This window comes from Pseudorhizobium endolithicum, assembly GCF_902153245.2.
Classification (GTDB): domain Bacteria; phylum Pseudomonadota; class Alphaproteobacteria; order Rhizobiales; family Rhizobiaceae; genus Neorhizobium; species Neorhizobium endolithicum.
The window spans coordinates 192,219-301,889 of record NZ_CABFWF030000010.1 but is presented as its reverse complement, the minus strand read 5'-3'; the positions used below and the strand labels follow the sequence as shown (position 1 = coordinate 301,889).

Annotated in this window: 112 protein-coding genes, 4 tRNA genes, 2 pseudogenes and 1 other annotated feature (2 of these 119 running past the window's edge); of the genes and pseudogenes, 64 read left to right on the top strand and 54 right to left on the bottom strand. The window is 63.7% G+C overall.

What is annotated here, in order from left to right; all coding sequences use genetic code 11:
• Together RTCK_RS07305 and RTCK_RS07300 are read left to right on the top strand one after the other, a co-directional pair.
• Window positions 1-166: the final stretch of a branched-chain amino acid ABC transporter permease gene (locus RTCK_RS07305; RefSeq protein ID WP_142521148.1), read on the top strand. The gene continues 731 nt to the left of window position 1, outside the view; 166 of the gene's 897 nt are visible here — the last part of the coding sequence; its start codon lies off the left edge, out of view; it ends in the stop codon at window positions 164-166.
• A 65-nt stretch (window positions 167-231) separates the two neighbouring features.
• Window positions 232-378, top strand: a complete 147-nt coding sequence (locus RTCK_RS07300; RefSeq protein WP_408004509.1) for a hypothetical protein — start codon at window positions 232-234, stop codon at window positions 376-378.
• A 37-nt stretch (window positions 379-415) separates the two neighbouring features.
• On the opposite strand, the gene RTCK_RS07295 is transcribed toward RTCK_RS07300, so the two are convergent.
• The 4 genes from RTCK_RS07295 to uvrC form a co-directional block, all read right to left on the bottom strand.
• The gene (locus tag RTCK_RS07295; protein WP_142521147.1) at window positions 416-877 is read right to left on the bottom strand and encodes a molybdenum cofactor biosynthesis protein MoaE; all 462 of its coding nucleotides are present in this window, start codon (window positions 875-877) and stop codon (window positions 416-418) included.
• Between the two features lie 4 nt (window positions 878-881).
• Complete coding sequence (gene moaD / locus RTCK_RS07290; RefSeq protein ID WP_142521146.1) at window positions 882-1,139, bottom strand: molybdopterin converting factor subunit 1; 258 nt, start codon at window positions 1,137-1,139, stop codon at window positions 882-884.
• Entirely contained in the window at window positions 1,136-1,723 is a 588-nt protein-coding gene (gene pgsA / locus RTCK_RS07285) for a CDP-diacylglycerol--glycerol-3-phosphate 3-phosphatidyltransferase (protein ID WP_142521145.1), read from the bottom strand. The genes moaD and pgsA overlap by 4 nt, the downstream gene beginning before the upstream one ends.
• A gap of 93 nt (window positions 1,724-1,816) precedes the next feature.
• The gene (gene uvrC, locus RTCK_RS07280; protein WP_142521144.1) at window positions 1,817-3,844 is read right to left on the bottom strand and encodes an excinuclease ABC subunit UvrC; all 2,028 of its coding nucleotides are present in this window, start codon (window positions 3,842-3,844) and stop codon (window positions 1,817-1,819) included.
• 430 nt (window positions 3,845-4,274) lie between these two features.
• Here uvrC and RTCK_RS07275 point away from each other — a divergent pair, with 430 nt between their 5' ends.
• Window positions 4,275-4,913, top strand: a complete 639-nt coding sequence (locus tag RTCK_RS07275; RefSeq protein WP_142521143.1) for an outer membrane protein — start codon at window positions 4,275-4,277, stop codon at window positions 4,911-4,913.
• A 60-nt stretch (window positions 4,914-4,973) separates the two neighbouring features.
• Here RTCK_RS07275 and RTCK_RS07270 read toward each other — a convergent pair whose 3' ends face one another.
• Window positions 4,974-5,573 carry a glutathione S-transferase gene (locus RTCK_RS07270; protein WP_142521142.1) on the bottom strand — a complete coding sequence of 200 codons (600 nt, stop codon included), beginning with the start codon at window positions 5,571-5,573 and terminating at the stop codon, window positions 4,974-4,976.
• A 26-nt stretch (window positions 5,574-5,599) separates the two neighbouring features.
• The gene (locus tag RTCK_RS07265) at window positions 5,600-6,247 is read right to left on the bottom strand and encodes a ribonuclease T2 family protein (protein ID WP_142592312.1); all 648 of its coding nucleotides are present in this window, start codon (window positions 6,245-6,247) and stop codon (window positions 5,600-5,602) included.
• Between the two features lie 86 nt (window positions 6,248-6,333).
• Between RTCK_RS07265 and RTCK_RS07260 the strand changes: the two genes are divergently transcribed.
• Window positions 6,334-7,278, top strand: a complete 945-nt coding sequence (locus RTCK_RS07260) for a lysylphosphatidylglycerol synthase domain-containing protein (RefSeq protein ID WP_142521140.1) — start codon at window positions 6,334-6,336, stop codon at window positions 7,276-7,278.
• Here the strand turns inward: RTCK_RS07260 and RTCK_RS07255 are convergent.
• Window positions 7,275-8,141: a 23S rRNA (adenine(2030)-N(6))-methyltransferase RlmJ gene (locus tag RTCK_RS07255; protein ID WP_142592311.1), complete on the bottom strand. Its 867-nt coding sequence runs from the start codon at window positions 8,139-8,141 to the stop codon at window positions 7,275-7,277. The two genes, RTCK_RS07260 and RTCK_RS07255, sit on opposite strands and share 4 nt — an antisense overlap.
• Before the next feature lie 83 nt (window positions 8,142-8,224).
• Between RTCK_RS07255 and RTCK_RS07250 the strand changes: the two genes are divergently transcribed.
• Together RTCK_RS07250 and RTCK_RS07245 are read left to right on the top strand one after the other, a co-directional pair.
• Window positions 8,225-10,363 (top strand): molybdopterin-containing oxidoreductase family protein, encoded by a 2,139-nt coding sequence (locus tag RTCK_RS07250; RefSeq protein ID WP_142592310.1) that lies wholly within the window; start codon window positions 8,225-8,227, stop codon window positions 10,361-10,363.
• A complete protein-coding gene (locus tag RTCK_RS07245; protein WP_142592309.1) occupies window positions 10,360-10,947 on the top strand; it encodes an NUDIX domain-containing protein in 588 nt (195 codons plus the stop codon). Before RTCK_RS07250 ends, RTCK_RS07245 begins: the two co-directional genes overlap by 4 nt.
• 26 nt (window positions 10,948-10,973) lie before the next feature.
• Here RTCK_RS07245 and RTCK_RS07240 read toward each other — a convergent pair whose 3' ends face one another.
• The 4 genes from RTCK_RS07240 to purM form a co-directional block, all read right to left on the bottom strand.
• Entirely contained in the window at window positions 10,974-11,375 is a 402-nt protein-coding gene (locus RTCK_RS07240) for a type II toxin-antitoxin system VapC family toxin (RefSeq protein ID WP_142521136.1), read from the bottom strand.
• Window positions 11,375-11,608, bottom strand: coding sequence for a type II toxin-antitoxin system Phd/YefM family antitoxin (locus RTCK_RS07235; protein ID WP_142592308.1), 234 nt, complete (start codon window positions 11,606-11,608; stop codon window positions 11,375-11,377). The genes RTCK_RS07240 and RTCK_RS07235 overlap by 1 nt, the downstream gene beginning before the upstream one ends.
• A gap of 61 nt (window positions 11,609-11,669) precedes the next feature.
• Window positions 11,670-12,347, bottom strand: a complete 678-nt coding sequence (gene purN, locus RTCK_RS07230; protein ID WP_142592307.1) for a phosphoribosylglycinamide formyltransferase — start codon at window positions 12,345-12,347, stop codon at window positions 11,670-11,672.
• Window positions 12,344-13,417: a phosphoribosylformylglycinamidine cyclo-ligase gene (purM, locus tag RTCK_RS07225; RefSeq protein ID WP_142592306.1), complete on the bottom strand. Its 1,074-nt coding sequence runs from the start codon at window positions 13,415-13,417 to the stop codon at window positions 12,344-12,346. The genes purN and purM overlap by 4 nt, the downstream gene beginning before the upstream one ends.
• 172 nt (window positions 13,418-13,589) lie before the next feature.
• Here purM and RTCK_RS07220 point away from each other — a divergent pair, with 172 nt between their 5' ends.
• From RTCK_RS07220 to ppx, 4 genes and pseudogenes are all read left to right on the top strand, one after another.
• Window positions 13,590-14,726: an AI-2E family transporter gene (locus RTCK_RS07220; RefSeq protein ID WP_142592305.1), complete on the top strand. Its 1,137-nt coding sequence runs from the start codon at window positions 13,590-13,592 to the stop codon at window positions 14,724-14,726.
• Entirely contained in the window at window positions 14,723-15,430 is a 708-nt protein-coding gene (hdaA, locus tag RTCK_RS07215) for a DnaA regulatory inactivator HdaA (protein WP_142521131.1), read from the top strand. The genes RTCK_RS07220 and hdaA overlap by 4 nt, the downstream gene beginning before the upstream one ends.
• A 59-nt stretch (window positions 15,431-15,489) precedes the next feature.
• A pseudogene (locus RTCK_RS07210) lies at window positions 15,490-17,637 on the top strand (RNA degradosome polyphosphate kinase); the annotation flags it as partial.
• Window positions 17,638-17,694: 57 nt separating this feature from the next.
• Window positions 17,695-19,212 (top strand): exopolyphosphatase, encoded by a 1,518-nt coding sequence (ppx, locus tag RTCK_RS07205; RefSeq protein ID WP_142592303.1) that lies wholly within the window; start codon window positions 17,695-17,697, stop codon window positions 19,210-19,212.
• A gap of 72 nt (window positions 19,213-19,284) precedes the next feature.
• Here the strand turns inward: ppx and RTCK_RS07200 are convergent, their stop codons facing one another.
• Window positions 19,285-20,643 carry an esterase-like activity of phytase family protein gene (locus RTCK_RS07200; RefSeq protein WP_142592302.1) on the bottom strand — a complete coding sequence of 453 codons (1,359 nt, stop codon included), beginning with the start codon at window positions 20,641-20,643 and terminating at the stop codon, window positions 19,285-19,287.
• 100 nt (window positions 20,644-20,743) lie between these two features.
• On the bottom strand, window positions 20,744-21,481 hold the full coding sequence (locus RTCK_RS07195; protein WP_328803924.1) for an AraC family transcriptional regulator: 738 nt from the start codon (window positions 21,479-21,481) through the stop codon (window positions 20,744-20,746).
• A 152-nt stretch (window positions 21,482-21,633) separates the two neighbouring features.
• Between RTCK_RS07195 and RTCK_RS07190 the strand changes: the two genes are divergently transcribed.
• Window positions 21,634-22,041 carry a DUF2000 family protein gene (locus RTCK_RS07190; protein WP_142592301.1) on the top strand — a complete coding sequence of 136 codons (408 nt, stop codon included), beginning with the start codon at window positions 21,634-21,636 and terminating at the stop codon, window positions 22,039-22,041.
• 7 nt (window positions 22,042-22,048) lie between these two features.
• Here the strand turns inward: RTCK_RS07190 and RTCK_RS07185 are convergent, their stop codons facing one another.
• Window positions 22,049-23,053 (bottom strand): DUF2891 domain-containing protein, encoded by a 1,005-nt coding sequence (locus tag RTCK_RS07185; RefSeq protein WP_142592300.1) that lies wholly within the window; start codon window positions 23,051-23,053, stop codon window positions 22,049-22,051.
• Window positions 23,054-23,127: 74 nt separating this feature from the next.
• On the opposite strand from RTCK_RS07185, the gene RTCK_RS07180 reads away from it, so the two are divergent.
• Together RTCK_RS07180 and RTCK_RS07175 are read left to right on the top strand one after the other, a co-directional pair.
• Window positions 23,128-23,403, top strand: a complete 276-nt coding sequence (locus tag RTCK_RS07180) for a FitA-like ribbon-helix-helix domain-containing protein (protein WP_142592299.1) — start codon at window positions 23,128-23,130, stop codon at window positions 23,401-23,403.
• The gene (locus tag RTCK_RS07175) at window positions 23,400-23,819 is read left to right on the top strand and encodes a type II toxin-antitoxin system VapC family toxin (RefSeq protein ID WP_142592298.1); all 420 of its coding nucleotides are present in this window, start codon (window positions 23,400-23,402) and stop codon (window positions 23,817-23,819) included. The genes RTCK_RS07180 and RTCK_RS07175 overlap by 4 nt, the downstream gene beginning before the upstream one ends.
• A 6-nt stretch (window positions 23,820-23,825) precedes the next feature.
• Here the strand turns inward: RTCK_RS07175 and rnd are convergent, their stop codons facing one another.
• Together rnd and RTCK_RS07165 are read right to left on the bottom strand one after the other, a co-directional pair.
• Window positions 23,826-24,971: a ribonuclease D gene (gene rnd, locus RTCK_RS07170; RefSeq protein ID WP_142592297.1), complete on the bottom strand. Its 1,146-nt coding sequence runs from the start codon at window positions 24,969-24,971 to the stop codon at window positions 23,826-23,828.
• A gap of 85 nt (window positions 24,972-25,056) precedes the next feature.
• Entirely contained in the window at window positions 25,057-26,295 is a 1,239-nt protein-coding gene (locus RTCK_RS07165; protein ID WP_142592296.1) for an MFS transporter, read from the bottom strand.
• A gap of 217 nt (window positions 26,296-26,512) precedes the next feature.
• Between RTCK_RS07165 and aspS the strand changes: the two genes are divergently transcribed.
• The 4 genes from aspS (at window position 26,513) to RTCK_RS07145 (ending at window position 31,039) form a co-directional block, all read left to right on the top strand.
• Window positions 26,513-28,300, top strand: coding sequence for an aspartate--tRNA ligase (gene aspS / locus RTCK_RS07160; RefSeq protein ID WP_142592295.1), 1,788 nt, complete (start codon window positions 26,513-26,515; stop codon window positions 28,298-28,300).
• A gap of 153 nt (window positions 28,301-28,453) precedes the next feature.
• Window positions 28,454-28,780: a DUF1236 domain-containing protein gene (locus tag RTCK_RS07155; protein WP_142592294.1), complete on the top strand. Its 327-nt coding sequence runs from the start codon at window positions 28,454-28,456 to the stop codon at window positions 28,778-28,780.
• A gap of 97 nt (window positions 28,781-28,877) precedes the next feature.
• Window positions 28,878-28,935 (top strand) — a sequence feature (sul1 is cis-regulatory element that is thought to sense ions involved in sulfur or methionine metabolism; They are found in Alphaproteobacteria).
• A 69-nt stretch (window positions 28,936-29,004) separates the two neighbouring features.
• The gene (locus tag RTCK_RS07150; RefSeq protein WP_142592293.1) at window positions 29,005-30,492 is read left to right on the top strand and encodes a SulP family inorganic anion transporter; all 1,488 of its coding nucleotides are present in this window, start codon (window positions 29,005-29,007) and stop codon (window positions 30,490-30,492) included.
• Window positions 30,493-30,571: 79 nt separating this feature from the next.
• Window positions 30,572-31,039, top strand: a complete 468-nt coding sequence (locus RTCK_RS07145; RefSeq protein ID WP_142592292.1) for a GNAT family N-acetyltransferase — start codon at window positions 30,572-30,574, stop codon at window positions 31,037-31,039.
• Window positions 31,040-31,090: 51 nt separating this feature from the next.
• Here the strand turns inward: RTCK_RS07145 and RTCK_RS07140 are convergent, their stop codons facing one another.
• Entirely contained in the window at window positions 31,091-32,281 is a 1,191-nt protein-coding gene (locus tag RTCK_RS07140) for a hypothetical protein (RefSeq protein WP_142592424.1), read from the bottom strand.
• 195 nt (window positions 32,282-32,476) lie between these two features.
• Between RTCK_RS07140 and parC the strand changes: the two genes are divergently transcribed.
• On the top strand, window positions 32,477-34,735 hold the full coding sequence (gene parC / locus RTCK_RS07135) for a DNA topoisomerase IV subunit A (RefSeq protein ID WP_142592291.1): 2,259 nt from the start codon (window positions 32,477-32,479) through the stop codon (window positions 34,733-34,735).
• On the opposite strand, the gene RTCK_RS07130 is transcribed toward parC, so the two are convergent.
• The 8 genes from RTCK_RS07130 to hemB all read right to left on the bottom strand — a co-directional run bounded on the left by RTCK_RS07130 (window position 34,736) and on the right by hemB (window position 39,380).
• Complete coding sequence (locus tag RTCK_RS07130) at window positions 34,736-35,125, bottom strand: type II toxin-antitoxin system death-on-curing family toxin (protein ID WP_142592290.1); 390 nt, start codon at window positions 35,123-35,125, stop codon at window positions 34,736-34,738.
• Window positions 35,122-35,343, bottom strand: coding sequence for an AbrB/MazE/SpoVT family DNA-binding domain-containing protein (locus RTCK_RS07125; protein ID WP_142592289.1), 222 nt, complete (start codon window positions 35,341-35,343; stop codon window positions 35,122-35,124). Before RTCK_RS07125 ends, RTCK_RS07130 begins: the two co-directional genes overlap by 4 nt.
• 53 nt (window positions 35,344-35,396) lie before the next feature.
• Entirely contained in the window at window positions 35,397-36,275 is an 879-nt protein-coding gene (locus RTCK_RS07120) for a DMT family transporter (protein WP_142592288.1), read from the bottom strand.
• A 9-nt stretch (window positions 36,276-36,284) separates the two neighbouring features.
• Window positions 36,285-37,043, bottom strand: coding sequence for an arginyltransferase (locus RTCK_RS07115; RefSeq protein WP_142592287.1), 759 nt, complete (start codon window positions 37,041-37,043; stop codon window positions 36,285-36,287).
• Between the two features lie 136 nt (window positions 37,044-37,179).
• Window positions 37,180-37,638: an RDD family protein gene (locus tag RTCK_RS07110; RefSeq protein WP_142592286.1), complete on the bottom strand. Its 459-nt coding sequence runs from the start codon at window positions 37,636-37,638 to the stop codon at window positions 37,180-37,182.
• Between the two features lie 63 nt (window positions 37,639-37,701).
• On the bottom strand, window positions 37,702-38,043 hold the full coding sequence (locus tag RTCK_RS07105; RefSeq protein WP_235988608.1) for a BrnA antitoxin family protein: 342 nt from the start codon (window positions 38,041-38,043) through the stop codon (window positions 37,702-37,704).
• A 5-nt stretch (window positions 38,044-38,048) separates the two neighbouring features.
• The gene (locus RTCK_RS07100; protein ID WP_185927942.1) at window positions 38,049-38,309 is read right to left on the bottom strand and encodes a BrnT family toxin; all 261 of its coding nucleotides are present in this window, start codon (window positions 38,307-38,309) and stop codon (window positions 38,049-38,051) included.
• Between the two features lie 57 nt (window positions 38,310-38,366).
• Window positions 38,367-39,380, bottom strand: coding sequence for a porphobilinogen synthase (hemB, locus tag RTCK_RS07095; protein WP_142592285.1), 1,014 nt, complete (start codon window positions 39,378-39,380; stop codon window positions 38,367-38,369).
• Window positions 39,381-39,505: 125 nt separating this feature from the next.
• Between hemB and RTCK_RS07090 the strand changes: the two genes are divergently transcribed.
• Window positions 39,506-39,943 carry a DUF6163 family protein gene (locus RTCK_RS07090; RefSeq protein WP_142592284.1) on the top strand — a complete coding sequence of 146 codons (438 nt, stop codon included), beginning with the start codon at window positions 39,506-39,508 and terminating at the stop codon, window positions 39,941-39,943.
• Between the two features lie 231 nt (window positions 39,944-40,174).
• A complete protein-coding gene (gene ldtR, locus RTCK_RS07085) occupies window positions 40,175-40,687 on the top strand; it encodes a transcriptional regulator LdtR (RefSeq protein ID WP_142521111.1) in 513 nt (170 codons plus the stop codon).
• A gap of 66 nt (window positions 40,688-40,753) precedes the next feature.
• On the opposite strand, the gene RTCK_RS07080 is transcribed toward ldtR, so the two are convergent.
• Window positions 40,754-41,491: a YrbL family protein gene (locus RTCK_RS07080; RefSeq protein WP_185927941.1), complete on the bottom strand. Its 738-nt coding sequence runs from the start codon at window positions 41,489-41,491 to the stop codon at window positions 40,754-40,756.
• Window positions 41,492-41,718: 227 nt separating this feature from the next.
• Between RTCK_RS07080 and RTCK_RS07075 the strand changes: the two genes are divergently transcribed.
• The 12 genes from RTCK_RS07075 to RTCK_RS07020 all read left to right on the top strand — a co-directional run bounded on the left by RTCK_RS07075 (window position 41,719) and on the right by RTCK_RS07020 (window position 52,812).
• The gene (locus RTCK_RS07075; RefSeq protein ID WP_142592282.1) at window positions 41,719-43,050 is read left to right on the top strand and encodes a L,D-transpeptidase family protein; all 1,332 of its coding nucleotides are present in this window, start codon (window positions 41,719-41,721) and stop codon (window positions 43,048-43,050) included.
• Window positions 43,051-43,220: 170 nt separating this feature from the next.
• Window positions 43,221-44,510, top strand: coding sequence for a serine hydroxymethyltransferase (glyA, locus tag RTCK_RS07070; protein ID WP_142592281.1), 1,290 nt, complete (start codon window positions 43,221-43,223; stop codon window positions 44,508-44,510).
• A gap of 15 nt (window positions 44,511-44,525) precedes the next feature.
• On the top strand, window positions 44,526-45,005 hold the full coding sequence (nrdR, locus tag RTCK_RS07065; protein ID WP_142592280.1) for a transcriptional regulator NrdR: 480 nt from the start codon (window positions 44,526-44,528) through the stop codon (window positions 45,003-45,005).
• Window positions 45,006-45,010: 5 nt separating this feature from the next.
• On the top strand, window positions 45,011-46,141 hold the full coding sequence (gene ribD / locus RTCK_RS07060) for a bifunctional diaminohydroxyphosphoribosylaminopyrimidine deaminase/5-amino-6-(5-phosphoribosylamino)uracil reductase RibD (protein ID WP_142592279.1): 1,131 nt from the start codon (window positions 45,011-45,013) through the stop codon (window positions 46,139-46,141).
• On the top strand, window positions 46,141-46,764 hold the full coding sequence (locus tag RTCK_RS07055; RefSeq protein ID WP_142521106.1) for a riboflavin synthase: 624 nt from the start codon (window positions 46,141-46,143) through the stop codon (window positions 46,762-46,764). Before ribD ends, RTCK_RS07055 begins: the two co-directional genes overlap by 1 nt.
• 55 nt (window positions 46,765-46,819) lie before the next feature.
• Entirely contained in the window at window positions 46,820-47,071 is a 252-nt protein-coding gene (locus RTCK_RS07050) for a type II toxin-antitoxin system Phd/YefM family antitoxin (protein WP_142521105.1), read from the top strand.
• Window positions 47,072-47,344, top strand: a complete 273-nt coding sequence (locus tag RTCK_RS07045) for a Txe/YoeB family addiction module toxin (protein ID WP_142521104.1) — start codon at window positions 47,072-47,074, stop codon at window positions 47,342-47,344.
• 137 nt (window positions 47,345-47,481) lie between these two features.
• Entirely contained in the window at window positions 47,482-47,946 is a 465-nt protein-coding gene (locus RTCK_RS07040; protein WP_142521103.1) for a group III truncated hemoglobin, read from the top strand.
• Between the two features lie 386 nt (window positions 47,947-48,332).
• A complete protein-coding gene (gene ribH / locus RTCK_RS07035; protein WP_142521102.1) occupies window positions 48,333-48,788 on the top strand; it encodes a 6,7-dimethyl-8-ribityllumazine synthase in 456 nt (151 codons plus the stop codon).
• Window positions 48,789-48,792: 4 nt separating this feature from the next.
• The gene (gene nusB / locus RTCK_RS07030) at window positions 48,793-49,272 is read left to right on the top strand and encodes a transcription antitermination factor NusB (RefSeq protein WP_142592278.1); all 480 of its coding nucleotides are present in this window, start codon (window positions 48,793-48,795) and stop codon (window positions 49,270-49,272) included.
• 27 nt (window positions 49,273-49,299) lie between these two features.
• The gene (locus RTCK_RS07025; protein ID WP_142592277.1) at window positions 49,300-50,523 is read left to right on the top strand and encodes an MFS transporter; all 1,224 of its coding nucleotides are present in this window, start codon (window positions 49,300-49,302) and stop codon (window positions 50,521-50,523) included.
• A 150-nt stretch (window positions 50,524-50,673) separates the two neighbouring features.
• Entirely contained in the window at window positions 50,674-52,812 is a 2,139-nt protein-coding gene (locus RTCK_RS07020) for a sodium-translocating pyrophosphatase (RefSeq protein WP_142592276.1), read from the top strand.
• Window positions 52,813-52,887: 75 nt separating this feature from the next.
• On the opposite strand, the gene RTCK_RS07015 is transcribed toward RTCK_RS07020, so the two are convergent.
• Complete coding sequence (locus tag RTCK_RS07015; RefSeq protein ID WP_142521098.1) at window positions 52,888-53,373, bottom strand: outer membrane protein assembly factor BamE; 486 nt, start codon at window positions 53,371-53,373, stop codon at window positions 52,888-52,890.
• Between the two features lie 233 nt (window positions 53,374-53,606).
• On the opposite strand from RTCK_RS07015, the gene RTCK_RS07010 reads away from it, so the two are divergent.
• From RTCK_RS07010 to nadE, 10 genes are all read left to right on the top strand, one after another.
• Window positions 53,607-54,143, top strand: a complete 537-nt coding sequence (locus tag RTCK_RS07010; protein WP_142592275.1) for a ubiquinol-cytochrome C chaperone family protein — start codon at window positions 53,607-53,609, stop codon at window positions 54,141-54,143.
• A 7-nt stretch (window positions 54,144-54,150) separates the two neighbouring features.
• Window positions 54,151-54,720: a YceD family protein gene (locus RTCK_RS07005; protein WP_142592274.1), complete on the top strand. Its 570-nt coding sequence runs from the start codon at window positions 54,151-54,153 to the stop codon at window positions 54,718-54,720.
• Between the two features lie 96 nt (window positions 54,721-54,816).
• On the top strand, window positions 54,817-55,863 hold the full coding sequence (plsX, locus tag RTCK_RS07000; RefSeq protein WP_142521095.1) for a phosphate acyltransferase PlsX: 1,047 nt from the start codon (window positions 54,817-54,819) through the stop codon (window positions 55,861-55,863).
• Between the two features lie 18 nt (window positions 55,864-55,881).
• Complete coding sequence (locus RTCK_RS06995; RefSeq protein WP_142592273.1) at window positions 55,882-56,853, top strand: beta-ketoacyl-ACP synthase III; 972 nt, start codon at window positions 55,882-55,884, stop codon at window positions 56,851-56,853.
• A gap of 126 nt (window positions 56,854-56,979) precedes the next feature.
• Window positions 56,980-57,318 carry an integration host factor subunit alpha gene (locus RTCK_RS06990; RefSeq protein ID WP_142521093.1) on the top strand — a complete coding sequence of 113 codons (339 nt, stop codon included), beginning with the start codon at window positions 56,980-56,982 and terminating at the stop codon, window positions 57,316-57,318.
• Between the two features lie 142 nt (window positions 57,319-57,460).
• Complete coding sequence (locus tag RTCK_RS06985; RefSeq protein WP_142592272.1) at window positions 57,461-57,997, top strand: MerR family transcriptional regulator; 537 nt, start codon at window positions 57,461-57,463, stop codon at window positions 57,995-57,997.
• A 96-nt stretch (window positions 57,998-58,093) separates the two neighbouring features.
• A complete protein-coding gene (locus RTCK_RS06980; protein ID WP_142592271.1) occupies window positions 58,094-58,501 on the top strand; it encodes a BA14K family protein in 408 nt (135 codons plus the stop codon).
• A 141-nt stretch (window positions 58,502-58,642) separates the two neighbouring features.
• Window positions 58,643-58,837: a hypothetical protein gene (locus tag RTCK_RS06975; RefSeq protein ID WP_142521090.1), complete on the top strand. Its 195-nt coding sequence runs from the start codon at window positions 58,643-58,645 to the stop codon at window positions 58,835-58,837.
• Window positions 58,838-58,932: 95 nt separating this feature from the next.
• Window positions 58,933-59,009: transfer RNA gene (locus RTCK_RS06970), tRNA-Pro, on the top strand.
• A gap of 163 nt (window positions 59,010-59,172) precedes the next feature.
• On the top strand, window positions 59,173-60,021 hold the full coding sequence (gene nadE / locus RTCK_RS06965) for an ammonia-dependent NAD(+) synthetase (RefSeq protein WP_185927940.1): 849 nt from the start codon (window positions 59,173-59,175) through the stop codon (window positions 60,019-60,021).
• Between the two features lie 27 nt (window positions 60,022-60,048).
• On the opposite strand, the gene RTCK_RS06960 is transcribed toward nadE, so the two are convergent.
• Window positions 60,049-60,543 (bottom strand): DUF883 family protein, encoded by a 495-nt coding sequence (locus tag RTCK_RS06960; protein WP_142592269.1) that lies wholly within the window; start codon window positions 60,541-60,543, stop codon window positions 60,049-60,051.
• Window positions 60,544-60,789: 246 nt separating this feature from the next.
• Here RTCK_RS06960 and RTCK_RS06955 point away from each other — a divergent pair, with 246 nt between their 5' ends.
• From RTCK_RS06955 to phoB, 6 genes are all read left to right on the top strand, one after another.
• Window positions 60,790-61,830, top strand: coding sequence for a substrate-binding domain-containing protein (locus tag RTCK_RS06955; RefSeq protein ID WP_142592268.1), 1,041 nt, complete (start codon window positions 60,790-60,792; stop codon window positions 61,828-61,830).
• A gap of 68 nt (window positions 61,831-61,898) precedes the next feature.
• Window positions 61,899-63,359 carry a phosphate ABC transporter permease subunit PstC gene (pstC, locus tag RTCK_RS06950; protein ID WP_142592267.1) on the top strand — a complete coding sequence of 487 codons (1,461 nt, stop codon included), beginning with the start codon at window positions 61,899-61,901 and terminating at the stop codon, window positions 63,357-63,359.
• Complete coding sequence (gene pstA / locus RTCK_RS06945; protein ID WP_142592266.1) at window positions 63,356-64,690, top strand: phosphate ABC transporter permease PstA; 1,335 nt, start codon at window positions 63,356-63,358, stop codon at window positions 64,688-64,690. The genes pstC and pstA overlap by 4 nt, the downstream gene beginning before the upstream one ends.
• A 14-nt stretch (window positions 64,691-64,704) precedes the next feature.
• Entirely contained in the window at window positions 64,705-65,520 is an 816-nt protein-coding gene (gene pstB / locus RTCK_RS06940) for a phosphate ABC transporter ATP-binding protein PstB (RefSeq protein WP_142521084.1), read from the top strand.
• 44 nt (window positions 65,521-65,564) lie between these two features.
• Window positions 65,565-66,284: a phosphate signaling complex protein PhoU gene (gene phoU, locus RTCK_RS06935; protein ID WP_142592265.1), complete on the top strand. Its 720-nt coding sequence runs from the start codon at window positions 65,565-65,567 to the stop codon at window positions 66,282-66,284.
• A gap of 20 nt (window positions 66,285-66,304) precedes the next feature.
• A complete protein-coding gene (gene phoB, locus RTCK_RS06930) occupies window positions 66,305-66,988 on the top strand; it encodes a phosphate regulon transcriptional regulator PhoB (RefSeq protein ID WP_142521082.1) in 684 nt (227 codons plus the stop codon).
• A 38-nt stretch (window positions 66,989-67,026) separates the two neighbouring features.
• Here the strand turns inward: phoB and RTCK_RS20800 are convergent, their stop codons facing one another.
• The 13 genes from RTCK_RS20800 to RTCK_RS06870 all read right to left on the bottom strand — a co-directional run bounded on the left by RTCK_RS20800 (window position 67,027) and on the right by RTCK_RS06870 (window position 78,718).
• Window positions 67,027-67,725, bottom strand: a complete 699-nt coding sequence (locus RTCK_RS20800; RefSeq protein WP_235988607.1) for an MFS transporter — start codon at window positions 67,723-67,725, stop codon at window positions 67,027-67,029.
• Window positions 67,726-68,010: 285 nt separating this feature from the next.
• Window positions 68,011-68,241: a hypothetical protein gene (locus RTCK_RS20795; protein WP_235988606.1), complete on the bottom strand. Its 231-nt coding sequence runs from the start codon at window positions 68,239-68,241 to the stop codon at window positions 68,011-68,013.
• Window positions 68,242-68,414: 173 nt separating this feature from the next.
• Window positions 68,415-69,920, bottom strand: coding sequence for a phosphonate ABC transporter, permease protein PhnE (gene phnE / locus RTCK_RS06920; protein ID WP_142592264.1), 1,506 nt, complete (start codon window positions 69,918-69,920; stop codon window positions 68,415-68,417).
• A gap of 12 nt (window positions 69,921-69,932) precedes the next feature.
• Window positions 69,933-70,892: a phosphonate ABC transporter, permease protein PhnE gene (phnE, locus tag RTCK_RS06915; protein ID WP_142521080.1), complete on the bottom strand. Its 960-nt coding sequence runs from the start codon at window positions 70,890-70,892 to the stop codon at window positions 69,933-69,935.
• A gap of 81 nt (window positions 70,893-70,973) precedes the next feature.
• Window positions 70,974-71,882 (bottom strand): phosphonate ABC transporter substrate-binding protein, encoded by a 909-nt coding sequence (gene phnD / locus RTCK_RS06910; protein ID WP_142592263.1) that lies wholly within the window; start codon window positions 71,880-71,882, stop codon window positions 70,974-70,976.
• Between the two features lie 86 nt (window positions 71,883-71,968).
• The gene (gene phnC, locus RTCK_RS06905) at window positions 71,969-72,817 is read right to left on the bottom strand and encodes a phosphonate ABC transporter ATP-binding protein (RefSeq protein ID WP_142592262.1); all 849 of its coding nucleotides are present in this window, start codon (window positions 72,815-72,817) and stop codon (window positions 71,969-71,971) included.
• Between the two features lie 210 nt (window positions 72,818-73,027).
• Window positions 73,028-73,351, bottom strand: a complete 324-nt coding sequence (locus RTCK_RS06900) for a hypothetical protein (RefSeq protein ID WP_142521077.1) — start codon at window positions 73,349-73,351, stop codon at window positions 73,028-73,030.
• Between the two features lie 148 nt (window positions 73,352-73,499).
• Window positions 73,500-73,688 carry a hypothetical protein gene (locus RTCK_RS06895; protein ID WP_142521076.1) on the bottom strand — a complete coding sequence of 63 codons (189 nt, stop codon included), beginning with the start codon at window positions 73,686-73,688 and terminating at the stop codon, window positions 73,500-73,502.
• 94 nt (window positions 73,689-73,782) lie between these two features.
• On the bottom strand, window positions 73,783-74,073 hold the full coding sequence (locus RTCK_RS06890) for a helix-turn-helix domain-containing protein (protein ID WP_142521075.1): 291 nt from the start codon (window positions 74,071-74,073) through the stop codon (window positions 73,783-73,785).
• Between the two features lie 25 nt (window positions 74,074-74,098).
• Window positions 74,099-75,355, bottom strand: coding sequence for an O-antigen ligase family protein (locus RTCK_RS06885; protein WP_235988605.1), 1,257 nt, complete (start codon window positions 75,353-75,355; stop codon window positions 74,099-74,101).
• Window positions 75,352-76,911 carry an undecaprenyl-phosphate glucose phosphotransferase gene (locus RTCK_RS06880; protein ID WP_142592261.1) on the bottom strand — a complete coding sequence of 520 codons (1,560 nt, stop codon included), beginning with the start codon at window positions 76,909-76,911 and terminating at the stop codon, window positions 75,352-75,354. The genes RTCK_RS06885 and RTCK_RS06880 overlap by 4 nt, the downstream gene beginning before the upstream one ends.
• Before the next feature lie 94 nt (window positions 76,912-77,005).
• Complete coding sequence (locus RTCK_RS06875) at window positions 77,006-78,160, bottom strand: glycosyltransferase family 4 protein (protein WP_142592260.1); 1,155 nt, start codon at window positions 78,158-78,160, stop codon at window positions 77,006-77,008.
• A 6-nt stretch (window positions 78,161-78,166) separates the two neighbouring features.
• Window positions 78,167-78,718 (bottom strand): polysaccharide biosynthesis/export family protein, encoded by a 552-nt coding sequence (locus tag RTCK_RS06870; RefSeq protein ID WP_142592259.1) that lies wholly within the window; start codon window positions 78,716-78,718, stop codon window positions 78,167-78,169.
• A gap of 190 nt (window positions 78,719-78,908) precedes the next feature.
• Between RTCK_RS06870 and RTCK_RS06865 the strand changes: the two genes are divergently transcribed.
• Entirely contained in the window at window positions 78,909-81,071 is a 2,163-nt protein-coding gene (locus tag RTCK_RS06865) for a GumC family protein (RefSeq protein ID WP_142592258.1), read from the top strand.
• Window positions 81,072-81,098: 27 nt separating this feature from the next.
• Here the strand turns inward: RTCK_RS06865 and RTCK_RS06860 are convergent, their stop codons facing one another.
• A complete protein-coding gene (locus tag RTCK_RS06860) occupies window positions 81,099-82,226 on the bottom strand; it encodes a GNAT family N-acetyltransferase (RefSeq protein ID WP_235988604.1) in 1,128 nt (375 codons plus the stop codon).
• A gap of 200 nt (window positions 82,227-82,426) precedes the next feature.
• The gene (locus RTCK_RS06855) at window positions 82,427-82,642 is read right to left on the bottom strand and encodes a DUF2842 domain-containing protein (protein ID WP_142592256.1); all 216 of its coding nucleotides are present in this window, start codon (window positions 82,640-82,642) and stop codon (window positions 82,427-82,429) included.
• Between the two features lie 142 nt (window positions 82,643-82,784).
• On the opposite strand from RTCK_RS06855, the gene RTCK_RS06850 reads away from it, so the two are divergent.
• A complete protein-coding gene (locus tag RTCK_RS06850) occupies window positions 82,785-83,888 on the top strand; it encodes a COX15/CtaA family protein (RefSeq protein ID WP_185927938.1) in 1,104 nt (367 codons plus the stop codon).
• A gap of 64 nt (window positions 83,889-83,952) precedes the next feature.
• Complete coding sequence (locus tag RTCK_RS06845; RefSeq protein ID WP_142592254.1) at window positions 83,953-84,111, top strand: cupin domain-containing protein; 159 nt, start codon at window positions 83,953-83,955, stop codon at window positions 84,109-84,111.
• Between the two features lie 133 nt (window positions 84,112-84,244).
• Here the strand turns inward: RTCK_RS06845 and argC are convergent, their stop codons facing one another.
• The 5 genes from argC to RTCK_RS06820 all read right to left on the bottom strand — a co-directional run bounded on the left by argC (window position 84,245) and on the right by RTCK_RS06820 (window position 87,887).
• Window positions 84,245-85,174 carry an N-acetyl-gamma-glutamyl-phosphate reductase gene (argC, locus tag RTCK_RS06840; protein WP_142592253.1) on the bottom strand — a complete coding sequence of 310 codons (930 nt, stop codon included), beginning with the start codon at window positions 85,172-85,174 and terminating at the stop codon, window positions 84,245-84,247.
• 64 nt (window positions 85,175-85,238) lie between these two features.
• The gene (speB, locus tag RTCK_RS06835) at window positions 85,239-86,192 is read right to left on the bottom strand and encodes an agmatinase (RefSeq protein WP_142592252.1); all 954 of its coding nucleotides are present in this window, start codon (window positions 86,190-86,192) and stop codon (window positions 85,239-85,241) included.
• Between the two features lie 111 nt (window positions 86,193-86,303).
• Window positions 86,304-86,771: a 30S ribosomal protein S9 gene (gene rpsI, locus RTCK_RS06830; protein WP_142521063.1), complete on the bottom strand. Its 468-nt coding sequence runs from the start codon at window positions 86,769-86,771 to the stop codon at window positions 86,304-86,306.
• Window positions 86,772-86,773: 2 nt separating this feature from the next.
• The gene (gene rplM, locus RTCK_RS06825) at window positions 86,774-87,238 is read right to left on the bottom strand and encodes a 50S ribosomal protein L13 (protein WP_142521062.1); all 465 of its coding nucleotides are present in this window, start codon (window positions 87,236-87,238) and stop codon (window positions 86,774-86,776) included.
• A gap of 223 nt (window positions 87,239-87,461) precedes the next feature.
• The gene (locus RTCK_RS06820; RefSeq protein ID WP_142592251.1) at window positions 87,462-87,887 is read right to left on the bottom strand and encodes a PaaI family thioesterase; all 426 of its coding nucleotides are present in this window, start codon (window positions 87,885-87,887) and stop codon (window positions 87,462-87,464) included.
• A gap of 161 nt (window positions 87,888-88,048) precedes the next feature.
• On the opposite strand from RTCK_RS06820, the gene RTCK_RS06815 reads away from it, so the two are divergent.
• Window positions 88,049-88,477 (top strand): CoA-binding protein, encoded by a 429-nt coding sequence (locus RTCK_RS06815; protein WP_142592250.1) that lies wholly within the window; start codon window positions 88,049-88,051, stop codon window positions 88,475-88,477.
• Window positions 88,478-88,483: 6 nt separating this feature from the next.
• Here RTCK_RS06815 and RTCK_RS06810 read toward each other — a convergent pair whose 3' ends face one another.
• A complete protein-coding gene (locus tag RTCK_RS06810) occupies window positions 88,484-88,909 on the bottom strand; it encodes a DUF6455 family protein (protein ID WP_142592249.1) in 426 nt (141 codons plus the stop codon).
• 118 nt (window positions 88,910-89,027) lie between these two features.
• Between RTCK_RS06810 and RTCK_RS06805 the strand changes: the two genes are divergently transcribed.
• Window positions 89,028-90,311 carry an O-acetylhomoserine aminocarboxypropyltransferase gene (locus RTCK_RS06805; RefSeq protein ID WP_142592248.1) on the top strand — a complete coding sequence of 428 codons (1,284 nt, stop codon included), beginning with the start codon at window positions 89,028-89,030 and terminating at the stop codon, window positions 90,309-90,311.
• Window positions 90,312-90,316: 5 nt separating this feature from the next.
• A pseudogene (locus tag RTCK_RS06800) lies at window positions 90,317-90,660 on the top strand (cupin domain-containing protein).
• Here the strand turns inward: RTCK_RS06800 and RTCK_RS06795 are convergent.
• The 3 genes from RTCK_RS06795 to RTCK_RS06785 all read right to left on the bottom strand — a co-directional run bounded on the left by RTCK_RS06795 (window position 90,661) and on the right by RTCK_RS06785 (window position 95,075).
• Window positions 90,661-91,908, bottom strand: coding sequence for a cytochrome P450 (locus RTCK_RS06795; RefSeq protein ID WP_142592247.1), 1,248 nt, complete (start codon window positions 91,906-91,908; stop codon window positions 90,661-90,663).
• A gap of 47 nt (window positions 91,909-91,955) precedes the next feature.
• Window positions 91,956-93,710, bottom strand: a complete 1,755-nt coding sequence (gene ggt / locus RTCK_RS06790; RefSeq protein WP_142592246.1) for a gamma-glutamyltransferase — start codon at window positions 93,708-93,710, stop codon at window positions 91,956-91,958.
• 111 nt (window positions 93,711-93,821) lie between these two features.
• Window positions 93,822-95,075 carry a GGDEF domain-containing protein gene (locus RTCK_RS06785; RefSeq protein WP_142592245.1) on the bottom strand — a complete coding sequence of 418 codons (1,254 nt, stop codon included), beginning with the start codon at window positions 95,073-95,075 and terminating at the stop codon, window positions 93,822-93,824.
• A gap of 320 nt (window positions 95,076-95,395) precedes the next feature.
• On the opposite strand from RTCK_RS06785, the gene clpP reads away from it, so the two are divergent.
• From clpP to hupB, 4 genes are all read left to right on the top strand, one after another.
• On the top strand, window positions 95,396-96,028 hold the full coding sequence (clpP, locus tag RTCK_RS06780; RefSeq protein ID WP_142521053.1) for an ATP-dependent Clp endopeptidase proteolytic subunit ClpP: 633 nt from the start codon (window positions 95,396-95,398) through the stop codon (window positions 96,026-96,028).
• Window positions 96,029-96,300: 272 nt separating this feature from the next.
• Window positions 96,301-97,578 (top strand): ATP-dependent Clp protease ATP-binding subunit ClpX, encoded by a 1,278-nt coding sequence (gene clpX, locus RTCK_RS06775; protein WP_142521052.1) that lies wholly within the window; start codon window positions 96,301-96,303, stop codon window positions 97,576-97,578.
• A 360-nt stretch (window positions 97,579-97,938) separates the two neighbouring features.
• A complete protein-coding gene (lon, locus tag RTCK_RS06770) occupies window positions 97,939-100,359 on the top strand; it encodes an endopeptidase La (RefSeq protein WP_142592244.1) in 2,421 nt (806 codons plus the stop codon).
• Between the two features lie 198 nt (window positions 100,360-100,557).
• Window positions 100,558-100,836 carry a DNA-binding protein HupB gene (hupB, locus tag RTCK_RS06765; RefSeq protein ID WP_142521050.1) on the top strand — a complete coding sequence of 93 codons (279 nt, stop codon included), beginning with the start codon at window positions 100,558-100,560 and terminating at the stop codon, window positions 100,834-100,836.
• 194 nt (window positions 100,837-101,030) lie between these two features.
• On the opposite strand, the gene RTCK_RS06760 is transcribed toward hupB, so the two are convergent.
• Window positions 101,031-102,119, bottom strand: coding sequence for an acyltransferase family protein (locus RTCK_RS06760; RefSeq protein ID WP_185927937.1), 1,089 nt, complete (start codon window positions 102,117-102,119; stop codon window positions 101,031-101,033).
• A 230-nt stretch (window positions 102,120-102,349) separates the two neighbouring features.
• Between RTCK_RS06760 and RTCK_RS06755 the strand changes: the two genes are divergently transcribed.
• The 3 genes from RTCK_RS06755 (at window position 102,350) to RTCK_RS06745 (ending at window position 108,369) form a co-directional block, all read left to right on the top strand.
• Window positions 102,350-103,579 carry a metallophosphoesterase family protein gene (locus RTCK_RS06755; RefSeq protein ID WP_142592242.1) on the top strand — a complete coding sequence of 410 codons (1,230 nt, stop codon included), beginning with the start codon at window positions 102,350-102,352 and terminating at the stop codon, window positions 103,577-103,579.
• Entirely contained in the window at window positions 103,579-107,022 is a 3,444-nt protein-coding gene (locus RTCK_RS06750) for an ATP-binding protein (protein ID WP_142592241.1), read from the top strand. The genes RTCK_RS06755 and RTCK_RS06750 overlap by 1 nt, the downstream gene beginning before the upstream one ends.
• Window positions 107,023-107,169: 147 nt before the next feature.
• Complete coding sequence (locus RTCK_RS06745; RefSeq protein WP_142592240.1) at window positions 107,170-108,369, top strand: ceramide glucosyltransferase; 1,200 nt, start codon at window positions 107,170-107,172, stop codon at window positions 108,367-108,369.
• Here the strand turns inward: RTCK_RS06745 and RTCK_RS06740 are convergent.
• Window positions 108,357-108,432: transfer RNA gene (locus tag RTCK_RS06740), tRNA-Val, on the bottom strand. The genes RTCK_RS06745 and RTCK_RS06740 overlap by 13 nt on opposite strands.
• Window positions 108,433-108,690: 258 nt before the next feature.
• On the opposite strand from RTCK_RS06740, the gene RTCK_RS06735 reads away from it, so the two are divergent.
• The 3 genes from RTCK_RS06735 to RTCK_RS06725 all read left to right on the top strand — a co-directional run.
• Window positions 108,691-108,767, top strand: a tRNA-Asp gene (locus RTCK_RS06735).
• Window positions 108,768-108,828: 61 nt separating this feature from the next.
• Window positions 108,829-108,905, top strand: a tRNA-Asp gene (locus tag RTCK_RS06730).
• A 447-nt stretch (window positions 108,906-109,352) separates the two neighbouring features.
• A protein-coding gene (locus tag RTCK_RS06725) for an NADH-quinone oxidoreductase subunit A (protein WP_052637905.1) crosses the window boundary here: on the top strand, window positions 109,353-109,671 show its 5' portion. It continues 47 nt past the right edge of the window; only the first 319 of its 366 coding nucleotides appear in the window; it begins with the start codon at window positions 109,353-109,355; its stop codon lies off the right edge, out of view.

Below are 109,671 nucleotides of genomic sequence, written 5' to 3'. Positions count from 1 at the left end.
GGGTGGTCATGCCCGGCCGCTGCGGGCCGCGGCCGGCGCCGCCGTGATCGGCTTTGCCGAGACGCTGTGGGCGGGCTATGGACCGATCGTCTGGAGGGACCTCGTCATCGTCGGCGCGTTGGTGGCGGTGCTGGTGGTGAGCCGTCGGGAGCGGGTGGTGCCGTAGCGCTTGCTTCGATTGAGCTTGCGAAGGCGGGCGAAGAGGTCCTCATCGCAAGAGGAAGGACGCCTGTGGCGAAGATCGTGCCCATCGAGCCTCGCAAGTTCGCGCTGGGGCTGCAGAAGGGCAGGCTCGATGGCACCGCTCCCGATTTTCAGGAGCCTCTTGCGGCGCCTCTCGTTTCGGCCGACAGGTGTTTGACGAAGGGCCGGCATTAGCCGGGTCTGGTGACGCGATGACCTTGCTTCAGGTAGCCTAGCGCCACTTCTCCCGAGCCCGCTCATCGGCGTCTTTCGCCGAAACCCATTCCCCGCTTGATCCGTCCGTCCGATGTTCCTTCTTCCAGAACGGAGCGGAGGTCTTCAGGTAGTCCATCATGAAGCTGGCGCCATCGAAGGCTGCCCGCCGGTGCGGGGCCGCGGCGATCACCAGCACGATGTTCTCGCCCGGTGCGATCTTGCCGTATCGGTGGATGGCGGTGAGGCCGAGGAGCGAGAAGCGGGCGATTGCCAGGTCGGCGATCCGCCGCATCTCCGCTTCGGCCATTCCCGGATAATGCTCAAGTTCCAGCGCGGAAAGCGCGCCCTGCTCGTCGCGGCAGAGACCCGTGAACGTGACGACGGCGCCGATGTCCTTCCGCCCTTCGGCGAGCGCATCGATCTCCGCCTGCAGGTCGAAATCCTGCGCCTGGACGCGGATGAGCGGCGCGACCGGCATCGGCTCAGCCGCCGGTCATCGGCGGAAAGATGCCGATCTCACGCGCACTGCCGATCGTCTCGTGGTGCTCGACATGCTCCTGATCGATCGCGACGCGGATCACCTCGGGATATTGGAGTGCCGCCTCGTACTCCTCGCCCAGGGTCTTCAGATGGCTCAGCAGATCGCGCACCGTCTTCACGGCGTCCGGAAGCTCGATCTCCTCCTCCGGCTTGCCGATCCGTTCGCGCACCCACGCGAAGTAGACGAGCTTCACGGTCATTCCGCGTCCACCACATGCTTGAGGCCGGCCTTGAAGTAGTCGTAGCCGGTATAGATGGTCAGGACCGCCGCGATCCACAGCAGGGCGATCCCCATCTCGGTCGTATAGGGCAGGATCTTGTCGCCGGCAGGCCCCGCCAGAAGGAAGGCGATCGCGACCATCTGGATTGTCGTCTTCCATTTGGCGATGCGGGTGACCGGTACGGCCACCTTCAGGGCCGCGAGGTATTCCCGCAGACCGGAGACGAGAATCTCGCGGCAGAGGATCGTGATGGCCGCCCAGATCGACCAGCCGGCGATGGTCCCGTCGGCCGCCATCAGCAGCAGCACGGAGGCGACCAGCAGCTTGTCCGCGATCGGGTCGAGCATTCGGCCGATGTTCGAGGTCTGATTCCAGATGCGCGCCAGGTAGCCGTCCAGATAGTCTGTGATGGAGGCGACCGCAAACAGCACGAGTGCGGTCCAGCGGGCGAAATCGGAACTCGCCAGCCGGCCTTCGATGAAGAAGCAGACGACGATGATGGGCACGGCGACGATGCGCGCGTAGGTCAGCAGGTTGGGGATGTTATATGCGCGCGAAGACATGGGCAGACCTGTGTTTTTTATTTGTTCCTAGTTGAGCCTTCCGGCAGCGACCGTCAACACCTTGATCGGCAAATCGGAGGCCATTCTGCGACATTAGCCGGAGCGGTTCTCGTGGAAGTGATGATAGATCTGCTTCGCCACCGCTTCCGAGATGCCCTCGACCGACATCAGGTCGTTGAGGCCGGCGCGCGACACGGCCTTTGCCGTGCCGAAATGCTGCAGGAGCTTGCGCTTGCGGCCGGGGCCTATGCCGGCGATCTCGTCCAGCGGGTTCCTGACCATCTCCTTCTTGCGCCGCGCCCGGTGCGAACCGATGGCGAAGCGGTGGGCTTCGTCGCGCATGCGCTGCACGAAGTAGAGCACGGGGTCGCGCGGCGGCAGCGAGAAATCGCTGCGGCCGTCGGTGAAGAAGCGCTCGCGCCCGGCGTCGCGGTCGACACCCTTGGCGACGCCGATTGCCGTCACCACGTCGCGCACGCCCAGTTCGTCGAGGATCGCGCGCACGGCCGTCATCTGCCCCTGGCCGCCGTCGATCAGGATCACGTCCGGCCAGGCGGGGAAGGGAGAATCCGCCTCGTCCGTGCGGGCCTGCGTGCGGTCCGGAATGCCTTCCTCCTTGAGGAGGCGCGAGAAACGGCGGGTCATCACTTCGCGCATCATGCCGAAGTCGTCGCCGGGCGTGATGTCGGTCGAGCGGATGTTGAACTTGCGGTACTGGTTCTTCACGAAGCCTTCCGGCCCCGCCACCACCATCCCGCCCACGGCATTGGTGCCCATGATATGCGAGTTGTCGTAGATCTCGATCCGACGCGGCACGTAGGGCAGGCCGAAGGTTTCCGCCAAGCCCTTAAGCAGCCGGGCCTGCGAGGATGTCTCGGCAAGCTTGCGCCCGTGCGCCTCCCGCGCATTGGCGAGCACATGATCGACGAGGTCGCGCTTCTCGCCCCGCTGCGGCACGGAGATCGTCACCCTGTGCCCGGCCTTTTCGCAGAAGGCCATGGCGAGCAGTTCCTGCTCCTCCACCTGTTGCGAGAGCAGGATCTGACGCGGAACCGGCTTGTCGTCGTAGAATTGCGCGAGGAAGGCGTTCAGTACCTCCGCCCCGCTCATCTGCGGGTCGGCCTTCGGGAAATAGGCGCGGTTGCCCCAGTTCTGGCCGGTGCGGAAGAAGAAGACCTGGATGCAGGTGAGGCCGCCTTCGTGATGGATGGCAAAGACGTCTGCTTCCTCGACTCCGGCCGGATTGATGCCCTGGTGGCTCTGCACGTGTGAGAGCGCGGCGAGCCGGTCGCGGTAGATCGCGGCACGTTCGAAGTCGAGGTCTTCCGAAGCTTCCTGCATCTGTGCCGCAATCGCCGCCTTCACGTTCTGGCTCTTGCCGGACAGGAAGTCCTTCGCCTCCTGGACGAGAGCCGCATATCCCTCGTCGCTGATCTCGTGGGTGCAGGGGGCCGAACAGCGCTTGATCTGGTAGAGCAGGCAGGGCCTCGTCCGCGTTTCGAAGACGCTGTCGGTGCAGGTGCGGAGCAGGAAGGCGCGCTGCAGCGAGTTGATCGTCCGCCCGACGGCGCTCGCCGAGGCGAAGGGGCCGAAATAGTCACCCTTGCGGGCGCGCGCGCCGCGATGCTTGAAGATCGCCGGTGCCCGGTGGTCGCCGGTGATCAGGATATACGGGAACGACTTGTCGTCGCGCAGCAGCACGTTGAAGCGGGGCCGCAGCCGCTTGATGAGGTTTGCCTCGAGCAGCAGCGCCTCGGTCTCCGTCCGCGTCGTGACGAATTCCATGTGCGTCGTCTCGCGCACCATGCGGGAGAGGCGGTTCGAATGCACCCGTCCTTGGGCGTAGTTGCCGACGCGCTTCTTGAGGCTGCGCGCCTTGCCGACATACATCACGTCGCCCGCCTCGTTGAACATGCGGTAGACGCCGGGGGCGTTCGGCAGGTGCTTGACGAATTCGGCTATGAGGTCGGCGCCCTTCAGGCCGCTTTCGTTCTTGAGCGCCTCGCTCCAGTCGATGGCGAGCATCCGTGCGGGCTCGGCATCGAGGGGAAGGCCGTCATCCTCGTCTTCTTCCGTTTCGTCGTAAAGGACGCCGCCGTCCGGCAGCTTGGCTGAGTTCATTCCATCCTCTCGCAAGCCGCAGCCCCGGTGCACGGATGCAGCGCATGGAGCCGGGCCTCGAATCGTATTCCGGGATCGTCCTACAGGTAGTGCGTCGGGCACGGCAATGAAAGACGGCGGCGTTCGCCGGGGAGGCGTCTCCCGCGCCGGGCGAACGGATTGGTAAATATCCGATGAACGTCCGGCACCTTTCCGGCGGCAAAAGTGCCGGCTTCGCAGGTCCGTACGAGCTTCTGGAAATTATGGTTAAGAAACATCATGTTGCCGCGATGCAACATCAATTTTCCGCCACGCGCCGGCCACAATCAATTCACAGTTCGGCTCTTTCTTGCCCGCATTTGCCGAACATCTTCGCCTCCAGCGGGCCGGGAACAAGTCCTGCGGAGTTACGCAGCGGCACATCCCGGCATAGCAATAAGGAGAATTTGGTATGCGTACCCTCATCGCAACTCTGCTGGCTTCTGCCGCAACTTTCGCCACCATTTCGGCCGCCAATGCCGCCGATGCCGTCGACCAGATCCCGGAAGCACCGGTGGCCTATGAGCAGCCGGCGCCGGTCAAGGACTGGAGCGGTGCCTATCTCGGTGGCTACGGCGCCTATGACTGGGGTCGCTTCGAAGGTGACCGCGACGGCGCCTTCGGCGGCGGCGTCTTCGGCGGCTACAACATGCAGAGCGGCCAGATCGTCTACGGCCTCGAGGCCGATGTCGGCTACAACGGCGAGGAAGCGGAAGCCGGTACCGGCATCGAGGGTGAAGCCGGCTGGAACGGCTCGGTCCGCGCCCGTGTCGGCTATGACGTGAACCCGTTCCTCATCTACGGTACGGCAGGTGTCGCCCTGCAGGACAACGAACTGACCGACACGGCGACCGGCGCCTCCGACAGCAAGACCGCCGTCGGCTACACCGTCGGTGCAGGCGTGGAAGCTCTGGTGACCGACAACATCACCACCCGCGTCGAGTATCGCTACACCGACTTCGGCAGCGACACCTACGATCTCGGCGGCACGTCGGTTTCCAGCGGCTATGACGACCACAGCGTCAAGGTCGGTATCGGCGTCAAGTTCTGAGCCGGTCGCTCAAGACATGGAAAAGAAGCCGGTGGCATCCCTGCCGCCGGCTTCTTCTTTTCAGGCGCCCGCTTTGAGCTCTTCGAAGGCGGCGAACCGACCGGAAAACTCCTTCAGCCACTGCGCCAGCTCCGGTCGCCCGTTGCGCCAGTCCTTCTCGCCGAACCTGAGATCGATGTAGCTCAGCAGGGCGGCGAGGGCGAAGTGGCCGCCATTGAGCTTCTTGCCGGTCTTCGGCAGGTTCCCGTTCAGGTGATCCAGCCCGCAGGCCACCTTGCCCCATTGCTTGTCGATCCAGGGCTGGTGCACCCGGTCTTCCGGGCGGCTGCGGCGCTCGTTGATGATGGCCAGCAGGCTGTCCATCATCCCGTCGCACAGCGCTTCAAGCACTTCGGCATCCGTCCGCTTCGGCTCCTTTCGGGGATAGAGAAGCCCGCCCGACAGCCGGTCGAGATAATGCATGATCGCGACGCTGTCGTAGACCGGAGTATCGTTCTTCCTGAGCAGCGTCGGGATCTTGCCGAGCGGATTGTTCTCGCTGAGGAGAGGCGGGTTCGACGCGGTCTCGACCGTCTCCACCTCCAGGTCGATGTCGAGGTGGCGAGCGGCCATGCGAACCTTCGCGGCATAGGGCGAGGCGGGGGAATAGAGAAGCTTCATAAAGCGGTCCTTGCTGTGTACCTTTGTCAGTCGGCGGGTGGCAGTTCGACACGGTCGAGGCGGCAGCCGCCGCGGTCGACCTCTGCGCAGTCCCGGAAACGGAAATCCTTCGTCAGGCAGATGCGCACTTCCTCCAGGCGCCTTCTTTCGCACCTGACGGCAATGCCCCTGGGACCCATGCCCGGATTGGCCTCCGTGAACTTCCGTTCGACCTCGGAGGGCGAAAGCGTCAGGCGCTCCTCGCCCTCGGCGAGGTCGGGCGGGATGCGGATACGTTCGAAGGCGCGGCGCACGGCCTCGAAATAGGCGCGTTGCGTCAAGCCGGTGCAACTGCCGTGCTTGCGCCACTGGTGGCCGATCAGCCCCATGGAGGGCATAATGTCGAACATCGGCTCCCCCAGCGCCCGCGGTACCCGGTTGGGTTCGCGGCTGGAACAGAACTCCGGATAGCCCTTCTCGTATTGCGGCCACAGCCCGTGCACGATGAAGCCGAAGCTCTCGTCGCTGCCGCATTGCGGGGAACGCCGGGCGTCTCTCTGAGTTGCACAATAGGTCGGCGACCACGACAGCGACAGGACGTAGAAATCGAAGCTCTGAGCCTTCACGGTCCCCGCTGTGGCGAGAAGGACGAGAACGGCAAACGGAATGAACAGGCCTCGAAGAGGTTGATCCATCACGCCGTTCCCTTCAAAGTGAACGAGTCAGTGTTTGTCCTGCATGCGCTGGGGTGTCTCGGAGGAGAGAAGAGCGGCAAAACTGAATGACCTTGAAAAAGTACCTCTGGCCCGTCGTGGGCGGGGCGACGATAGCGGTTTGCGCCTGGCTTCTCTACAAGGAATTGCGCGGCCTTTCGCTGGACGACGTGTGGGACAGCCTGTCCGCGATCTCGCCGTTCCACTGGCTCCTTGCCGCCCTTTCGACGCTCGTCGCCTACGCGGCGCTGGCGGGTTATGACCGGATCGCGCTCATGCATCTCGGCCGGTCGGTGAACCTCTGGTTCATCACCGTCACCTCGTTCACGACCTATGCCTTGTCCCATAACGTCGGAGCCTCGGTACTCTCGGGCGGCGTCGTGCGCTACCGCGCCTATTCCTCCAAAGGCCTCAGCGGCCGGGAAATTGGTGCGCTCATCGCCATCTGCTCCTTCACCTTCGCGCTCGGAACCCTGCTTCTGGCGGCAATCGTGCTGATCCTCAAGCCGCACATCACCGAGCGTTTTGGCGAAGGCTTTCCGATCAGCGCCTCGTCCGCCACGGGCTATACGATCCTTGCATTCATTGCCCTCTATGTCGCCGCCAGCTTCCTGCGCCTTCGACCTGTCACCCTCGGCTCCACGCGACTGAGCTACCCGTCGCCGAAGGTGGTGCTCTCGCAACTGATCATCGGGCCGCTGGAACTGGTCGGAGCTGCCGGCATCATCTATTTCGCGCTGCCGGACGCCGGCAATCCCGGCTTCGTCGTCGTGCTCGGCATCTTTCTCGCCTCCTTCTCGGCGGCGCTGATCTCGCACGCACCCGGCGGGCTCGGTGTCCTGGAACTCGTCTTTGTCATGGGGCTGCCGGACATGGACCAGGCGGACGTGATCGCGGCGCTCCTGGTCTTCCGCCTTTTCTACCTCATGATCCCGTTCGCGATCGCGCTGGGGGTCATCTTCGTCTTCGAGCGGACCCAGTTCCGTGTCGGCCGGGATGCTGACGGACCCTAGCGCTCCTCTAAATCACCTTCTCCACGTAGCCAGAAGGCGCGCTGAGAGGCGAAGCGGTCCTGCGCCAGCACCTGTTTCAGCGCCGGCAGCAGGGCGTGCATCTCGTCCTTCAGGGTGAAGGGCGGGTTGACGACGATCAGGCCGGAGCCGGTCAGGCCCGTCGTCTCGCGGTCGCTGCGCACCGAAAGCTCCAGGCACAGCGTCTTCGGAATCTCCAGGTCCTGCAGGGCCTGATGAAAGTCCTTGATCGGCGCGCCCTTCTTCAACGGGTACCACAGGCAATAGGTGCCGCCCGGGAAACGGCGATAGGCCGTCGCCAGCCCCTTTACAAGACGCTCGTATTCGTCCGGCTCCTCGAAAGGCGGATCGACGAGGATGATGCCGCGCTTCTCCTTCGGCGGCAGGTGCGCCCCCAGCGCCAGCCAGCCGTCCAGTTCCGTGACCCGCACCTGATAATCTCCCTCGAACAGGCGCGTCAGACGGCGCACGTCGTCCGGATGCAGTTCCATCGCCGACAGCCGGTCCTGCGGACGAAACAACATGCGGACAAGCTTCGGCGAGCCGGGATAGAGCCTGATGCCGCCATCCGGATTGAGGTCGCGCACCGCCGAGAGATACGGTGACAGAAGCTCTGCCGCCTGCGCCGGAAGCTCGGCCTCCATCAGCCGGCCGATCCCGTCCTGCCATTCGCCCGTCTTCTGTGCCTCCTCGGCGGAGAGGTCGTAGAGCCCGATGCCTGCATGGGTGTCGAGGATGCGAAAGGCCTTGTCCTTCCTCTGCATGTAGAGGACGAGGCGTGCCAGCACCGCATGCTTCAGCACGTCGGCGAAATTGCCCGCGTGATAGATGTGCCGATAGTTCATGGCTGCTGCTGCCCCGGATGAATTAAATTGATGTCCCGCAAATCGCGCTTTTGGCGGCTTCCTCCTTCGCATATAGAAAAGCGATGAACCTTGCGACCCCGATCACGGCGAAAGCCACCCCGAATGTCACCCGCGTCGGCCACACGGTCTGCCCGCACGACTGTCCGTCCGCCTGTGCGCTTGACGTCGACCTGACGGAGGAGGGCAGGATCGGACGGGTGCGCGGCTCCGCCGAAAACACCTATACCGCCGGCGTGATCTGCGCCAAGGTGGCGCGCTATGGCGAGCGCATCTATCATCCGAAGCGCCTGCTGACGCCGAAGCGCCGGCTGGGCGACAAGGGCGAGGGCGCCTGGCAGGAGATTTCCTGGGAAGCGGCGCTCGACGAGATCGCCGAAGCCTTCCTGAAATCCGAGGCGCATCACGGCTCGGAAGCCATATGGCCCTATTTCTACGCCGGCACCATGGGCCAGGTGCAGCGCGACTCCATCGAGCGCCTGCGCCATGCGAAGAAGTATTCGGGCTTCTTCGGCTCCATCTGCACCAATATGGCCTGGACCGGTTATGTGATGGGCACCGGCGCCTTGCGCGGCCCCGATCCGCGCGAGATGGCGAAGTCGGACTGCGTCGTCATCTGGGGCACTAACGCCGTCTCCACCCAGGTCAACGTGATGACCCACGCGGTGAGGGCGCGAAAGGAGCGCGGCGCCCCGATCGTCGTCATCGACATCTACGACAACCCGACGATGAAGCAGGCCGATATGGGCCTGATCCTCAAGCCCGGCACCGACGCCGCACTCGCCTGCGCCGTCATGCACATAGCCTTCCGTGACGGCTATGCCGACCGGGAGTACATGGCGAAATACGCCGATGATCCGGCCGGCCTCGAAGCGCATCTCAGGACGAAGACGCCGGAATGGGCCTCCGCCATCACGGGTTTGACGGTGGAAGAAATCGAGGCCTTCGCCCGCCTGGTCGGCACGACGAAGAAGACCTTCTTCCGCCTCGGCTACGGCTTCGGCCGCCAGCGCAACGGCACGGTCTCCATGCACGCCGCGCTGTCGGTCGCCACCGTCCTCGGCTCCTGGCAATACGAGGGCGGCGGCGCCTTCCACAACAACGGCGACATCTTCCGCCTGAACAAGTCGGAACTGATGGGCACGGCTTACGCCGATCCGGATATCCGCATGCTCGACCAGTCCCAGATCGGCCGGGTGCTGACGGGCGACGCAGAGGCGCTTCGTCACCGCGGGCCGGTGACGGCGCTGCTGATCCAGAACACCAATCCGGTGAACGTCGCCCCTGAGCAGCGCCTGGTGAAGCAGGGATTTGCCCGCGACGATCTCTTCGTCGCCGTCCACGAGCAGTTCCTCACGGAAACAGCCGAGATGGCCGATATTGTGCTGCCGGCGACGATGTTCCTGGAGCATGACGACATCTATCGCGCCGGCGGCCAAAACCACATCCTTCTGGGGCCGAAGCTGGTCGAGCCGCCGGAGACGGTGCGCACCAACCTCTTCGTCATAGAGGAACTGGCCAAGCGCCTCGGAATCGAGCATTTTCCCGGCTTCGGACTGTCCGAGCGCGAGCACATCGATCGCATGCTCGCGGCAAGCGGGTGGCCGGGCTATGATACGCTCGCACTGCAGCGCTGGCTCGATGCGCAGCCGGACTTCGACACCGCCCATTACCTGGGCGGCTTCGGCTATCCGGACGGGAAATTCCGCTTCAGCCCCGACTGGGCGAACGGACCGTCGCCCAACCGCCCTCCGCCGAGCCTCGGAGCCATGGGCCCAGTGGCGGCGCTGCCGCAGTTCCCTGACTACGTTCCGGTGATCGAGGAAGCCGATGCCGAGCATCCGTTCCGCTTGGCGACGTCTCCTGCCCGCAACTTCCTCAACTCGACCTTCGCCGAGACGCCGACCTCGACCCGCAAGGAAGGTCGGCCGGAGGTGATGATCGAGCCATCCGATGCGCTCCGCCTCGGCATCCTCGATGGCGACATCGTCCGCCTCGGCAACACGCGCGGCGAAATCCGCCTCCATGCCCGGATCGTGCCTGGTGCCAAACCGGGCGTGTTGATTGCCGAGGGACTCTGGCCCAACAAGGCGCATATGGACGGGGAGGGGATCAACGTCCTGACCGGCGCCGATGCCGTTGCTCCCTATGGCGGCGCCGCCTTCCACGACAACCGCGTCTGGCTGCGCAAGGACCCTGCATGAGCAAACTGGAGAATGCGAAGATCGAGATCGTCGAGGACAAGACGCTCTCCGACGACTGGTATCACCTGCGCAAGGTCACCTACGACTACACCAGTTCCAAAGGCGAGGTCCATCGCCTATCGCGGGAAGTCTATGACCGCGGCAATGGCGCCACCATCCTGCTGTTCGATCCTAGGCGCCAGATCGTGGTCCTCGTCAAACAGTTCCGCATGCCGGCCCATGTGAACGGCCATTCCGGCTGGGTGATCGAGACGCCCGCCGGCCTTCTCGACGGCGACCATCCGGAGGAGGCCATCCGCCGCGAGGCGGTGGAGGAGACCGGCTACGAGGTCGGTGAGGTCCGCTTCCTCTTCGAATGCTTCATGTCGCCCGGTGCCGTCACGGAGCGCATCCACTTCTTCTATGCACCGATTGATCTCAGCCACCAGGTGCATGACGGTGGTGGCCTGGACGAGGAGCACGAGGACATCGAGGTTCTGGAAATCCCGCTCGACCAGGCTCTGACGATGATCGGCGACGAGATCTGCGACGGCAAGACGATCATGCTCCTGCACTGGGCGGCGCTGAACAGGGACAAGCTGTAGCGCAGCGGAACGGGTCGATCGGGCTATTACAGCAATGCCACGCTCTCGCGTGCCGCGGCCTCCGCCAACCGGCGGTCGAGCGTTGCAAGCGGTAGCTGCCGGTTCAGTGCCAGCGCAAGATAGGCCGCATCATAGGCCGTCAGCGCGTGACGCTCGGCGAGGGTGAGGATCGATTGATCATCAGCCGGAGCAGTCGTTCGCAAGCTCAAACCACGAAGGATGCGCATCGCTTCGATGACTCTTTCAAAGGCAATACGCTTGCGGCGATGGGCCAACATCAAGACATTGCGGACCTCATGCCAGAGAAGGTCCGGAGCAGCCCCGTCTGTGTTCGTTAGGAGTTCGAGAGCGCGCCTTGCGATCGGCGAGTCTTCATCTGGAAGGACCCAGGAACATACAACTGAGGCATCGACGATGAAGCCATCCATCACATTCTGCCGATGGCCTTCCACGCCGCGACTTCCTCCAGGGTGACCCGCGGCATCGTTTTCCGGAACTCGAGGACTTCGTCTATTGCCTTCTGCCGCATTGCTCGGTCGGACAACCCCGACAATCTCGCCACCGGTGCATCACCGCGCGTAAGGAGTACTTCCTCGCCGGCCTCCACCTTGGCCAGGAGCTCGGAGAGATTTGCGTGTTCGATCTTCACGGTGATGGTCATGGATCTCGCTCCAGCAAGGCTCTGAAGATAAGCTCAGGACACCGCAGCGTCAAACGAACCGCTAGAGCCCGCCGGATATCAGCCTCTGTTCCGCAAGCTCCGCCGCGGCCGATGGCGTTGTCACCGCGCGGCCGTCTTCCAACCGCACGCTCCCCTCGGCGACCAGCCTCAGCGCCAGCGGATAGAGTTGGTGCTCCACCGTCAGCACCCGTGCTGCGAGCGTTTCGGCCGTATCCGTGGCCAGCACCGGCACGGCCGCCTGCGCCACGATGGGGCCTTCGTCCATGCCCTCGGTCACGACATGCACGCTGCAGCCGGCGATTTTCATGCCCGCGTCGATCGCACGCTGGTGGGTGTGGAGGCCGGGAAATAGCGGCAGGAGCGATGGGTGGATGTTGAGGATGCGGCCCTCGTGCCGGCGGATGAAATCTGCCGAAAGGAGCCGCATGTAGCCCGCCAGGCAGATGAGGTCCGGCCGGATCTCGTCGAGCGCCGAAAGGATTGCCGCCTCGTGCGCCGCCTTGTCCGGAAACTCCTTGCGCTCGAAGACACGCGTCGGAATGCCGAGCGCCGCGGCCTTGGCCAGCCCGCCAGCCGATGCCTTGTCGGAGATGACGCAGGCAATCTCCGCGGGCCAGTCCGGAGCTTCGCATGCCCTGGCGAGCGTCAGCATGTTGGAGCCGCCGCCCGAAATGAAGACGACGACGCGTTTGCGGCCAACCTCGCTTGCAGGCGTCATAGGGCAAGCGTGCCTTGGTAGATAACGCCTGCGCCACCTTCTGCCCGCGCTACCACCCCGCCGAGCGGCACCACGGCTTCGCCTTCGGCAGAAAGGATGGCGGTCACCGCGTCGACATCCTCCGCAGCGACGACGGCAATCATGCCTATGCCGCAGTTGAAGGTGCGCAGCATCTCCTTTGCCTCGACGCCGCCGGTCTTGGCTAGCCACGAGAAGACGGGCGCGACAGGAATGGAATCGAGATCGATCTCTGCAGCAAGGTTCGTCGGCAGCACGCGCGGAATGTTTTCCGGGAAGCCGCCGCCGGTGATGTGCGCCAGCGCCTTGATCGCGCCCGTCTCGCGGATCGCCCTGAGGAGCGGCTTGACGTAGATCCGGGTCGGGGTCAGCAGGGCCTCGCCCAGCGTCTTGCCGTCTACGAAGGGTGCGGCGTCCTCCCAACCCAGTTTGGAGACGGAGACGATCTTGCGCACGAGCGAAAATCCGTTGGAATGAACTCCCGACGAGGTGAGGCCGAGGATCGCATCGCCTTCGGCCAGGTCGCCGACCGGCAGCAACTGGCCGCGCTCGGCGGCACCCACGGCAAAGCCTGCCAGGTCGTAGTCGCCGCCGGCATACATGCCGGGCATCTCGGCCGTCTCACCGCCGATCAGCGCGCAGCCGGCCTGCCGGCAGCCCTCGGCGATGCCCTGTACGATCGCCGCACCCTGATCGGGATCGAGCTTGCCAGTGGCGAAATAGTCAAGGAAGAACAGCGGCTCGGCACCCTGTACCACGAGATCGTTCACGCACATGGCGACGAGGTCGATGCCGACGGTGTCGTGCCGGTCCGCCTCGATCGCGATCTTCAGCTTGGTGCCGACGCCGTCGTTGGCCGCCACCAGCACCGGATCGGTGAAGCCCGCGGCGCGGAGATCGAACAGGCCACCGAAGCCGCCGATCTCGCCGTCGGCGCCAGGACGGCGTGTCGAGCGGACGGCCGGCTTGATCTTCTCGACCATCAGGTTTCCGGCATCGATGTCGACGCCGGCATCGCTATAGGTGAGGCCGTTCTTGCCCGTCTCGCTCATCGCCTGTCTCCGCTCGCTAAGCTTCGACGGCCATTGCACGGGACGCGGCCGGATGCAAGCTCCGGGCCTTCCTTTGCAGGGGAAACCGGCTGGCAACCGCAGGCATACTTGACCGTTGCGGCAGGCCCATCCTATCGGTGTCGGAGCGCGGCCATCACCGAGGAAGACAATGATGCCCTATCACATCAGCGGAGCGAGCCTGCGCCGTCACATCCTGTTCTGGGTGGCGGCGCTGATCGTCTTCATTGTCTTCCTCTGGGCCTTCCGCTCCATCCTGCTGCCCTTCGTCGCCGGCATGGCGCTCGCCTACTTCCTTGATCCGGTGGCCGACTGGCTGGAGCGGCGGGGCCTGAGCCGCATGATGGCGACGGTGGTGATCCTCGTCTGCTTCGTGCTTCTGTTTGCCCTGTCGCTGATGATCATCATTCCGGTCATCGTCAGCCAGTTGAACGATTTCGCCCAGGCCCTGCCGGGCTATGTCGGAAAGTTGCAGGAGCTTATCGCCACGCCTGACGCCTTCCTTCCGGACTGGCTGAGCACGCAGATCGAGACGGCCAAGCAGAATTTTTCGGACGTGATGTCCGAGGGGGCGGGTTTCATCGCCGGTCTGCTGCGGCAGATCTGGGCGTCGGGTAAAACGCTGCTGGACGTGGTTTCGCTGCTGGTGGTGACGCCGGTCGTCGCCTTCTACATCCTCCTCGACTGGGACAAGATGGTAAGGAAGGTGGACAGCTGGGTTCCCCGCACACAGACGGAGACCGTGCGGCAGCTCGCCCGCGAAATGGACGGCGCCATTGCGGGCTTCGTGCGGGGGCAGGGATCGATCTGCCTGATCCTCGGCATTTTCTATGCGGTCGGCCTGTCGCTGATCGGGCTCAACTTCGGGCTGCTGATCGGCTTCGTCGCCGGCATGATCAGCTTCATTCCCTATATCGGTTCCTTTGTCGGGCTCGCGTTGTCGCTCGGGGTCGCCGTCGTCCAGTTCTGGCCCGACTACACCTGGATCGTCGCGACGGCCGCCGTGTTCTTCGCCGGCCAGTTCATCGAGGGCAATATCCTGCAGCCGAAGCTGATGGGTTCGCGGATCGGTCTGCACCCGGTCTGGCTGATGTTCGCGCTCTTCGCGTTCGGGGCGATGTTCGGCTTCGTCGGTCTGCTGATCGCCGTTCCGGCCGCCGCCGTGGTCGGCGTGCTTGTGCGCTTCGCCCTGTCGCGATATCTTGACAGCGACCTCTATTACGGCCGCGCGGCCGCGCTCCCATGGCAGGAGCCGCCGAAGGCCCTGGACCATTCCCGGGACAGCGAATGAGTGATCTGACCGAGAAAGATCGGCGGCGCCACGAGCAGCTGCCGCTTGCCTTCACCTATGATCCGGCGAGCGGCCGTGAAGACCTTCTGGTGTCCGAGCGGCTGAGTGCCGCCGTCTCCATCGTCGATGCCTGGCCGCACTGGCCGTCGCCGGTGGTCGTTCTGGCGGGACCGGTCGGTTCGGGCAAGTCGCATCTCGCCGCAATCTGGCGGGAAAGGAGTGGTGCCGTCCCCATCCATCCGAAAGCCGCGTCCGGAGCGGCGGCGGTGGCGGCGGCCGGCCCCGTCCTGTTCGAGGATGCCGAACGGCGGGGCTTCGACGATACGGAGCTCTTCCATGTCATCAACAGTGTTCGCGAGAACGGTCACAGCCTGCTCATCACGTCGCGGCTCTGGCCCATGTCCTGGCCTGTCGCGCTGCCGGACCTGCGCTCCCGGCTGAAGGCCGCTACGGTGGTCGAGATCGGCGAGCCGGACGAGGAGTTGCTTGCCCAGGTGATCGTCAAGCTCTTCGCCGATCGCCAGCTTTACATTGATGACAAGCTTGTGGGCTATATCGTCAACCGGATGGAGCGCTCGCTCGCCGCCGCCCAGACCATCGTCGAGAGGCTCGACCGGCTCGCCTTGGGACGGGGCACGCGGATCACGCGGCAGCTTGCGGCGGAAGTCCTGAACGAGGTCGGAAATACCGTCGACGACGATTGACTGTCATAGTTCCGTCGCCAAACTGTAATATCGGCCGGAGGGTCATTGGGGGCGATGGAATGGATTTGACGACGGAGACACATCAGCAGCACGACGAAGCTGCGGGCAGCGACCATCTGCCGGCAAGCCCGGATCGCTTCATCAACCGCGAATTCTCCTGGTTGCAGTTCAACCGCCGCGTTCTCGAGGAAACGCTGAACACCGCCCATCCGCTGCTCGAGCGCGTGCGTTTCCTGTCGATCTCGGCAGCCAATCTCGACGAGTTCTTCATGGTCCGCGTCGCCGGCCTCGAAGGTCAGGTCCGCCAGGGCATCGTCATCCGCAGCCCTGACGGCAAGACGCCGGCCGAACAGCTCGACGCCATCCTGCAGGAGATCGACAACCTGCAGATGGAACAGCAGGCTTCACTGGCGGTCCTGCAGCAGTACCTTGCGCGGGAGGACATCCTGATCGTCCGCCCGGCGGCGCTTTCCGGCGACGACCGGACGTGGCTCGCCAATGCCTTCGACGATGACCTGTTCCCGGTACTGACGCCGCTGTCCATCGATCCGGCGCATCCTTTCCCCTTCATTCCCAATCTCGGCTTCTCCATTGCCCTGCAGTTGAAAAGCCTGCATGGCCGCGAGCCGATGACGGGGCTTCTGCGCCTGCCGCCGACGCTCGACCGGTTCATTCGCCTGCCCGATCAGGGGGGCGCCATCCGCTACATCACCCTCGAGGATGTGGTCGGTATGTTCACCAATCGGCTGTTCCCCGGATACGAGGTGAAGGGGGCCGGCACCTTCCGCATCATCCGCGACAGCGATATCGAGGTGGAGGAGGAGGCCGAGGATCTCGTCCGCTTCTTCGAGACGGCGTTGAAGCAGCGCCGCCGCGGCAAGGTCATTCGCATCGAGACCGATTCCGAAATGCCGCCGGAATTGCGCCAGTTCGTCGTGCAGGAGCTTGGCGTGCCGGACAACCGCATCGCCGTTCTCCCCGGCCTGCTGGCGCTCAACACGCTGTCGGAGATCACCAGGGCTCCCCGGGACGATCTGCGTTTCGAGCCATTCAACCCGCGTTTTCCCGAACGTGTCCGCGAGCATGCGGGCGACTGCCTCGCGGCCATCCGCGAGAAGGACATGGTGGTCCACCATCCCTACGAGAGCTTCGACGTTGTCGTCCAGTTCCTTCTGCAGGCGGCGCGTGACCCGGACGTCCTAGCGATCAAACAGACACTCTACCGCACGTCAAACGACAGCCCCATCGTCCGCGCTCTGATCGACGCGGCCGAGGCCGGCAAGTCCGTGACTGCGCTCGTGGAGCTAAAGGCCCGGTTTGATGAGGAGGCCAATATCCGCTGGGCGCGCGATCTGGAGCGCGCCGGCGTGCAGGTTGTCTTTGGCTTCATCGAACTGAAGACCCATGCCAAGATGTCCATGGTCGTGCGCCGCGAGGATGGAAAGCTCAGAACCTATTGCCACATCGGCACCGGCAACTATCACCCGGTCACCGCGAAGATCTATACCGACCTGTCCTTCTTCACCTGCAATCCGAAGATCGCCCACGACATGGCGAATGTCTTCAACTTCATCACCGGCTATGGCGAGCCGGAGGACAGCATGAAGCTGGCGGTCTCGCCCTACACGCTGCGCCCACGCATCCTTCGCCACATCGAAGAGGAAATCGCCCATGCCAAGGGCGGATTGCCCGCGGCCATATGGATGAAGATGAATTCCCTCGTCGATCCGGAGATCATCGATGCGCTCTACCGTGCGAGCGCGGCCGGGGTGGAGGTCGATCTGGTGGTGCGCGGCATCTGCTGCCTGCGGCCGCAGGTTCCGGGACTGTCGGACAACATCCGGGTCAAGTCGATCGTCGGCCGGTTCCTCGAGCACAGCCGCATCTTCTGCTTCGGCAACGGTTACGGCCTGCCTTCCGACAAGGCCCTCGTCTATATCGGTTCCGCCGACATGATGCCGCGCAATCTCGACCGCCGCGTCGAGACGCTGGTGCCGCTTTTGAACCCGACAGTGCACGAGCAGGTGCTCTCGCAGATCATGCTCGGCAACTTGATTGACAACCAGCAGAGCTACGAGATATTGCCCGACGGCACGTCCAGGCGGATAGAAGTCCGTCCGGGCGAGGAACCTTTCAACGCGCAACAGTATTTCATGACCAATCCGAGCCTTTCCGGTCGTGGTGAAGCTCTGAATTCAAGTGCTCCGAAACTGATTGCCGGCCTCATGTCCGGGCGCAGGAAATAAGCCGAGAACAGGCAGTCGATGGTAATATCTGAAGCGCAGGGCCGGCTGCCGGGAATCGCACCCGTCTCCGTTGTCGACATTGGCTCCAACTCCGTTCGTGTCGTCATCTACGAAGGGCTGTCGCGCTCACCGGCCATGTTGTTCAACGAGAAGGTCCTGTGCGGATTGGGCAAGGGCCTTGCGACCACCGGTCGGATGGATCCGACGGCGGTGGAGAGGGCGCTGGCGGCGCTGCGCCGCTTTCGGGCGCTTTCGGAACAGGCCCGCGCCACGCACATCTATCCCCTTGCGACAGCCGCGGCGCGTGAAGCCGCGAACGGCTCCAAGTTCATCCGCGATGCGGAGGAAATCCTCGGCTGCAAGGTTCAGGTCCTGACCGGAGAGGAGGAGGCCCTGTATTCCGCCTACGGCGTGATCAGCGGCTTCCACGATCCCGACGGCATTGCCGGCGACCTCGGCGGCGGCTCGCTCGAGCTCATCGACATCCGCGGCGAGCAGCTTGGCCGCGGGATCACCCTTCCTCTGGGGGGCCTGCGTCTTTCCGAGACTTCCGAGCAGTCGCTGGACAAGGCCCGCCGGATCGCAGCCCAGCAGGTTGCCAGAGCGGAATTCCTGAAGAAGGGCGAAGGCCGGACTTTCTATGCGGTGGGCGGTACCTGGCGAAACATCGCCAAGCTGCACATGGAGGTCAACGATTATCCCCTGCACATGATGCAGGGCTACAAGGTCAGATACGAGGACATGATGTCGTTCCTCGATACGGTCGTGTCCGGGGACAGAAAGCATACGGCTTGGCAGGCCGTGTCCAAGAACCGCCGCGCCCTGCTGCCCTTCGGGGCCGTCGCGATGCAGGAGGTTCTGCAGGTGATGAAGCCTGCACGCATCCTCTTCTCCGCCCAGGGTGTGCGCGAAGGCTACCTCTATTCCCTGCTGTCGGAAGAGGAGAAGGCCTGCGACCCCCTGCTCGTCGCAGCGGATCAGCTCGCCATTCTGCGCGCCCGCTCGCCCGAGCATGCCCGCGAACTGGCCGCCTGGACCGGGCGCATGGTTTCCATGTTCGGCGTCGACGAGACCGAGGAGGAGAGCCGTTACCGCCAGGCGGCCTGCCTGCTCGCTGATATCAGCTGGCGCGCTCATCCCGATTACCGCGGGCCGCAGGCGCTCAATCTCATCGCCCACTCCTCGCTGGTCGGCATTACCCATCCGGGCAGGGCCTATCTGGCGCTCGCCAACTACTACCGTTTCCAGGGACTGCAAGACGACGGCGCGTCCGAGCCGCTGGCTGCCATCGCCGGTGCGCGGCTGCAGGATATGGCGAAGCTGCTCGGCGGCATGTTGCGGGTCGTCTACCTCTTCTCCGCGTCCATGCCCGGCATCGTCAACAGCCTGTCCTTCCGTCCCGCCTCTTCGCCGGATCTCGATCTCGAATTCGTGGTGCCTCACCAGCACGCCGATTTCGCCGGCGAACGCCTGGATGGCCGCCTGCAGCAGCTTGCCAGGCTCACGGGCAAGAGACTGGCTTTCCGGTTCGAGTAAAGCCGATTTGTTCCCTCTCCCCGCGCGCGGGGAGAGGGCCAGGTGAGGAGCATCCGGCCCGTCACCTGCCTCTTACTTCGCCGTCAGGAATTCTCCGGCTTTCAGCAGCACGAACTCGTTGTCGTCCGCCTTGTCCAGGGCGCGGCCGGCCGAGAACAGCAGGTTGTTGTCGTTGCCGACGACGATATGGGCCTCGTCCACGACATCCACGTCCTCGATCGTGACGAAAGGCATGTCGTAGAAGTCTTCGCCTCCGCCCTGGCGGGCGACACCCTGCGGATCCTTGATCTGCATGAGATCGATATAGCCGATCTTGCGCACGGCCTTCCCGGCGTTCTCGTCGGTCATCTCGATCTTGTAGATCCGCTTGTGCTTGGCGGGCACCGCAAAGCAGGTCGCCTCCGGCGTCTTCGGATCGGCGCAGGCGCGGTCGGCGGTGCCGGCGCCGTTGTCGCGCTCGATCACCAGCGCCGTCATCCCGTCGATCATGTTGAAGTCGCCGATCGCCTCGCCGCCGGCCGACAGCGGATAGAGCCAGGAGCGGCCCGTCCAGCTCTTGGAAGCGGCGTCGAGTTCGATGATCCGGAGCGCCGTCTGCCCGTCGGCCTGTTCCACCGTGCCGTCTCCCATGTAGAGCGGGCCTTCTAAGAGGCCGTAAAGCCTTGCGCCGTCCTTCGACATGGCAAGCCCCTCATAGCCGCCGGAGCGCTTGAGGTTGAAGCTTGCCATTTTCGCGGTCGGATTGGCCGGCGTGACCAGCGTCGGATTGTCGGGCGAGAGCACCGGCTTGTCCTCGACCACGGTGGCCACGACGTCCGTCAGCTTGCCGTCGGTGGCAAATTTCAGGAGATAAGGCCCGAATTCCTCGCCAACCCAGAAGCCGTCCTCGACGGGCTGGATCGACTCCACGTCGAAATCCGCTCCGGTCAGGTAACGCTTGTCCGAACCTTCCATGACGATCGGGAAGGGCGCCTTGCGGTCCGGGTCGGTCAGGAACACGGTTTTCAGACGCTCGACAGCGCCGTTCTCCCAGTCGAAGCGGATATTGTGCAGCATCAGCATGGCGTCGCTGGAATTGCTCTTGGAGCCGAAGCCGTTGTCGGACAGGCTCCAGAAGGTGCCGTCCGGCATGGTCTTGATGCCGGAGAAGCCCTGCACCGGCTGGCCGTCGAAGGGAAGCGAAAGCCCGGTCGGGCGCACGCCGTCCTTACCCGGCACGGTGCCGAGACCTTCCGCCCGCTTGCGGTCTGCGGTGGAGAATTTGCCGGAGGTCTTAAGATGCTCCGGCACGTCTTCGGGTGCCGGAATGATCGTGTTGGCCGGCAGGATGGCGTGGGAGACGAGGGTGGCGGAAAATTCCTTTTCCTCGGCATTGGCGCCGCCGCCCAGAAGAGCGATGAGCGCGACGGAGGCGAGCAGGGTTCTGGTCATGGAAACACCTTTGGTGAGAGGTTGAACACCCTCTCCTAGGAGCCTCCCGTGACGGAGAGTTGATAGGCATTTGACAGATTGATGACGCGCGGCCGATCCGTCAGCCCGCGCGGCTCAGGGCGACCCAGCGCCCCGGCGTCATGCCGTAAGTCTTCTTGAGATGGCGGGTAAAATGCGCCTGGTCGGAAAAGCCCGCCGCTGCCGCCGCATCTGCGAGGCTCGCGCCCGCGCGCAGTTCCTGCCGCGCCCGGTCCAGCCGGCGCATGATGAGGTAGCGGTGCGGGCTGGTGCCCAGCATGCGGCGGAACTGCCGCGCCAGCTCGTACCGGCCAATTCCTGCGACGTCTTCCAGCGTGCCGGAGGAAACAAGGTCTTCCGCGTGGACGTCGAGATAGTCACGGCAGGCGAGAACCGCCCGTCGGGCTGCCGGGCCGATTGGGCTTGGCGCGCCGGATGCATTCCGCCGCAGCCCTGCCGCGATGCGCGACAGGGAATCGTCCAGCAGGAGATCCTGCGGCTCGTGGATGATATCCTCCAGCAGGTCTGCCAGCGCCCGACGCAGACGAGGATCGTTGATCACCGGCTCGCTGACGAAGGGCAGGGTCCCGGGAGCATCCCCCTCCGCATCGGCAACGAGCGCCGGCGGCAGGTAGAGCATCCGGTAGACGAGGCCGTCGTCCGTCCCGGCGGCGCCGTCATGCACTTCGTCCGGATGCAGTACGATCACCTTGCCGGGAAGGCTGAACCGGGATGAACCGCGGTAGCGGAATGTCTGGACGCCGGAGATAGTGATGCCGAGCATAGGTGTCGTGCCGGTGCGGTGAGAAACCGTTGCCATGGAAACGTGCCTCGATGCGTTCGATCCCGCGTGAGGGTTCAGCGACGCGGATCAGGTCACCGCCGCCCTTGCCGCACGAACGTGCAAGACCGGCCCCGGCCGCAGCCGTTAGCTGCTCGTCTCTCTCTATCCCCCGAACGGAGTTTTCCCGCATGTTCGACACCAAGATCGCCATCGTCCTCCGCAATGACCTCGCCGCTTGGCAGGAACTGAACGTGACCGCCTTCCTGACGAGCGGCATCGTCGCGCAGTATCCGGAGATCATCGGCGAACCTTACCGGGACGCAGCCGGCCATGTCTACAATCGCCTGAGCATCCAGCCCATGGTCGTGCTGACGGCGGATCGGGAGAACATGCGCTCTATTCACCGGCGCTCGCTGGAGCGCGCCATCACCACGTCCCTCTACGTCGAGGAGATGTTCGCGACCGGTCACGATGGGGCAAACCGCGAGGTGTTCGGGCATTTCTCGCCCGATGATGCAAAGGTCGTCGGGATCGCCATGCGCGCAGAGAAGAAGATCGTCGACAAGATCACCAGGGGCGCCAGGCTTCACCCCTGAGACGCTCTTACGCCTCCAGTGCGAGCGTGGCGAAACTCGCCAGCCAGTGTTCGCCCATGTAGTCGCCCGCGACATGGGGGAGGGCGGCGGCCAGATGAGCCTCGGCCGCTGACGCCATGACCGGGCGCCGCGGATCGTCGTCCGGCAGCGATTTGCTCAGCGCTCGCCAGCACCAGGCGCGGCTGAGGTTGAGGCCGTCGAGATGGGCGATCTTGCCGTCCGACCGGTCGGACACCCTCACAGGCTCGAACAGTGTCGCCGGTTGCCCGGCGGCGATGTCGGGGAGAAAACGGCTGAACCAGCCGGCAAACTCGTCCGGCGCCATCAGCCTGCGCATACATTCCGCTTCGATGAGGGCGGGGGACAGGAAGTCGTCGCCGGAAGGCTCTCCCCAGGCCGGGCAAGCCTCGTCCGCGCCGTACCAGCGCAGCCCCGTCTCCCGCAACAGCCCGAGAAAGGCCTTGTCGCGGGTGGCCTCGGCATAGTCGGCTGCGAGCCGCAGCGCGAAGGCGGTGTTGAAGTGCGTCCCCGCCCGCACCGGATAGGTGGCGACCGGCAGGAAGTCCTCGAACCGCGCCAGGAAGATGTCCGTCAGCGGCTGGAGCGTCTGAGACCATTGTTGATTGTCCAGCGCCGGCAGTTCCGCGGAAAGCTTCAGCAGCCAGCCCCAGCCATAGGGCCGCTCGAAGCCGCGCGCCTGCGGGGCCGCCAGATAGGCGCATTCCCCCTCCACCTTCTCCGGCGTCAGTTGTGCGTCGAACAGCGCCCGGATGGCAGGCGCCGCCTCGATCTGCGGGAAGCGCCGCAGGAGATGCGCAAGCATCCAGTAGCCATGGACGCAGGAATGCCAGTCGAAGCTGCCGTAGAAGATTGGATGAAGGTCCCGCGGTGTCCGCGCATCCTCCGGCCCGGCCAGAACATGCCCCGGCTTGTTCGGATATTCCCGCCGCACATGCCCGAGCGCGATTGCGGCAAAGCGCTGGGCATGCTCGGCGGTGAGGGCGGGGGGCATGGGAGGCTCTCGTTGAAAACGGGGAGGCGAACCAATATGGTAGGTTGAGAACCTATCATATCGGAGGTGCGGTAATGAACGCCATCACGATAAGAAACCTGTCCGATGAAGAGAGCCGATTGCTGCAGACGCTGGCCTTGGAGCATGGAACTTCGGTTGAGGCTGAGGCTCAGCGCATCCTGCGGGAGGCTTTGGTAAATGGACAAAAGGCTTTGAAGGAGCCCTTGGCACAGCAACCTCCCCTTAAACTGGGAACCGCCCTGTGGGAACTGGGGCAGGAGTTCGGCGGACTGGACGATCTCGATTTCTCTCGCGATCAGACCCCCGCGCGGGGCGTCTCTTTCGAATGATACTGCTCGACACGAACGTTCTCTCGGAACCCATGAAATCTGCTTCGGATCCGAAAGTGAAAGCATGGCTGGATGCTCAGGACGCCAAAGTGCTCTACGCCGCTTCCACGAGTATCGCCGAGATATTTTTGGGTATAGAAATCATGCCGGAGGGGCAGCGGAAAACTCTCCTTAGACAGAGGATCCGCGACTTGCTGGATCTTCTGCTGGGTTCTCGCATTCTGCCGTTCGATGAAGCGGCCGCGAAAGCGTATGCGGTGATCGTCGCATCGGCACGCGCCAGCGGCCGGTCTATCCTTCTGGCCGCCGGCCAAATTGCCGCCATTGCCCGCATCCACGGCTTCACCGTCGCTACGCGCGACACCTCGCCGTTCGAGGCGGCCGGTGTCGCTGTGATCAATCCGTGGAGGCTTTGATCCGGCCTAAAGCTCTACCGCCTCGACCTTCTTGTCCACGAAGCGCAGCGCGACTCCGCCCGAGATCAGCCGCAACGCGGTTTCCCCGAACAGTTCGCGGCGCCAGCCGTGGAGCGCCGCCACGTCGGCGCCTTCGCCTTCCGCCGCTATCTTCTCCAGATCCTCGGTATTGGCGATGATCTTGGCGGCGACGCCCTCCCTGTCGGAAGTGAGCTTCAGCAGCACCTTGAGAAGTTCCACGGCAGCACCTGTGCCTTCCGGAGAACGCAGTGGCTTCGGTGCATGCGGCATTTCGGATTTCGGCAGCGCGAGCGCCGCGTTGACGGCCTCGATGATGGCCGCACCGGAAGCCGAGCGCTCCCAGCCCTTCGGGATCGTCCTCAGCCGCGACAGTGCTTCCGCATCCTTCGGCTGTTGCTGCGCGATCTCGTAGATCGCATCGTCCTTGAGCACCCGCGACCGCGGCACGTCGCGGCTGCGCGCCTCGCGCTCGCGCCAGGCGGCGACGTATTTGAGTATGGCGAGCTCTGTCGGCTTGCGCAGCCGCGCCTTCAGCCTCAGCCACGCGTCGTCAGGATGGATGTCGTAGGTATTGGCCGATTCCAGGATCGCCATCTCCTCCGTCAGCCAGCCGGCACGGCCCTCGCGCTCCAGTTGCTCCTTGAGCGCCGCATAGACGTCGCGCAGATGGGTCACGTCGGCAAGCGCGTATTCCAGCTGTTTCTCCGAGAGAGGCCGGCGGCTCCAGTCGGTGAAGCGGGAGGACTTGTCGATATGGGCGCCGGTGGTCCGCTGCACGAGCTGGTCGTAGGAGACGCTGTCGCCGAAGCCGCAGACCATGGCCGCCACCTGCGTGTCGAAGATCGGATGCGGCACGAGATTGCCGAGGTGATGGATGATCTCGATGTCCTGCCGCGCAGCGTGGAAGACCTTCACCACGCCGGGATTGGCCATCAGCTCGAAGAACGGCTTGAGGTCGAGCCCCTTCGCCAGCGGATCGACCAGCACTTCCAGCGTCGGGCTCGCCATCTGGATCAGGCAGAGCTGCGGCCAGAAGGTCGTCTCGCGCAGGAATTCGGTATCGATGGTGATGAAGTCCGATTGGGCGAGCCTGGTGCAGGCGTCTTCAAGGGCGGCAGTCGTTTCGATCATCAGGTCCGGTCACAGCAATGGAGAGATTGGTAAAGTATCAGCCTTCCTTCTCCTTCCGGCCCCATATGTCAATATAACGGTTCAATCAGCGGCGATCTTCCTTGTCCGGGGGCGCCGCGAGCTTGTTGAAATAGGCCGAGGTCCGCAGGAGCGCCCGAAAGCGTCTCGGACGCTTCTCCGGCGGCACCGAAGGACGGACACCCATCCGCCGCAGCGTGAAGACGGCGAAGGCCGAGAAGATCACCGAGGTGTAGACGAAGAAGACGTCCGGCCCGTAGTATTCGAGCAGCAGCGAGGCAAGCAGCGGCCCCACGGTGGCGCCGACCGACCAGTAGAACAGCAGCCCCGCCGATACCAGCGCATGCTCGCCCTCCCTGGCATAGTCGTTTCCGTGCGCCGAACAGAGCGAGTAGAGGGGCATGGAGAAGGCGCCGAACAGGAAGACGCCGATGATGTTGGCGGTCTCGCTCGTGCCCGCGCCGAAGGAGAGATAGGCGCCGGTCAGGATGGATCCGATCGTCGTCCACAGGATGACCGTCCTCCGGTCCAGCCGGTCCGAGTAGACGCCGAGCGGATATTGCAGCACGACGCCGCCGATGATGCCGGCGCTCATGAAGGTGGCGATGGAGGTAATGCTCATGCCGATCGTCTCGCCGTAGATCGGCCCGATGTTGCGGAAGGCAGCCATGGCGAGGCCGACACAGACGACGCCGACCACCGCGAGTGGCGAGATGCGCCACACCGCCTTCAGGTCGAAGCGGATCGCCTCCGGCGGCGTCGGGCTCGAGCGGTCCGCGACCGAGATCGGCACCAGCGACAGCGTCATGGCAATGGCGATGATGCTGAAGATCACCGTCCCCTCGATGCCCGCTAGCGGGATCATGTATTGCGCGGCCGTGACCGAGCCGAGGTCGACGAGCCGGTAGACGGACAGCGTGCGCGCGCGGTTGGCGTTCGTCACCTTGGCATTGATCCAGCTTTCCACTGTCGCGAACAGGCTGGCCACGGCGATCCCGATGACGAAGCGCATCAGGAACCAGAAGGTTGGATCGATGATGAGCGACATCGCCAGCGAACAGGAGGCGCCGATCGCCGCCATGGCGGAAAAGGTGCGGATATGGCCGATCTGGCGGAGCAGGCGCGTGACGTAGATGCAGCCGATGGCGAACCCGACGCTGTAGCCGGCGCCGATCATGCCGATGAGGGAAGGGGAAAAGCCCTCGTGCGAGCCGCGAAGGGCGATATAGGTGCCTTGAAGCCCATTGCCGCCGATCAGGATGCCGGCGGTGACGAGCAGGGGAATCAGCGGACGTATCTGGCTCATGAAAGGCTTTCGCGGCAGCCGTGCGACTCGTTGCCGTCGCGCGGTTCGGGAAGTTCTAGCCAAGCTTGCGCCGCAAAGACAGGCGAAAAGCCCGCGAAGGGCGCGAAGCCTTGACAAAGCAGGCCGACCATGCGCTTTTCGCGCCGATTTTCCGTCTGCCGGTCCGATGGCTCCCATGCCGCTCCCGCAGCTTCGCACCAGTCCAGGATTCTTTGCAATGCACCGTTACCGCAGTCACACCTGTGCCGCCCTGAGGAAGTCCGACGTCGGCTCCACCGTCCGCATCTCCGGCTGGGTGCATCGCGTGCGCGACCATGGCGGCGTGCTGTTCATCGACCTGCGCGACCACTACGGCATGACGCAGGTGGTGGCGGATCCGGATTCCCCGGCCTTCAAGATCGCCGAGACGGTCCGCGGCGAATGGGTGATCCGCGTCGACGGCCTCGTCAAGGCCCGCACGGAGGAAACCGTCAACGCCAACATGGCGACCGGCGAGATCGAACTCTATGCCAAGGAGATCGAAGTTCTCTCCGCCGCAAAGGAGCTGCCGCTGCCGGTCTTCGGCGAGCCGGACTATCCGGAAGACGTGCGCCTGAAGTACCGCTTCCTCGACCTGCGCCGCGAGACGCTGCACAGGAACATCGTCAAGCGCACCCAGGTCATTGCCGCCATGCGTCGCGAGATGGCCAATGTCGGCTTTACCGAATATTCGACTCCGATCCTCACTGCCTCCTCGCCGGAAGGTGCCCGCGACTTTCTGGTCCCGAGCCGTATTCACGAGGGTAAGTTCTTCGCCCTGCCGCAGGCGCCGCAGCAGTACAAGCAGTTGCTGATGGTCGCCGGCTTCGACCGCTATTTCCAGATCGCGCCCTGCTTCCGCGACGAGGATCCGCGCGCCGACCGCCTGCCGGGCGAATTCTACCAGCTCGACCTGGAGATGAGCTTCGTTACCCAGGAAGACGTCTGGACGACGATGGAGCCGGTCATCCGCGGCATCTTCGAGGAGTTCGCCGACGGCAAGCCGGTGACGAAGGAGTTCCCGCGCATTCCCTATGACGAGGCGATCCGCAAATACGGCTCCGACAAGCCGGACCTGCGTAACCCGATCGTTATGGAAGCCGTCACGGAGCATTTCGCCGGCTCTGGCTTCAAGGTCTTCGCCAACATGATCGCGTCCAATCCCAAGGTTGAGGTCTGGGCGATCCCGGCGAAGACCGGTGGTTCGCGCGCCTTCTGCGACCGCATGAACGCCTGGGCGCAGCAACAGGGCCAGCCCGGCCTCGGCTACATCTTCTGGAAGGAAGAGGATGGCAATATCGCCGGATCCGGTCCGCTTGCGAAGAATATCGGCGAGGAACGCACCGACGCGTTGCGCACCCAGCTCGGCCTGGAAGCCGGCGATGCCTGCTTCTTCGTCGCCGGCGAGCCGGAAAAGTTCTACAAGTTCGCGGGTGAAGCGCGCAACCGCGCCGCCGAAGAACTGAACCTCACCGACAAGGACCGGTTCGAACTCTGCTGGATCGTCGATTTCCCGTTCTTCGAATGGAACGAGGACGAGAAGAAGGTTGATTTCGCCCATAACCCGTTCTCTATGCCGCAGGGCGGGATGGATGCCCTGGAAAACCAGGATCCGCTGACGATCAAGGCCTTCCAGTACGACATGGTCTGCAACGGTTTCGAGATCGCCTCCGGCTCCATCCGTAACCAGTCTCCGGAACTGATGGTCAAGGCCTTCGAGAAGGTGGGCTTGAGCCAGGCCGACGTCGAGGAGCGCTTCGGCGGTCTCTACCGCGCCTTCCAGTACGGTGCACCGCCGCATGGCGGCATGGCTGCCGGTGTCGACCGGATCGTCATGCTGCTGACGGGTGCGAAGAACCTGCGCGAGATCACGCTCTTCCCGATGAACCAGCAGGCGCAGGATCTCCTGATGAACGCCCCGTCGCCCGCAACGGCGACGCAGTTGCGGGAGCTGGCTCTTCGGGTGATTCCGTCCAAGAAGGATTGAAGCCCGGCTCATCCGCAAGTGCGCGAACGGCGGCCTCGGGCCGCCGTTTTCCGTTTCATCCGTTCACCTTTGGCGATGAAGGAAGAGGCCGGAAAACGGAACCAACCTCGCTCTCCCGTATTGTCTGCCCAGCAGAAGCACAGGAGAAAGAACATGCGCATTCAGCTCGTCGCCGCAACCGCGGCCCTGGTCATGGTTTCCGGCGCCGCCCTGGCCCAGAGCACCGTTATCGTTCAGGAGCAGGCTCCGGCCGTTACCGGCTCGACCGTGGTCGTGCCGGGCGAGGTCCGCACCTACGTGATGGAGCAGAGCGTTCCGTCGGTCGCCTATGAGGGCGAAGTCGTGGTCGGCGCTCCGCTGCCCGAGACCGTCGAGGTTCATACCGTCGATGGCTACAATGACTATGCCTATACGGTCGTCAACGAGCGCCGCGTGCTCGTCAACCCGCAGACGCGCACCGTCATTCAGGTGCTCGATTGAGTTTACGAAGGCCCGGCTCTGACGATCCGGGCCTTCGCTCTTGATGACGATCATCAAGTTGCACTGCAGCAACCAAGCCGCTATAGACCGCTCATCACAAGGACTCGGGTGAAACTCCCGGGTGGCTCTTCCGGCCGCCGATCCGCCGGATAACGCAAAGCATCATCCTTAGTCCAAGCCGAAACTCCTGCTTCCGGCCGATGCTCAGTTTGCGAAAATTTCAGATGAACGGTCTTGCTCACTACAAACGTGAATGGTTCTCCAATATCCGCGGTGACGTCCTTTCGGGTATCGTCGTGGCGCTCGCCCTTATCCCCGAGGCGATCGGCTTTTCGGTCATCGCCGGCGTCGATCCTAAGGTCGGCCTCTTCGCCTCCTTCGCCATCGCCTGCGTCTCCGCCTTTACCGGCGGACGCCCGGGCATGATCTCCGCCGCCACTGCCGCTACCGCCGTCCTGATGGTGACGCTCGTGCGCGATCACGGCCTGCAATATCTCTTTGCTGCGACCCTGCTTATGGGCCTCCTGCAGATCCTCGCCGGCGCCGCCAGGCTCGGCCGCGTTATGCGTTTCGTCTCGAAATCCGTGATGACGGGCTTCGTCAACGCGCTGGCGATCCTCATCTTCATGGCGCAGTTGCCGGAACTCATCGGCGTGCCGGTCGAGACCTATGTGATGATCGCGGCCGGCCTCGGCATCATCTACATCTTTCCGCTGGTCACGAAGGCCATCCCGTCGCCGCTGGTGGCGATCGCGGCGCTGACGCTGGTCGCCTACTATGCCGGTATGGACATCCGCACGGTCGGAGACCTTGGCGAACTGCCCGACAGCCTGCCGATTTTCGCGCTGCCTCAGGTGCCGCTTACCTTCGAAACCCTGCAGATCATCTTTCCCTATTCGCTGGCTCTCGCCGCCGTCGGCCTGCTGGAATCGCTGCTGACCGCAAAGATCGTCGACGACATGACGGACACCAACAGCAACAAGAGCCAGGAATGCGTGGGGCAGGGGGTGAGCAACATCGCGTCCGGCCTCATCGGAGGCATGGGCGGCTGCGCCATGATCGGTCAGTCGGTCATCAACGTCTCCTCGGGCGGCCGCGGGCGTCTCTCAACCTTCGTCGCGGGCGCCTTCCTGCTCGTCCTGATCCTCGTTCTGGACGACATCGTCAGGATTATCCCGATGGCGGCCCTCGTGGCTGTGATGATCATGGTGTCGATCGGCACCTTCTCCTGGCGCTCCATCATCGACCTGCGCCGCAATCCGCTGCCGTCCTCGATCGTCATGCTGGCTACCGTCGTCACCGTGGTGGCGACCCATGACCTGGCGAAGGGCGTGCTTGTCGGCGTACTTCTCTCCGGCGTCTTCTTCGCCGGCAAGGTCTCGCGCCTCTTCCACGTCCGCTCGGAGCTCAGCGCGGACGGCACCGAGCGCACCTATCACGTCGATGGTGAAATCTTCTTCGCCTCGACCGAAAGCTTCATCAAGGCGTTCGACTTCAGCGAGCCCTTGAGGCGGGTGACGATCGACGTCGGCGAGGCGCATCTGTGGGATATTTCCGCCGTCGGCGCCGTCGACGATGTGGTGCTGAAATTCCGTCGGCATGGCGTGGAGGTGGATCTGCGCGGCCTGAACGAGGCAAGCGCCAACATGGTCGACCGCTTCGGCGTGCACGACAAGGATCACGCACCCCGGACGGTGGCGGTAGGGCACTGAGCAGACGCAGGCGAACACGAGCTTGCTGTTCGATGCCGTTCGGCTGTGGAGTGTGGACTGGGAACCTGGGGCTTGGGAGATGAAGGTCCGGATCGGTTTGGCGCAACACAAGGACATCGCGCCCTGGATGATGCTGGCTGACGAAGTGACGCCACTGTTCGGGCCGATGCCGGATTTCGGCGCCGTTCTCTCCCGGAAGATCGCGCAGAAGCAGGCCTATTGCGCCTGGACAAGCCCCGCCCGCTCTCTGGCGGGCGGGATCTTCATCGGCGGGGAAGGTGGAACACACCGGATACGCTGGCTGGCCGTCTCGTCCGAGCACCGCCGATCCGGCATCGGCCGGATGCTTGTCGAAATGGCCATCGCCGCCATCCCGAGCGATTCCTTCATCTATGTCGACACGTTTGCGAAGGGAACGCCGGGCGCGGTCGCAGCTGACCGCCTTTATCGGAAGTGCGGCTTTGCGCCGACCGAAGTCTGGCGAGAAGGAAGCCTGGTCCGCCAGCGATACATGCGGCGGCCTCTGCACCCGGTCGAGCTTGCATGACCTCCATCGGGGGAGGCCGCTGCCGCAGGTCCCTTGGCCTGCAGGCGGAACCTACTGCCGCCGGTTGGCCTCCACCGTCACGCCCAGCACGTCCGGCAGGGTATTCGGAGCCCCCATGGCCGCTCCCATGATCATCGGGAAGGGAACGGGGTTCTCCGGTTTCGCCGAAATGGTGAAATTACCCGGGTTGTCGAGATAGGTGTTGACCGCCTCGCTCACCATGTTCTGCAGCTTCGGCACGTTGTACTGGGCGAGCATCATCGGCGTCATCGCCTTCAGCATCTGCGCCATGTTCTCGCCAGATACGCCCTGTTCCTTGCCGGCATAATCGAGTGCCCGGTTGGTGATTCCTGCGTCCTGGAAGCTGATCTCGGCGCTGTTGAAGGTCAGCCGCTGCATCAGGCCGAGCATGGCAAGACCCGCCGCGTCCTGGCTCTCCTTGCTGGCATTGGTGTCCATGGCCTTCGTCGCTTCCTGCGCGGCGCGTACGAATTCCATGGTATAGCCGGAGAAGCTGAGGGCCATGGAAAGCGTACCGACATCGGCAAAGTCGAAGACGTACTCTTCCAGATCGACGACGCCTTCCTCCGCCTGCCAGCTTCCCGACATCGTCATGGAGCCGTTCAACGCGGTGAGTCCGAGAGACTGGAGCGCGTCGCGTGACTTGACGTCTTCCACGGTCGACAGATCGGCCCTGATGCCCTGGACATCGATGGCGAAACCCACCGCCGACTGGTCATCCGCAACGTCTGTCGTGGAGACCGACGAGGCGACGGAGAAAACTTCCTTGCCATCGACCGTCACGGTCATGGGCCCGGTCGAGGCTTCTTCGTAGAGAAGGACGGAGGCGAGACTGTCTCCGGTGGTGTCGGCCGGCACGGTCACATTGCTCATCGAGATATCGGAGATCGTCACCGTCGTGTTGTCTTCGGCGGCGTTGACGTTCGGGAACAGCACCTTCTCGATGACATAGCCGCCGGCGTCCTCTTCCACGCCTTCCAGCGTGATGTCGCCGAGGTTTACCGCGGGCTCGGTTTCTACCGGCTTGTATGTCGCTCCCCGCAGCGTGACGGTGGATCCGCGGACATCGATCGTCTGCGCGGCAAGCGGCGCGCCGGGTATTCCCATGGCGGCATTCAGTTTCGCCACCAGGTCGGCGCCGTCGAGCGAGAAGGCAGGTCCCGCCATCAGCATCAGCCCGGCGCCCGCCATCAGAAGCCGCATCCTGCCCGCGTGAGACATCATCAATCCTCCTGTGGGCCCTCTGCCCGACTGTCGTTCCCGCCTGTTATAGGGGGCGCCTACGAAACGTCCATGCTTTTATTATCCGCAGGCAAGTGGTGGAAAAGGCACGTCCCGCTCCATTCCGCTGGTCATCCACAGGCGCATTTCCCGTATTTCTTGCCGGGAATCGGCCTTTCCGCTAGTCAAGGCCCCATGGGACAAAATCTTACACCGCCGTCCGACGGCGAGGGCGGCGATCACATCCTTCCGATCGACCTGAAGGCTGCGCTCGAGGAGCGCTACCTTGCCTATGCGTTGTCGACCATCATGCACCGGGCGCTTCCGGATGTGCGTGACGGACTGAAGCCGGTTCATCGCCGCATCGTGCATGCCATGAGCGAGATGGGCGTGCGTCCGAACGCCGCCTTCAAGAAATGCGCACGTATCGTCGGCGACGTGATGGGTAAGTTCCACCCCCATGGCGACGCCTCGATCTATGACGCCATGGCGCGGCTGGCACAGGATTTCGCCATCCGTTACCCGCTGGTCGACGGCCAGGGCAACTTCGGCAATATCGACGGCGATAGTCCGGCTGCCATGCGCTACACCGAAGCGCGCATGACGGAAGCGGCCATGCTGCTGCTCGAAGGCATCGACCAGGACGCCGTCGATTTCCGGCCGACCTACAACGAGGAGGACGACGAGCCGGTCGTCCTGCCGGGCGCCTTTCCGAACCTGCTGGCGAACGGCGCGACCGGCATTGCCGTGGGTATGGCGACCTCCATCCCGCCGCACAACGTTCATGAACTGTGCGACGCCGCGCTGCATCTGATCAAGCACCCCGACGCCACCGTAGAAAAGCTCGTCGAATTCGTGCCCGGTCCGGACATGCCGACCGGCGGCATCATCATCGACAGCCGGGAATCGGTGATCGAATCCTACAAGACCGGCCGTGGCGGCTTCCGCGTCCGCGCCAAATGGGAGACGGAAGATCTGGGCCGGGGCGGTTACCAGATCGTCGTCACCGAAATTCCCTATCAGGTGCAGAAGTCGCGGCTGATCGAGAAGATCGCGGAGCTTCTGGTCGCCCGCAAGCTGCCGTTTCTCGAAGACGTGCGCGACGAGTCTGCGGAAGACGTCCGCATCGTGCTGGTGCCGAAGAGCCGCACCGTGGACGCGACCCTGCTGATGGAATCGCTCTTCCGGCTGACGGACCTCGAAAACCGCTTCCCGCTCAACATGAACGTCCTGTCCATGGGCAAGGTGCCCAAGGTCATGGCGCTCAACGAGATCCTGCTGGAATGGCTCGGCCACCGCAAGGAAGTCCTCATCCGCCGCTCGAAGTTCCGCCTTGCCGCTATCGACCGGCGTCTGGAAATCCTCGGCGGCCTGCTGATCGCCTATCTGAACCTTGACGAGGTCATCCGCATCATCCGCGAGGAGGATGAGCCGAAGCCGGTGATGGTCGCGAAATGGGATCTCACCGACCTCCAGGCGGAAGCCATCCTTAACATGCGGCTGCGCAACCTGCGCAAGCTGGAGGAATTCGAAATCCGCAAGGAATTCGATGAACTGACGCAGGAAAAGGCCGACATCGAGGCGCTGCTGGCGTCCGACCAGAAGCTGTGGCGCATGGTCGAGGTCGAGATCCAGGAGGTCAAGAAGAAGTTCGCCAAGGCAACCGAGCTCGGCCGCCGCCGCACTCAGTTCGCCGAAGCCCCCGAAGCCGATGTCGAGGCGATCCAGCAGGCGATGATCGAGAAGGAGCCGGTCACCGTCGTCATCTCGCAGAAGGGCTGGATCCGGGCCCTCAAGGGCCACATCGCCGACACCTCGTCGCTCACCTTCAAGGAAGGGGACGCCCTGAAGCTCGCCTTCCCGGCGCAGACGACCGACAAGCTGCTGCTCGTCACCACCGGCGGCAAGATCTATACGCTCGGCGCCGACAAGCTGCCGGGCGGCCGCGGCCATGGCGAGCCGGTCCGCATCATGGTGGACATGGAGAACGACCAGGACATCCTGACCGCCTTCGTTCACGACCCGTCGCGCAAGCTGATCCTTGCCTCGACCGCCGGCAACGGCTTCGTGGTTGCCGAAGGCGAAATGGTCGCCAATACCCGCAAGGGCAAGCAGATCATGAATGTTGGCATGCCGGACGAGGCAAAGCTGGTCGTGCCGGTCTCGGGTGATCACGTTGCCGTCGTGGGCGAGAACCGCAAGCTGCTCGTCTTCCCGCTGGTGCAACTGCCGGAGATGACCCGCGGCAAGGGCGTGCGCCTGCAGCGCTACAAGGACGGCGGTATTTCAGACGTAAGGTGCTTCGCAATCGACCAGGGCCTCACCTGGGAGGATTCCGCGGGCCGCGTCTTCACCAAGACGAAGGACGAGCTTGTGGAATGGCTGGGTGACCGCGCCTCCGCCGGCCGACTGGTGCCGAAAGGTTTCCCGCGCAGCGGCAAGTTCGCCGGGTGATCACGGATAGGGGATGGTGTGATCGCGCAGGAAGCGCGTCGCACCCTCCTCATCGATTTCGCCGGCGGCAACGGCCAGGACGAAGGCAACAATTTCCGCCTGTGTTGCCTCGATCAGGTATCCGTTGATGAGCAGGAAGGTGAAGGCGGCAAGGTAGGCGGTCCGTTTGTTGCCGTCCGCAAAGGCGTGATTGCGTGCAAAACCGTAGAGATAAGCTGCGGCCAAGCGGAAGAGATCCTCTTCACCGTAGCTGTTCTTGTGGAGAGGGCGTGCCAATGCCGCCTCAAGCGCGTTTTCATCTCGGATGCCTGGCAGCCCGCCATGTTCCGCCAATTGCTCGCGATGGATGACCTCGATCGCTGGCCGCGATAGCCACTTCAGGGTAGTCACTTCGCCAGCTCTCGGAGGGCGATCTTATATTTTTGCATACCGATGCGGGCAGCCTTCAGTTGTTCGGTAAGGTCGGCTTGCTCCGGTATCAGTGAGATGCTGCCGCCTTCTTCTCTGATCTCGACGGAATCCCCCGCCTTCAGCCCCAAGCGATCGAGTACCTCTTTGGGAATGATGATGCCTTCGGAATTGCCGATCTTGCGAATTGTGACGTTCATGGCGCTGCTCCCTGTTGAAACGGAGTTATAACATTGTCGATCGGATACGACAATCAAGGCTCCGAGACGGCGAGTTTCTGCGGTCGCACCACCCGCATCTGCCACGCCGAATGCGCCACCAGCGCCAGCACCAGGATCGCGCCTCCTACCAGCGCCTGTGGCTGTGGCACCTCCGAAAACACCATCCACACCCAGACCGGCGCAAGAATGGTCTCCAGAAGATAGAACATCCCGACTTCCGGTCCGCTGAGGTAGCGCGGGCCGGTGGCGAGGCACCAGAAGGCGAGGGGGATCATGATGGCCCCGTCGAAGATCACCCAGGCCGGCGCAGCGACGGCGAAACCCTGCTGCGCGACGAAGGCGAGCCCCACCAGCGCCGGCAGGATCGTGGCGACGAGCGGCACGAAGCCCATGTCTCGCCCGCTCTTGCGGCTGATGGTAATGGCGCCGGCAAGCAATCCCGATGTGATGAGTGCCAGGACATCCCCGAACAGGCCCCCGCTCTCGAGTCCACCCGAGACGATCAGCGCAACGCCCGCCACCATGACGGCCATGGTGACGATCGTGGAGACCGACGGTACCTCCTTCAGCGCCAGCCAGCCGAACAGTGCAGCGAACATCGGCGTGAAGGCGACGATGAAGACGACGTTCCCGGTGGCAGTGTGGAAGACGGCGCCGAGAAAGGTCATGGTCGAGACGCCGTAGCAGAGGCCTGCCCACAGACCCGACCGACCGGGAACCAACACCGGTACGCGTCTCGAGAACAGGCGCAGCAGAAGCCACAGCGTTATGGCCATCGTGAACGTTGCTAAGCTGCGCAACCCGATGATGGACCAGACTTCTCCGTCGGCGAGCTTGACCAGCGGCACGTCGAACGACAGCGCCAGCCCGCCGATCGTGGTGAGCACGAGGCCCTTTTTATGATCGTCCATGAAAGTGACTCAGATGTCGGAGGCGGGATCGAAGCGTTCCCAGCCGCGCGGGGTCAGGTGCTCCTGCGGCTGGAAGCGCGTCTTGTAGCCCATCTTGCTCGACCCGTGCACCCAGTAGCCGAGATAGACATGCGGCAGGCCGAGCGCCTGGGTGCGGCTGATGTGGTCGAGGATCATGAACGTGCCGAGCGAACGCTTGGCAAGCCGGGTGTTGAAGAAGGAATAGACCATCGACAACCCGTCGCTCATCGTGTCGGTCAGTGCCACCGCCAGCAGTTCGCCTTTCCGCTCTCCGATGCCGGTCCCCGGCTCGCGCCGCCGGTACTCGATGATCCGCGTGTTGACATGCGTGTCCTCGACCATGATTGCATAGTCGAGCGCCGACATGTCCGACATGCCGCCCCTTTGGTGACGGTCGTCCAGATAACGCCGGAACAGCGAGAACTGTTCGGTGGAAGGCTGCGCGGGCAGGAGGGTGGACACGACGTCGCTATTGGCGGCGAGCACCCGGCGCATCGACCGCGCCGGCTGGAATTCCTCGGCGAGGATACGGACGGAAATGCAGGCGCGGCAGGTCTCGCAGGCGGGGCGGTAGGCAATGTTCTGCGAGCGCCGGAAGCCGCCCTGGGTCAGCAGGTCGTTCATTTCGGCGGCCCGCGGCCCCACCAGGTGCGTGAACACCTTCCGCTCCATCTGGCCGGGCAGGTAGGGGCAGGATGCCGGAGCCGTCAGGTAGAACTGCGGATTTGGCGTGGTCTGAGTGTTCATCGCGGCGCGATCGGTCCCGTCCTGCCTTGGTGATGATGCCGTAACAGCCATACCATGGCGCAGAATGGTAAAAGGTCAACTGCAGCCGGAGCGGCCGATCCGAGGGCCCGATACATAAACCCCTTGTTCGGCCTCTTCAGTCCTTACGGACGACGACGGTGCCGAGCAGCATGTCGTGCACGAGCCTGGACCTTTCGGTAAACAGGCCGGCGAGCAGGATCAGCGGCGTCAGCACCGAGTTGATGATCCAGAACAGGACCGTGTGCACCATGGCCGTCAGGAAATCCACCCGCCGGCCGTCGAGCCGCGCCATGGCGATACCCATGGCGCGCATGCCCGGCGTTGCCTGGCTCGGTCCGCCGAGCGTCATGCCGAAATAGAGAAGCGCGACGATGACGAACAGGGCGGGGTAGAGGAAGAACCCGAGCCCGAGGGTGATGATGCCGAGGAAGAAGACGATCACCGCTGCAGGAATGCAGAGCAGCAGCACGATCGCGTAGTCGATCACGAAGGCGAAGGTACGGCGTGAGAGCACGCCGCTATAGGCCCGCCAGTCGTCAGGCGCGGAATAGGTCGGGTTCGGGTCGAGGCTCATCGGCGCTTTGTCTCCGGTTGCATGGCAAAGCATATGGGAGGCAGGGGCCGCGATTGCAACGCGTCAGCCGGTCTTGCGGTGCGCTTCCATGTAACGCCGCAGCACAGCGTTCATCCGCGTCTGGTAGCCGCGCCCTCCCGCCTTGAACCAGTCCAGAACGTCCCGGTCCAGCTTGATGCCGACGGGAACCTTGGCGGGAAGCACCACCGCCTTCGCCCACTCCTCGTCCGACATCGGCGGGCCATCTTCGTCTGCGGCGGCAATCGCCTCGATTTCCTCTGCCGTCATGGCGTCGAGGCGAGCGTCATCGCTCTGGTCCTCCAGGGGCACGAGGGTGCCGTCCGCGTGCTTCTGATAAAGAGTGTCGCCAACCAGGACGGCATGCATGGTTCTACCGTCTTCCATAGTTTCTATACTCCCTGTCGTTCGCCTTCCGAGCCGAAATGATCCAGATGAGATCGCCTCTTATCGTGAAGGTTACATGATAAAAAGGCGCCCTTCATCTCAGCGAGCATGTTGTACCGAACCTCTCCATAGTCGCGTCGGTCGTCCACCCAAACGAGCTTCGCCGGATCGCTGAAGGCGAGGGTCATGCGGACGAAATCGACGCCGCGCTCCGAAAGCGTCTTCTGCCGTTTGGGTTCATGCCATCCGAACTGCTTCGGCCCCATGCATGGTCCTTCAGGTAGGCAGGATGAACTGGATCTAGATTCCTGTCTAGACTTTACTCACCCCTTCGCCAGATTCCTCGCCACGTCCACGGCGAAATAGGTGAGGATCCCGTCGCAGCCGGCGCGCTTGAAGCAGAGCAGCGTCTCCATCATGATCCGCTCGCCGTCGATCCAGCCGTTCATCGCCGCCGCCTTGATCTGCGTGTATTCGCCGGAGACCTGGTAGGCGAAGGTTGGCAGGCCGAAGGCTTCCTTGATGCGCCAGCAGATGTCGAGATAGGCAATCCCCGGCTTTACCATCAGCATGTCGGCGCCCTCCTCGACATCGAGGGCCGCATCGCGGAGCGCCTCAGTGGCGTTGGCGGGACTGATGTAATAGCTGTTCTTGTCGCCCTTCAGCAGTCCGCCGGTGTTGATCGCCTCGCGATAGGGTCCGTAGAAGCCGGAGGCAAACTTGGTGGCATAGGACATGATGCCGACGTCCTGGTGTCCGGCAGCATCCAGCCCGCGCCGGATGGCACCGATCCGGCCGTCCATCATGTCCGACGGGGCGATAATGTCGGCGCCTGCATCGGCCTGCATCACCGCCGCGCGCACGATCTGGTCCACCGTCTCGTCATTGACGATCACCCCGTCCCGCAGGATGCCGTCATGGCCGTGGCTGGTGAACGGATCGAGCGCTACGTCGGTGATGACGCCGATGTTCGGCACGGCCTTCTTGATTGCCGCCGTCGCCTTGTTGATGAGGTTGTCGGCGACAAGGCTCTGCGAGCCCGTCTCGTCGCGCAGGTCCATCTCGATGTCGGGAAAGGTGGCGATCGCCGGAATGCCGAGATCGGCCGCTTCCTTCACCGCCTCTACCGCCTTGTCGACGCTCATGCGGTTGACGCCGGGCATGGCCGCGATCGGATCGACGATCCCGGTGCCGGGCACGATGAAGATCGGCCAGATCAGGTCGTCGACGCCCAGCCGGCTCTCCTGGACGAGCCGCCGCGTCCAGTCCGCCTTGCGATTGCGCCGCATGCGGCGGTGGCCGGTGATCTCGTCGACGAGGTGGGTCTTGTCGCTCATGGAAGTGCCTCGCTTTCTCTCGTGTGGGCCGGTCTTAGCATCTGGAACGGTGATTGCGAATGGTCAGATCGCCGCGCGCCGGGTAACAGCTAGCCGCTGCAGGTCCTGCCGGATATGCTTGTGCCATGGAGCCTGATTCACCCACGGTGCCGAAGCGCACGCTGACGCAAATCCTCTTCGTGGTCTTCCTGCGCCTCGTGGCCGTCACATGCCTGTGGTTCGGCCTGCAGTACTGGGCGATGCTCGTCGGCTATTCGCTGGGGGGTAGGGCGCGCTTCGATCTCCTGTCACTGCCTTGGCAAGTCGCCGCTCCCAGCCTTGCGGTGCTCTTTCCCATTGCCTCTCTCGGTCTGTGGCTTACCGTCTCCTGGGGCCCGGTGCTGTTTGCCCTGGCGGCCGTGACGCAGGTGCTGATGTTCAAGCTCTGGTCCGACATCTTCGGGACGAACAGTTTCGTGCTGCTTTTCCACGCCCTCGTGGCGTCGCTCTACGTGCTCTTTCGTATCGCCCTGTGGCTGGAGGAGCGTCGCCGGGCGGAGCAGGTAACCGGTGATTTACCTTAGCTCGAAAGCTTTTGCGGCCGCGATTTGAATGAATTTTCGGGTCAAGTCATTGATTTTACTGAAGCGAATCGTGACCCACAGTGCCCCGCCGCGGATGCGCCGCAATCTGCGTGGGGCTGGTAAGCTATTGTTAAACATATGTTTTAAGTCGAATTTTATGGGCATTCGATAGTGTCACTCACAAGGCGGGAAAAAACAGACACCGCCAAGCAAAACAGTGAGGCAGACATCATGAACACGAAGCTGAAGCCGCAGGCAGCCGTCGCTGCCGATACCCGCGAAGATGCAATTCGCTCGCTCTACCTGGAGTCCCTGCACCTGGTCGAGCGTCTCCACCGCCGCCTTCTCGACGTCATCAAGGACGAGTTCGACCGGCAGGGCCGCGATGACATCAACGCCGTCCAGGCGCTGCTGCTCTTCAACATCGGCAACTCGGAACTCTCGGCCGGCGAACTTCGCTCGCGGGGCTACTATCTCGGCTCGAACGTTTCCTACAACGTCAAGAAGCTGGTCGACCTCGGCTTCATCAACCACCAGCGCTCGCGCATCGACCGCCGCTCGGTCCGCATCAGCCTGACCGAGGAAGGCCAGGAGATCGCCGAAACCGTCGCAAAGCTCTACGAACGCCATATCGGCTCGATCGAAAAGGTCGGCGGCATCGGCGAGGGCGAATTCGCCCAGATGAACAAGCTCCTGCAGCGCCTTGACCGCTTCTGGAACGACACCATCGCCTATCGTCTCTAATCGGCGTCTCCTCCAGTCGTACCAAACCGGATGCGTCCCCTGCGCGTCCGGTTTCCCGCATCTTGGCTAGTGCCTTGGCACGACGGATGCGAGGTCCGGCATCTTTTCCGCTATTTCGTTCAGGATGCGGCTCCGCGCCTTCAAGAGCTTCCGGCGGTTGTAGTGCCAGCTCATTGTTCTTAGCGGGATCAGGTTCTTGTCGCCTAAACCATCGACTAGGACGAATTCCGGCTGGACGCTCCTGCTTTCCGTGTAGACCATGGCACCTGTATTGCAGTCGCCTACGATGATGTGCAGCCGGATGCATTCCTCGAACAATCTCCCCAGCGCCTCGATATGCGTCTTGGTGACCGAGCGCGTCCTGATCAGATCCTCCAGAGAGGGGCCAAGGTCCCTGTCTCTGTCCATGATCCTCTCGCTGATAAGAGCCAGACCCCGGTCGGTCGGCATGAACCCTAGCGGCGTGGCCATCGGGAACTGCATCCGGTTGTCAGCATAGCCACGACGGCATAGTTCCAGATACTGGGTCAGTTCTCGGCGAAAGTGACGATAGGCGCCGGTTGGACTAGGATATTTGAGGCCTTTGTGTTCCCAGAAACGTCCGTACTTGTCGACGCTGGACGGGCGGATGATCTTGATCACCGCATGGGGTAGTCCGTGGTGGACATAGATGTCCTTGATGCGCCCTCCATTCTTGTAGGTGCACTCGTCGATGTTGAGATATTCGCTGGGATGTAGGGGGCGCGTCAGCGTGAGCGCTGGAGCCGCGGCGGAGGATTCTGTAGCCGCCTGGTCAAGGTGCATGATTTTAACTCGCAATTTTGAAGAGCATATAGCACCCAATATAATCTTGGCGAACCTGGCAAGCTTGTCGCGACACGAATTGGCCATATTGCCATGTGATCCGCGCTTACGGGTTGCTGGGATTGGAATCACCCTTTGGTGTCGTCGCCGGCTGCGCATCTTGCGCCTTTGTTAACCATGTCCCGCTAGGCCTGAACGACATGCCGCTGGACGAGATGGGTAGGATGATGTCGAAGAAAATCGGATCGGAACGTGTTTCTCGCCGGGGGCTTCTGCACTCGGCTGCTTCTTTCGGCGCCGTCGCGCTCGCGACGCCGGCTCTCGCCCAGACCGCCATCGAGAGCTTGATCGCCGCGCCCCGTCGCGGCGCCTGGGATGATCAGTTCGACGCAAAGGGAAGCTCCCGTACCGTCGCAGCTGTCGCCACGAACAATCCCGTGCTTGGCTCGCATGCGCCGGTGAACATTCAGCAGGCCATCATGAACTACCAGACGATCGTCGCCAACGGCGGCTGGCCGGAGGTCAACCCCGCCCAGACCTTGCGTCTCGGGGTAGTGGATCCTCTCGTGCCTCAGGTGCGTCAACGCCTGATGATCTCCGGCGATCTGCCTCAATCCGCCGGCATGTCTGCCGCGTTCGATTCCTATGTGGACGGCGCGGTGAAGCGTTTCCAGGCTCGGCACGGCCTGCCGGCCGACGGCGTCATGGGCGAGTTCACGGTCAAGGCGATGAACGTCTCTGCCGCGACGCGGCTGCACCAGCTCGAAACGAACCTCGTTCGGCTGCAGTCCATGTCCGGTGATCTCGGTCGCCGCTATGTCATGGTCAATATCCCGGCGGCTTACATCGAAGCCGTCGAAAATGATCGCGTTGCATTGCGCAACACGGCGGTCGTCGGGAAGATCGACCGTCCGACCCACGTGATCAATTCGAAGATCTACGAGGTCATCCTCAACCCGTACTGGACCGCGCCGCGCTCGATCGTCGAGAAGGACATCGTGCCGCTGATGCGCAAGGATCCGACCTATCTGACGCGCAACAACATCCGCCTGTTCGACGGCAACGGCAACGAGGTGGCGCCGGAGACGGTGGACTGGAACGCGCCCAAGGCGCCGAACCTGATGTTCCGCCAGGATCCCGGCAAGATCAACGCGATGGCGTCGACGAAGATCAACTTCCACAACCCGCACAACGAGTACATGCACGACACGCCCCAGCAGGGCCTGTTCAACAAACTGATGCGGTTCGAATCCTCCGGATGCATTCGCGCGCAGAACGTCCGCGACCTGACGACATGGCTGCTCAGGGAGACGCCCGGCTGGGAGCGCCAGAACATGGAGCGGGTGATTGCCAGCCGCGTCAACACGCCCATCAAGCTGGCGGAGGAAGTGCCGATCTACATCGTCTACATCAGCGCATGGTCCGCAGCCGACGGCATCGTCCAGTTCCGCGACGATATCTATCAGATGGACGGCGCAACGGAACTCGCGCTGCAGACGACCACGGGCGTCGAGCAGTCGGCCGGCCCGATCAGCGAGGAAGACTTCCTGCCGCAATAAGCGGGAGCGTCTTGTCCCAAGAGTCTGGAAGCCGCGGTCCTTGCCGCGGCTTTCTTGTCCGGAGGGTCGCGTCTTCGCACCTGCAAATGTCGCATGCTGTATTGCCGAAAATGGGGGCAACGGGTAAGACGCAGGGCGCACGTACCCGATCCCTCTGAGGAGCCCTGCCCATGTCGAACACCGACGCCTTCTTCTCCCGTCCGCTGGCCGAATCCGATCCGGAAATCTTTGGCGCGATCGAGAAGGAACTCGGTCGCCAGCGCCACGAGATCGAGCTGATTGCTTCGGAGAACATCGTCTCGCGCGCCGTGCTCGAAGCCCAGGGCTCGATCATGACGAACAAATATGCGGAAGGCTATCCGGGCAAGCGCTACTACGGCGGCTGCCACTTCGTGGACATCGCGGAGGAACTGGCGATCGAGCGGGCGAAGAAGCTGTTCGGCGTCAATTTCGCCAACGTCCAACCGAATTCCGGTTCGCAGATGAACCAGGCCGTGTTCCTGGCGCTCCTGCAGCCCGGCGATACCTTCATGGGCCTCGACCTCAACTCCGGCGGCCACCTGACCCACGGCTCGCCGGTCAACATGTCCGGCAAGTGGTTCAACGTCGTCTCCTATGGCGTGCGCGAGGACGACCACCTGCTCGACATGGACGATGTGGCCGAGAAGGCGCGCACCCACAAGCCGAAGCTGATCATCGCAGGCGGGACCGCCTATTCCCGCATATGGGACTGGAAGCGTTTCCGCGAGATCGCTGACGAAGTCGGTGCCTACCTCATGGTCGACATGGCCCATATCGCCGGCCTGGTCGCGGGCGGCCAGCATCCGTCGCCGTTCCCGCACTGCCACGTCGCCACCACCACGACCCACAAGTCGCTGCGCGGCCCTCGCGGCGGCGTCATCCTGACGAATGACGAGGATCTTGCGAAGAAGTTCAATTCCGCCGTCTTCCCCGGCCTCCAGGGCGGGCCGCTGATGCACATCATCGCCGCGAAGGCCGTCGCCTTCGGCGAGGCGCTGCAGCCGGCGTTCAAGGACTATGCTGCCCAGATCGTCAGAAACGCCAAGACGCTCGCCGAGGCCCTCAAGGCCGGCGGCCTCGACATCGTCTCCGGCGGCACCGACAACCACCTGATGCTGGTCGACCTGCGCAAGAAGAATGCCACCGGCAAGCGGGCGGAAGCCGCACTCGGCCGCGGCTACATCACCTGCAACAAGAACGGCATCCCCTTCGACCCGGAAAAGCCCTTCGTTACCTCGGGCGTCCGTCTCGGCACCCCGGCCGGCACGACGCGCGGCTTCAGGGAAGCCGAGTTCACCGAGATCGGCAACTTCATCGTGGAGGTCCTCGACGGCCTGAAGGCGGCCAATTCGGACGAGGGCAATGCCGCCGTCGAAGCCGCCATGCGGGAAAAGGTCGTGGCGCTGACGAACCGCTTCCCCATGTACCCCTACATGTAAGCCGAAGGAGACGGGATGCGCTGCCCCTATTGCGGATCGGAAGACACACAGGTCAAGGATTCGCGTCCGGCGGAAGACAACACCTCCATCCGACGGCGGCGTATCTGCCCCGATTGCGGCGGCCGCTTCACGACCTTCGAACGGGTGCAGTTGCGCGAACTGATGGTCCTGAAGAAGACCGGTCGCAAGGTGCCCTTCGACCGGGACAAGCTGGTGCGCTCCTTCCAGATCGCACTGCGCAAGCGGCCGGTCGACAATGACCGCATCGAGCGCGCCGTCTCCGGCATCGTCCGGCGGCTCGAAAGCTCGGGCGAGACGGAAATCTCGTCGGAACAGATCGGCCTGCAGGTGCTGGAGGCGCTGAAGAGCCTGGATGACGTCGCCTTCGTCCGCTATGCCTCCGTCTACCGCGATTTCTCCCATGCGGAAGATTTCGAGAAGGTCATCGAGGAAATCAACGCCAAGATCGCCCGCGACCCCGGGCTAGAGCCTTAAACCCGATGAGTGTGACGCCCGAGGACCGGCGCTACATGGCGGCCGCCATGCGCCTGTCGCGCTGGCGCACCGGGCTCACAGCCACCAATCCCTCCGTCGGCGCCATCGTGGTCAGGGACGGGGCGATTGTCGGCCGCGCCGTTACCGCGCCCGGCGGCCGTCCCCATGGCGAAACCCAGGCACTGTCGCAGGCCGGCGAGAAGGCGAGGGGGGCGACGCTCTATGTCACGCTCGAACCCTGCTCCCACCACGGCAAGACGCCGCCATGCGCCGATGCGATCGTCGCGGCGGGCATCTCGCGAGTCGTCGTTTCCCTTACCGATCCGGACCCGCGTGTTTCCGGCCGCGGCCTTGCCATCCTGCGCCAGGCCGGCATCGCGGTGGATGAAGGCGTCCTGGAGGAGGAGAGCCGCCGCGCGCTGCAGGCCTACCTCATGCGCCAGACGAAGGGCCGTCCGCATGTGACTCTGAAACTTGCGGTTTCCGCCGACGGCATGATCGGGCGCAGGGGCGAGGAACAGATCACCATCACCGGTCCCGCCGCCCGCGCCCAGGTGCATGTGCTGCGCGCCGAGATGGATGCCATCCTTGTCGGGATCGGTACCGCGTTGGCCGATGATCCCGAACTCACCTGCCGTGCGCCGGGGCTGGAAACCCGTTCGCCGCTGCGAGTCGTGCTGAACCGCCGTCTCGACCTGTCGCCGGCCTCGAAGCTCGCGCGGTCTGCAAGGCAAGTGCCGGTGCTGCTGGCATCCATTCCGTCTCCCCGCGAGCAGGAAGAAGGTGCGCGACGGGCCGATGGAGGGGATGACGCATCCACACTTGGGCGCCTCCGAACTGAGCTTGCGGCTGCCGGCGTCGAGATCCTCGAGACCAGGTCGCTCGCTACGCTGCTTTCCACGCTCGCCGCCCGCGGCATCTCCTCCCTCCTCGTCGAAGGCGGCGCGGCGGTGGCGAAGAGCTTCCTCGAGGCCGGCCTCGTCGACCGCATCCTCCTCTTCGAAGGCGCCGTAACGGTCGGTGCGAACGGCATTGCATCGCCGGTCACGGGTGCCGATATACCGGCTGGTTTCCGCCTCCTCCGCGAGGCAGCCTTCGGCCCCGACCGGCTCACCGAATACGAAAGGTCACCCTGATGTTCACCGGCATCGTCACCGATATTGGCACCGTATTGTCCGTCACGCCGATGGACGAGGGCGTGAGGCTCAGGATCGCCACCAGCTACGACCCGCAAGGCATCGATATCGGCGCCTCCATCGCCCATTCCGGCGTCTGCCTCACCGTCACGGCGCTGCCGGGCGAGGGGGAGAACGCGCGCTGGTTCGAGGTGGAGGCCTGGGAGGAGGCGCTGCGGCTGGCCACCATCGCCGGCTGGCGGGAGGGCACCCGCATCAATCTCGAACGTGCCCTGAAGATCGGCGACGAACTCGGCGGCCACATCGTCTCCGGCCATGTCGACGGCAAGGCGGAGATACTGTCCGTCGAACCGGAAGGCGAGGCCGTCCGCATTCGCCTGCGGGCACCAGAGGCGCTTGCCCGCTTCGTCGCGCCGAAGGGCTCCGTGGCGCTGGACGGTACCTCGCTCACCGTCAACGCCGTCAGCGGCGTCGATTTCGACGTCCTCCTCATCCGCCACACGCTCGCCGTCACCACTTGGGGCGACCGCAAGCCCGGCGATTTCGTCAATTTGGAGGTGGACACCATGGCCCGTTATGCGGCGCGGCTGGCGGAGTTTCCGGTCACCAGGTCGATGTCTTGACATGCGGGAGGGATCTGTACATATTTCTGTACATTGCGCACGAGGACAGATCGCCATGCCTACCGTCCGATTCACGGAGTTCCGGCAGAACTTCGCCACCCATTTCGATGCTGTTCTTGAATCGCGTGCACCACTCCTGGTGACGCGGCAGGGGAAGGAGTCGGTCGTGGTCATCGCCGAGAATGAGTATGAGAGCATGCAGGAGACGCTTCATCTCGTCTCGACGCCTGCCAACGCCGATCGTCTGAGGGAGAGCATTGAACAACTGCGGCAAGGACAGGTGATAGAGCGGGATCCGACGCTCTGAATGAAGCTCGTCTGGACGCCCTATGCCTGGGACGACTACCTGTTCTGGCAGCGGACCGACATTCGCATGGTCGAGAGGATCAACGAACTTGTACGCGATGCCAGACGCTCTCCCTTTTCCGGCCTTGGTAAGCCCGAGCCCTTGAAAGGGGACCTTGCTGGCTTCTGGTCGAGGCGCATCTCAGGTGAGCACCGCTTCGTCTACCAGGTCGCCGGTTCCGGCCTCGATCAGCGGCTGGAAATCGTTCAGTGCCGGTTCCACTACCGGAAGTAGTCGCCAGGGTGCCGCTCCTCCGCCGCCGGATGCCGCCGGTTAGGTGCCCGCCGGGGCACGTCGTCGCAAGTGCCGCCTCCGCCCTTCGCAATCCGGCTCCGATCGCTTATCTAAGGCACAACCGACAGGACGTGCACATGCATCCCGATCTCAATGCCAGGGCGGCGCATTCCGCCGAAATCCGTCAGCGCGCGGCCGCCGAGATGAAGGCGATCGGTGTCGACGAAGCCTTCATCTCGACCCTCGTCGATACCTTCTACGGCCGCGTGCTCGCCCATCCCGAACTCGGCCCGGTCTTCGACGCGCGCCTTTCCGGCCGCTGGCCTGAGCACATGGAAAAGATGAAGGCCTTCTGGTCCTCCGTCGCCTTCCGCACCGGGGCCTATGGCGGCAAGCCTGTCCAGGCGCATATGGGAGTCGCCAACATGACGCCCGATCTCTTCCCGCAATGGCTCTCGCTGTTTTCCGATACCCTCGATGACATCGCCCCGAACGAGGAGGCCAAGGCCTGGTTCATGGCCACCGCCGAACGCATCGCCAGGAGCCTGACGCTGTCGCTCTTCTACAGCCCGGCGCTCGACGATCCGGCGAGAAGGGGGTGAGGAGCTTTCGCATCAGCGGAAAAGTCGATCCCCAGCGATCGATTTCAGCGACGAACGCGCAGCGACCCCTCAGAGAGGGGTGGGTGGTGGTACTGGCGCGTGGTGGTGCAAAATGGATCCTTCGAGGGCCGACTACCTCAGGATGAGGGAGAGCAGACCTCCGGCGACCGGGGCGCGTCGGCGGCGCGGGGGGCTCTTCTCACGCGAAGGACTTCGCGTGGCTGCATCCCGAACATCCTCAGGCTCGACCCGTGGACCGGATGACGAGCCAGCGTCTCGCCGGGAGCGATGATCAGCCATGCGGGAAAAATGCTTGCCTTCCTGTCACCGCCGTGGTTTGACCCGCGCCATCCCGATTTGCACGCCCTTTCCGCCAAGGTAGCCTCATGTCCGAACCGTCGAAGCCCCATCTCCTGATCGTCGAGGCCCGTTTCTATGACGACATGTCCGACGCGCTGCTCGAGGGAGCCACCGCGGCGCTGAAGGAGGCGGGCGCGACCTGGGATGTCGTGACTGTACCCGGAGCTCTGGAGATTCCGCCGGCGATTGCCATGGCGCTCGATGCGTCCGAGACCGGCGGCACCGAATATGACGGATTCGTCGCGCTCGGCATGGTCATTCGGGGCGAGACCTACCATTTCGATATCGTCGCCAACGAATCCTCGCGCGCCCTGATGGACCTCGCCGTCTCGGAATCGCTGGCGATCGGCAACGGCATCATGACGGTCGAAAACGACGAGCAGGCCTGGGCACGCGTGCGCCGCTCCGACAAGGACAAGGGCGGCTTTGCCGCACGTGCAGCGCTGACGATGATCGCGCTGCGCGAGAAGCTGAATGGTTGATCCGATGACGAACGACGAAAAACCGGCGGTCAAGCCCGCCAACCAGCGCGGAGCCGCACGTCTTGCCGCCGTGCAGGCGCTCTACCAGATGGATGTCGGCGGCGCCGGCGTGCTGGAAGTGGTCGCCGAGTACGAGGCCCATCGCCTCGGCCAGGAACTCGATGGCGAAACCTACCTGAAGGCAGATGCCTCCTGGTTCCGCTCGATCGTCTCCGGCGTCGTGCGCGACCAGGTCAAGATCGACCCGATCGTGCGCTCGGCGCTCCAGAACGACTGGCCGCTGTCGCGGCTGGATTCCACGCTGCGCGCCATCCTGCGCGCCGGCACCTTCGAAATCCTCGAGCGCAAGGACGTGCCGGTACCGGTGATCGTCACGGAATATGTCGAGATCGCCCAGGCCTTCTTCGAGGGCGAGGAGCCGAAGATCGTCAACGCCGTCCTCGACCGGATCGCCAAGCAGGTTCGCAGCCCCACGACGAAATAGGCCGCAAAACAGGAAAGACGAAGCGTTATGGAAGGCAGCGTCGAGGGACTTCAGGGGCAGCTCAAAGCCGCCAGGCGCAACGTCTTCCTGCTGTCGGCGGTCCAGGCGCTGCTCGGCGCGGCACCGCCGCTCACCTTCGCGCTCGGCGGCCTTGCCACCTACCAGATGCTGGGCGAGGACAAGTCACTCGCGACGGCGCCGCTCACCGGCTTCAACGTCGGCGTGGCGCTCGGCGCCGTCGCCGTCGCCATCGCGGCGCGCTTCCTCGGCCGGCAGGCGGGCTTCATGCTCGGCGCGCTGATGGGGGCGGTCGGGGCAGGGATCGCCGCCGTCGCGCTGTTCCGCTCCGACTTCTGGCTCTTCGCCACCGGGCTGCTCCTCATCGGCGTCTCCGGCGGCTTCACCCAGAAGATCCGCTTCGCGGCCGCCGATGCTTCGCCGAGCTTCTACAAGCCGAAGGCGATCTCCTGGATCCTCGCCGCCGGCATCGTTTCCGCCATTCTCGGGCCGCAACTGGCTATCTGGTTCAAGGATCTCTTCGAGCCTGTCACCTTTGCCGGCGCCTTCGTGGCACTGATCCCGCTCAACCTTGCAGCGATCCTGATCCTCGCGGCGTTGAAACTGCCGGAGGCGGGCGTCCGGACTGCGGAGGACGCACCGGTGCGTCCTCTCAAGGAGATCGTGCTGACGCAGCGCTTCATGACCGGCATGATCTGCGGCATCGGCTCCTACGCGCTGATGACCTTCATGATGACCGGCGCGCCGCTCGCCATGGTGATCGGCTGCGGCTTCTCCACCGATCTTGCCACCCTCGGGATCCAGTGGCACGTGCTCGCCATGTTCGGCCCGAGCTTCTTCACCGGCATGCTGATCTCCCGCTTTGGGACGGAGAAGGTGGTCGCCGCCGGCCTCCTGATCCTGATGGGATGCGCCGTTGTCGCCCATATAGGTATCGAACTCTGGAACTTCTGGGGCGCCCTGGTGCTGCTCGGCATCGGCTGGAACTTCGGCTTCATCGGCTCCACGGCGATCGTCGCCTCCAGCTATCGGCCGCACGAGGCCGACAAGGTTCAGGGCTTCCACGACATCATCCTCTTCGGCACGGTGGCGCTCTCCTCCTTCTCCTCCGGCAAGGTCTTCACCGCGTGGGGTTGGGAGGCGATGAACCTCGTGATCTGGCCCGTCACCATTCTCTGCCTCGTCCTCATCCTCCTCCTGATGCGCAAGACGGCTGTGGCAAAAGCGGCTTAAAGGCTCTTGCTTTTCTAGGGCTTGACGCAACCTCATCCTCGCAGGCAATCTCCCTCCCGCACGGCAACCCTTGGTTCCTTGGGAGGGGAGGTGGTTGCCGGTTCATGCCGCAAGGGGGACCCTTGCCGCGAAAGGGAGAGGAAGAAACGAATGACCGTAATTTTCGGTGTGATCGTGTGCGGCCTGCTGTCCGTAGCGTATGCTGTCTGGGCGACGCGGAGCGTGCTGGCCGCTGATCAGGGCAATGCCCGCATGCAGGAAATCGCAGGCTATATCCGGGAAGGGGCGCAGGCCTATCTAACCCGGCAATACATGACCATCGCCATCGTCGGCGCGGTCGTCACCGTGCTTACCTGGCTGCTCCTCTCCGGAACGGCCGCCATCGGCTTCATCATCGGCGCCGTCCTCTCAGGCGCTGCCGGCTTCATCGGCATGCACGTCTCCGTCCGCGCCAATGTCCGCACTGCCCAGGCAGCCTCGCAAAGCCTTTCGGCAGGCCTAGACATTGCCTTCAAGTCCGGTGCCATCACCGGCATGCTGGTGGCCGGTCTCGCCCTTCTCGGCGTGTCGATCTACTTCTGGATCCTGACTTCTGCGCTGGGTTACGAGAGCGGCTCGCGCGAAGTCATCGATGCACTGGTGGCGCTCGGCTTCGGCGCCTCGCTGATCTCGATCTTCGCCCGCCTCGGCGGCGGCATCTTCACCAAGGGTGCGGATGTCGGCGGCGACCTCGTCGGCAAGGTCGAAGCCGGCATTCCGGAAGATGATCCGCGCAACCCGGCCACCATCGCCGACAACGTGGGCGACAATGTCGGCGATTGCGCCGGCATGGCCGCCGACCTCTTCGAGACCTATGCCGTCTCCGTCGTCGCCACCATGGTGCTCGCGGCGATCTTCTTCGCCGGTGCGCCGGTGCTCGAAAGCGCGATGCTCTATCCGCTGGCCATCTGCGCGGCCTGCATCGTCACTTCGATCATCGGTACCTTCTTCGTCAAGCTCGGCACCAACGGCTCGATCATGGGTGCCCTCTACAAGGGCCTGATCGTCACCGGCCTCCTGTCGATCCTCGGCCTGGGGGCGGCGACTGCCGTCACCGTCGGCTGGGGCTCGATCGGTACCGTCGCGGGTCAGGACATCACCGGGATGAACCTCTTCATCTGCGGCATCCTGGGCCTGGTCGTCACCGCCCTGATCGTGGTGATCACCGAATACTACACCGGCACCAACAAGCGGCCGGTGAACTCCATCGCCCAGGCCTCGGTCACCGGCCACGGCACCAATGTCATCCAGGGCCTTGCCGTCTCACTGGAATCGACGGCGCTGCCGGCGATCGTCATCGTCGCCGGCATCATCGCCACCTACCAGCTTGGCGGCCTGTTCGGCACCGGCATCGCCGTCACCGCCATGCTCGGCCTCGCCGGCATGATCGTGGCGCTGGACGCCTTCGGCCCTGTGACCGACAATGCCGGCGGTATTGCCGAAATGTCCGGCCTGCCGTCCGACGTGCGCAAGTCCACGGATGCGCTCGATGCGGTGGGTAACACCACCAAGGCTGTGACCAAGGGCTATGCCATCGGCTCCGCCGGCCTCGGCGCCCTGGTGCTCTTCGCCGCCTATTCGAACGACCTTGCCTACTTCGCGGCGAATGGCGAGCAGTACCCATACTTCCAGGGCATGGGCGACATCTCCTTCAGCCTGTCCAACCCCTATGTCGTCGCCGGCCTGATCTTCGGGGGGCTCATCCCCTACCTGTTCGGCGGCATCGCCATGACCGCCGTCGGCCGTGCCGCCGGCTCGATTGTCGAGGAGGTCCGCAAGCAGTTCCGCGACAATGCCGGCATCATGCAGGGAACGGTGAAGCCGGATTATGGTCGGGCGGTGGACATCCTCACCAAGGCGGCGATCCGGGAGATGATCGTCCCGTCGCTCCTGCCGGTTCTGGCCCCGATCGTCGTCTATTTCGGCGTGCTGGCGATTTCCGGCTCCAAGGCCTCGGCCTTTGCGGCCCTCGGTGCCTCGCTGCTCGGCGTCATCGTCAACGGCCTCTTCGTCGCCATCTCGATGACCTCCGGCGGCGGTGCCTGGGACAATGCCAAGAAGAGCTTCGAGGACGGCTTCGTCGACAAGGACGGCACGCGGCACATGAAGGGGTCGGAAGCCCACAAGGCTTCCGTCACCGGCGACACCGTGGGTGATCCGTACAAGGATACGGCCGGCCCTGCCGTCAACCCGGCGATCAAGATCACGAACATCGTGGCGCTGCTGCTGCTGGCGGTGCTCGCCGGCTGATCCGGCTACGGTAACGGAGAAAAGAGAAAGGGCCCGCGGATCGCTCCGCGGGCCCTTTCTCTTGAGGTTCTTCGGTCAGTTGCCGAGGTTCTGGAAGATGTTCCTCGCGGCATTGGCATTGCCGGCGCCGCCGGCACCCGACAGCAACTGCTGCAGGAAGGTGAGGTCGCGTCCGCCGGTCGGCGTGGTGCGCGAAATCGTGTCGAACACCTTGCCGTCCTGGAGCGTGTAGTTGGCCTTGTTGGCCACGACGCCGTCCTTGTCGAAGTAGATCGCCAGGACCGTCTGCTCCACGAGGCGCGGCTTCATGAAGGCGACCGGACGCTCGCGCTTCTGCGAGATGTAGTAGAACACCTCGGTGTCGAAGGTGGCGGTGGTCGAGGGGGTCCCCATTGTCAGCAGCACCTGCTCCCGGCTCGATCCCACCGGGATGAGGGCCAGCGACTCCTGGTCGATCACGTAGCCATTGTACATCGTCTGGCCGATGTCCATGGACGTGCAGCCGGCGACTGCGGTCGATGCGACGATGGCCGCTACTGCGGTTCTGCTCAAGAACTTCATTTCAGACCTTAACACCCGCCTCTGAGGCTTTCCGACATTCGAACTTGCGGCCTTCGCCTTTGTCTGCTGTCCATATCATTGTGGCTATTCCGGGGAGAAGGGCGTGCCCGACCCCCAAGCCGGAACCTCTCCCGCCGCCGAAGATATGCGCAACGACGTTGCAATTCGTGAATGCTTCGGTAAACCAGCTTTCGTTTCCATGCAACAGATGGAGACCAACCGCGAGAGTTCTGATGATCTTCGGCCTGTTCAGGAAGAAAAAGCAAAACCAGCCGATCGTCGACCGCCAGTACGCTTCCTTGACATCGGCTGCGCGCGACCCCTTCTTTTATATCGATCTCGGCGTCCCGGATACGGTGATGGGCAGGTTCGAGATGCTGTCGATCGCCATGATCCTGTTTTTCCGCCGTACGGCGAAATCCGGCGTCAGCGGCCAGGAACTGGCGCAGGAGATCGTCGATGCCTTCTTCCAGGACATCGATCACTCGATTCGGGAGCTCGGCATCGGCGACCAGGGCGTGCCGAAGCGGATGAAGAAGCTCGCCGGCATGTTCTATGGCCGCCTGGAAAGCTATGCGGCGGCACTGGATGCCGGAGACCGGGAGGCGCTCTCTCTGGCCCTGGCGCGGAACATCCGTCCGGAAGCGGCCGACACGCCGTCGATGGACGGGCTTGCCGCTTGGATGATCCGCGCGGAGGAACTCCTGGCGGAGGTCACCGAAGACGAAATCGCCCGTGGCGCTGCCCTTTTGCCGCCGCCCGGCAAGTGAGGACGACATGAAGGATCATCATCATGGGGGCGACACGCCTCCCTTCTCCTATCCCGTCCGGGTCGGCCATGTTTCGGCCAATCCGGTCACCGTGCATGTCGAGGCGGGATCGCGCGAACTCAAGGCGCTTGCTGATCTCTGGCAGGTTCTGGACGTCAAATCCCTGACGGCGGACCTTCAGATTGCGCGCTGGAAGAAGGACGGGGTGCGCGTCAAGGGGCGCGTGGAGGCGGAAATCGAGCAGGCCTGCGTGGTGACGCTTGAACCGGTCCTTTCCAGGATCGACGAAAGCTTCGAGCAGATCTTCGTCCCCGAAGGCTCCAAGCTTGCCCGTCTCGTCCTGAGCGAGACGTCGGAAATGGTGCTCGATCCGGAGGGACCGGATCTGCCCGAAACCTTCACGGGCGACACCATCGATGCGGGCGAGGTGGTTGCGGAAATCGCCGCCCTGGCGATTGATCCCTATCCGCGCAAAGCGAGCGCCGAGTTCGCCGATCACGTCGAAGGCGACCCTTCCACGGATGAGGCCAAGCCTTCTCCCTTTGCCGTCCTGAAGGACTGGAAAAAGCAAGACTAGGATGGAAATCGACCCCGTTGGGTTGTAAGCACCGCCAGAACCATTATTTTGGCTCCGATTTTCGCCCCTGCGGCGAAGCAAGAGGATCAGCGACGCGTGATCAGAATATCTGTTGATGTCATGGGAGGCGATTACGGCCCCGAGGTCGTCATCGCCGGTGCGGCGAAGGCACTGGAACGACACCCTGACGTCACGTTCGTGCTCTACGGCCTCAAGGCCCAGTGCGAGCCCTACCTGCAGAAATATCCGAAGCTGCGGGAGCGTTCCGTCTTCCATGACTGCGAGCTGGCCGTCGGCATGGACGAGAAGCCGAGCCAGGCCTTGAGGCGAGGCCGATACGTCTCGACCATGTGGCGCTCGATCGAGGCGGTGAAGCTCGGCGAGGCCGACGTTGCCGTCTCCGCCGGCAACACCGGGGCGCTGATGGCCATGGCGAAGTTCTGTCTGCGCACGATGGCCCATGTGGAGCGGCCCGCCATTGCCGGCATCTGGCCCACGCTGAAAGGCGAAAGCATCGTTCTCGACATCGGCGCGACCATCGGCGCCGATGCCCAGCAGCTGATGGACTTCGCCCTGATGGGCGGTGCCATGGCGCGGGCCCTGTTCGAGGTCGATCGTCCGACCGTCGGCCTTCTCAATGTCGGCGTGGAGGAGGTCAAGGGCCTTGAGGAAGTCAGGGAGGCCGGCCGGCTGATCCGCGAGGCGAACCTCGCCACGATTTCCTATCACGGCTTCGTCGAGGGCGACGATATCGGCAAGGGAACCGTGGACGTGGTCGTGACGGAAGGCTTCACCGGCAATATCGCGCTGAAGGCTGCAGAAGGTACCGCCCGGCAGATCGCCCAGCTGCTTCGCGAGGCTATGTCGCGTACCTTCCTTGCCAAGATGGGATACCTTCTTGCCAAGGCCGCCTTCGACCGGCTGCGCGAGAAGATGGACCCCCGCAAGGTCAACGGCGGCGTGTTCCTCGGCCTCAACGGCATCGTCATCAAGAGCCATGGCGGCACTGATGCGGAAGGATTCGCTGCGGCGATCGACGTCGGCTACGACATGGCCCGCAACCGGCTGACCGAAAAGATCGCCGAAGATTTGAGAATCTATCATGCCCGACGCCAGCCGCCGGCTGGCCCCGAGGCGGCCTGACGACAGGATGTGAACAGCATGATCCGTTCAGTGGTTCGCGGTTACGGGGCAGCCCTGCCCAAGCGCGTTGTTGCCAATCGCGAATTGGAGGGCATCGTCGAGACGTCGGACGAATGGATCGTCCAGCGGACGGGTATCCGCCAGCGTTACATTGCCGGCGAGGGTGAAACGACGGCCTCGCTCGGCGAAGCGGCCGCCCGTGCCGCCCTCGACAAGGCCGGGTTGACGCCGGACGACATCGACATGATCCTGGTTGCCACCTCGACGCCCGACAACACGTTCCCCGCGACCGCGGTAAACATCCAGAACCGCCTCGGCATGACGCACGGCTTCGCCTTCGACATGCAGGCGGTCTGCTCCGGCTTCGTCTATGCCATGGCGACGGCGGACATGTATATCCGCGGCGGGATGGCCAGGCGGGTGCTGGTGATCGGCGCGGAAACCTTCTCGCGCATCCTGGACTGGAAGGACCGCACCACCTGCGTATTGTTCGGAGACGGCGCGGGAGCGCTCATTCTCGAAGCGGCTCAAGGCGAGGGCACGATCGCCGATCGCGGCGTCCTCACCTCTCATCTCAGATCCGACGGAACGCACAAGGAAAAACTCTATGTCGACGGCGGCCCGTCGACGACCGGCACCGTCGGCCATCTGCGGATGGAGGGCCGGGAGGTCTTCAAGCATGCTGTGGGTATGATCACCGACGTGATCGAGGCGGCATTCCATGCGACCGGAACCACCGCGGACGATCTCGACTGGCTGGTGCCCCATCAGGCGAACCGCCGCATCATCGACGGCTCCGCCAAGAAACTCGGAATTCCGTCCGAAAAGGTCGTCGTGACGGTGGACCTGCACGGGAACACCTCGGCCGCCTCCATCCCTCTCGCGCTGTCCGTCGCGCTCGATGACGGCCGCATCAAGAAGGGCGACCTCGTGATGCTGGAAGCCATGGGCGGAGGGTTCACATGGGGCGCAGTCCTCGTCCGGTGGTAGTGCCGGCGAAGTGTACCTTGCAGGACACGGCCGGAAGCTGCTGATTTTGCAGTAGAGCTTGACCCTGGCGATTAACCAAAATACTCTCGTCCAGCTTTCAGACGACAGGTGAACTGGGCGGGGATCATGGCCGGAAAGACAGTGACACGGGCGGATCTGGCGGAATCGGTGTTCCGCAAGGTCGGGCTTTCGCGAACGGAGTCTGCCGAGCTGGTGGAAACGATCATCGATGAGATCTGCAACGCGATCGTGCGCGGCGAGACTGTGAAGCTCTCCTCCTTCGCCACCTTCCAGGTGCGTTCCAAGAACGAGCGGATCGGCCGCAATCCCAAGACCGGCGAGGAAGTGCCGATCTCGCCGCGGCGGGTGATGACCTTCAAGGCATCCAACGTACTGAAGCAGCGAATCCTGCGCGCCCACAATGCCCGCAAACTGAAGCAGAAGCCGCCCGTGCCGGCGGCCTGACGCATTCACCTGTTCAAATCCTGCAGGCCTACTTGAATTTCAGCGGGTACATCGCTGAAATAATGACGATTCGTGCCCTGCCGTCACCGATGGCGAATGACGGCACGTTTGCGGGCATGATGCTCGCCTGTGGGAGATTGACGTGGACAAAAGCCCGGACGCTTTCCGCACCATCAGCGAGGTCGCCGAGGACCTGGACCTACCGCAGCACGTGCTGCGCTTCTGGGAGACGCGGTTCCCGCAGATCAAGCCGATGAAACGCGGCGGCGGGCGCCGCTACTACCGCCCCGAGGATGTCGACCTCCTCAAGGGCATCCGGCACCTGCTCTATGACCACGGCTACACCATCAAGGGCGTACAGAAGCTTCTGAAGACCAACGGCAACAAGTTCGTGTCGGCGATCGCCTCCGGCGATGTTGCGACCGTCGACGCCATCATGGCCGCCGGCAGCGAGAAGCATGCCGAGCCGAAAGTCGGTTCTGCGGAAGAGGATCAGGTCGTTGGGCGGCCGAAGGCAAAGCCGAGCGGGCGCTTCTTCGGTTTCGGTTCGAGCGGGGAAGGCGACGTGCCGGAGGTATCCGTCGGCAAGGGCAGTATCGGCAAGGAGGATCGGGCACTGCTGCAGGAGGCGCTTTTCGACCTTCTGGAATGCAAGCGTCTGCTCGATCAGGTGCGCTGAAACGCAACCTTCCTTCGTCGGAGGCGTTGTTCACCTCTGGTTCAGGCGGCAAGGCGGAACCTCTTGCCGAGGGACGAATAAACGAGGTGAGGAAACATGAAAAAGTTCGCAGTTATCCTAATTTCGCTTGCGACCGCGGTATCAGGCACCGTGCCTGCCCAGGCCTTCCCGTCCGCGCCGGTCGTCAAGGCGGAGACAGTGCAGGACGTCCAGCAGGTCCAGTACAGGCATCGCCACTACAGGCACCGCCACTGGCGTGGCCATCGCCACTACCGTCACCGCCACTACCGTCATCGCCATGGCAATGCAGGCGCGATCATCGGTGGTCTCGCGGCCGGAGCCATTATCGGCGGCGCTCTCGCAGCCCAGCAGCAGCCCCGTTACTACGGCGGCAGCAGTGCCCATGTCCGCTGGTGCTATGCCCGCTATCGTTCCTACCGGGCTTCTGATAACACCTTCCAGCCCTATAACGGACCGCGTCGCCAGTGCTATTCGCCTTACTGACGGTAAGATCGGCCGATCGAGGCCGGAGAGACATCGGCGGGTCGCCGCCGGTGTCGTAAAATCTTCGTAAACAAAGTCTTGAGAAGGTGGGAACCGGTAGGGAGGATGCTCCGTTATTGCGGGGTGTTTGGAGGACGGTTCATGATCTGGAAGCTTCTCACGTCACTTCTGTCCAGCGACAGCCAGCCGGCGACCGGCACCTATCCGGACGGTCTGTTTCCGGTCCTTGCCGCCAAGGATATGGCGAACGAAAGCGACCGCAATTTCCGCACATCCTATGGCCGCGACTATTCCCTGGCCCGCAAGCTCGACGGCCTGCCGCAGAGCTTCGCCTGAGATCGGGACGGGCGCCTGCAAATCTTGCCGAAGGCGATTTTTCGCTTGCACCGGCGCGGCCGAATGATTAGGGAAATCCTGCTCGTAGAGCTGGTCGGGGCGTAGCGCAGCCCGGTAGCGCACTTGACTGGGGGTCAAGGGGTCGCTGGTTCGAGTCCAGTCGCCCCGACCATTTACCCCCTCTGTTCTCCTTATCCTGTAAGACCTCTCCTTTGCCGGGACCTGCGGACGGACGTCCCTTCCGGGCGCGGAACATAAACCCATGCGGCGTTGTTGTCCGTCGCTCGGGCCATGATGAGAATGGCCCGCCAAGCATGGTGAGAAGGAGGATCCACGTGGACAGGCTGCTGCAAGATGGGCATCAAGACTTGCTGAACGAGCAGGCGGAGATCGTGCGGGTCCTCGGCGTCACGAGGGATTTCGATGCGCATGCAGAAGCCGAGCGCCGCATTGCATTCCTTTCGGATTACCTGAAGCGCCATTCCCTGCGGAGCCTCGTCCTCGGGATCAGCGGCGGCGTCGATTCGCTTACGGCGGGACTGCTGGCGCAGGAGGCGGCGAACAGGCTGAGGGCAGGCGGCATCAGCGCTGAATTCATTGCCGTCAGGCTTCCCTATGGCACCCAGGCGGATGAAGCGGACGCGCAGAAATCGCTTCAGGTCATTGCGCCCGACCGCACGGTGACCATCGACATCAAGCCGGCCGCCGACGCCATGATGGATGAGGTGAGGCGGGAGGCGGACGATCTCGTCTCCGGCGGGCGGTTCCACTTCCACCTAGGCAACATCAAGGCACGCCAGCGGATGATCGCGCAGTTCGCGCTCGCCGGCGCCTCGCGCGGCGTCGTCATCGGGACGGACCATGCGGCCGAGGCGCTGATGGGCTTCTACACGAAGTTCGGCGACGGCGCCGCCGACATCCTGCCGCTCGCGGGCCTGAACAAGCGGCGGGTGCGCGCGCTCGCCCGCCATCTCGGCGCGCCCCAGGACCTCGTGTTCAAGGTCCCTACGGCCGACCTGGAATCGGATACACCGCTGAAGCCGGACGAGGAGGTCTACGGCGTCAGCTATGACGAGATCGATGACTTCCTGGAGGGGAAGGATCTTCCGGAGCCGTCGCTCCGGAAGATCCTGGCGGCCTACCGCACCTCCGCGCACAAGCGCGCCATGCCTGCTGCGCCGTGAGGTGGTTCTCTCCTCCGGTCGGCGCCCTTATCTTCTGAGCCCGCAGAGGAAGCCGATCGCAGCTGCGAGGCCGACCGCCTTCCACGGCTGCTCGCGAATACGATCCTCGACATCCGCAACCGCGTCGTGCGCCCGTGCCTTCGCGACCCGCGTGGTGCCGGAGGCGAGTTCCAGGACGGACTCCTTTAGTCGGGCAACCTCGGCCCTCAGGGCTCGCACCTCTTCGGGCTGGATCTCGAGTGGCAGGTCGGGGTCTTCCGACTCAGAGGCTCGAAGAGCCTCGTCAACGAGCGGGAATTCGTCGCCGACAGTCTCCGCGCTCCAGCTTCCGTCGCCACGCCGTGCCGCGGCCGGTCGGGTCGTGCCGGTCGGTATTGCGGTGCTGGTCGTCGAAAGCGGATCGGAGGCCGGAAAGGTATCCTCCAGGCCTTCCTGAAGTTCGCTCTTCTTGCCGCGGCCCCGTTGGGTGGCGCGCTCCTTCTTGATCGAGCTGACGGCGGGAGATTCGTTTTCCTGTGCCATGTTTTGTTCCTTCCATGTTCGGAAAGGAAATTCCCAAGGGAGGCGTCAGGTTCCACAGACCGATGCGGAAGGATTGGTTGGCGGCGTCTCTCCCAGGCACCGGGCGGCTGTGCGCGCCTCGGAGCGAGTTCACCCGCGCCAAGGGCAGGTCGAAGTGCTATAAATCCGTCACAAAACTGTAATGGAGGCCCGATAGAGGGGAGCCGACGCCGAAGCGTCGATCCGAATTCTCTGGGGAGAAAATCCATGAAGAAGTATCTTGGAAGCTGCGCTGTCGTCGCGCTTATGCTGGCTACCACGGGCGCTGCCGCCGCTCGCGATCAAATCCAGATCGCCGGCTCCTCGACCGTTCTGCCTTACGCCTCGATCGTCGCTGAAGCTTTCGGCGAGAACTTCGACCATCCGACGCCCGTCGTGGAGTCCGGTGGTTCGGGCGCCGGCCGCAAGAAGCTTTGCGAAGGCGTGGGTGAGAACACCATCGACATCGCCAACTCCTCCTCGCGCATCAGCCAGTCCGACATCGACACCTGCAAGGCCAACGGCGTGAACGAGATCCAGGAAGTCCGCATCGGCTATGACGGCATCGTCTTCGCCTCCGACATCAACGGTCCGGAATACAAGTTCACCCCGGCCGACTGGCACGCGGCGCTTGCTGCGAAGGTCGTCAAGGACGGGCAACTGGTGGACAATCCCTACAAGACCTGGAACGAGATCCGCGCCGACCTTCCGGAGCAGCCGATCCTCGCCTTCATCCCGGGCACCAAGCACGGCACCCGCGAAGTCTTCGACGAGAAGGTGATCGTCGCCGGTTGCGAAGAGAACGGCACGATGGAAGCCCAGGCCGCCGCCAACAATGGCGACAAGAAAGCGGCTGGGAAGGCCTGCATGCAGCTCCGCACCGACGGCGTTTCGGTCGATATCGACGGTGACTACACCGAGACACTTGCCCGCATCGACGCCAACAAGAACGGCATCGGCGTCTTCGGCCTGTCCTTCTACCAGAACAACACCGACAAGCTGCGCGTTGCGACCATGAGCGATGTCGCGCCGTCCGTCGAGACGATTGCATCGGGCGACTACCCGGTTTCCCGTCCGCTGTACTTCTACGTCAAGAATGCGCACCTGGACGTGATCCCTGGCCTGCAGGAATATGTCGAGTTCTTTGTCTCCGACGACATGGCTGGTCCGAATGGCCCGCTTGCCGAATATGGCCTGGTCTCCGATCCGGAGCTTGCCAAGACGCAGGAAGCGGTTAAGAACCGCACCCCGATGGGTCCGTTGAACTAACAATCGCCTTGACGCCGGCGGCGCAATGACTGCGCCGCCGGTTTCCCTCCGAAAGGATTCCAAGCCAGATGAGCGTTGGCAGCATCGTTCTCGTCGTCGTCGCACTTGCGGCCGTCGGTTATATCCTTGGCAGACGTCGCGCCTTGTCGACGTCCACGGCCACTGCGACTCGGCTCCACTCGCTTCCCGGCTACTACGGCCAGACCGTTGCGCTGTTCGTTGCGGTGCCTGCTCTGCTCTTGCTGATGGCCTGGCTTTTCGTCCAGCCGGTCCTGATCGAGAGCCGCGTCAACGGAATGATTCCCGACAGCATCATCCCCGAAGGCGGCGCCCGCAGCCTGGTGATGGCCGATGTTCGTCAAATCGCAGCGGGACTGGATGCCGTCCTCTCGCAGACGGAACTGACGGAAGAGGCGCTCGACGATGGCCGGGTGGATTCTTCCAATGTGCGCAAGCGCCTGGCCGAGGTCGGCGTTGCTCTCGGCGGAAACGTGCCGGCCGAAGTGTTCGAGGCTGCAAAGGCCTATCGCCGGAGCGCCGACATCGGCAATCTCGCGGTGACCGTAGCGGTTCTGGGTGTGGCGCTCACCCTGGGGATATGGTCCCTGCGGAGCATTCATCCGAAGATGCGCGCCCGCAATGTCAGCGAGAACTTCGTCAAGGCCCTGCTTATCGGATCCTCCACGATCGCCATTCTGACGACCGCCGGCATTGTCGCCTCGCTGGTCTTCGAGACCATCAATTTCTTCAGGATGTATCCGGCCTCGGAGTTCTTCTTCTCCACCGTCTGGAACCCGCAGTTCCGCGGAGGTTCGGAACTTGGCATCCTGCCCCTGCTCTGGGGCACGCTTTACATCTCCCTAGTGGCGCTTCTGGTCGCCGTCCCGATCGGTCTGCTGATCGCTATCTATCTCGCGGATTATGCCGGACCCTCCCTGCGCAGCTTCGCCAAGCCCGCCATCGAAATCCTGGCCGGCATTCCGACCATCGTCTACGGCCTTTTCGCCCTTATCACCGTCGGCCCATTCCTGCGCGACTGGATCGCCCAGCCGCTGGGGCTGGGTAATTCGTCCTCGTCGGTGCTGACGGCGGGCCTCGTCATGGGCGTGATGATCATTCCGTTCGTGAGTTCCCTTTCGGACGACATCATCAATGCCGTGCCGCAGGCCATGCGCGACGGGTCCTATGCGCTGGGGGCCACACAATCGGAAACCATCCGGCGGGTGATCCTCCCCGCTGCCCTGCCGGGGATCGTCGGCGCGATCCTTCTCGCCGCGAGCCGCGCGATCGGTGAGACCATGATCGTGGTGCTCGGTGCCGGCGCGGCCGCCAAGCTCGATCTCAATCCGTTCGAGGCCATGACGACGGTGACGGTGAAGATCGTCAGCCAGCTGACCGGGGACACCGAATTCGCCAGTCCCGAGACGCTGGTGGCCTTCGCGCTCGGCCTTACTCTTTTCGTCCTTACGCTCGGGCTCAACGTGCTGGCCCTCTATGTCGTGCGGAAATACCGGGAGCAGTACGAATGACCGACGCCGTCATAGCAAAGACCGGGAAGACGGCACTGGCCGGAAGCGCCCGCACCCGCCGCCGTCATGCCTCGGAACGCCGCTTCCGGATGATGGGGCTGGCAGCCGTCGCCGTCGGCGTGCTCGCGCTCCTGGGCCTGCTTGTCTCCATCCTGTCGAACGGCCTTTCATCGTTCCGGCAGACCTACATCACGCTGGAGATCTACCTGGATCCTGCAATCCTGGACAAGCAGGGCAACCGCGATCCTGCGGACATCGCCAAGGTCACCACTTTCGGATATGCGCCGCTGGTCGAGGGATCCCTGGTCAGGATGATGAAGGATCACGGTATCGGAAGCGAAGCTGACGTCGATACGGCGGTCGCAATGATATCGAAGGAAGCTCCCGCGATCCTTCGCCGTTACGTGCTCGCGGACCCCTCGCGCATCGGCGAAACGGTCGAATTCGACCTTCTCGCCTCCGGCCGGATCGACGGCTACTACAAGGGCCGGGTGACCATGGCGAGCGCGGAGCTCGATCGGAATACCTCGCCGGAGCAGTTGCAGCTCGCCGACGAGATGAAGGATGCCGGCATTCTCGTCACGCGCTTCAACTGGGATTTCTTTACCGCGCCGGATGCATCCGATACCCGGCCTGAGGCAGCCGGCCTCGGGGTCGCGATCCTCGGCTCCGCCTATATGATGCTGATCGTGCTGGTCCTCTCCCTGCCGATCGGCGTGGCCGCTTCCATCTATCTCGAGGAATTCGCGCCGAGGAATCGCTTCACCGACCTGATCGAGGTCAACATCGCCAATCTGGCAGCGGTGCCCTCGATCGTCTTCGGTATCCTCGGCCTTGCCGTCTTCATCAATTTCGTCGGCTTGCCGCAGTCGGCGCCCGTGGTCGGTGGCCTGGTCTTGACGCTCATGACGCTGCCGACGATCATCATCGCGACGCGCGCCGCTTTGAAGGCCGTGCCGCCGTCGATCCGCGACGGAGCGCTCGCGGTCGGCGCGTCGAAGATGCAGTCGGTCTTCCACCATGTGCTGCCACTGGCCATGCCCGGCATCCTGACGGGAACCATCATCGGGCTGGCGCAGGCGCTGGGCGAGACGGCTCCGCTGCTGTTGATCGGCATGGTGGCCTTCGTGCGGGAATACCCGGCAGCGCCGCCCGAGGGCTTCTTCGATCCCGCCTCGGCCCTCCCGGTGCAGGTCTACAACTGGACACAGCGCGGCGATCCTGCATTTGTAGAGCGGGCATCCGGCGCGATCATCGTGCTCCTGATATTCCTGCTGCTGATGAACCTTGTCGCAGTCATTCTCCGTCGCCGCTTCGAGCGCCGGTGGTAATGGAGAGAAGCGAGATGAACGTGTTGTCGGACGCCGCCGCTGAGAAGGCCCTGGTAAAGAAGATGAACGAAATCGATTACAAGATGATTGGCCAAGATGTCTCCGTCTACTACGGCGACAAGCGAGCCCTGTTCGACGTCAATCTCGGCGTCCGCAACAACACCGTGACGGCGCTGATCGGTCCTTCCGGATGCGGCAAGTCGACTTTCCTGCGATGCCTGAACCGGATGAACGATACGATCCAGAACGCCAGGGTCACGGGCAGGATCACCCTGGACGGCGAGGACATCCACGATCCGTCGATCGACGTGGTGGAGCTTCGGGCACGTGTCGGCATGGTCTTCCAGAAGCCGAACCCGTTCCCGAAGTCGATCTACGAGAACGTCGCCTACGGGCCCCGCATTCACGGGCTGGCTCATTCCAAGGCGGACCTGGACCAGATCGTCGAGAGCAGCCTGCAGAGGGCTGGCCTCTGGAACGAGGTCAAGGATCGTCTCAACGAGGCCGGAACGGGTCTTTCCGGTGGCCAGCAGCAGCGCCTCTGCATCGCGCGCGCCGTTGCCGTGTCTCCCGAAGTCATCCTGATGGACGAGCCGTGCTCGGCACTCGACCCGATCGCCACGGCGCGGGTGGAGGAACTGATCCACGAGCTTCGGACCAATTACTCGATCGTCATCGTGACCCACTCGATGCAGCAGGCGGCCCGCGTTTCGCAGCGGACCGCGATGTTCCATCTCGGTCATCTCGTCGAAGAGGATGATACCGACAAGATGTTCACGAATCCGAATGATCAGCGCACACAGGACTATATCATGGGTCGCTTCGGCTGATCCGCCAGCCGACGCCGGACCCTAAGACATCGAGGATAGAGACCATGGCATCCAGCCACATCATGTCGGCCTACGACGAGGAACTGAAGTACCTGACCCGCCGGATTTCCGAGATGGGCGGCCTGGCGGAACAGATGTGCGCCGATGCGGTCCGCGCCCTGGTCAATGCCGATACTGCTCTTGCGCAGAAGGTGATCTCCGACGACGTGGTCCTCGATCACGCGGAGCGCGAAATCGGCGAGAAGGCGATCGTAACGATCGCCAAGCGCCAGCCGATGGCGACGGATCTGCGTGAGATCATCGGCTCCCTCCGCATCGCTGCAGACCTCGAGCGGGTAGGGGATCTCGGCAAGAATACGGCCAAGCGGGTGATCGCGGTCCAGGAGACCGGCATTCCCCGCAACCTGGCCCGCGGCATCGAGCACCTTTCGGAGCTCGCCCTGGTCCAGCTCAAGGATGTCCTCGACGTGTACGCCACCCGTTCGGCCGAGAAGGCGGAGGCGATCCGCCAGCGCGACGAGGAGATCGACGCGATGTACACGTCGCTGTTCCGCGAGCTGCTGACCTACATGATGGAAGATCCCCGCAACATCACGAGCTGCACCCATCTCCTGTTCTGCGCCAAGAACATCGAGCGGATCGGGGACCATGCGACCAACATTGCCGAGACCATCTATTACATGGCTACCGGCAACCAGCCCGAGGGCGAGCGTCCGAAGGATGACCGGTCCAACACGCTCAGCGCCATTCTGAGCGACGATTGAGGCTGACGGAGCGCGTCGGGATGCAACCGAAGATCACCGTTGTGGAAGACGAGGAAGCCCTCAGCGTGCTTCTGCGCTACAACCTCGAGGCCGAGGGCTACGAGGTCGAGACGATCGTGAAGGGTGACGAGGCGGAACTGCGCCTCCAGGAACGGGTTCCGGATCTGCTGATCCTCGACTGGATGCTCCCCGGCGTTTCCGGCATCGAACTCTGCCGCCGCCTGCGCCAGCGTCGCGAGACCGAGCGGCTGCCGATCATCATGCTGACGGCGCGGGGCGAGGAAAGCGAGCGCGTGCGCGGGCTGTCGACAGGTGCGGACGACTACGTGGTGAAGCCCTTCTCCACGCCCGAGTTGATGGCGCGCGTCAAGGCGATGCTCCGGCGCGCAAAGCCGGAAGTGCTGTCGACCGTACTTCGCTGCGGCGATATCGAACTTGATCGGGAAACCCATCGCGTCCATCGCAAGAGCCGCGAGGTACGCCTCGGGCCGACCGAGTTCAGGTTGCTGGAATTCCTGATGTCGTCCCCCGGCCGCGTCTACTCCCGCGCCCAGCTGCTCGATGGCGTCTGGGGCCACGACATCTATGTCGACGAACGTACCGTCGACGTCCATGTCGGCCGTCTGCGCAAGGCGCTCAACTTCTCCAATATGCAGGACGTCATCCGCACGGTGCGCGGCGCCGGATATTCGCTGGAGAGCTAAACTCGCGCGTTCCGGAAAGGTGGTACCTCGCTGGAGGCTCAGGCCGGCGCCGCTGCGGCTGCCGCCTTCTGCCGAAGCTGCCAGAAGGCAATGCTTCCGAAGCAGAGGAGCGAGGCGACCGCCGTTGCGATCGTGCCTGCGATCGCGCCCTTGATCGACAGGCGCGCCATCATCACGGCGAAGAGGAAGGGAGCGAGCGCCGCCGAGACCTGACGCGCGGCGGTAATCCACCCGAGACGAGCGCCGTATCCTGCCCTGCCGAACAATTCCAGGGGCAGCGTGCCTCCCACGATGCTGGCAAGCCCGGAGCCCAGGCCGAACAGGATCGCGAAGGCCACGAGACCGGGTGCCGAGGGCGCCCCGGCAAGCAGCGCCAGGGCGCCGAAGGTCAGCAGGCCTGCCGAGATGAGCGCCAGCAGCGTCTGCGACAACCGCCCTCCGAAGATCAAGTTGAGAAGGCGGCTGGCGACCTGCGACGGCCCGAACAGCGTCGGTACCAGCATGCCGAGGCTGCCGGCACCGACGGCGCCCATAAGCGGCACCATGTGCACGAGGATCGCGGAGAGCACGAAGCCCTCCAAGGCGAAGCCGGCAAGCATGACCGGAAAGATCGCGATCGGTGCAGCCGGCCGGGCGTCGGTCACGGGATCGGGAGAACGCGAGGAGGGGGGCGCTCCGCGCCGCCTGGACAGCGACGCCACCCACAGGTGGACAGGAAGGCACAGAGCAAGGTTCATCAGTGCGAAAACCCCGTATACCTCGCGCCAGTCCATTACCGCCTGCAGGCCGGAGGTCAGGGGGCCAGAACAGCGTCGAGGCGAAGCCCGCGATCAGGGTGAGGTGGGTGATGCTGCGTTGTCCTCCCGCTCCACCGATCTGGACGAGCGCTGCGAAGGCGGTGCCATATAACACGAAGACGGAAGCGAGTTCCATGGCGACGAGCGCCACCGAGAAGAGCCAGATGTTGCTGGCGAGCGCCAGGGCGGTGAGCGCGAGCGCCGCTGCGATCGAACCGGGCGCCATCAGGCGGCCGGCGCCGTAGCGGTCGGCCATCGCCCCGCCTTTGGCGCCAGCGCGCCGCGGGCAAGGAGGGCGCCGGACAGAAGGCCGAAAACGAAATCCGTCGAGATGCCGAAATCTTCCGCCATTGCGGGCGCAAGGACGCCGAAGGAATAGTAGAGCGTGCCGTAGCCGACGATCTGCGTCAGCCCCAGTGCCCAGATCAATCGGGCGGGTACCTTCTCTACGGTCATTTCGCAGCTTCCATGGGACAGGTGCGCGCTCGCATCCGCTTCGCGACCATAGGGAAGGAGTATCGGGAGCGGAAGCCGTTCAGGCGGCCGGACCGGATTTTCCGGAAAGGATGCGTTCTCCCGATGCGGCCGTCAAAGCATCCCGCCGTCGCCAAGGGTGTGTCGGGTCGCCTTTACCGCTCGCGACCCACCAGACGCGAGCGCAGCGCATTCGAGATACCGTCGAAGAGGAACACCACGAGAAGGATGAGCAGCACCATGTAGGCGACGTTTTCCCAATCGGAATTGGTGCGCATGGCTTCCCAGAGCTTCAGGCCGATACCGCCGGCGCCGACGGCGCCGATGATCGTGGCCGAGCGGGTGTTGGATTCCCAGAAGTAGAGCGCCTGCGACACGAAGACCGGCATGACCTGCGGCACGACGCCGTAACGCTGGACCGTCGCGGGTGGAGCGCCGACGGAGCGGACCCCTTCACGCTGCTTGTCGTCGATGTTCTCCAGCGCTTCCGCATAGAGCTTTCCGAGCGTGCCGGTGTCGGTGAGGAAGATGGCGGAGATACCGGCCAGCGGTCCCGGTCCGAAGGCGCGCGTGAAGAACAGCGCCCAGATCAGCATGTCCACCGAACGCAGGAAGTCGAACAGTCGCTTGGTAAGCTGGTTGACCGGCCGGTTGCGGAAGATGTTGCGGGCCGCGATGAAGGAAAGCGGGAAGGCGACGATCATCGCGAAGAGGGTGCCGATGAAGGCCATCACGATGGTCTGGAGAAGCTTGGTCCAGACGTCGAGATGCTGCCAGGACGGGTTGTAGAGGATGTCGCTCCACGCAAGGGACAGGTTGCTTTGCGCCGGATCGAGTCTCTCGCCGCTGACGATCAGGCTCGCCACCTCGCTGGCCGACTTGCCGAAGAAGGCGGAGTTGGTGTCGAAGAAGAAGTTTTCCCAGCCGAGGAAGCGTTTGCGGATGCGGACCCGGTCGGCGCTGATCTCGGCCCAGCCGGAGAAGCCGAAATAGGCTGTGACCCGGCCGCCGGTCGAGCGCTGCTCCGCCCACTCCGGCAGCGCGCCGTCCGCAAGCACCCGGTCCGCGTCCCGATCAAGCGTCAGCGTCACGGTTTCGGAGCCTCGGGTCAGGACGACCCGGTCCGGAAGGATATCGATGGTGCGGGAGGCCCCCATCTGGACAACGGCTTCGGTGACCACTTCCTCCGTTCGGGTCTCGGTGGTCGGCGCCGCAGACGAGGCTGCCTGCTGCTGCGTCGGTGCCGGCGCCATGAAGCTGAAGCTCGACGTGGACGAGGAGGAAGGGGATGTGCCGGAGGCCGGCGCTATGTTCACCGTGCGGGTTACCGTCTCCCGCTTCGCCTGCAGCCAGTCCGGATTGGGATTGGGGCCGATGGGGTCGAAGCGCGGATAGGTGATCTGCATCGACCCGTCCGCTGCCACCTCAATGTCCGGGCGGATCTCGTAGGAGATCCAGTCTGCGAGATAATTGCCGGCGAGCCCCCAGTTGGCGGTGCCCACGACCTTGCCGACGGCGAAGAACCACCAGGCGAAGATGAAGTAGGCGACGACGGCTGCGGCAATGATCGGAAGGCGGAACCGCTGCCACGCCGAGCGATGAAGAATATCCGGATGGCGGGCCGCGAGGGCATCCATTTCGGCCGTGGTGAGAATGGTCATGACGGCTCCCGTTCAGATGGCCTGGAATGCCTGGTCGCCAACGAGCTTGCGGCGGAGCCATGCGGAAAACTGATCGACGGCGATGATGGTCAGCAGCAGCAGCAGGATGATGGCGAGCGTCTTCGCCTCGTGGCCGCGGCTGATGGAAAGGCGCAACTGCTCCCCGATGCCGCCGCCGCCGACGGCGCCGATGATCGTCGAGGCGCGCACGTTGATCTCCAGGCGCAGCAGGAAGTAGCTCATGAAGTTCGGCATCACCTGCGGGACGATCCCGAACCAGGAGCGCTCCAGCCAGTTGGCCCCGACCGCCTTCAGCCCTTCGTCCGGCTTCATGTCGGCGTTTTCGATCACCTCGAAGAAGAGCTTGCCGAGGGCGCCGACCGTATGGATCGACACGGCGATGACCGCGGGAATGGGACCGAGCGACAGGATCGCCAGGAAGAAGCCGGCGAGGACCACCTCGGGGAAGGCGCGCATGATTTCCATCACGCGCCGCGCCGGGGCACGGATCCAGACATTGTGCGTCATGTTCCTCGCGGCGAGGAAGGACAGGATGAAGCCGAAGATCAGGCCGATGACGGTGGACAGGATCGCGATGTTGAGCGTTTCCACCATCTTGTAGAAGTATTCGGGGATGTAGAAGCTGTCGGTAAGATAGTGGCGGCCGTCGACATAGTCGTACTTCAGGCTGCCGTCCTCGTAGGGGGAGGGCAGGTCGAAGAGTGCGCGCCAGATTTCCCAGCCGTCCCGCGGAACGAGATCGCCGACGAAATCGAAGAGATGCGGCAGGCGGTCGAAAAACTTTCCCGCATTGGTCTCGTTGGCGAACCAGAGCGAACCGGAAACGGCGATCAGCAGCAGCATGCCTGCGGCAAGTGTGTAGAGACGGCGCTGGCCGGCCAGCTGCTGCCAATGGCGTTCGACCATGGCTCCGCTTTCGCTGAGCCTCGGGGAGATCACGGAAGTTGGCATGGGCTATCCCGGGTAATGCTGTCGCTTGTGAGAAGGCCGCCGGGCCGGTGCGCACGACGGCCTTGGGCTGGAATGGGCGCGTCAGCCGCCGATCGTGGCCCTGCGGGCGTCGATGATCGGCTTGTAGAAGTCGACGTTCACTTCCGCGAAGCCCGAGAAGTCGCCGCCCTGGATTGCGGAGAAGCAGGCCGGGTCGGATTTCGGCAGAGCCATCATGAAGTCCTTGAACTTCGCCTTCATGTCCTCGTTCATCGAGGTGCGGACGACGAGAGGCCCGTTCGGGATCAGCGGCGACTTCCAGAGCTCGACGAGGTCGTCCATGTTGAGGATACCCTTGTCGACCATCTTGCGGAGGTTGCCCGAGGTATAGCCGTCCTTGAAATCGCCCACGCCGGAGCCGAAGGTGGTGCCGGCGTCGAACATGCCCTTCAGCACTTCGAGAACCAGGTTCTCGTGGCCACCGCCGAAGCCCGTCTCCGCCACCACTTCCTTGACCGGCTTGCCGCCCAGCGCTTCCGGCAGGGTGACGGTCGGGATCAGGTAGCCCGAGGTCGAGTCGGGATCGGCGAAGCCGAGCTTCTTGCCCTTGATGTCCTCGACCTTGGTCATCCCGGAATCCTTCCGCGCGACCATGATCGAGTGATAGCCCATGGAGCCGTCGGTCTGGACGGTGGTCAGGATCGGCTGAACGGCGTCCGGGCTCTCCAGATAGATCTTGGCATAACCGGAGGCGCCGAGTTCCGCATAGTCGAGCGTGCCGCCCAGCAGGCCCTGGATGGTGCCGTCGTAGTCGGCGGCGGGGAACAGCGAGACCTTCTCCACCCCGAGGACGCCCGGCAGCTTGTCGACCATGCACTGGAAGTTGCGCAGACGGTCTGCCTCGTTTTCACCGCCGATGATGCCGATGCGGAACTCCTTGAGGTCCTCGGCCATGACATTGCCGGCGAGCGCCGTCAGCGCAGCGGTGGCAAGCAGAAGTTTCTTCAGCATGAGATCTCTCCTGTTTTGTCCGGCAAGCCGGATCATTGTTGCATGAGGTGCCCTTGACGCGGGCTTGACGATCGGTCGTCCGGCGCTCAGACGCTGGCCGCAGCCAGGGTGCCGATGCCGGCGGATTGACGGGCGGCCTTTTCCGGGGACGCAGGGATCTTGATGCTGGTCGACGTCATCGTCTCGTCGATGCCGGCGCCGTCGCGGTCGGCCCCGTAGATCGCGTGGACCGCATCGGCGGTCAGTTCGGAGGGCGTGCCGTCGAACACGACACGGCCTGCCGCCATGCCGATGATCCGTTCGCAGTAGGAGCGAGCGGTGTCCAGCGTATGGAGATTGGTGATGACGGTAATGCCTTCGCGCTCGTTGATGTCGCGCAGGGCGTCCATGACGATCTTCGCATTGAGCGGATCGAGGGAGGCGATCGGTTCGTCAGCGAGCACCATCGTCGGCGCCTGCATCAGCGCCCGTGCGATGGCGACGCGCTGCTGCTGACCGCCGGAAAGCGTGCCGGCTCGCTGCAGGGCAGTCTGCTCGATCCCCAGCCGCTCGAGCGCGGCGATCGCCATGATGCGTTCCTCGCGGCTGAAGATGTTGAGCAGGCTCATTGCAGTCGAACGGTGATTAAGCCGGCCGAGCAGCACATTGGTCAGCACGTCGAGACGGGGAACGAGATTGAACTGCTGGAAGATCATCGCGCAGTCGCGCTGCCAGCGCCGCAGCTCCGCTCCGCGCAGCGCGGAAACCTCGAGGTCTCCGAAGTGGATGGAACCGGACGACGCGTCGGTGAGCCTGTTGATCATCCGGAGCAGGGTGGACTTGCCGGCGCCCGAACGACCGATGATGCCGACCATCTGGCCCTGAGGGATGTCCAAGGTCACGGCATCGACCGCCGTCCGGCTGCCAAAGACCCGAGTGAGGTTCGTCAGTCGCATCCTGTGTCCCCTGTTTCAGCTCTGGGGTCACTAGCGGCGCTTCATGAAGGAGGCATGTCAGGTGTATGTAGGATTTATGAAAGCGCGGTGGACGGTACGTGACGATGCGACAACGCCGCCGATTGCTGTGGATAACCTCACCCTTCCGCGGAAAAGCCCGCCTTGGAAGACGGGCTTTTCCACTTGGGCCAGACCTTGAAGCTTGAGACCTTAAAGTTCGGGGCAGCCGCGCTCGTTGGCGAAGACCATGCGTTCCGGCCCGCGCCGGGTCATGCCACGCACGGTAACGGTGCGGCGGGTTATCCGTGTAATCTCCGCCCGGCGCAACCCGGCATCACGGGCAATCGAAAGGGCGAGGCGAGGGCTGCATTCGTCGCGCCGGCGGTCACGGTCGCGATCAGGAATAACCGGTCGTATTCCGTCCGGCCCGATGCGCAGTTCGAGATCCTGAGCCACGGCCAACTGGGAAGTCATGGTGGCGGCGCCCAGCGCCAACGCGATCACAAGGCCGGTATTGGCCATGATTTTCAGCATGTTTCTCTCCGTTGGGCGCTCTGTTGCCGCCCGTTGATGATAGCGATCTACACCTCCGGGTCTGAAAGACCTCGGAAGCAGGAATTCAACTCGAAGCGAGGATTGGTTCCGGGCGAGGAAAGCACAGTCTCCTGGGGCAGCTCTCGACTCAGCGATAGCGGGGCGCGCGCGATGCATTCATCAACAGTTCCTGCTCGGATGCAAAGGGGCCAAGCAGCTTCAGCAGACGGCTCTCCTCCTCGCGATCCAGTCGATAACGTTTGGCGAACTCGCTGACGCTCCATACCTTGCGAAGACCGACCTTTTCGAACTGGTCCAAGTCAATCCGTTCGCTCATTTCAACCCCCAGATACACGATATTCCGCCACAACGCGAAGAAGTGCCGGAAGTTCCGGAAGAAGATGAAGATTTTCGGATGTCGGCGAGCGTCCTCAGCCGTCGTTGGCGGAACTCAGATTTTGCGGGCGGATGCCCTCGTCAGGGTTGCGCTGGCGCAGCCGCACGCCGGGGCCGGCGCCCGGATTGTCCTCGCCTGCAGCCAGGAAAACGACCCCCTTGGCCTCCAGCGACAGGCGCAGCCGTTCGGCGGCGGCAGGATCGACGGCTGCGGCCGTTTCCGCCTCCGTGATAGCGGCGGCGGAGAGACCGGTGGCCGCGGCCAGTTCTTCGATCGAAAGTCCGGCGATGGCGCGCCCCGCGCGGAGTTGTATTCCTGTCAGCATGCGGCAAATCTGGCGCGGCCGGTGATCAAGTCAAGCTTGTTCGGGCATGGTTGGCGGAGCGCAAGCGGCGCTGGTGCCGCTGTTCCAAGGCAATGCAGCCCCAGATCACGCCGAGCAGCAGGTAGAAGTGCCGCCAGTGATCGGTGTCGATGACGTTGCCGATCAGGCAGTGCCCGAGGATGACGACCCAGCCGATCATGAGGTAGGGCTGCCACGGCCTCTCGCGCAGCAGGTAGCGGAAGCCAAGGGTCAGGGTCCAGGCGATGAGCGTCAGATAGGCGACAAAGCCGAGCCAGCCGTAGGTGGTGAGCGATTTCAGCCAGATATTGTGCTCGTCCTCGCCGTACATCCGCCCGAGTTCCATCGGTCCGAGGCCAAGCGGCCGCTCCATGGCGAGCAGGAAGCCGATCTTGTGACGCTCGAACCGGCCGAGGCGTGCACCGTCGTAATCCTGGACGAGGCGCGCGCGGGTGCTAAACAGGTCTGCCACCTTGTCGAACTGCAGGGCGATCACGACGGCCAGCGCCAGAAGCAGGATCGCGGCGACGGAGAGCGCCAGGATCTTCAGCCGGAACGCGCCCGTTCTTTCCTTGAGGAGCATCAGGAAGACGAGCATCACGCCGCTGAACAGCAGCAGGCCCCAGGCTGCGCGCGAGAAGGAGAGGAAGAGGCCGAGAACGAGGATGAGCAGGCCCGCGACGAGCAGCGGCGCCTGCGCCGGCCTGCCCGTCAGCAGGCGGTGGAGGAGGTAGAGGATCGGCGCCACGAGATAGGGGCCGAAGACATTGGGATCCTCGAAGGCGCCCATTGCGCGGTCGTAGCGGGTGAAGATCCCGGCCCCCGGAAAGGCATGGAAATAGCCGAGAATGCCGAGGATGGCGGTGATGATGGCAGCCGCCACCCAGGCCTTGAAGATGATCTCCAGCCGGTGCGGCCTGCCCTCAATTGCCGCCGCGTAGAGAACGGTCGTCAGGGCAAGGAAGGTCGAGACCGCGATATACATCGGGCCGCCGGTCATGTCCGGCATCACGAGCAGCGACAGCATCCCGCCGACATTGTAGACGAGAAGCAGGGAGAGCGGGACGGCAACGCTTCTGGAGATCGTCAGGCCCAGTAGGAACCAGACGACGATCTGCGAGGCCATGACGAGTTCGTAGGGAGCGGGCTCCGACATCACGAAGCCGGACAGGAAGACGCCGAAGCCGATGGCCATGGATCCGATCCATCCGGCAATGGCCCGTTGCGGCGCAGCCCCGGCGCTGTGATGGACGGTCGCGCTCAATAGGCGTTCTCTGCGTTCAGCAGCCTGATCGGCGTCAGGAAGAGGATCTTGAGGTCGAGGAGCAGCGACCAGTTTTCGATGTAGTGCAGGTCGTAGGCCGTGCGCATCCGGATCTTCTCGTCGCTGTCGAGTTCGCCGCGCAGGCCGTTGATCTGGGCCCAGCCGGTGACGCCGGGCTTGACCCGGTGACGGGCGAAATAGCTTTCCACGACGTCCACATAGCGGCGATCGCCGGTCTGCGCATGCACCGAATGGGGACGCGGACCGACAAGCGAAAGCTCGCCGCGCAGCACGTTGAAGAGCTGCGGCAGCTCGTCGATGGAGGACTTGCGCAGAAAGCGGCCGACCGGCGTGACCCGCGGATCGTTCTTCGTCACCGCCTTCCTGGCTGTCGGATCGGCAAGCTCGGTATACATCGACCGGAACTTGAGCACGTCGATGACCTCGTTGTTGAAGCCATGGCGCTTCTGGACGAAGAAGACCGGTCCCTTCGACGACGCTTTCACGGCAATGGCCGCGCCGATCATGATCGGCCAGGTCAGCGCCAGCGCCGCAAGCGAGAAGACGATGTCGAAGGTCCGCTTGGCGACGGAGTCCCAGTCGCGGATGGGCTTGTCGAGGATGTCGAACATCGGCACCGCGCCGACATGGGAATAGGAGCGGGGCCGAAACCTCAGGCGATCGGCATGCGCGGCAAGCCGGATGTCGACCGGCAGCACCCACAGCTTGCGCAGAAGCTGGAGGATGCGGGCCTCGGCCGTGGCGGGCAGCGCGATGATCAGCATGTCGACACGGGCAAGCCGGGCGAATTCCACCAGTTCGGCGAAGGTGCCGAGCTTGGGGTAGCCCGCCACCACCGCGGGCGAGCGCGCGGAGCCGCGGTCGTCGAAGATGCCGCAGATGCGGATGTCGTTGTCCGGTTGCTGCTCGAGCGCCCGAGCGAGCTGCTTCGCCGGCTCGCCCCCGCCGATGATGACGGCGCGCCGTTCCATGATGCCGTTGCGGGCCCAGTGTCGGATACCGATGGCAATCAACTGGCGTTCGACCAGCAGGAAGAGGATGCCGACGGCAAACCAGAGCAGGTAGGCTCCGGCGGAGAAGGACTGCTCCTCTAAGAGGTACAGGCTTCCAGCCGAGGCGAGAAATCCGAGGACGCCCGCCGTCGCCACCCGCTTGCGGCTGCGGGCGGCACTTCGCAGCGAAGGGATGAGGTAGGTGTCCGCCAGTTGCAGGAGCAGTATCGTCGCTGCGGATCCGGCGGCCAGGGCGGCAATGCGCACAAGCAGGCCCAGCGGTGCGGACTGAGAGGCCAGCATCGTCGCAAGGAGCCCGATCGCCAGCAGAGAGACGAATTCGAGAAGACGGATCTGGCCGATCAGGAGGGCGGGGGAGTAATTCTCGTCACGGAACTGGCGGGCAATCTGCTGCGCCAGCGGGTTGAGCAATGCGGGTTCATCCGGTGCGGTGCCGGCGGGAAGCTCGTTCGCGGCCGGATCGGAAAGCCTACGGCGCAGAGATGCGATATCGAATTGCGTCTTGCTGCCCGCATCGTTCATGGCACTGGTTCTCCTGCAGCGCGCCTCATACCGCCTTCAGCGCCGCACCGGTTCCGTCACCGTCGGGACTAGCAGAAAGATGCTAAGAAACGCTTTAGCCGTCCAGGACGGGTACCGGTGCCAGTTCCCGGTAGAGCTCCATCATGCTGCGCGCCATGGCGGAGGTCGAGAAGGTCGCGCGGAAGGTGTCGGGCTTCGGCATGACGCGGTCCCGCCAGCCTTCGTCGGAAAAGGCTTCCACCATGATGCGCGCGAGATCGCCTGCGTCGCCCGGAGCGGCAAGCGCTGCGCTGTCGCTGCCTAGTATCTCGGGTATGCCTCCCACTCGTGAGGCGATGACGGGTCTGCCGGCCGCCAGAGCCTCGATGACGATATAGGGCATGGCTTCGGCGCGGGAGGGTACGACGACCATGTGCGCCATGGCGAAGGCCTCGCGGGCCGGCATGGCCGGCAGCATGCGGATGCGCCGGCTCAATCCGAGCGCGGCGATGGTGGTCTCGTAGCGATCGCGGTCCGGGCCGTCACCGACAATCAGTGCAGACAGGGGGCGGCCGACCTGCCGCTCCGTCCTTGCAAAGGCGTCGATGAAGACGTCCGGTCCCTTCAGGTCCCGGAGCATGCCGATATAGAGGAAGTCGGCGGCGTCGGCGCTTGCCGGAACGGGCCGGAACTCCTCATCCCTCACGCCATTGAGGATGACGCGATGGCGCGTGCGGGGACTGCCGATCTTCGCCCCGTAGGTCTGCCGCTCGTAGTCGCAGACGAAGACGAGCGTATCCGTGAAGCGCTCCTGCAGCCGTTCCAGCCGCGTCACGATCCTGCCCGACAGGGTGGCGGTATCGAAATGCAGGCTGCCGCCGTGCGGAGAGTAAAGGCGGGCGACGCGCGACCTGTTTGCCCGCAGGGTTGAGCCGATCAAGCGGGCGAGCGCGCCTCCCTTGGCGCCGTGCCCGTGCAGGATGTCCGGCCGCAAGCTTTTGATGTGCTGATAGCTCCTGTAGAGGGCGGGAATATCGGACGGCGCAATGGCCCGCCGCATCGGAATGCGCGTCAGGCCAAGCGAGAGGTGCGGGTGGATGGCATCGAAAAGGCGGTCCTCGTGGGGTCCGCCCGTCGTACTGTCACAGAGTATGCCGACGTCGTGGCCGAGGGCGCGGTGTTCCTCTACGAGATCGCGCACATGGCGGAATATGCCGCCGATAGGCGATCTGAAGCAATGCAGGATCCGCAGTTTTCGGGAGCCGTCCATGAGGGGTCAGAACAGCCGCTCGCGGACATGGATCGTGTCGCCGGCCAGCACGGGGCTGGTGATTTCCGTCCGTCCGGTGAATACCCGGCCGTTGATCCTGCGGGTGACATCGACGTCTTTCTGATTACCCCGCGGCGTGAACCCGCCTGCGATCGCGATCGCGTTCTGCGCCGTCATGCCGGGCACGTAAGAATACTGGCCCGGACGCCCGACCTCGCCCATCACGAAGACCGGCCGGTAGCGGTCCATCTCGATGGTCACGTCCGGATCGCGCAGGTAGCCCTGCTTCAGGCGCGCGGCGATGGCGCCTTCGAGTGCCGGCAGGGTCTCGCCGCGCGCCGCCACCTGTCCAATGAGCGGGAAGGCGATGTAGCCGGCTTGGTCGACGGCGTAGGTATTGGAAAGGCCCGGCTGCTCGAAGACGGTGATCCGGAGCCGGTCGCCGCTGTCCAGCCGGTAGGGTTGCACCGCCGCCTCCCGGAACGGCTTCGATGCCGGTTTGGTGGTGGTGGAGCACGCCGCAAGACCCGCCGCCACAGGCGTGAGCGCGAGGATCATGAGGCATGTTCGTCTGGCGAAGGACATTCGCTTGATGCTCCGGCTGTGCGATTGGTGCTCCGATTATCCGTCTGTTAGGGTTAACGCCCCGTAAAGCCGGAAGGCCGCAGTGTGTCTGCCTTTGCCATTAACCCTCGCGTTACCATACCGGTTTACCCTCCGGCGGATTCAACTGGGTTGGAGCTTCTGTATGTCGGGCGTAGCGGGCAGCAATCAGGACGCGGATATCGATCTCGCACGCCTCTTCGCGGCCGTATGGGAGCGGAAGAGAAGGGTGCTCGGCATCACGGTGCTGGCCGCAGGCGTTGCCTTCGCGGCCACCACGATGATGAAGCCGAGTTTCCGCGGCGAGGCCCGTATCCTCATAGAATCGCGGTCTGCGACCTTCATCGGCGGACAGGCCCAGCCGGCGGCGAACGACCCGATCCTCGATGCGCTGAACATCACCAGCCAGGCGGAAGTCCTGCAGTCGAGCGATCTGATCAAGGAAGTCGCGCGCGAGCTGCGCCTCTACGAGATCGCGGAATTCGATCCCGACGGGCAGTCCCTGCTTCCCAATCCCCTCGTCCTGCTGGGGCTCGCGCAGGATCCACTGTCGGTTGCTCCGGAAGAGCGGGTCATTCGGGAGTTCCGGGAGAAGCTCAAGGTTTATCCGGTCGAAAACTCCCGCATCATCGCCATCGAATTCTCCTCCCATGATCCCAAACTTGCAGCAGCCATCCCGAACAAGATGGCGGAGGTCTATCTGACGTTCCAGAGCGGAGCCAAGCTGGATACCCAGTCGGACACGGCCAGATGGCTCGAGCCGGAGATCGCCAGCCTGACGGAGAAGGTTCGCGAGGCGGAGCGCAAGGTCGCGGACTACCGGGCCGAGGCCGGCCTGTTCCAGACTGCCCAGAGCGGGAGCTTCGCGGCACAGCAGCTGAACGACATCTCCGCCGAACTCACACGGGTACGTGGGGAGAGGGCGAATGCGCAGGCCCGCGCGGAGAATGTACGTGCTGCGCTGGAAGCCGGCCGTGATTCCGATACGATGGCGGATGTGGTGGGCTCGCAGGTGATCCAGCGGTTGAAGGAGACGGAAGCCAACCTCCAGGCGCAGATCTCAGATCAATCGACCGTCCTTCTGGACAACCACCCGCGGCTAAAGGGACTGAAGGCACAACTCCAGGGGATCCGCCGCCAGATCGACAGCGAGACGCAGAACATCCTGGCGAGCCTCGACAACGAAGCGGAGGTGTCCCGCCTGCGTGAAGAGCAGCTCATCCAGCAGCTCAATGCTCTCAAGTCGAATTCGGCGAGGGTAGGCGAGGAGGAGGTCGGACTTCGCGCTCTGGAGCGTGAGGCGGCGGCCCAGCGCCAGCTTCTGGAAACTTATCTTGCCCGGTATCGAGAGGCTGCGTCGCGCCAGGGACCAGGCGCCGCGCCGGCCGATGCCCGCATCGTGTCGACCGCGATCGAGCCGATGCAGCCGTACTTCCCGAAGGTCGTCCCGATCGTGATCGTCGTCGCCCTGGCCTCGCTGATCCTCAGCGCGATCGCCATCATGCTGGCCGAACTCTTTTCCGGCCGCGCGCTGAAGCTGCCTGCGGAGCGGCAGATGGAGGACGCCGAAGCCGAGCAGACAGTGCACCAAGTGCACCGCATGCAGGCGGAGGCCGTGGCGGAGTTCGAGAGGATCGAGGCCGCGGCCCGTGAGCAGGCGCCGGAGCCGACCGCGGATCTCCCGCAGGACGAGCCAGCGGCAGCCGTCCCGGCCGACGGAGACGAAGCGTTCGGGATCGACAACGTCGCCGGTTACCTGAGCCGTTACGACGTTTCTGTCGCTCTCGCCGTCTCGCCGGAAGGGGATCAGGGTTCCACTGCCACTGTCATTCTTGCGAGGGCGGTCGCCGATCACGGCAGGACGGTGGTGCTGCTCGACATGACTGGTTCGGCTCTCCCGAGCCTGCTGATGGGAGCTGCGACCCTGCCCGGCGTCACCGATCTTCTCTGCGGCGAGGCTGCGTTCGGGGAGGCTATCCATCCGGATCGTCTGTCCGAAGCGCACATCATTCCCCAAGGCAAGTCCGCCGCCGCGATCGCGATGAAGGCGATAGACCGTCTCCCCATGATTATCGATGCACTGGCGGACGCCTATGACCATGTGCTGGTGGAATGCGGGCCCGCGGACCTGGAAGGTGTCTCCCGCCTCAGCCGCGGCCGGGACACGGAGATCATCTTCTCCGTCGGCGATCCCGAAGGTGAGGTTTTCCTCGATCGGCTGAAGGCATTCGCCGACGCGGGCTATGGCAACCTGCTCGTGATGCAGTCCGGCAACGCGGCGCCCGACCGAGGTTCACGGGCGGCGTGATCGGCTGCCCGTTCCGAGCGATCCGACCTAGAGAGGCGCGGCAGCCCGCAATCTTTGCACCAGAGAATAGAGCATCGCGTTGTTCTTGATTGCCTTCTTTAGGCGCATCGCGGAGGCGAGCACCGGTTGGGCGAGGGCCCCCTTTCGGGAGAGCGGCAGAAGAATGTCGTAGGTCGTCGTCTCCTGCGTGCACCAACTGCGTTTGTAGGGCTGGTCGCCGAGGCCGAAGTCGAAGACGGTCGCCCCCTCCCGGCAGGACTGTTCGATCATCAACCAGAAGAGGAGTTCGCCGGGACTGGCGTCCGGGCAGAGCCTGTCGTCGATCGAACCGAACTGGCAGAGGACATGGCCGCCCTTCCGGGAAAGGCCGCCGACGGCGACGATCCTCCCCTCATATCGACCACGCAGCCGCAGCGCATGCAGGCGCAAGGGGAAATCCGGTCCCGCCTCCGAGCGGTCGGCGAGATCGTGGAAAAAGCGTCGCACATCGGCGGGACGGAAGACATCCGGCAGTCCCAAGGCCGCCAATCGCTCCGACTTCTGGCGGAAGAACAGGTCGAGCAATTCGTGCTGCCCCCGACGGTTTTCGGGGCAGTAGTGGTCGAAGCCCCCCAGCGCCTCCAGCCTGCGGCACTGCTGCCTGAAGCGTTTGCGCCGGGTCTTGGCGTTCAGCTGGTTGACGGTTTCGTCCATCGTGGAGAGCAGCGGCAGCTGAAGCGAGCGGTCCGGATGCTCGATCGCCATCAGTCTCCGCAGCGGATGCGGCGATCCGGCAAGCGAAGCAGGCAATGTGTCGAGGAGAAGGATATCCGCGTACCCTGCCAACACTCGGCGCAAGCCGGCCAGCAGGTCGTTTAACTGCTCCTCATCCGGTTCGGGGAAATCGTCGCTGAACAGGCCGGTGTTCAGGTTGTTGAAGCGTTCTCCGGGAAGCCCTGCTACTCGCAATCCGCGCCGGTGGATGATCTCGAGCGGCAGCAGCATGACGGTGCGGCCGGCCTGGCGCCCCCGCAGGATCAGCGGCGCCAGGCGCCGCGCCCGCCACCAGGCACAGGCCCAGTCGAAGCTCTGGTGGAGAGAGTTCCTCGGCAGGGCGGCGAGCGAGCGCCAATCCGCTTCCACCAGTGCCGGCATGGTGACGACGTCGAACGTCACCGCTCCGGGCTCGGGAGGCGGCAATGCACGATGTGCTGGGCTTTCCAGATCAAGCTTAGCCCGGACGTTCCGACCCGGCATTTCGTTACCCGCCTGTTGTGGACGGCGAATGATAGAAGGATACCGTCTGAAGCGAAGTTTACGGCGGCGTCCGCCACAGGGAACTTTGGCGGGTGTGGTTAACCGGCAGGAAATGCTGTCTATCGGTCGCGGCGAACCGGTCCGGCCATCCATTTGATGATGAGCATTGCCGGCAGGATCCACAAAAGGCCCGAGAACAGGAAGTAGAGCAGGTGCACCCACCACGGATAGGTAGCGAGCGTCAGCGTTGCGATCGTGGTGGCGACGAGCGCATAGATGATCACCAGGATGATGATCAGGATCGTCCCGATGAAGCTCCGCAGCCGTGGCGGCATTCCTTATCTCCCGATAGCTGCGCCCGAAACTGCCGCGACGGCATGCCGCAAAGCGCGAGGGCTTGTTTTGCATGGGTGCATGGGGCAAATCAACGCCTGAAAATGGGGCATTTTGACTGCCCCACCCGTTTTCCCAGGAGTGATGATGTCGACGGCCGGCGTAACAGCAGTGGAAATCTTCGGACGAACGCAGAAACGCGAGCGCGATCGCAAGCTGGTGCGGATCTGGCTCGGGTTCGTAATCTTCACGCTGTTCTGTCTCGTCATCGTCGGCGGTGCGACGCGTCTGACCGGCTCGGGTTTGTCGATCACCGAATGGAAACCGATCCATGGAGCGATCCCGCCGCTCTCCCTCGATGACTGGCAGGAGGAATTCGATCTCTACAAGCGCATCCCGCAATACCAGGAAATCAACAAGGGCATGACGCTGGAGGAGTTCAAGGGCATCTTCTGGTGGGAGTGGGCGCACCGCTTCCTGGCGCGTGCGATCGGCATCGTCTTCGCTCTGCCGCTCCTGTTCTTCTGGCTGACCGGCCGGATCGAGCGCCGCATCCGCCGGCCGCTCGTCGGACTTCTGGCGCTCGGCGGCTTCCAGGGCTTCATCGGCTGGTGGATGGTGTCCTCGGGCCTGAGCAAGCTGACCAGCGTTTCGCAGTACCGGCTGGCCGTCCATCTCACCATCGCCTGCCTGATCTTCGCGGCCTGCGTCTGGATCATGCGGGGGCTCTCGCCCCATAGTGACGACCGCGCGCCAGCCGGACGCGGAAAGGCCGGGGCCATAGTCGTGGCCGTCCTCTGCGTGGTCCAGATCTATCTCGGTGCGCTCGTCGCCGGCCTTGATGCAGGCTTGAGCTACAATACCTGGCCGCTGATGGACGGCGCCTTCGTTCCCGGCGGCCTTTTCCTTCAGGAGCCCTGGTGGATCAACCTGTTCGAAAACCCCAAGACGGTGCAGTTCGTGCACCGCATCGGAGCCTACACGCTGCTCCTGGTGGCGCTCTGGCACATGGTGACGATGCTGCGCGACGCGTCCGGCACGACCCATTCGCGCCGCTCGGTGGTGCTGCTCGGCCTGATCGTCGTCCAGGCGATGATCGGGGTGGCGACGCTCCTGATGCAGGTTCATCTCCACACGGCGCTCGCCCACCAGGGCATGGCCCTGATCGTCCTCGGCTTCGCGATCGCCCATTGGCGCGGGTTCCTCGGGGAGTATCCCCGCGAGGTGGCGGTCGTCGAGCGAAACTAAGCCATCAGGATTTTTGCGGGTCTTCCAGGCGGGCGGATGAATTTCCGCCCGCTTTTTGTCGTGCTTGACCGCCATTCCGGCCCATGCGCCGCATGCCTATCGCAACGCGTCTTCCGAGCCGGTGCTGATGATGTCCGTTGTGGATGACCGGATGATGGAATTCTTCGAGGCCGCTGCCAGTCACGAGCCGCCCGCCGGCCCGCCGACGCCGGAGGCGGTCTAGCGCATCATTGCGTTGACCGCAAATCACGGCATTCAGATCTTGCAGGCGACCTGAGTGCTCCCATAGGGATCTTGGACGTGGGTGGCGGCGGGGCAGGGACGCCGCCGTCAATCATATCGGCGGCCCGCCGCCGTCACGCCGAGAGCATGATGTCCATGTTCTGGACGGCGGCTCCGGACGCGCCCTTGCCGAGGTTATCGAGAACCGCGACCAGGTTGACGTGCTCGCCACCGGTGCTCCCGAAGACGAAGAGCTTCATCGTGTCCTTCCCTGCCAGTTCCTCGGCGTCGATGCGGGTGAGGGACTTCGTCTCCTCCAGCCCTACCACCTCCACGATCTCCTGGCCGGCATAGTGGGCGACCAGCGCCTTATGAATGCTTTCGCGCGTGAAGCCGTTCTTGAGGTCATGGAGGAAGAGGGGAACCTGGACGATCATTCCCTGCGGGAAACGGCCGACCGAGGGAGAGAAGACCGGAGCCCGGTCGAGCAGGCCATGCACCGTCATTTCCGGCACATGCTTGTGCTTCAGGTTCAGGCCGTAGAGGAACTGGCTGGCCGTGATGGCATCCTCCCGGCCTGCATCCTCCATCTGGGCGATCATCTGCTTGCCGCCGCCGGTATAGCCGGACACGGCATTGATGGTGACCGGGTAGCCGTCCGGTAGGATACCGGCAGCTCTCAAGGGCCGGATCAGGCCGATCGCGCCGGTGGGGTAGCAGCCAGGATTGGCAACGAAGCGGGCATCCCGGATCTTCGCCGCCTGCGCCTTGTCCATTTCTGCGAAACCATAGGCCCAGGCCGGGTTGACGCGATAGGCCGTGGAGGTGTCGATCACGCGCACATGATTGTTGCCGGAGAGCATGCCGACCGCCTCTCGCGAAGCGTCGTCCGGCAGGCAGAGGATAGCGATATCGGCGCTGTTGAGCATGTCCTCCCGCATTGCAGCGTTACGGCGCTCCGCCTCCGGAATGGACAGGAGTTCGACATCGCGGCGGGCAGCGAGGCGCGTGCGGATCTGCAGGCCCGTGGTGCCGTGTTCGCCGTCGATGAAGATCTTTGCCATCTGCCTGTCCTGTCTGTTCCGCTTCCAGCGCGGCCGTTCATTCTGCGCGCTTCGGCTTGGTGTTTCAACGGCCTTCGGCCAGCCGCCCGGCCCTCAGCCCGAGCATATACATGGCGACCGTTGCACCAGCAATGGCGGTGACGTCGGCATGATCGTAAGCCGGCGCCACCTCCACCACGTCGGCGCCGCGTATGTCCAGTCCCTGGAGTTTGCGCAGGACTGAAAGGATCTTCGCGGTCGATGGCCCGCCGGCGACGGGCGTTCCGGTGCCCGGCGCAAAGGCCGGATCGAGGCAGTCGATGTCGACGGTGAGGTAGGAAGGGCGGTCGCCAACGTGGTCGAGGATAAGCTGCGAAACCTCCGTCGCCGTCATCTCCTCCAGTTGGTGGCCATAGACGAGCCGGATGCCGAAATCCTCGGGCGCATGGGTGCGGATTCCGACCTGGATCGAGCGAGCCGGATCGATGATGCCGTCACGCACCGCCCGCGCGACGAAGGAACCGTGGTCGATGCGGCGGCTGTCGTCGAACCACGTATCCTGGTGCGCATCGAACTGGACGAGCGCCAGGGGGCCGTGCTTGGCCACATGCGCCTTCAGCAGCGGCCAGGTGATGAAATGGTCGCCGCCGAGCGTGAGCAGGAAGGCGCCGTCGGCGATGAGGCCTGCGGCCTCCCGCTCGATCGTCGCGGGCGTCTCCTGATGGTTGCCGTAGTCGAGCAGGCAGTCGCCGTAGTCCACGACCGCCATCTGCGCGAACAGATCGCGGCCGAAGGGATATTGCGGGTCGTTGTCGAAGATGGCTGAGGCTCGCCGGATCGCCTGCGGCCCGAAGCGGGCGCCCGGACGGTTGGAGGTGGCCGCATCGAAGGGTATGCCCCAGACCACGGCATCCGCGCCGCTGATATCCTTGCTGAACCGCCGGCGCATGAAGGAGAGGGCGCCTGCATAGGTCGGATCGGTTGCCGCGGAGGTGAGGCCCGTGGCGGTGAAGGCGTGGTCGATGGTCTTTTCCGGCATGACGCGCGAAACCTGTTGGACGAGTTGGAGCGGAGTCTTGAACGACAGAAGACGAAAAGAAAAGGCGGAGCCGAAGCCCCGCCTTGTCTGAATTCCAAGATCCGGCAGCGTTTAGCGCTTGGAGAACTGGAACGAACGGCGGGCCTTGGCCTTGCCGTACTTCTTACGCTCGACGACGCGCGAGTCGCGGGTCAGGAAGCCGCCCTTCTTGAGGACCGAGCGCAGGCCCGGCTCGAAGTAGGTCAGCGCCTTGGAAATGCCGTGGCGAACGGCACCGGCCTGGCCGGACAGGCCGCCGCCGGCAACCGTGGCGACGATGTCGAACTGGCCGTTGCGGTTGGCCGCGACGATCGGCTGCTGCAGGATCATCTGCAGGACCGGACGGGCGAAATAGGCCGAAAAGTCCTTGCCGTTGATGATGATCTTGCCCGAGCCGGCCTTCACCCATACGCGGGCGACGGCGTTCTTGCGCTTGCCGGTGGCATAGGAGCGGCCGAGGTTGTCGACCTTGCGGACATGGACCGGAGCCTGGGTTTCGGCCGCCGGAGCGAGATCCTTCAGAGAGGAGAGATCGGCCATTATCAGGCGCTCCTTACGTTTTTCTTGTTCAGCGATGCCACGTCGAGAGCGACCGGCTGCTGGGCTTCGTGGGGGTGGTTGGAACCGGCGTAGACGCGCAGATTCTTCATCTGGCGACGGCCGAGCGGGCCGCGCGGGATCATGCGCTCGACAGCCTTCTCAACGACGCGCTCCGGGAAGCGGCCTTCGATGATGGCGCGCGCGGTGCGCTCCTTGATGCCGCCGGGATAGCCGGTGTGCCAGTAGTACTTCTTGTCGGTGTACTTCTTGCCCGTGAAGACGACCTTCTCGGCATTGATGACGATGACGTTGTCGCCGTCGTCAACATGGGGGGTGTAGGTAGCCTTGTGCTTGCCGCGCAGGCGGTTGGCAACGATGGTGGCGAGGCGACCGACAACGAGCCCTTCGGCATCGATGATCACCCACTTCTTCTCCACCTCGGCGGGCTTCTGAACGAAAGTAGACATTGGTTATCTTTCCGCTGGATCCCCAGGCTCGAAAGCTCAGGGCGTTTCTTGTTGCTTGGCTTTGGCGACGGATCGCCAAAAAAGAATGCCGACCCGCGAAGGCCAGCAATCTGCGGCGCTTATACCGGCGCCCCGATTTTTCGTCAAGAAAGCCCCGTCCGAGCCTTGGAAAAACAGGACAAGAAAAACAGTAGCTTAGTTATGTGGTTGTATGATACCACAATTATCTGGGAGGGATTGAATACGTGGCTGTAGCCTGACAGACAGGTTCGTCCGCCTTTTCCTGGATCAGTACCGTATCGATGACCGCCAGCCGCTTTCCCAGCTTGAGAATGCGGCAGTCGCAAAACAGCGGCGCAAGATTGGGCTTGCGAAGGAAATTGATGTTGAGGCTGGTGGTGACGGCAAGCGCGACAGGCCCGACATGGGCAAGGATCGCCGCATAGGCCGCGACATCCGTCAGCATGAACATCGCCGGCCCGGAAATGGTCGCTCCGGGCCGCAGATGCCGTTCGGCCGGATCGAAGCGCATCGTCAGCCCGGCCGGCCGCACATCGGTGATCTCCAACACGCGGCCGTCCATGTGGATCTGGGGAAACTCCCGGTCCAGAAACTCGTGGATCTCCTCCACCGTCATGATCGGCTGCATGCATTCTCCTCCAGACTGGACGTGCCGCCACAGCTCTAGCAGGGATCGGAGAAGGGGGCATCCCATCCAGGGACAGCCGCTGTTGAAAACGGCGGAGAGGGGATGCATTGGCCCAGACACTCCCTAGATTGAGGATATGTTGCTCACCGTTGGAGGATGCCATGAACCACGACCGCTACGACAACGACTATATCGCCGATATCCTGAGATCGACGAAGACGATCGCGCTGCTCGGGGCCTCCCCCAATCCGGACAGGCCGAGCAACGGCGTCATGCGCTTCCTGCTTTCCAAGGGCTATGAGGTGGTTCCCGTCAATCCGGGGCAGGCAGGCAAGGAGATTCTCGGCCAGAAGGTCTATGCGAGGCTTGCCGATATCCCGCAACCGGTCGATATGATCGACGTCTTCCGGGCCGCCGAATATCTTGACGGCATCGTGGACGAGGCTCTGGCGCTGCCGCAGAAGCCGAAGGTGATCTGGGGCCAGCTTTCCGTGCGCGACGACAAGGCCGCCGCCAGGGCGGAAGCTGCCGGCATCCAGGTGGTGATGAACCGCTGCCCGGCGATCGAATATCCCAGGCTGGTGGCCTGAGTCTCCTCAGGCAACCAGCAGTTCCGGGTCAGCCCGCATGCCGCTCAGGTGCTCGGCATTGCCGCAATAGTGGATATATTCCTGGTCGGCCGCGTGCCGGGCGAGATCCCGGCGGCAGCGTTCCTTCGACGTGCAGTTCGAACAGGTGATCTGCATGTCGCGGAACTGCCCCGGATGGGCGAGGGAGACTTCGTTGGCGTCTATGTTCAGCGCCTTCATGAGGGCGACCATCTCATCGGCTGCGTGAGGCCCGGCCTTGACCAGTTGGAGGATCTGGTCCGGGGTGATGCAACAGTCGCGGGCGATTTCCCGCAGGGTCTCGTCGTCCAGGCTGCCGATGACATCGGCCTCGGTGGTGGCTTCCCAGGCTTGCGCGCACCAGTGCAGGAACCGCGATGCAAGCGTATCGGGCGACTGTGCTGTCGTTACCATGGTAGACTCCTCTTTTCTTTCTCGAAGCCTAGCGCGGGTGGACGGAATTTCCTTGATCGGGATCAACCAACCGGCTTTGTTGTGGCACGGTAGAGTTTCGCATGAGGAGGAGGACGACATGGCAACAGACAATCCGGGATTCGCGACGCTGGCAGTACATGCGGGCGCGCAGCCCGATCCAACCACCGGGGCGCGGGCGACGCCGATCTATCAGACCACGTCCTTCGTCTTCAACGATGCCGATCATGCAGCCGCACTCTTCGGCCTGCAGCAGTTCGGCAATATCTACACCCGTATCATGAACCCGACCCAGGCGGTGCTGGAGGAGCGCGTCGCGGCTCTGGAGGGTGGCACGGCTGCACTGGCGGTCGCCTCCGGGCATTCGGCGCAGATGCTGGTCTTCCACACGATCATGCAGCCGGGCGACAACTTCGTCGCCGCCCGCAAGCTCTACGGCGGCTCCATCAACCAGTTCGGCCACGCCTTCAAGAACTTCGGCTGGCAGGTGCGCTGGGCCGATCCCGCGGATCCAGGGAGCTTCGAGAGCCAGATCGACGACCGCACCAAGGGCATCTTCATCGAAAGCCTCGCCAATCCGGGTGGTACTTTCGTCGATATCGCCGCGATCGCCGACGTCGCGCATCGCCATGGCCTGCCTCTGGTCGTGGACAACACCATGGCGAGCCCATACCTGGTGCGGCCGCTGGAGCACGGCGCGGACATCGTTGTCCACTCGCTGACCAAGTTCCTCGGCGGGCACGGCAATTCCATGGGCGGCATCGTCGTCGACGGCGGCACCTTCGACTGGTCCGCATTCGGAAAATATCCGATGCTGTCGGAGCCGCGACCTGAATATGCCGGCGTCGTGCTGCAGCAGACATTCGGCAACATCGCCTTTGCCATCGCCTGCCGCGTGATCGGGCTTCGCGATCTCGGTCCGTCGATCTCGCCCTTCAACGCCTTCATGATCCTGACCGGCATCGAAACGCTTCCCCTGCGCATGCAGCGCCATTGCGACAATGCGCTGGCGGTCGCCAAGTGGCTGAAGGGGCAGGACAAGGTGGCCTGGGTCAACTATGCCGGACTTGATGACGATCCGAACAATGCCCTGCAGAAGCGCTACTCGCCGAAGGGGGCGGGTGCCGTCTTCACCTTCGGCCTCAAGGGCGGCTACGAGGCGGGCAAGGCCTTCGTCGAGGGACTGCAGATGTTCTCGCATCTCGCCAATATCGGCGACACACGCTCGCTGGTCATCCACCCGGCCTCCACCACGCACCGCCAGCTTTCGGAGGAACAGCAGGTGGCCGCCGGTGCCGGCCCGGACGTCGTGCGCCTGTCGATCGGCATCGAGGATGCGGCCGACATCATCGCCGACCTTGAGCAGTCCCTGGCGAAGATCTGAACGCCATGTCGGGCGCGCTCACCTTCGACCTTTCCGCGATCGAGCCGGAGGAGGCGCTCCGGCGCCTGACCGGCTGATCTCGGGAGATCCGAGGTTCCGCACCTGGAACTTCGAAGAGGCGGCGGGCGGCCTCTATGCCGGCGTATGGGAATCGACGCCGGATAAGTGGCGGATCGTTTACGAGGAGTGGGAGTACTTCCACATCCTCGAGGGATATTCGATCGTTACGGAGGAGGGAGGCGAAGCCTTCCACCTCCGGGCGGGCGATCGCCTTGTTCTCAGGCCCGGCTTCAAGGGAAGCTGGGAAGTCGTTGAAACGACTCGCAAGGACTACGTGATCAGGCTCTGATCACCATGCCAGATCCAGCCGCTCCAGCCCGTGAAAGTGATAGACGTCCTTGACCCTCGGCATCGCCACCATCCTGAGGCAGGGAAGCCGGCGGAAGAGGATGGGAAGTACCGTGTTGAGTTCGAGGCGGGCGAGCGGCGCACCGATGCAGAAATGGATGCCCGCGCCGAAGGAGAGGTTCGCTGCTTCCTGCCGGTCAGGCCTGAACACCAGCGGGTCCGAGAACTTCTTCGGGTCGAGATTGGCGGCGGCGAGGATGAGGCTCACCTTGTCGCCGCGCGTGAAGGAGACGCCATCCACCTCCACGTCTTCGAGAGCCCAGCGCTGGAAGATGTGGACAGGAGCGCAGATGCGCAGCGTCTCCTCCACCGTCCGCTCCGTCGCCGTCTCGTCTCGGAACATGTCCGCTGGCCGAAGTCCGCTCTCCAGGATCACCCGCACGGAATTGCCGATCTGGTGCACGGTCGCCTCGTGGCCGGCATTGAGGAGCACGATCGTGGTCGACACCAGTTCCTCGTCGCTCAGATACTGACCCTTGTGCTCGGTATGGATCATGTGGCTGAGCAGATCCTCCTGCGGCGCCTTCCGGCGCTCGGCGATCAGCGTCTTCACGTAGTCGGCGAATTCCCGTGCCGACCGGTCGGCGGCGAGTTCGTCCTCGCGGGTTCGCTTGAACATGTACATGCCGACATAGTCGTGGCTCCATTTGAGGAGCTGCGGACCGATCTCGTCGGGGATGCCGATCATCCGCGCGATCATCGTCACGGGGATGATGTCGGCGAAGGAGGAAAGGAGTTCCGTCCTTCCCTCCTTCTCGAAGCCGTCGATCAGTGTCTCCGCCAGTTCGGCGATCTCCGGCCGCAGCCGCTCGATGTGGCGGGACACGAAGGCCCGGTTGACCAGCGTCCTGAGCCGCGTGTGCTCCGGGGGCTCGATCTCCAGAAGCGAATAGCGCTCGGCGAGGTCGAAGTTTGCAAGATGCGGCTGCGGTTCCGGCAGTCCCAGTTCCTCGCGGCTGGCGATGTGGAGGATCTGGCGACCGAACCGGCGATCGCGGAGCAGCGCGTTGACATGGTCATAGCCGGTGAAGAACCATTGCTTCTGCTCTTCCCAATAGAAGGTGGGGCAGTGCTCGTGAAGCGCGGCATAGACACGGTTCGGGTCGCCGTAGAAGGCCGGGTCGCGGCCATCGAGCGAGACGCTGCGGCTAGTGGGATCGATGCGGAGGAAGGGAGGCAAGGCGGTCATGACACGAGGCCTACCGCAATCCTGCCGCCTCCGGAAGGGCCCTCGAGCTATTCCCCGAGCGCCACGCCCTCGCGCCTCGGATCGGCACTGCCGGCAAGACCATCCGGCGTCAGCTCGATCACGTGGAGGCCCGAGGTCATGTCGCCCAGCTTGACCTCATAACCAAGCGCCTGCAGCGGCTCGGCCAGATCCTCCGCCCAGGTGCCGGCCTCCAGGTCGTAGGTGCCGAAACGGTTGACGAGATGCGGCATGGCGACGATCTCCTCCACCGGCATCTGCCAATCGATATAGGCGATCAGCGCCTGAGCGACGTAACCGATGATCTGGCTCCCGCCAGGAGAGCCGATCGCGAGAAGCGGCTTCCCGTCCTTCATCACGATCGTCGGCGACATGGATGAGCGCGGCCGCTTTCCGGGCTCCACGCGGTTGGCGACCGGGAGGCCGGCATCGTGGGTCTTGAAGGAGAAGTCCGTCAGTTCGTTGTTGAGCAGGAAGCCGTTGGTCATCAGCCGGGAGCCGAAGCCGTTCTCGATCGTCGTGGTCATGGAGACGACATTGCCGTCGGCGTCGACGATGGAGAAATGACTGGTCGACGGAAGCTCGATGGCCTCGCCGTCGCCAAACAGCATGGCGTGATCCCATTCGGGCTCCCCGGCCTCCACGGCGTCAGGCGCAAGCGCTCTGTCCGTATCGAGCAGTGCCGCCCGCTGTGCCAGGTATTCCTTCGAAAGCAGCCCCTTTATCGGCGCGGGAACGAAATCGGTATCAGCCAGATAGCGTTCGCGGTCAGCGAAGGCGAGCCGCTGCGCATCGCCGATCAGCCGCCAGCTCTCCGGGTTCCGCGGTCCGAGGCCGCGGAGATCGAAGTTCTCCAGGATCCCCAGTATCTGGCCCACTGCGACGCCGCCGGAGGAGGGCGATCCCATGCCGCAGACATCGAGCGCACGGTAGGTGACGCAGACCGCGTCGCGCTCCTCGATGCGGTAGTTCGCAAGGTCGGAGAGCGAGAGGACCCCGGGGTTGCCCGTCGCCTCGCGTGCTGTCTTGACGATGGCCTCCGCGATCGGGCCCTCGTAGAAGGCGTCGGCTCCGCCGGATGCGATGGCTCGAAGCGTGCCGACGTAGTCCTGGTTCTTGAGTATGCTGCCCGCTTCCAGCGGGGCGCCGTTTTCGTCGAAAAAGTAACCCGTCGTGCTCTCGTAGGTCTTCAACTTGTCCCCTTCCGCCGCAACGAGCGATGCCAGGCGGGGCGAGACTTCGAATCCTTCGGAGGCCAGCTCGATGGCAGGGTCGAACAGGCCGGCCCACCCGGTTTTGCCGAGCCGGGAATGAACCTCGTGCAGCAGCTTCACCGTCCCCGGCGTTCCCACCGAGCGCCCGCCGACCACGGCGTCCATGAACTTCAGCGGCTGTCCCTGGTCGTCGAGGAACAGTTTCGGCGTTGCCTCCATCGGCGCCGTCTCGCGTCCGTCGAAGGTCGTGATCTTTCCGGAGGATGCCTCGTAGTAGACGAGGAAGGCGCCGCCGCCGAGGCCGGAGCTTTGCGGTTCCACGAGGCCCAGCACCGCCTGCACGGCAACCATGGCATCGATGGCGTTGCCGCCCCTGGCGAGTATGTCTCGCCCTGCCTGCGTTGCCAAAGGGTTGGCCGCAGCGACCATGAAGCTTCGGGCCTCCGCGCGTTCTGCCGTCGTGGCGCCGCTTGCGCGTTCAGGTGCAACGGCGTCGGATGCCTGCTGGGACGCAACCGGCGTCGCGGCGAGGAAGAGGGAAAAGAGAATAGCAAAACGTTGCGGCTGCATGTCGATCTCCCGCCTGGACGAGCGCCGTCACCCGCGGCGTCCCTGATGAATCTCCTTGGGGATGTGGTGCGAGCGAGGAGGGCGGCAAGGGAGGCGCGGACGATCGGCTGATCAGCCGTTGGCGATCTCGGCGATGCGCCGCAGCGTGCTTACCTGCTTGCTGGCCTGGATCTCCAAGGTCATTTCGTGATGCGAAAGCATGGAGGCCGACGGAACAATGGCGGCGCCGGCAGGCTGGTCGATGGCGGTACGGTTGCGGCCGGCCGCCTTGGCAGCATAGAGGGCGCGGTCGGCGCCCGTCAGAAGCTGGTCGAGATCGGCCTGGTCGGCGGATTGCAGGGCAATGCCGGCGCTGACGGTTACGTTGACGGGATGGCCCGCGGCAGCGATCGTCTGCAGGGCGAGCGTCATCCGCAGCCCTTCGGCGATGGTTGCCGCTTCCAGGAAGTCGGCCACGCGCAGGATGCTGGCGAATTCCTCGCCCCCCATGCGGCCGAAGGTCCCCCGACCGTCGAACGAAATGGCGGACAGCCGGCAGAAAGCCCTCAGCACCGCGTCGCCGGCTTCGTGACCATAGCGGTCGTTGATCTGCTTGAAGTCGTCGAGGTCGAACTGAATCAGCGCGATCATCGGCTTGTCGAGCCGATTCTGCTGCCGGATACCGTCATACTGGTCCATCATCCCGCGGCGGTTGAGGACTCCGGTGAGCGGATCGGTCATGGCAAGTTGCTGGAGCCGTCGCTCCGTCCGGGCGCTCAGCATCTGTGCGCCGCTCAGTACTGTCGCCAGGAAGCAAAAGGCACCGGACAGCAGCATGAAGGACGGCAAGGGCACGTCCGCGAATGACATCGCGCCCGCCATGACCGTCAACAGTGCGGCCGCAAGGCTGGTGAGGACTTGGATAACCAGCACGCCCGCGAGGATGCGTCGTGCCCAACTGGTGCGGTCGTCATGGGAGAAAAGCAGCACCACCGACATCGCATATCCGAGGCAGGCGGCGAGGTGATAGAGAAGAACGCGGGAAGCGAAATCCTCGCGGACGAATGGCAGCAGCATTCCGCCGATCCAGAGGAGCGCCGGAACGGCGATATAGGTTTCGACCCGCCGTCCATCGAATTGCTGGACGCCCGCGGCCAAGAGCCCGATTGCGGCCAAAGCCATGGTGTTGGCAAGCTCGATGGAGAGGAAGGCCGGAACCTTGCCACGCAGGCCGGCCAGGAGGAGGCCGGCCCCGAACATGGCAAAGGCGATACCCCAACTGAGGCAGAAGCGCTGGCCGCGGTCTTGCAGCCCGCGCAGAAGCAGGAGCGCGCCAAGCGTCAGGGCTTGCGCCGCCCACATGATCAGGCCGGTTTCGATGTCCATGCGTGCGCTCCCGTCTTGTCCGAACTCAGGTCTACAGCGGACTCATTAAGGGTGGGTTGTCGTGTCGTGCACGGTTCCCGCACGCGTTCGCGCCTCGTTTACCATTCGTCGAGACAAAACGGTGCGTCGCGCTGGCTGATGTTTGGTCGGCGCTGCCGCGCCGCCGCCGTTGCGCTATGGCAGACGTGCAAGGCCGCGGACGGTTAAGGATATCGACCTCGCCGTCTTGAAGTGCCGGGCATTGGCACTCTATGTAAGGGTTGACCTATTCCATCTGATTCTGGGCTTCCGGCTCCGGAAAAGCGTGACAAAGGACTGACATGAGAAATCCCGTCGATACTGCCATGGCTCTGGTGCCGATGGTCGTCGAACAGACCAATCGCGGCGAGCGGTCGTACGACATCTACTCGCGGCTGTTGAAGGAACGCATCATCTTCCTGACGGGCCCGGTGGAAGATCACATGGCGTCCCTCGTCTGCGCGCAGCTTCTCTTCCTTGAGGCTGAAAACCCGAAGAAGGAGATCGCCCTCTATATCAACTCTCCGGGTGGCGTGGTGACGGCAGGCATGGCGATCTACGACACGATGCAGTTCATCAAACCGGCGGTATCGACGCTGTGCATCGGCCAGGCTGCGTCCATGGGGTCGCTGCTGCTCGCGGCCGGCGCCAAGGGCATGCGCTTCGCGACACCGAACTCTCGCATCATGGTGCACCAGCCGTCCGGCGGCTTCCAGGGCCAGGCGTCCGATATCGAGCGTCATGCTCGTGACATATTGAAGATGAAGAGACGCCTCAACGAAGTCTATGAGAAGCACACCGGGCGCACCTACGAGGAAGTCGAGAAGACTCTCGACCGCGACCACTTCATGGATGCGGACGAGGCCAAGGACTGGGGCGTCATCGACAAGATCCTCACCTCGCGTGAGGAACTCGAAGGCGGCTCGGCGACTTAAGGTGATGCCGCGTACTTTGCTGTCACCCCTATGTTACAAAGGCGGGGGTTCCATGGCGGAAGGAAAGCGGTATTAGTACTTGTTAATGCTGTGTAGAGCTTTGCTGCATAGCATTCGTTTGTGAGGGTTTCGTTGCCGCCGATCAGGAGAAGCGTCCGGAACGGTAGAGTACCCCAGGCAAAGCCGGCACGTCGCACCGCGTGGTTCCCGTGCCGGCGAATGAGTGGACCGCGCCCGGCAGCGGGAGAGCGGAGTGCTGGAAGGAAAGTGATATGAGCAAAGTCAGCGGCAGCAACGGCGGCGACTCCAAGAATACTCTTTATTGTTCGTTCTGCGGCAAGAGCCAGCACGAGGTCCGCAAGCTGATCGCCGGGCCGACGGTGTTCATCTGCGATGAATGCGTCGAACTGTGCATGGACATCATCCGCGAAGAGAACAAGTCTTCGATGGTGAAGTCGCGCGACGGCGTGCCGACGCCCCAGGACATCATCAAGGTTCTCGACGAATACGTCATCGGTCAGCAGCAGGCCAAGCGCATCCTCTCGGTGGCGGTTCACAACCACTACAAGCGGCTGGCGCATGCGTCGAAGGGCGGTGACGTCGAACTGGCGAAGTCCAACATCATGCTCGTCGGGCCGACCGGCTGTGGCAAGACCTACCTCGCGCAGACGCTCGCCCGCATCATCGACGTGCCGTTCACCATGGCTGATGCCACGACGCTCACGGAGGCGGGCTATGTGGGTGAGGATGTCGAGAACATCATCCTGAAGCTCCTTCAGGCGGCCGACTACAATGTCGAGCGCGCCCAGCGCGGCATCGTCTATATCGACGAGGTCGACAAGATCTCGCGCAAGTCCGATAACCCGTCGATCACACGCGACGTATCGGGTGAGGGCGTCCAGCAGGCGCTTCTGAAGATCATGGAAGGCACGGTGGCCTCGGTTCCCCCGCAGGGCGGCCGCAAGCATCCGCAGCAGGAATTCCTGCAGGTCGACACGACCAACATCCTGTTCATCTGCGGCGGCGCGTTCGCAGGTCTCGACAAGATCATCTCGGCCCGCGGCGAGAAGACCTCCATCGGCTTCGGCGCCACGGTGAAGGCCGAGGATGACCGGCGTGTCGGCGAGGTCCTGCGGGAGCTGGAGCCGGAAGACCTGGTCAAGTTCGGCCTTATCCCGGAATTCATCGGGCGTCTGCCGGTCCTGGCGACGCTGGAGGATCTCGACGAGGATGCGCTGATCCAGATCCTTTCTGAGCCGAAGAACGCGCTCGTCAAGCAGTACCAGCGCCTGTTCGAGATGGAAGACGTGGAACTGACCTTCCACGAGGATGCGCTGCGCGAGATCGCCCGCAAGGCGATCGTCCGCAAGACCGGCGCCCGTGGTCTCCGCTCGATCATGGAGAAGATCCTGCTCGACACAATGTTCGAACTGCCGGCACTGGAAGGTGTCCGCGAGGTCGTGATCTCCGACGACGTGGTGAAGGGCAATGCGCGTCCGCTCTACATCTATGCCGATCGGCAGGAAGAGAAGGCGAACGTCTCGGCCTGACACGACGTTTCGTCAACCGTCTGTCGAAGAGGCCCCTCGCGGGCCTCTTTGTCGTTACGGCGCTCGTTTCGTGTCTCCGGCCTGTTGATGCAGCGCATTGTGCTTCGCTTGCGTTCGTTTAACGGTTATGACTGAGGTTTAGGAATCGGTCGCGGGCGATGAACCACGTCTCAGGCCTCACCGGTTCCTGCGTCCGGTGTAACCCTCTGTCTCCGTTGCCAGATGCGCTCCTGCCGCATGGGCCGACCGGTGAATGAGGCTTGAAATCAACAGTCGCACTCTCCACTTTGGGCTCAAGTGGACGGCCCGGGCATCTGGTCTGGGGACGAATCCCGGCAACGGGATAGGAAAGGAAGAAGAATGACGAATTCTACGTCTGTGGCACCCGGTGGCGATACCTTCCCGGTTCTGCCCCTGCGCGACATTGTGGTCTTCCCCCACATGATCGTGCCCCTGTTCGTCGGACGGGAAAAATCCATTCGCGCACTGGAAGAGGTTATGGGATCGGACAAGCAGATCATGCTCGTCACCCAGATCAATGCAGGCGACGACGATCCCGAGCCTTCGGCGATCTATAAGGTGGGCACCGTTGCTAATGTTCTGCAACTGCTGAAGCTGCCGGACGGCACCGTGAAGGTGCTGGTCGAGGGCAGGGCGCGCGCCAAGATCGGCAGCTATACCGACCGTGAGGAATTCTACGAAGCCAAGGCTTCCATCCTCAGCGAACCGGAAGAGGATCCGGTCGAGGTCGAAGCGCTGTCCCGCTCGGTGGTCTCTGAGTTCGAGAACTACGTCAAGCTGAACAAGAAGATCTCCCCGGAAGTGGTTGGCGCCGCAAGCCAGATCGAGGATTATTCGAAGCTGGCCGATACGGTCGCGTCGCACCTCTCGATCAAGATCACCGAAAAGCAGGAGATGCTCGAGACCGTCAGCGTCAAGGGCCGCCTGGAGAAGGCGCTCGGCTTCATGGAAGGCGAGATTTCGGTCCTGCAGGTCGAGAAGCGCATCCGCTCGCGCGTCAAGCGCCAGATGGAGAAGACCCAGCGCGAGTATTACCTCAACGAACAGATGAAGGCGATCCAGAAGGAGCTCGGCGACGGCGAGGAAGGCCGGGACGAGATGGCGGAACTGGAGGAGCGCATCTCCAAGACGAAGCTCTCCAAGGAGGCCCGCGAAAAGGCGGAAGCCGAGATGAAGAAGCTTCGCCAGATGAGCCCGATGTCGGCGGAGGCCACCGTCGTGCGCAACTACCTGGATTGGCTGCTGTCGATCCCGTGGAGCAAGAAGTCGAAGATCAAGACCGACCTCAACAACGCCGAGAAGATCCTCGAGCAGGATCACTTCGGTCTGGAGAAGGTGAAGGAGCGGATCGTCGAGTATCTGGCGGTGCAGGCGCGCGCTACCAAGATCAAGGGGCCGATCCTGTGCCTCGTCGGACCTCCGGGCGTCGGCAAGACTTCGCTCGCCCAGTCGATCGCCAAGGCCACCGGCCGCGAATACGTGCGCATGGCGCTCGGCGGCGTCCGTGACGAGGCCGAAATCCGCGGCCACCGCCGCACCTATATCGGCTCGATGCCCGGCAAGGTCATCCAGTCGATGAAGAAGGCGAAGAAGTCAAACCCGCTCTTCCTGCTCGACGAGATCGACAAGCTCGGCCAGGATTACCGCGGCGATCCGTCCTCGGCCCTACTCGAAGTGCTGGACCCGGCACAGAACTCGACCTTCATGGATCACTACCTGGAAGTCGAATACGACCTGTCCGACGTGATGTTCATCACCACGGCGAATACGCTGAACATCCCGGCCCCGCTGATGGACCGCATGGAGATCATCCGCATCGCCGGCTATACCGAAGAGGAAAAGCTGGAGATCGCCAAGCGTCACCTGCTGCCCAAGGCGATCAAGGAGCATGCGCTGCAGCCGAACGAGTTTTCGGTGAGCGACGACGCGCTGATGGCTGTGATCCAGCAGTACACCCGGGAAGCGGGCGTCCGGAACTTCGAACGCGAACTGATGAAGCTCGCCCGCAAGGCGGTGACCGAGATCATCAAGGGCAAGACGAAGTCGGTCGAAGTCACGGCTGCCAACATCCACGACTATCTGGGCGTGCCCCGGTTCCGCCACGGCGAGGCCGAGCGCGAGGATCAGGTCGGTGTCGTCACCGGTCTCGCCTGGACGGAAGTCGGTGGCGAACTGCTTACGATCGAAGGCGTGATGATGCCGGGCAAGGGCCGCATGACGGTGACCGGCAACCTGCGCGACGTGATGAAGGAGTCCATTTCCGCGGCGGCGTCCTACGTCCGTAGCAGGGCGGTCGACTTCGGCATCGAGCCGCCCCGCTTCGACAAGTCGGACATCCACGTCCACGTGCCGGAAGGGGCGACCCCGAAGGACGGTCCATCGGCCGGTGTCGCGATGGCAACCGCCATTGTCTCCATCATGACGGGCATTCCGGTGGACAAGAACGTCGCCATGACGGGTGAGATCACCCTGCGCGGCCGGGTTCTGCCGATCGGCGGCCTGAAGGAGAAGCTGCTCGCGGCGCTTCGCGGCGGCATCAAGAAGGTTCTGATCCCGGAAGAAAACGCCAAGGACCTGGCGGACATTCCGGACAACGTGAAGAACAACATGGAGATCGTGCCGGTTTCGCGCATGGGCGAAGTCATCGAGCATGCGCTGATCCGCAAGCCCGAGCCGATCGAATGGGACGGCTCCATCGAGACGCCCGTGATCGCCACGGTCGAAGGCGTTGACGATGCCGGAACCACCATCGCCCACTGAGGGCGATGCGGGACATATGCCAATATGGCACGATCTGAAAAAAAAGCCGGCCTGACGCCGGCTTTTTTGGTGAAAATGAAGCTCTACCCCTTGTTTTTCAGGCTGTAGCGAGGCTTCTGGCTTGCGAAGGCCTGATGGGGATTTAATGTCGGGCCGGATAACTTGAGTCGTTTCAAAACCATTTGAAAGGGTGGAAACATGAATAAGACCGAACTCGTTACCGCTGTTGCCGAAAAGGCTGGCCTCTCCAAGGCTGACGCAGCCTCGGCAGTCGATGCTGTATTCGACACTGTTCAGGCCGAACTGAAGAACGGCGGCGACATCCGTCTGGCCGGTTTCGGCAGCTTCTCCGTTTCTCGTCGCGAAGCCTCCAAGGGCCGCAACCCGTCGACCGGCGCGGAAGTCGACATTCCGGCCCGCAACGTGCCGAAGTTCTCGGCCGGCAAGGGCCTGAAGGACGCCGTCAACAGCAAGTAAGCTGTTGCGCCAACGAATGGTTTTCGAGGCCCGGCTTGCCGGGCCTCTTGTCGTTTGGGGAAGGCCTGCTCCGGAGGTTCCGAGACTCTCCGCCTGTCATTGAGACTCATCCGGCCTGGAAATGGAAAGGCCGGCGTATGTGCCCCGCCTTCTATTTGTGCGGTTGGAGCGATCCAGATGCCGCCATGGCTAGGTCACCCCGCATGGGTGGACCGGATTTCGCCGGTGGGGAGATAGATTTCCCTCCGGGAATCCTTGCGGCGTATGAAAGAGAGCACGGGTTTTTCCACCAGAAGATGGGCTAGGCACCCCCCGATGATGGCTGCTGCCAGTACCACGACATAGACCGCTGCAGGGGGCAGGGGAACGAAGCGCATCGCGACCATCGCCACCTTGCAAGCCACGCCAAGGAATGCCAGATGCGTCAGGTAGATCGAATAGGACGCGTCACCCAAGAGTTTCAGGATCGCGATCGGCCGAAGGTTTCGCTCGCGCTCGAAACTCGCCAAGCCGGCAACGATGAGCCCGAAGCATGCGGCGTAGCCCAGCGGGTGTAGGCGATAGACGATGCCGTGGGTTTCCAGAATGTACCAGCCAGCCAAAACCAGCACGCCAGCGACAATCGCGGGCACTGCAAGGCGCGAGCCGCACCTCTTCGACGCATAGAAGGCGGCGATCCCGATAGCGAAGTCCAGGTTGAAGGCGGAGAAATAGGTGCTGAAGGCCGTGCGATGTCCTTCTTCGCTATAGCTGCCGGCAATGAGGATGGTGACCATCCAGAGGGCCAGCAGCGGCCAGCCGATCCTGCGGCTCATGATAAGCAGGCCGAACAGGGCATAGAATGTCACCTCGTGCATCAGGCTCCATGCCGGCGTGATGGGCAGCTCGAAACTGTCGAAGCGGACCAGAAGCAGCGTGCTCAACCAGTCGGTAACAGCCTGTGGAAACGACGTCGCCGATCCGAAGTTGAGTGCCAGCAGGATGCACATTGCAGATACGTATACCCAGTAGACGGGGTAGAGGCGGGTAAATCTCTTCGCAAAATAGGATTTCAGCCGCTCCGGCCGTCCAATATCCCGCTCATGCGCATAGAAGATGATGAAGCCGGACAGAACGAAGAAGAAATCCACTCCGAGATTGCCGCGCCACGTAAGGTCATAGAACACGGGCACGCCCAAGTAACGGGGATCGCCCAGAAGCAGCGAAAGATGGAAGGCTGCGACGGCGAGAGCCGCGAGGCCCCGCCCGTATTGCAGCAGAAGGAGTGGCTTTCTGTCAGACATCATCGTCATTTCCTGCCTCGGGAGGCCACAGAATAACCCCTCGGCCACCCAAGACGAAGAAACGTCGCGAAAGATCTGTCATGATGCTTAACAGACCCAAGTATCGTCCTGACAGGAGAACACAGCTCGAAAGCGGCTTTCCGTTGATCTCTCCACAGACAGTGCTTCCGCCATGCCTGCCCTTTGCTTAAAACACCTGCTCAGGTGACATAAAGCAGGCAAGCGATTCGATGTCCTCGTTCTCCTTCATCCATTCCGCCGACCTTCATCTCGGAAGCCCTTTCCAGGGGCTGGCGATGAAGGATGCCGACGTTGCGGAAGTCTTCATGGAGGCCAGCCGCCGGGCCTTCACGGCTCTCGTCGACCAGGCGATCGAGCGGAAGGTGGATTTCTTCCTCGTCGCCGGCGACGTCTATGACGGCGACTGGAAGGACAACAAGATCGGCCTGTTCTTCAACCGCGAGGTGGCGCGGCTGGAGCGGGCGGAGATTCCGGTTTTCCTGCTGAAGGGCAACCACGACGCCGAAAGCGTGATCACCCGGACGATCACACTGCCGAAGAACGTGCGCGAGTTCCCGGTCAACAGGCCCGGCACGTTCAAGCTCGATCACCTCAAGGTCGCGCTGCACGGGCAGGGCTTTGCGGAACGCTCCGCGGTGGAGAACCTGGCGCTGTCCTATCCACCGCCCCAGCCCGGCTGGTTCAACATCGGCGTGTTGCACACCTCGCTCACCGGCCGTGAGCCCCATGCGCCCTATGCGCCGTGTTCGGTGGAGGATCTGCGTTCGCGCGGTTACGACTATTGGGCGCTCGGGCATGTCCATGACTATGAAGTGGTGGCGGAAAACCCGCTGGTGATCTTTCCCGGCAACCTGCAGGGACGTTCGATCCGCGAGCAGGGCGCCAAGGGCGCGGTGCTCGTTGCCGTGGAGGACGGCCACATCAGCCATGAGCGCATCATCACCGACAGCGCCCGCTTCGCCCAGATTTCCGTGGTGGTTGAGCGTGAGGACGATCTGCCGGCCATCCTGAGGCGGATCGAGGCGGCGCTGGAGAGCGTGGCGGAGGTGATGGAAGGCCGGCCGCTGGCGCTGCGCATCCGCCTGACAGGAGAGAGCCGTTGGCGCCGCGAACTGCTTGCCCGCGCCCAGGATTTCCGGGACGAGGCGCAGGCTGCCTGCCACCGTTGCCACGAGGATATCTGGCTCGAAAAGGTCGAGGTGCGGGTGGAGGCATCTGGAGCGGCCGCCGCCGGAGGCCAGCTTGGTCTCGATGGCCTCCTGTCGCTGGACAGCTTTCCGCCGGGGCTCATGGAGGAGGCGGAGGTGAAGGTTGCGGAAATCGCGGCACGGCTGCCGGGCGGCCTCGGCGCGCAGGAGCTGGCACTCGGAGACGATGCCGAGACGCTGCTTGCCGAAGCACGCGAACTGCTGCTGGCCCGCGCGGGAGGCAGCCGCTAGTGCGCTTCGAACGTCTCGACATCCTGCGCTATGGCGCGCTCACCGACCGCTGCCTCGCTTTTCGCCCCGATGCGAACCTGCACGTCATCTACGGGCCCAACGAGGCGGGAAAATCCTCCGCGCTGTCGGCGATCTCCGACCTTTTGTTCGGCTTTCCCGATCGCACGCCGTATGGATTTCAGAGTGACGCGGCAACGCTTCGAATCGGAGCGAGCATCGCATCACGAAGCGGCGCACGCGTGGAATTCCGCAGGCGCAAAGGCCGCAAGAGCACGCTTCTTGCCGCGACTGACGCGGAGGAGGCGCTGCCGGACGACGCGCTGACGCCTTTCCTCGGCACCCTTAGCCGCGATGTCTTCGAACGCGCGTTCGGGCTGAATTCGCTGTCGTTGCGGGCCGGCGGCGAAAGCATGCTGAAAAGCGGCGGCGAGATCGGCAGCCTGCTCTTCTCCGCCGCCTCCGGATTGACCGGTCTGATGGATCTTCGCAAGGAACTGGAGGGGGAGGCCGATTCCATCTACGCGCCGCGCCGCTCCAAGGACCGGCTGTTCTACCAGGTGCTCGACGCTCACGAGGAGGCGCGCCGGGCCGAACGGGAGAGCGAACTGAAGTCCGGCGACTGGAAGAAGCTGCAGTCGGAACAGGCGGAGGTCGCCGGTGAACTGGAGCAGGTCTCCGCGGAGCGTCAGGAGGTGAAGCGGGCGCTGGAGCGGCTACGGCGCCTGCAGCGGCTCGACCCGATCATCCGCGAGATCGACCGGGAGCAGAACCAGCTTGGCGCCTATGTCGCATTGGCAGGCCTGTCTGCCGATTTCGAGGCTCGCCTCGCCTCGCTCCAGGAACGGCTGCGCGAGAACGGCGAGGCGCGCAGGCGCGTCGATTCGGAGCTAGCGCGCCTGCGCGACGAGATCGCCTCGGTTCATGTCGATGAGCCGTTGCTTGCCGCCTCTGCTGCGATCATGGCCGCCCTTGCGGACAAGGGCGTCTATCAGAAGGCGCGGGAGGACATTGCCCGCGTCCGCGGCGAGGTGGAGGACTTCGACCAGCGGCTGGCGCAGGCGGCACGTCGCCTCGGTATCTCCGCCTCGGCCGATCTGGAGACGCTCCAGCCGCCGGATGCCGAACTCGCGCGTCTGCGCGCGCTGGTGGAGGAGGGCGCGACCCTTGACCGGCGCCTGCAGGATGTGCGCCAGCGGCTGGAGGAGCAGCACGAGGCACTGCGGCGGCTGCGCGGCGAGGCCGATTCCCGGCGTGTTGTCGATCCGAAGCCCTGGGCGGAGCAACTGGCGGCGCTGCAGCCCGACCTTGCCGACCTCCAGCGCGCCGAGACGCTGCAGGTCAGGCTGGCACGCGCGCAAGCCGATCTCGCCGCTGCCGTCTCTCGCCTCGATCCGCCGGTGGCCGATCTTCGCCGCCTGGCGGCAGCGCCGCTGCCCGAGCTTGCGGAACTCTCCAGCCATCGGCGGTTGATCGAGGAGGCGCGGGCCGAGGCCAGGAACGCTGCCCTGAGAGCCGCGGACGTGGAAGAGCAGGCAGCGGCGGTCGACCGGCAGCTCGCGGCGCTGGAAGGCGCCGGCCGCATCGTCTCGCGTGACGATCTGCTGGCAAGCCGCCGCGACCGCGATGCCGTGCTCGACGGTCTGCGCCGGACGCCCGACCCCGCCGGTTTCGACCGCCTGGCCTCGGCAATCGGCCATGCGGACCGGATGGCCGATTCAGCGCTTGCCGACGCCGAGCGGGTAACGCGTCATGCGGAACTGACGCTGCGGCGGAACGAACTGCAGCGCGCCGTGGACGAGGCCGGACGGATGGCGCGGGAGGCGGAGATTGCTCTCTCCGACGCCGTGACCGACTATGAGGACGGCTTCCGGGCTTCTGGCATCCGTCCAACCGCTCCCGAGCGGATGATCGAATGGCGGCGGGCGGTGGCGGAACTGTTCCGTCAGTTGCGGGAGATAGATGGACTTCAAGACGAGTTCGACGCCCTGCGGCTGAAGGAAGAGGCGATACGGCCGGCGCTGCTTTCGCTCGCCGATGCCGTCGGGCTTGCGGCCGTCGCACTTCCGACGGTGGCGATCGGCCGGGGGCTGGGGCGGCGGCTGGCCGAAATTGCGCAGGACTGGATGGACAGCCGCTCCGGCGAGACCAAGCGTGCCATGGCGGAGGAGGCGATAGCCGAGCTTGAGGAGCGTGAGCAGGCGTTGCTCGGGGAAGTCACGCGGTGGCGCTCGCCCTTTTCCGCGGCGGCCGCGGCAGTCGGGCTGCCCGAGGATGCCGATCCGGCCATGGCTCTCGCTGCGCTCGAGGCATGGCGCACGGTGCCGGGCATTCTGTCGGAACGTCAGAACCGCCAGCGCCGCGTGCGCGGCATGACGCGTGACATGGAGGCGTTCGAGGAGGCGGTGGGCAGGCTCGTCGGCGTCGTGGCGGCGGATCTGGCGGGCGTTCCGGCAGATGTCGCAGCCGGCCTGCTGCACGAGCGGATGCTGGCCGCGGCCGCGGAGAGCAACCGTCGCCAATCGCTGGCCGGCCAGCTCAAGCGCGCCGAGGTTTCACTGGCCCGGCTGATCGCCGAGGACAATGAGCTTGCTGGCGAGGCGGAGGAGATGGCTGCGCATCTCTCGGTGCAGCCCGGCGACCTGCCGCAGGTCGTGGAGGATCTCCGCGAGCGGCATCGGCTGGAGACCGGCTTGCGGCAATGCCGCGAGCGGTTCGCCGAGCAGGCCGAGGGTGCTTCGGAAGACGAGATTCGTACCGAGCTTGTCGGTTTTGACAAGGTGGCGGCGGGCCTCGAGATCGAACGGCTCGTGGCCGAGGAGGACCGACTGATCGAGCGGATGAACGCGCTCGGCATTGCCAAGGCCGACAGCGAGCGCCGCCGCCGCGAACTGGAAGCCGGTATCGGCGCTGAACGGGCCGTCTTCCGCAAGCTCGCGGCCGAAGCGGAAGCCAAGGACCTGGCGCGCCGCTGGGTGGTGCTGAAGCTTGCCGCCAGCCTGCTCTCCTCCTCCATGGAAGCCTATCGCGAACGGCAGGCGGATCCGGTGATGAAGCGGGCAGGGGAGCTCTTCTCCGGTCTTACCGGCGGCAGGTTTGCGCGCCTCCTGCAGCTCTACGACGAGCGCGACGAACTGCAGCTTGCCGTGGAGCGCCGGACGGGCGAGCAGGTGCCGCTGTCGGGATTGAGCGAAGGCACCGGCGACCAGCTTTACCTGGCGCTGCGCCTCGCCTTCCTGGAGGACTACTGCCGACGCAACGAACCGGCGCCGCTCGTTCTCGACGACATCTTCCAGACCTTCGACGACGAGCGCACCGCCACCGGCCTGCGCACGCTGGCAACCGCCGGTGAGATGCACCAAACCCTGCTCTTCACCCACCACACGAGCGTGGTGGACGCGGCCAAACGGGAGCTTGGCGATAGAGTGGATGTAGTTCAGCTTTAAGGCGGCATCCTCGTCGTTCGTTCCTGGTAAAGCCTCTCGGACCGGTCCTGTCATCCGCCTGCAACATGCCGGTAATGATGTCGCATTCCTGTACGGTGATTCCTGCGGGGCGTTCCCGCAGGCGCCGGTGCCGACGGAGTGTGTTTCATGATCGTCGTCCTTGCCGCTGCCGCGGCAGCTCTCATTGCCCTAAACTGGATCAGCATTCTCATCGCCGCCTGGCGCCTCGCTCCGAGAGGTGCCCCGGCCCCGCTGCTGGCGGAGCGGCCTCCGGTGACCATCGTCGTGCCCCTGTGTGGTATCGAACCGTTTGCCGGCGAAACGCTGGCTCGTGCCTTTGCGCTGGACTGGCCGGAATACGAGCTCGTCTTCTGCATCGCCAGCCCCGGGGATCCGGCTGTTCCGCTCGTCCGCAGGGCGATCGCCGATCATCCGGAAAGGCGCGCGCGGCTGGTCACTGGTGACGAACGGGTCAGCGCCAATCCGAAGCTCAACAACTGCGTGAAGGGCTGGCGGGCCGCCCGCCATGAGTGGGTGGTGCTGGCCGATCCCAACGTGCTGATGCCGCCGGACTACGTGCAGCACCTCGTCGCGGGGTGGCGTAAGGACAGCGGGCTGGTCTGCTCGACGCCGCTCGGTTCGCGTCCGGACGGGTTCTGGGCCGAGGTCGAATGCGCCTTCCTCAATACCCATCAGGCGCGCTGGCAGTATACGGGCGAGGCGCTCGGCTTCGGCTTCGCCCAGGGCAAGAGCATGTTGTGGCACAAGCCGATGCTCGACGCTGCCGGCGGCATCGAGGTGCTGGGGGAGGAGATCGCGGAGGATGCGGCGGCCACCAAGCTGTTCAACCGGCTGGGAAGGAAGGTGCACCTGGTCGCGGGACCTTTCGAACAGCCGCTCGGGCGGCGGAGACTGCAGGAAATCTGGGCGCGGCAGGGCCGTTGGGCGCGGTTGAGGCGCGTCACCTTCCCGGCCTTCTTCACACCCGAAGTGCTGCTTGGCTCTCTGCCGCCGCTGCTTTTCGGCCTGCCGGCCGCCGCCGCGGCAGGGTTCAGCCTCCCCGCCATCGCTTTCGCCATCGCTGCGGCGATTTACCTGCCTGAACTGGGACTGGCGGCAGCCAAGCGCTGGCCTCTCTCCGCCCGGTCTCTTCCCGCAATGCTGGTGCGCGACCTCATGCTTCCGGCGGTCTGGCTGCGCGGCTGGATCGGCGGCGCCGTCCACTGGCGCGGCAACGCCATGACCATCGGCACGGAAGCTCAGAGCTTGAGCGGCTTCCAGTCGCTTGAGCGAATGCGGCAGGCGTATCCGGTATGTTCGGAGCAATTTGGGAATGGTGGGCGATGAGAGACTCGAACTCCCGACATCCTCGGTGTAAACGAGGCGCTCTACCAACTGAGCTAATCGCCCTTTCGCGTCGCGGAGCATGTCCGCCGCGTCGGTGGCCGTGATCTATGCGGATCGCGGTCAAACCGCAAGAGCCTTTTGTGGAAATTTCGAAATTTTTGGTCTCTGAACACGGGGAGGGGGCCGTGGCCGGGGAAAGGCGGGCGGCTTCATCCTTTTGTCTTGAAACTCGCTTGACACCCGTTCGCGAACCTCTTAGTTAGCCGCTCAACCGAGGCGGTCGAGGCTGCTCCGGCGAGGGTCTTGGCCCTTACGAAATGCGCGGGTGTAGCTCAGTTGGTTAGAGTGCCGGCCTGTCACGCCGGAGGTCGCGGGTTCGAGCCCCGTCACTCGCGCCATTCGTATCCTCGAACTCTTCCGATATTCCCCGGGATGTCGGATCGCCGCAAGGCATCATGCGCGGGTGTAGCTCAGTCGGTTAGAGTGCCGGCCTGTCACGCCGGAGGTCGCGGGTTCGAGCCCCGTCACTCGCGCCACTTCTCTTTCCCTCTGCTTTTGCTGTTTAAGCCGTTGAGGCACTAAGCGGTTTAGTCTCTCCTAAAATATTTGCTTTCCGCCCTTGCGGCACATGTCCGATGACTTAAGTAGGGGGTACGATCCGTCGCGGCTGAGGATCGGTCATTCACTGGCTTCCGCCAACAATCCACCCGTTCCGGCTCGCCGGTACGAACCGTGTTTTGCTGAGATGTTTCCGTTTCTTCGTCCGGTTTTCGCCGTGCTGGCGGTGGCCTTTGCTGTTCGTCAAGAACGTCAAGCCGGCCAACGCGCGCCTGTGCCATTTCGATACGGAATCGCGAGTCTAAATGTCTTGCGCCAAAGCGTGGGCTGGGGTAGTCACGGGCCGATTGCAATGCACGTTCGCTTTGCCCGCGCATTGCTGATCGAGCGCCGCCTGGCGCTCCCGGCAAGCAGGATCGATTATTATGAGTGAACTCCTCAGTTCCTACCTTCCGATCGCGATCTTTATCGGAATCTCCCTGGTGATTGGGCTGGCGCTGCTGATTGCCCCCTTCGCCGTCGCCTACAAGGCGCCCGACTCAGAAAAGCTTTCAGCCTATGAATGCGGCTTCAATGCGTTCGACGATGCGCGCATGAAATTCGATATCCGATTCTATCTCGTGTCGATCCTGTTCATCATCTTCGACCTGGAAGTAGCCTTCCTCTTCCCGTGGGCGGTGTCCTTCGGTGAGATCGGCTGGTTCGGCTTCTGGTCCATGATGGTGTTCCTCGCCGTGCTCACGA

Excerpts from the sequence above, each read along its gene's own strand:
- phnD (WP_142592263.1), bottom strand. The coding sequence starts at position 71,882 with ATGCTGAAGAAACTTCTGCTTGCCACCGCTGCGCTGACGGCGCTCGCC.
- pstB (WP_142521084.1), top strand. The coding sequence starts at position 64,705 with ATGAACGTGTTGTCGGACGCCGCCGCTGAGAAGGCCCTGGTAAAGAAG.
- RTCK_RS06855 (WP_142592256.1), bottom strand. The coding sequence starts at position 82,642 with ATGCCGCCACGGCTGCGGAGCTTCATCGGGACGATCCTGATCATCATC.
- RTCK_RS06975 (WP_142521090.1), top strand. The coding sequence starts at position 58,643 with ATGATCTGGAAGCTTCTCACGTCACTTCTGTCCAGCGACAGCCAGCCG.
- RTCK_RS07005 (WP_142592274.1), top strand. The coding sequence starts at position 54,151 with ATGAAGGATCATCATCATGGGGGCGACACGCCTCCCTTCTCCTATCCC.
- RTCK_RS07200 (WP_142592302.1), bottom strand. The coding sequence starts at position 20,643 with ATGACCAGAACCCTGCTCGCCTCCGTCGCGCTCATCGCTCTTCTGGGC.
- RTCK_RS20800 (WP_235988607.1), bottom strand. The coding sequence starts at position 67,725 with ATGAACCTTGCTCTGTGCCTTCCTGTCCACCTGTGGGTGGCGTCGCTG.
- RTCK_RS06820 (WP_142592251.1), bottom strand. The coding sequence starts at position 87,887 with ATGCAGCCGATCATGACGGTGGAGGAGATCCACGAGTTTCTGGACCGG.
- rpsI (WP_142521063.1), bottom strand. The coding sequence starts at position 86,771 with ATGGCCGATCTCTCCTCTCTGAAGGATCTCGCTCCGGCGGCCGAAACC.
- rnd (WP_142592297.1), bottom strand. The coding sequence starts at position 24,971 with ATGATCGAAACGACTGCCGCCCTTGAAGACGCCTGCACCAGGCTCGCC.
- RTCK_RS06745 (WP_142592240.1), top strand. The coding sequence starts at position 107,170 with ATGATCGTCGTCCTTGCCGCTGCCGCGGCAGCTCTCATTGCCCTAAAC.
- RTCK_RS06980 (WP_142592271.1), top strand. The coding sequence starts at position 58,094 with ATGAAAAAGTTCGCAGTTATCCTAATTTCGCTTGCGACCGCGGTATCA.
- RTCK_RS07260 (WP_142521140.1), top strand. The coding sequence starts at position 6,334 with ATGACCTTGAAAAAGTACCTCTGGCCCGTCGTGGGCGGGGCGACGATA.
- RTCK_RS06810 (WP_142592249.1), bottom strand. The coding sequence starts at position 88,909 with ATGGTAACGACAGCACAGTCGCCCGATACGCTTGCATCGCGGTTCCTG.
- glyA (WP_142592281.1), top strand. The coding sequence starts at position 43,221 with ATGTCGAACACCGACGCCTTCTTCTCCCGTCCGCTGGCCGAATCCGAT.
- RTCK_RS20795 (WP_235988606.1), bottom strand. The coding sequence starts at position 68,241 with ATGACCGTAGAGAAGGTACCCGCCCGATTGATCTGGGCACTGGGGCTG.
- RTCK_RS06795 (WP_142592247.1), bottom strand. The coding sequence starts at position 91,908 with ATGACCGCCTTGCCTCCCTTCCTCCGCATCGATCCCACTAGCCGCAGC.
- RTCK_RS07020 (WP_142592276.1), top strand. The coding sequence starts at position 50,674 with ATGACCGTAATTTTCGGTGTGATCGTGTGCGGCCTGCTGTCCGTAGCG.
- purN (WP_142592307.1), bottom strand. The coding sequence starts at position 12,347 with ATGACGCCTGCAAGCGAGGTTGGCCGCAAACGCGTCGTCGTCTTCATT.
- RTCK_RS06960 (WP_142592269.1), bottom strand. The coding sequence starts at position 60,543 with ATGGCACAGGAAAACGAATCTCCCGCCGTCAGCTCGATCAAGAAGGAG.
- RTCK_RS07245 (WP_142592309.1), top strand. The coding sequence starts at position 10,360 with ATGAGCAAACTGGAGAATGCGAAGATCGAGATCGTCGAGGACAAGACG.
- RTCK_RS07295 (WP_142521147.1), bottom strand. The coding sequence starts at position 877 with ATGCCGGTCGCGCCGCTCATCCGCGTCCAGGCGCAGGATTTCGACCTG.
- RTCK_RS07150 (WP_142592293.1), top strand. The coding sequence starts at position 29,005 with ATGAACGGTCTTGCTCACTACAAACGTGAATGGTTCTCCAATATCCGC.
- RTCK_RS07155 (WP_142592294.1), top strand. The coding sequence starts at position 28,454 with ATGCGCATTCAGCTCGTCGCCGCAACCGCGGCCCTGGTCATGGTTTCC.
- nrdR (WP_142592280.1), top strand. The coding sequence starts at position 44,526 with ATGCGCTGCCCCTATTGCGGATCGGAAGACACACAGGTCAAGGATTCG.
- argC (WP_142592253.1), bottom strand. The coding sequence starts at position 85,174 with ATGGCAAAGATCTTCATCGACGGCGAACACGGCACCACGGGCCTGCAG.
- phnE (WP_142521080.1), bottom strand. The coding sequence starts at position 70,892 with ATGCCAACTTCCGTGATCTCCCCGAGGCTCAGCGAAAGCGGAGCCATG.
- RTCK_RS06815 (WP_142592250.1), top strand. The coding sequence starts at position 88,049 with ATGAACCACGACCGCTACGACAACGACTATATCGCCGATATCCTGAGA.
- RTCK_RS06880 (WP_142592261.1), bottom strand. The coding sequence starts at position 76,911 with ATGAACGATGCGGGCAGCAAGACGCAATTCGATATCGCATCTCTGCGC.
- RTCK_RS07050 (WP_142521105.1), top strand. The coding sequence starts at position 46,820 with ATGCCTACCGTCCGATTCACGGAGTTCCGGCAGAACTTCGCCACCCAT.
- ggt (WP_142592246.1), bottom strand. The coding sequence starts at position 93,710 with ATGCAGCCGCAACGTTTTGCTATTCTCTTTTCCCTCTTCCTCGCCGCG.
- RTCK_RS06760 (WP_185927937.1), bottom strand. The coding sequence starts at position 102,119 with ATGTCTGACAGAAAGCCACTCCTTCTGCTGCAATACGGGCGGGGCCTC.
- RTCK_RS07010 (WP_142592275.1), top strand. The coding sequence starts at position 53,607 with ATGATCTTCGGCCTGTTCAGGAAGAAAAAGCAAAACCAGCCGATCGTC.
- RTCK_RS06955 (WP_142592268.1), top strand. The coding sequence starts at position 60,790 with ATGAAGAAGTATCTTGGAAGCTGCGCTGTCGTCGCGCTTATGCTGGCT.
- RTCK_RS07015 (WP_142521098.1), bottom strand. The coding sequence starts at position 53,373 with ATGAAGTTCTTGAGCAGAACCGCAGTAGCGGCCATCGTCGCATCGACC.
- RTCK_RS07075 (WP_142592282.1), top strand. The coding sequence starts at position 41,719 with ATGTCGAAGAAAATCGGATCGGAACGTGTTTCTCGCCGGGGGCTTCTG.
- RTCK_RS07270 (WP_142521142.1), bottom strand. The coding sequence starts at position 5,573 with ATGAAGCTTCTCTATTCCCCCGCCTCGCCCTATGCCGCGAAGGTTCGC.
- RTCK_RS07180 (WP_142592299.1), top strand. The coding sequence starts at position 23,128 with ATGAACGCCATCACGATAAGAAACCTGTCCGATGAAGAGAGCCGATTG.
- RTCK_RS07275 (WP_142521143.1), top strand. The coding sequence starts at position 4,275 with ATGCGTACCCTCATCGCAACTCTGCTGGCTTCTGCCGCAACTTTCGCC.
- phnE (WP_142592264.1), bottom strand. The coding sequence starts at position 69,920 with ATGACCATTCTCACCACGGCCGAAATGGATGCCCTCGCGGCCCGCCAT.
- RTCK_RS07110 (WP_142592286.1), bottom strand. The coding sequence starts at position 37,638 with ATGAGCCTCGACCCGAACCCGACCTATTCCGCGCCTGACGACTGGCGG.
- RTCK_RS06785 (WP_142592245.1), bottom strand. The coding sequence starts at position 95,075 with ATGGACATCGAAACCGGCCTGATCATGTGGGCGGCGCAAGCCCTGACG.
- RTCK_RS07100 (WP_185927942.1), bottom strand. The coding sequence starts at position 38,309 with ATGGGGCCGAAGCAGTTCGGATGGCATGAACCCAAACGGCAGAAGACG.
- RTCK_RS07120 (WP_142592288.1), bottom strand. The coding sequence starts at position 36,275 with ATGGACGATCATAAAAAGGGCCTCGTGCTCACCACGATCGGCGGGCTG.
- parC (WP_142592291.1), top strand. The coding sequence starts at position 32,477 with ATGGGACAAAATCTTACACCGCCGTCCGACGGCGAGGGCGGCGATCAC.
- ribD (WP_142592279.1), top strand. The coding sequence starts at position 45,011 with ATGAGTGTGACGCCCGAGGACCGGCGCTACATGGCGGCCGCCATGCGC.
- speB (WP_142592252.1), bottom strand. The coding sequence starts at position 86,192 with ATGCCGGAAAAGACCATCGACCACGCCTTCACCGCCACGGGCCTCACC.
- hupB (WP_142521050.1), top strand. The coding sequence starts at position 100,558 with ATGAATAAGACCGAACTCGTTACCGCTGTTGCCGAAAAGGCTGGCCTC.
- moaD (WP_142521146.1), bottom strand. The coding sequence starts at position 1,139 with ATGACCGTGAAGCTCGTCTACTTCGCGTGGGTGCGCGAACGGATCGGC.
- uvrC (WP_142521144.1), bottom strand. The coding sequence starts at position 3,844 with ATGAACTCAGCCAAGCTGCCGGACGGCGGCGTCCTTTACGACGAAACG.
- RTCK_RS07105 (WP_235988608.1), bottom strand. The coding sequence starts at position 38,043 with ATGGAAGACGGTAGAACCATGCATGCCGTCCTGGTTGGCGACACTCTT.
- RTCK_RS06865 (WP_142592258.1), top strand. The coding sequence starts at position 78,909 with ATGTCGGGCGTAGCGGGCAGCAATCAGGACGCGGATATCGATCTCGCA.
- RTCK_RS06890 (WP_142521075.1), bottom strand. The coding sequence starts at position 74,073 with ATGCTGACAGGAATACAACTCCGCGCGGGGCGCGCCATCGCCGGACTT.
- RTCK_RS06870 (WP_142592259.1), bottom strand. The coding sequence starts at position 78,718 with ATGATCCTCGCGCTCACGCCTGTGGCGGCGGGTCTTGCGGCGTGCTCC.
- aspS (WP_142592295.1), top strand. The coding sequence starts at position 26,513 with ATGCACCGTTACCGCAGTCACACCTGTGCCGCCCTGAGGAAGTCCGAC.
- RTCK_RS07195 (WP_328803924.1), bottom strand. The coding sequence starts at position 21,481 with ATGGCAACGGTTTCTCACCGCACCGGCACGACACCTATGCTCGGCATC.
- hdaA (WP_142521131.1), top strand. The coding sequence starts at position 14,723 with ATGAGTGATCTGACCGAGAAAGATCGGCGGCGCCACGAGCAGCTGCCG.
- clpX (WP_142521052.1), top strand. The coding sequence starts at position 96,301 with ATGAGCAAAGTCAGCGGCAGCAACGGCGGCGACTCCAAGAATACTCTT.
- hemB (WP_142592285.1), bottom strand. The coding sequence starts at position 39,380 with ATGAGCGACAAGACCCACCTCGTCGACGAGATCACCGGCCACCGCCGC.
- RTCK_RS06895 (WP_142521076.1), bottom strand. The coding sequence starts at position 73,688 with ATGAGCGAACGGATTGACTTGGACCAGTTCGAAAAGGTCGGTCTTCGC.
- ldtR (WP_142521111.1), top strand. The coding sequence starts at position 40,175 with ATGAACACGAAGCTGAAGCCGCAGGCAGCCGTCGCTGCCGATACCCGC.
- ppx (WP_142592303.1), top strand. The coding sequence starts at position 17,695 with ATGGTAATATCTGAAGCGCAGGGCCGGCTGCCGGGAATCGCACCCGTC.
- purM (WP_142592306.1), bottom strand. The coding sequence starts at position 13,417 with ATGAGCGAGACGGGCAAGAACGGCCTCACCTATAGCGATGCCGGCGTC.
- RTCK_RS06805 (WP_142592248.1), top strand. The coding sequence starts at position 89,028 with ATGGCAACAGACAATCCGGGATTCGCGACGCTGGCAGTACATGCGGGC.
- RTCK_RS07250 (WP_142592310.1), top strand. The coding sequence starts at position 8,225 with ATGAACCTTGCGACCCCGATCACGGCGAAAGCCACCCCGAATGTCACC.
- RTCK_RS07255 (WP_142592311.1), bottom strand. The coding sequence starts at position 8,141 with ATGAACTATCGGCACATCTATCACGCGGGCAATTTCGCCGACGTGCTG.
- RTCK_RS07040 (WP_142521103.1), top strand. The coding sequence starts at position 47,482 with ATGCATCCCGATCTCAATGCCAGGGCGGCGCATTCCGCCGAAATCCGT.
- RTCK_RS06990 (WP_142521093.1), top strand. The coding sequence starts at position 56,980 with ATGGCCGGAAAGACAGTGACACGGGCGGATCTGGCGGAATCGGTGTTC.
- RTCK_RS07265 (WP_142592312.1), bottom strand. The coding sequence starts at position 6,247 with ATGGATCAACCTCTTCGAGGCCTGTTCATTCCGTTTGCCGTTCTCGTC.
- lon (WP_142592244.1), top strand. The coding sequence starts at position 97,939 with ATGACGAATTCTACGTCTGTGGCACCCGGTGGCGATACCTTCCCGGTT.
- RTCK_RS06755 (WP_142592242.1), top strand. The coding sequence starts at position 102,350 with ATGTCCTCGTTCTCCTTCATCCATTCCGCCGACCTTCATCTCGGAAGC.
- RTCK_RS07055 (WP_142521106.1), top strand. The coding sequence starts at position 46,141 with ATGTTCACCGGCATCGTCACCGATATTGGCACCGTATTGTCCGTCACG.
- RTCK_RS07220 (WP_142592305.1), top strand. The coding sequence starts at position 13,590 with ATGCCCTATCACATCAGCGGAGCGAGCCTGCGCCGTCACATCCTGTTC.
- RTCK_RS07090 (WP_142592284.1), top strand. The coding sequence starts at position 39,506 with ATGGAGCCTGATTCACCCACGGTGCCGAAGCGCACGCTGACGCAAATC.
- RTCK_RS07045 (WP_142521104.1), top strand. The coding sequence starts at position 47,072 with ATGAAGCTCGTCTGGACGCCCTATGCCTGGGACGACTACCTGTTCTGG.
- phoB (WP_142521082.1), top strand. The coding sequence starts at position 66,305 with ATGCAACCGAAGATCACCGTTGTGGAAGACGAGGAAGCCCTCAGCGTG.
- RTCK_RS07140 (WP_142592424.1), bottom strand. The coding sequence starts at position 32,281 with ATGTCTCACGCGGGCAGGATGCGGCTTCTGATGGCGGGCGCCGGGCTG.
- RTCK_RS07190 (WP_142592301.1), top strand. The coding sequence starts at position 21,634 with ATGTTCGACACCAAGATCGCCATCGTCCTCCGCAATGACCTCGCCGCT.
- RTCK_RS06995 (WP_142592273.1), top strand. The coding sequence starts at position 55,882 with ATGATCCGTTCAGTGGTTCGCGGTTACGGGGCAGCCCTGCCCAAGCGC.
- phoU (WP_142592265.1), top strand. The coding sequence starts at position 65,565 with ATGGCATCCAGCCACATCATGTCGGCCTACGACGAGGAACTGAAGTAC.
- ribH (WP_142521102.1), top strand. The coding sequence starts at position 48,333 with ATGTCCGAACCGTCGAAGCCCCATCTCCTGATCGTCGAGGCCCGTTTC.
- RTCK_RS07235 (WP_142592308.1), bottom strand. The coding sequence starts at position 11,608 with ATGACCATCACCGTGAAGATCGAACACGCAAATCTCTCCGAGCTCCTG.
- RTCK_RS07115 (WP_142592287.1), bottom strand. The coding sequence starts at position 37,043 with ATGAACACTCAGACCACGCCAAATCCGCAGTTCTACCTGACGGCTCCG.
- RTCK_RS06900 (WP_142521077.1), bottom strand. The coding sequence starts at position 73,351 with ATGCTGAAAATCATGGCCAATACCGGCCTTGTGATCGCGTTGGCGCTG.
- pgsA (WP_142521145.1), bottom strand. The coding sequence starts at position 1,723 with ATGTCTTCGCGCGCATATAACATCCCCAACCTGCTGACCTACGCGCGC.
- RTCK_RS07240 (WP_142521136.1), bottom strand. The coding sequence starts at position 11,375 with ATGGATGGCTTCATCGTCGATGCCTCAGTTGTATGTTCCTGGGTCCTT.
- RTCK_RS07185 (WP_142592300.1), bottom strand. The coding sequence starts at position 23,053 with ATGCCCCCCGCCCTCACCGCCGAGCATGCCCAGCGCTTTGCCGCAATC.
- RTCK_RS07025 (WP_142592277.1), top strand. The coding sequence starts at position 49,300 with ATGGAAGGCAGCGTCGAGGGACTTCAGGGGCAGCTCAAAGCCGCCAGG.
- rplM (WP_142521062.1), bottom strand. The coding sequence starts at position 87,238 with ATGTCTACTTTCGTTCAGAAGCCCGCCGAGGTGGAGAAGAAGTGGGTG.
- RTCK_RS07165 (WP_142592296.1), bottom strand. The coding sequence starts at position 26,295 with ATGAGCCAGATACGTCCGCTGATTCCCCTGCTCGTCACCGCCGGCATC.
- RTCK_RS07125 (WP_142592289.1), bottom strand. The coding sequence starts at position 35,343 with ATGAACGTCACAATTCGCAAGATCGGCAATTCCGAAGGCATCATCATT.
- RTCK_RS06875 (WP_142592260.1), bottom strand. The coding sequence starts at position 78,160 with ATGGACGGCTCCCGAAAACTGCGGATCCTGCATTGCTTCAGATCGCCT.
- nusB (WP_142592278.1), top strand. The coding sequence starts at position 48,793 with ATGACGAACGACGAAAAACCGGCGGTCAAGCCCGCCAACCAGCGCGGA.
- phnC (WP_142592262.1), bottom strand. The coding sequence starts at position 72,817 with ATGCGACTGACGAACCTCACTCGGGTCTTTGGCAGCCGGACGGCGGTC.
- pstA (WP_142592266.1), top strand. The coding sequence starts at position 63,356 with ATGACCGACGCCGTCATAGCAAAGACCGGGAAGACGGCACTGGCCGGA.
- pstC (WP_142592267.1), top strand. The coding sequence starts at position 61,899 with ATGAGCGTTGGCAGCATCGTTCTCGTCGTCGTCGCACTTGCGGCCGTC.
- RTCK_RS06850 (WP_185927938.1), top strand. The coding sequence starts at position 82,785 with ATGATGTCGACGGCCGGCGTAACAGCAGTGGAAATCTTCGGACGAACG.
- RTCK_RS07175 (WP_142592298.1), top strand. The coding sequence starts at position 23,400 with ATGATACTGCTCGACACGAACGTTCTCTCGGAACCCATGAAATCTGCT.
- RTCK_RS07080 (WP_185927941.1), bottom strand. The coding sequence starts at position 41,491 with ATGCACCTTGACCAGGCGGCTACAGAATCCTCCGCCGCGGCTCCAGCG.
- RTCK_RS07145 (WP_142592292.1), top strand. The coding sequence starts at position 30,572 with ATGAAGGTCCGGATCGGTTTGGCGCAACACAAGGACATCGCGCCCTGG.
- clpP (WP_142521053.1), top strand. The coding sequence starts at position 95,396 with ATGAGAAATCCCGTCGATACTGCCATGGCTCTGGTGCCGATGGTCGTC.